At 73.0% G+C, this 114,645-nt stretch carries 100 protein-coding genes and 1 pseudogene (2 of these 101 only partly in view); 44 read left to right on the top strand and 57 right to left on the bottom strand.

The window, feature by feature from the left end:
- Positions 1-6,501: the 5' portion of a non-ribosomal peptide synthetase gene (locus B086_RS0107920; RefSeq protein WP_026252208.1), read on the bottom strand. Its footprint begins 219 nt before the window's first position; 6,501 of the gene's 6,720 nt are visible here — the first part of the coding sequence; it begins with the start codon at positions 6,499-6,501; its stop codon lies beyond the left edge, outside the window.
- Positions 6,502-6,680: 179 nt separating this feature from the next.
- On the opposite strand from B086_RS0107920, the gene B086_RS0107915 reads away from it, so the two are divergent.
- Positions 6,681-8,345 (top strand): (2,3-dihydroxybenzoyl)adenylate synthase, encoded by a 1,665-nt coding sequence (locus B086_RS0107915; RefSeq protein WP_018565872.1) that lies wholly within the window; start codon positions 6,681-6,683, stop codon positions 8,343-8,345.
- An 81-nt stretch (positions 8,346-8,426) separates the two neighbouring features.
- On the opposite strand, the gene B086_RS0107910 is transcribed toward B086_RS0107915, so the two are convergent.
- From B086_RS0107910 to B086_RS0107850, 13 genes are all read right to left on the bottom strand, one after another.
- On the bottom strand, positions 8,427-10,007 hold the full coding sequence (locus B086_RS0107910; protein WP_037873035.1) for an ABC transporter ATP-binding protein: 1,581 nt from the start codon (positions 10,005-10,007) through the stop codon (positions 8,427-8,429).
- Positions 10,004-10,864 carry an ABC transporter permease subunit gene (locus tag B086_RS0107905; protein ID WP_018565870.1) on the bottom strand — a complete coding sequence of 287 codons (861 nt, stop codon included), beginning with the start codon at positions 10,862-10,864 and terminating at the stop codon, positions 10,004-10,006. Before B086_RS0107905 ends, B086_RS0107910 begins: the two co-directional genes overlap by 4 nt.
- Positions 10,861-11,811 carry an ABC transporter permease gene (locus tag B086_RS0107900; protein ID WP_018565869.1) on the bottom strand — a complete coding sequence of 317 codons (951 nt, stop codon included), beginning with the start codon at positions 11,809-11,811 and terminating at the stop codon, positions 10,861-10,863. Before B086_RS0107900 ends, B086_RS0107905 begins: the two co-directional genes overlap by 4 nt.
- Complete coding sequence (locus B086_RS0107895) at positions 11,808-13,394, bottom strand: ABC transporter substrate-binding protein (RefSeq protein WP_018565868.1); 1,587 nt, start codon at positions 13,392-13,394, stop codon at positions 11,808-11,810. Before B086_RS0107895 ends, B086_RS0107900 begins: the two co-directional genes overlap by 4 nt.
- 1,070 nt (positions 13,395-14,464) lie before the next feature.
- Positions 14,465-16,462, bottom strand: coding sequence for a class I tRNA ligase family protein (locus tag B086_RS0107890; RefSeq protein ID WP_018565867.1), 1,998 nt, complete (start codon positions 16,460-16,462; stop codon positions 14,465-14,467).
- Positions 16,459-17,532, bottom strand: coding sequence for an NAD(P)/FAD-dependent oxidoreductase (locus B086_RS0107885; protein ID WP_018565866.1), 1,074 nt, complete (start codon positions 17,530-17,532; stop codon positions 16,459-16,461). The genes B086_RS0107890 and B086_RS0107885 overlap by 4 nt, the downstream gene beginning before the upstream one ends.
- A 101-nt stretch (positions 17,533-17,633) precedes the next feature.
- Positions 17,634-18,956, bottom strand: a complete 1,323-nt coding sequence (locus B086_RS0107880) for a lysine N(6)-hydroxylase/L-ornithine N(5)-oxygenase family protein (RefSeq protein WP_018565865.1) — start codon at positions 18,954-18,956, stop codon at positions 17,634-17,636.
- Positions 18,957-19,041: 85 nt separating this feature from the next.
- Positions 19,042-20,487, bottom strand: a complete 1,446-nt coding sequence (locus tag B086_RS39420) for a KamA family radical SAM protein (protein ID WP_018565864.1) — start codon at positions 20,485-20,487, stop codon at positions 19,042-19,044.
- A gap of 203 nt (positions 20,488-20,690) precedes the next feature.
- A complete protein-coding gene (locus B086_RS41885) occupies positions 20,691-21,302 on the bottom strand; it encodes an SET domain-containing protein (RefSeq protein WP_018565863.1) in 612 nt (203 codons plus the stop codon).
- Between the two features lie 4 nt (positions 21,303-21,306).
- Entirely contained in the window at positions 21,307-22,593 is a 1,287-nt protein-coding gene (locus B086_RS0107865; RefSeq protein ID WP_018565862.1) for a peptide ligase PGM1-related protein, read from the bottom strand.
- Positions 22,594-22,604: 11 nt separating this feature from the next.
- On the bottom strand, positions 22,605-23,327 hold the full coding sequence (locus B086_RS39410; protein ID WP_234029278.1) for a class I SAM-dependent methyltransferase: 723 nt from the start codon (positions 23,325-23,327) through the stop codon (positions 22,605-22,607).
- A gap of 319 nt (positions 23,328-23,646) precedes the next feature.
- On the bottom strand, positions 23,647-24,507 hold the full coding sequence (locus B086_RS41880; protein WP_018565860.1) for an alpha/beta fold hydrolase: 861 nt from the start codon (positions 24,505-24,507) through the stop codon (positions 23,647-23,649).
- On the bottom strand, positions 24,507-25,820 hold the full coding sequence (locus B086_RS0107850; protein WP_063746764.1) for an MFS transporter: 1,314 nt from the start codon (positions 25,818-25,820) through the stop codon (positions 24,507-24,509). Before B086_RS0107850 ends, B086_RS41880 begins: the two co-directional genes overlap by 1 nt.
- Before the next feature lie 240 nt (positions 25,821-26,060).
- Here B086_RS0107850 and B086_RS0107845 point away from each other — a divergent pair, with 240 nt between their 5' ends.
- The 3 genes from B086_RS0107845 (at position 26,061) to B086_RS39400 (ending at position 29,681) form a co-directional block, all read left to right on the top strand.
- A complete protein-coding gene (locus B086_RS0107845; RefSeq protein WP_018565858.1) occupies positions 26,061-27,353 on the top strand; it encodes an ATP-grasp domain-containing protein in 1,293 nt (430 codons plus the stop codon).
- Entirely contained in the window at positions 27,346-28,461 is a 1,116-nt protein-coding gene (locus B086_RS0107840; protein WP_018565857.1) for a GNAT family N-acetyltransferase, read from the top strand. The genes B086_RS0107845 and B086_RS0107840 overlap by 8 nt, the downstream gene beginning before the upstream one ends.
- 251 nt (positions 28,462-28,712) lie before the next feature.
- A complete protein-coding gene (locus B086_RS39400) occupies positions 28,713-29,681 on the top strand; it encodes an ADP-ribosylglycohydrolase family protein (protein WP_051115780.1) in 969 nt (322 codons plus the stop codon).
- A 73-nt stretch (positions 29,682-29,754) separates the two neighbouring features.
- On the opposite strand, the gene B086_RS0107830 is transcribed toward B086_RS39400, so the two are convergent.
- Positions 29,755-30,660: a C1 family peptidase gene (locus B086_RS0107830; RefSeq protein ID WP_018565855.1), complete on the bottom strand. Its 906-nt coding sequence runs from the start codon at positions 30,658-30,660 to the stop codon at positions 29,755-29,757.
- Positions 30,661-31,079: 419 nt separating this feature from the next.
- On the opposite strand from B086_RS0107830, the gene B086_RS39395 reads away from it, so the two are divergent.
- Positions 31,080-32,015: a hypothetical protein gene (locus tag B086_RS39395; protein ID WP_018565854.1), complete on the top strand. Its 936-nt coding sequence runs from the start codon at positions 31,080-31,082 to the stop codon at positions 32,013-32,015.
- A gap of 162 nt (positions 32,016-32,177) precedes the next feature.
- On the opposite strand, the gene B086_RS0107820 is transcribed toward B086_RS39395, so the two are convergent.
- Entirely contained in the window at positions 32,178-33,104 is a 927-nt protein-coding gene (locus B086_RS0107820) for an NADP-dependent oxidoreductase (protein ID WP_018565853.1), read from the bottom strand.
- A gap of 92 nt (positions 33,105-33,196) precedes the next feature.
- Between B086_RS0107820 and B086_RS0107815 the strand changes: the two genes are divergently transcribed.
- Together B086_RS0107815 and B086_RS44940 are read left to right on the top strand one after the other, a co-directional pair.
- The gene (locus B086_RS0107815; RefSeq protein WP_018565852.1) at positions 33,197-33,595 is read left to right on the top strand and encodes a winged helix-turn-helix transcriptional regulator; all 399 of its coding nucleotides are present in this window, start codon (positions 33,197-33,199) and stop codon (positions 33,593-33,595) included.
- Positions 33,596-33,897: 302 nt separating this feature from the next.
- Positions 33,898-34,206, top strand: coding sequence for a hypothetical protein (locus B086_RS44940; RefSeq protein ID WP_199790723.1), 309 nt, complete (start codon positions 33,898-33,900; stop codon positions 34,204-34,206).
- 11 nt (positions 34,207-34,217) lie between these two features.
- On the opposite strand, the gene B086_RS0107805 is transcribed toward B086_RS44940, so the two are convergent.
- Positions 34,218-35,096: a helix-turn-helix transcriptional regulator gene (locus B086_RS0107805; RefSeq protein WP_018565850.1), complete on the bottom strand. Its 879-nt coding sequence runs from the start codon at positions 35,094-35,096 to the stop codon at positions 34,218-34,220.
- Positions 35,097-35,293: 197 nt separating this feature from the next.
- On the opposite strand from B086_RS0107805, the gene B086_RS0107800 reads away from it, so the two are divergent.
- Positions 35,294-36,151 (top strand): SDR family NAD(P)-dependent oxidoreductase, encoded by an 858-nt coding sequence (locus B086_RS0107800; RefSeq protein ID WP_018565849.1) that lies wholly within the window; start codon positions 35,294-35,296, stop codon positions 36,149-36,151.
- Positions 36,152-36,162: 11 nt separating this feature from the next.
- Here B086_RS0107800 and B086_RS0107795 read toward each other — a convergent pair whose 3' ends face one another.
- Complete coding sequence (locus B086_RS0107795; protein ID WP_018565848.1) at positions 36,163-36,621, bottom strand: VOC family protein; 459 nt, start codon at positions 36,619-36,621, stop codon at positions 36,163-36,165.
- Between the two features lie 190 nt (positions 36,622-36,811).
- On the bottom strand, positions 36,812-37,174 hold the full coding sequence (locus B086_RS0107790) for a hypothetical protein (RefSeq protein ID WP_018565847.1): 363 nt from the start codon (positions 37,172-37,174) through the stop codon (positions 36,812-36,814).
- A 582-nt stretch (positions 37,175-37,756) separates the two neighbouring features.
- On the opposite strand from B086_RS0107790, the gene B086_RS0107785 reads away from it, so the two are divergent.
- From B086_RS0107785 to B086_RS0107775, 3 genes are all read left to right on the top strand, one after another.
- Positions 37,757-38,281 carry an ATP-binding protein gene (locus B086_RS0107785; RefSeq protein ID WP_026252206.1) on the top strand — a complete coding sequence of 175 codons (525 nt, stop codon included), beginning with the start codon at positions 37,757-37,759 and terminating at the stop codon, positions 38,279-38,281.
- Between the two features lie 225 nt (positions 38,282-38,506).
- Positions 38,507-39,613, top strand: a complete 1,107-nt coding sequence (locus B086_RS39390) for a helix-turn-helix domain-containing protein (RefSeq protein WP_051115779.1) — start codon at positions 38,507-38,509, stop codon at positions 39,611-39,613.
- A 42-nt stretch (positions 39,614-39,655) separates the two neighbouring features.
- Entirely contained in the window at positions 39,656-40,102 is a 447-nt protein-coding gene (locus B086_RS0107775; protein ID WP_018565844.1) for a peptidase inhibitor family I36 protein, read from the top strand.
- A gap of 43 nt (positions 40,103-40,145) precedes the next feature.
- Here B086_RS0107775 and B086_RS39385 read toward each other — a convergent pair whose 3' ends face one another.
- Together B086_RS39385 and B086_RS0107765 are read right to left on the bottom strand one after the other, a co-directional pair.
- Complete coding sequence (locus B086_RS39385) at positions 40,146-40,757, bottom strand: hypothetical protein (protein WP_018565843.1); 612 nt, start codon at positions 40,755-40,757, stop codon at positions 40,146-40,148.
- 381 nt (positions 40,758-41,138) lie between these two features.
- Positions 41,139-41,309, bottom strand: a complete 171-nt coding sequence (locus tag B086_RS0107765; RefSeq protein ID WP_018565842.1) for a hypothetical protein — start codon at positions 41,307-41,309, stop codon at positions 41,139-41,141.
- Between the two features lie 139 nt (positions 41,310-41,448).
- On the opposite strand from B086_RS0107765, the gene B086_RS42625 reads away from it, so the two are divergent.
- A complete protein-coding gene (locus B086_RS42625) occupies positions 41,449-41,622 on the top strand; it encodes a CsbD family protein (RefSeq protein ID WP_018565841.1) in 174 nt (57 codons plus the stop codon).
- Between the two features lie 116 nt (positions 41,623-41,738).
- Positions 41,739-42,677, top strand: a complete 939-nt coding sequence (locus B086_RS0107755) for a glutaminase (protein WP_018565840.1) — start codon at positions 41,739-41,741, stop codon at positions 42,675-42,677.
- 49 nt (positions 42,678-42,726) lie between these two features.
- On the opposite strand, the gene B086_RS44935 is transcribed toward B086_RS0107755, so the two are convergent.
- From B086_RS44935 to B086_RS0107735, 4 genes are all read right to left on the bottom strand, one after another.
- A complete protein-coding gene (locus tag B086_RS44935; protein ID WP_018565839.1) occupies positions 42,727-42,894 on the bottom strand; it encodes a hypothetical protein in 168 nt (55 codons plus the stop codon).
- 86 nt (positions 42,895-42,980) lie between these two features.
- Positions 42,981-43,274: a hypothetical protein gene (locus B086_RS0107745; RefSeq protein WP_018565838.1), complete on the bottom strand. Its 294-nt coding sequence runs from the start codon at positions 43,272-43,274 to the stop codon at positions 42,981-42,983.
- Positions 43,275-43,381: 107 nt separating this feature from the next.
- Positions 43,382-44,155 carry a class I SAM-dependent methyltransferase gene (locus B086_RS0107740; protein ID WP_018565837.1) on the bottom strand — a complete coding sequence of 258 codons (774 nt, stop codon included), beginning with the start codon at positions 44,153-44,155 and terminating at the stop codon, positions 43,382-43,384.
- Between the two features lie 272 nt (positions 44,156-44,427).
- On the bottom strand, positions 44,428-45,171 hold the full coding sequence (locus tag B086_RS0107735) for an SDR family oxidoreductase (RefSeq protein ID WP_018565836.1): 744 nt from the start codon (positions 45,169-45,171) through the stop codon (positions 44,428-44,430).
- A 107-nt stretch (positions 45,172-45,278) separates the two neighbouring features.
- Here B086_RS0107735 and B086_RS0107730 point away from each other — a divergent pair, with 107 nt between their 5' ends.
- Entirely contained in the window at positions 45,279-46,181 is a 903-nt protein-coding gene (locus tag B086_RS0107730; protein WP_018565835.1) for a LysR family transcriptional regulator, read from the top strand.
- A gap of 479 nt (positions 46,182-46,660) precedes the next feature.
- Here B086_RS0107730 and B086_RS0107720 read toward each other — a convergent pair whose 3' ends face one another.
- Positions 46,661-47,197, bottom strand: a complete 537-nt coding sequence (locus B086_RS0107720; RefSeq protein ID WP_018565833.1) for a helix-turn-helix transcriptional regulator — start codon at positions 47,195-47,197, stop codon at positions 46,661-46,663.
- An 84-nt stretch (positions 47,198-47,281) separates the two neighbouring features.
- On the opposite strand from B086_RS0107720, the gene B086_RS45880 reads away from it, so the two are divergent.
- Positions 47,282-48,166 (top strand): class I SAM-dependent methyltransferase, encoded by an 885-nt coding sequence (locus tag B086_RS45880; RefSeq protein ID WP_018565832.1) that lies wholly within the window; start codon positions 47,282-47,284, stop codon positions 48,164-48,166.
- A 313-nt stretch (positions 48,167-48,479) separates the two neighbouring features.
- Here B086_RS45880 and B086_RS0107710 read toward each other — a convergent pair whose 3' ends face one another.
- Complete coding sequence (locus B086_RS0107710) at positions 48,480-49,181, bottom strand: class I SAM-dependent methyltransferase (protein ID WP_018565831.1); 702 nt, start codon at positions 49,179-49,181, stop codon at positions 48,480-48,482.
- A 77-nt stretch (positions 49,182-49,258) separates the two neighbouring features.
- Positions 49,259-49,786, bottom strand: a complete 528-nt coding sequence (locus tag B086_RS45350) for a hypothetical protein (protein WP_018565830.1) — start codon at positions 49,784-49,786, stop codon at positions 49,259-49,261.
- Between the two features lie 168 nt (positions 49,787-49,954).
- On the opposite strand from B086_RS45350, the gene B086_RS0107700 reads away from it, so the two are divergent.
- From B086_RS0107700 to B086_RS0107690, 3 genes are all read left to right on the top strand, one after another.
- A complete protein-coding gene (locus B086_RS0107700) occupies positions 49,955-51,256 on the top strand; it encodes a sensor histidine kinase (RefSeq protein WP_018565829.1) in 1,302 nt (433 codons plus the stop codon).
- Positions 51,244-51,894, top strand: a complete 651-nt coding sequence (locus B086_RS0107695; protein WP_018565828.1) for a response regulator — start codon at positions 51,244-51,246, stop codon at positions 51,892-51,894. The genes B086_RS0107700 and B086_RS0107695 overlap by 13 nt, the downstream gene beginning before the upstream one ends.
- 212 nt (positions 51,895-52,106) lie before the next feature.
- Positions 52,107-52,901: an SDR family oxidoreductase gene (locus B086_RS0107690; RefSeq protein ID WP_026252204.1), complete on the top strand. Its 795-nt coding sequence runs from the start codon at positions 52,107-52,109 to the stop codon at positions 52,899-52,901.
- Positions 52,902-53,135: 234 nt separating this feature from the next.
- Here the strand turns inward: B086_RS0107690 and B086_RS0107685 are convergent, their stop codons facing one another.
- A complete protein-coding gene (locus B086_RS0107685) occupies positions 53,136-53,804 on the bottom strand; it encodes a class I SAM-dependent methyltransferase (protein WP_018565826.1) in 669 nt (222 codons plus the stop codon).
- An 87-nt stretch (positions 53,805-53,891) separates the two neighbouring features.
- Entirely contained in the window at positions 53,892-54,242 is a 351-nt protein-coding gene (locus B086_RS0107680; protein WP_078509931.1) for a hypothetical protein, read from the bottom strand.
- A gap of 324 nt (positions 54,243-54,566) precedes the next feature.
- Here B086_RS0107680 and B086_RS0107675 point away from each other — a divergent pair, with 324 nt between their 5' ends.
- Positions 54,567-55,304: a DUF4232 domain-containing protein gene (locus B086_RS0107675; RefSeq protein ID WP_018565824.1), complete on the top strand. Its 738-nt coding sequence runs from the start codon at positions 54,567-54,569 to the stop codon at positions 55,302-55,304.
- Positions 55,305-55,326: 22 nt separating this feature from the next.
- Here the strand turns inward: B086_RS0107675 and B086_RS0107670 are convergent, their stop codons facing one another.
- Both B086_RS0107670 and B086_RS45345 read right to left on the bottom strand, forming a co-directional pair.
- Positions 55,327-55,815, bottom strand: a complete 489-nt coding sequence (locus B086_RS0107670; protein WP_018565823.1) for a hypothetical protein — start codon at positions 55,813-55,815, stop codon at positions 55,327-55,329.
- A gap of 169 nt (positions 55,816-55,984) precedes the next feature.
- Positions 55,985-56,129, bottom strand: a pseudogene (locus tag B086_RS45345) (DUF3710 domain-containing protein); the annotation flags it as partial.
- A 452-nt stretch (positions 56,130-56,581) separates the two neighbouring features.
- Here B086_RS45345 and B086_RS0107665 point away from each other — a divergent pair.
- Positions 56,582-57,508, top strand: coding sequence for an ABC transporter ATP-binding protein (locus tag B086_RS0107665; RefSeq protein ID WP_018565822.1), 927 nt, complete (start codon positions 56,582-56,584; stop codon positions 57,506-57,508).
- Positions 57,505-58,500, top strand: a complete 996-nt coding sequence (locus B086_RS0107660; protein ID WP_018565821.1) for an ABC transporter permease — start codon at positions 57,505-57,507, stop codon at positions 58,498-58,500. The genes B086_RS0107665 and B086_RS0107660 overlap by 4 nt, the downstream gene beginning before the upstream one ends.
- A 72-nt stretch (positions 58,501-58,572) precedes the next feature.
- Here the strand turns inward: B086_RS0107660 and B086_RS0107655 are convergent, their stop codons facing one another.
- Positions 58,573-59,241 (bottom strand): response regulator transcription factor, encoded by a 669-nt coding sequence (locus tag B086_RS0107655; protein ID WP_018565820.1) that lies wholly within the window; start codon positions 59,239-59,241, stop codon positions 58,573-58,575.
- Positions 59,229-60,407 carry a sensor histidine kinase gene (locus tag B086_RS0107650; RefSeq protein ID WP_106436041.1) on the bottom strand — a complete coding sequence of 393 codons (1,179 nt, stop codon included), beginning with the start codon at positions 60,405-60,407 and terminating at the stop codon, positions 59,229-59,231. Before B086_RS0107650 ends, B086_RS0107655 begins: the two co-directional genes overlap by 13 nt.
- 87 nt (positions 60,408-60,494) lie before the next feature.
- Between B086_RS0107650 and B086_RS0107645 the strand changes: the two genes are divergently transcribed.
- Entirely contained in the window at positions 60,495-60,836 is a 342-nt protein-coding gene (locus tag B086_RS0107645; RefSeq protein WP_158690370.1) for a hypothetical protein, read from the top strand.
- Positions 60,837-60,959: 123 nt separating this feature from the next.
- On the opposite strand, the gene B086_RS0107640 is transcribed toward B086_RS0107645, so the two are convergent.
- Positions 60,960-62,228, bottom strand: a complete 1,269-nt coding sequence (locus B086_RS0107640; protein ID WP_018565817.1) for an FAD-dependent monooxygenase — start codon at positions 62,226-62,228, stop codon at positions 60,960-60,962.
- Between the two features lie 79 nt (positions 62,229-62,307).
- Between B086_RS0107640 and B086_RS0107635 the strand changes: the two genes are divergently transcribed.
- Positions 62,308-62,964: a TetR/AcrR family transcriptional regulator C-terminal domain-containing protein gene (locus B086_RS0107635; protein ID WP_018565816.1), complete on the top strand. Its 657-nt coding sequence runs from the start codon at positions 62,308-62,310 to the stop codon at positions 62,962-62,964.
- A gap of 33 nt (positions 62,965-62,997) precedes the next feature.
- Here B086_RS0107635 and B086_RS0107630 read toward each other — a convergent pair whose 3' ends face one another.
- Positions 62,998-63,588: a TetR/AcrR family transcriptional regulator gene (locus B086_RS0107630; RefSeq protein ID WP_018565815.1), complete on the bottom strand. Its 591-nt coding sequence runs from the start codon at positions 63,586-63,588 to the stop codon at positions 62,998-63,000.
- A 152-nt stretch (positions 63,589-63,740) separates the two neighbouring features.
- Between B086_RS0107630 and B086_RS0107625 the strand changes: the two genes are divergently transcribed.
- The 4 genes from B086_RS0107625 to B086_RS0107610 all read left to right on the top strand — a co-directional run bounded on the left by B086_RS0107625 (position 63,741) and on the right by B086_RS0107610 (position 69,206).
- Positions 63,741-64,724: an alpha/beta fold hydrolase gene (locus B086_RS0107625; protein ID WP_018565814.1), complete on the top strand. Its 984-nt coding sequence runs from the start codon at positions 63,741-63,743 to the stop codon at positions 64,722-64,724.
- Positions 64,725-64,996: 272 nt separating this feature from the next.
- On the top strand, positions 64,997-66,493 hold the full coding sequence (locus B086_RS0107620; RefSeq protein WP_018565813.1) for a flavin-containing monooxygenase: 1,497 nt from the start codon (positions 64,997-64,999) through the stop codon (positions 66,491-66,493).
- A 34-nt stretch (positions 66,494-66,527) separates the two neighbouring features.
- Positions 66,528-67,496 (top strand): AurF N-oxygenase family protein, encoded by a 969-nt coding sequence (locus tag B086_RS0107615; protein ID WP_018565812.1) that lies wholly within the window; start codon positions 66,528-66,530, stop codon positions 67,494-67,496.
- A 99-nt stretch (positions 67,497-67,595) separates the two neighbouring features.
- Positions 67,596-69,206 carry an FAD-dependent oxidoreductase gene (locus B086_RS0107610; RefSeq protein WP_018565811.1) on the top strand — a complete coding sequence of 537 codons (1,611 nt, stop codon included), beginning with the start codon at positions 67,596-67,598 and terminating at the stop codon, positions 69,204-69,206.
- Positions 69,207-69,230: 24 nt separating this feature from the next.
- Here the strand turns inward: B086_RS0107610 and B086_RS0107605 are convergent, their stop codons facing one another.
- Together B086_RS0107605 and B086_RS0107600 are read right to left on the bottom strand one after the other, a co-directional pair.
- Complete coding sequence (locus B086_RS0107605) at positions 69,231-69,920, bottom strand: TetR/AcrR family transcriptional regulator (RefSeq protein ID WP_018565810.1); 690 nt, start codon at positions 69,918-69,920, stop codon at positions 69,231-69,233.
- A gap of 101 nt (positions 69,921-70,021) precedes the next feature.
- On the bottom strand, positions 70,022-70,840 hold the full coding sequence (locus B086_RS0107600) for an IclR family transcriptional regulator (RefSeq protein ID WP_018565809.1): 819 nt from the start codon (positions 70,838-70,840) through the stop codon (positions 70,022-70,024).
- A 273-nt stretch (positions 70,841-71,113) separates the two neighbouring features.
- Between B086_RS0107600 and B086_RS45875 the strand changes: the two genes are divergently transcribed.
- The 7 genes from B086_RS45875 to B086_RS0107565 all read left to right on the top strand — a co-directional run bounded on the left by B086_RS45875 (position 71,114) and on the right by B086_RS0107565 (position 77,182).
- A complete protein-coding gene (locus tag B086_RS45875) occupies positions 71,114-71,245 on the top strand; it encodes a hypothetical protein (protein ID WP_018565808.1) in 132 nt (43 codons plus the stop codon).
- 162 nt (positions 71,246-71,407) lie between these two features.
- Positions 71,408-72,436 carry an ABC transporter substrate-binding protein gene (locus tag B086_RS0107590; RefSeq protein WP_018565807.1) on the top strand — a complete coding sequence of 343 codons (1,029 nt, stop codon included), beginning with the start codon at positions 71,408-71,410 and terminating at the stop codon, positions 72,434-72,436.
- 11 nt (positions 72,437-72,447) lie between these two features.
- Positions 72,448-73,449 (top strand): NrtA/SsuA/CpmA family ABC transporter substrate-binding protein, encoded by a 1,002-nt coding sequence (locus B086_RS0107585; RefSeq protein WP_018565806.1) that lies wholly within the window; start codon positions 72,448-72,450, stop codon positions 73,447-73,449.
- A 92-nt stretch (positions 73,450-73,541) separates the two neighbouring features.
- A complete protein-coding gene (locus tag B086_RS0107580; protein WP_018565805.1) occupies positions 73,542-74,399 on the top strand; it encodes an ABC transporter permease subunit in 858 nt (285 codons plus the stop codon).
- The gene (locus tag B086_RS0107575; RefSeq protein ID WP_037873067.1) at positions 74,396-75,190 is read left to right on the top strand and encodes an ABC transporter ATP-binding protein; all 795 of its coding nucleotides are present in this window, start codon (positions 74,396-74,398) and stop codon (positions 75,188-75,190) included. The genes B086_RS0107580 and B086_RS0107575 overlap by 4 nt, the downstream gene beginning before the upstream one ends.
- Position 75,191: 1 nt before the next feature.
- Positions 75,192-76,067 carry an ABC transporter substrate-binding protein gene (locus B086_RS0107570; protein WP_018565803.1) on the top strand — a complete coding sequence of 292 codons (876 nt, stop codon included), beginning with the start codon at positions 75,192-75,194 and terminating at the stop codon, positions 76,065-76,067.
- Positions 76,064-77,182: an LLM class flavin-dependent oxidoreductase gene (locus tag B086_RS0107565; RefSeq protein ID WP_018565802.1), complete on the top strand. Its 1,119-nt coding sequence runs from the start codon at positions 76,064-76,066 to the stop codon at positions 77,180-77,182. Before B086_RS0107570 ends, B086_RS0107565 begins: the two co-directional genes overlap by 4 nt.
- 190 nt (positions 77,183-77,372) lie before the next feature.
- On the opposite strand, the gene B086_RS0107560 is transcribed toward B086_RS0107565, so the two are convergent.
- The 7 genes from B086_RS0107560 to B086_RS0107525 all read right to left on the bottom strand — a co-directional run bounded on the left by B086_RS0107560 (position 77,373) and on the right by B086_RS0107525 (position 85,775).
- Positions 77,373-78,902, bottom strand: a complete 1,530-nt coding sequence (locus tag B086_RS0107560) for an aldehyde dehydrogenase family protein (RefSeq protein ID WP_026252203.1) — start codon at positions 78,900-78,902, stop codon at positions 77,373-77,375.
- 13 nt (positions 78,903-78,915) lie between these two features.
- On the bottom strand, positions 78,916-80,508 hold the full coding sequence (locus tag B086_RS46065; protein ID WP_106436034.1) for an FAD-dependent oxidoreductase: 1,593 nt from the start codon (positions 80,506-80,508) through the stop codon (positions 78,916-78,918).
- On the bottom strand, positions 80,492-80,860 hold the full coding sequence (locus B086_RS39375; RefSeq protein ID WP_018565799.1) for a (2Fe-2S)-binding protein: 369 nt from the start codon (positions 80,858-80,860) through the stop codon (positions 80,492-80,494). Before B086_RS39375 ends, B086_RS46065 begins: the two co-directional genes overlap by 17 nt.
- Positions 80,857-82,074, bottom strand: coding sequence for an NAD(P)/FAD-dependent oxidoreductase (locus tag B086_RS0107545; RefSeq protein ID WP_018565798.1), 1,218 nt, complete (start codon positions 82,072-82,074; stop codon positions 80,857-80,859). The genes B086_RS39375 and B086_RS0107545 overlap by 4 nt, the downstream gene beginning before the upstream one ends.
- 379 nt (positions 82,075-82,453) lie before the next feature.
- The gene (locus tag B086_RS0107535; RefSeq protein ID WP_018565796.1) at positions 82,454-83,455 is read right to left on the bottom strand and encodes a proline racemase family protein; all 1,002 of its coding nucleotides are present in this window, start codon (positions 83,453-83,455) and stop codon (positions 82,454-82,456) included.
- Complete coding sequence (locus B086_RS0107530; RefSeq protein ID WP_018565795.1) at positions 83,452-84,357, bottom strand: dihydrodipicolinate synthase family protein; 906 nt, start codon at positions 84,355-84,357, stop codon at positions 83,452-83,454. Before B086_RS0107530 ends, B086_RS0107535 begins: the two co-directional genes overlap by 4 nt.
- A gap of 98 nt (positions 84,358-84,455) precedes the next feature.
- A complete protein-coding gene (locus tag B086_RS0107525; protein WP_018565794.1) occupies positions 84,456-85,775 on the bottom strand; it encodes an aminopeptidase P family protein in 1,320 nt (439 codons plus the stop codon).
- 356 nt (positions 85,776-86,131) lie between these two features.
- On the opposite strand from B086_RS0107525, the gene B086_RS0107520 reads away from it, so the two are divergent.
- On the top strand, positions 86,132-87,091 hold the full coding sequence (locus B086_RS0107520; RefSeq protein WP_026252202.1) for a LysR family transcriptional regulator: 960 nt from the start codon (positions 86,132-86,134) through the stop codon (positions 87,089-87,091).
- Between the two features lie 105 nt (positions 87,092-87,196).
- Here B086_RS0107520 and B086_RS0107515 read toward each other — a convergent pair whose 3' ends face one another.
- Positions 87,197-89,512, bottom strand: a complete 2,316-nt coding sequence (locus B086_RS0107515) for a M9 family metallopeptidase (protein WP_026252201.1) — start codon at positions 89,510-89,512, stop codon at positions 87,197-87,199.
- 164 nt (positions 89,513-89,676) lie between these two features.
- Between B086_RS0107515 and B086_RS0107510 the strand changes: the two genes are divergently transcribed.
- The 3 genes from B086_RS0107510 to B086_RS0107500 all read left to right on the top strand — a co-directional run bounded on the left by B086_RS0107510 (position 89,677) and on the right by B086_RS0107500 (position 93,199).
- Positions 89,677-90,726 carry a proline racemase family protein gene (locus tag B086_RS0107510; protein WP_018565791.1) on the top strand — a complete coding sequence of 350 codons (1,050 nt, stop codon included), beginning with the start codon at positions 89,677-89,679 and terminating at the stop codon, positions 90,724-90,726.
- Positions 90,723-91,673 (top strand): ornithine cyclodeaminase family protein, encoded by a 951-nt coding sequence (locus B086_RS0107505; protein WP_018565790.1) that lies wholly within the window; start codon positions 90,723-90,725, stop codon positions 91,671-91,673. The genes B086_RS0107510 and B086_RS0107505 overlap by 4 nt, the downstream gene beginning before the upstream one ends.
- A gap of 83 nt (positions 91,674-91,756) precedes the next feature.
- Entirely contained in the window at positions 91,757-93,199 is a 1,443-nt protein-coding gene (locus tag B086_RS0107500) for an aminopeptidase P family protein (RefSeq protein ID WP_018565789.1), read from the top strand.
- A 217-nt stretch (positions 93,200-93,416) separates the two neighbouring features.
- Here B086_RS0107500 and B086_RS0107495 read toward each other — a convergent pair whose 3' ends face one another.
- From B086_RS0107495 to B086_RS0107460, 8 genes are all read right to left on the bottom strand, one after another.
- Positions 93,417-94,442, bottom strand: a complete 1,026-nt coding sequence (locus B086_RS0107495) for an ABC transporter ATP-binding protein (RefSeq protein WP_037873021.1) — start codon at positions 94,440-94,442, stop codon at positions 93,417-93,419.
- Positions 94,439-95,569 (bottom strand): ABC transporter ATP-binding protein, encoded by a 1,131-nt coding sequence (locus B086_RS0107490; protein ID WP_018565787.1) that lies wholly within the window; start codon positions 95,567-95,569, stop codon positions 94,439-94,441. The genes B086_RS0107495 and B086_RS0107490 overlap by 4 nt, the downstream gene beginning before the upstream one ends.
- Positions 95,570-95,571: 2 nt before the next feature.
- Positions 95,572-96,558: an ABC transporter permease gene (locus B086_RS0107485; protein ID WP_018565786.1), complete on the bottom strand. Its 987-nt coding sequence runs from the start codon at positions 96,556-96,558 to the stop codon at positions 95,572-95,574.
- On the bottom strand, positions 96,555-97,553 hold the full coding sequence (locus B086_RS0107480; RefSeq protein ID WP_018565785.1) for an ABC transporter permease: 999 nt from the start codon (positions 97,551-97,553) through the stop codon (positions 96,555-96,557). The genes B086_RS0107485 and B086_RS0107480 overlap by 4 nt, the downstream gene beginning before the upstream one ends.
- 14 nt (positions 97,554-97,567) lie before the next feature.
- Positions 97,568-99,313 carry an ABC transporter substrate-binding protein gene (locus B086_RS0107475; protein ID WP_018565784.1) on the bottom strand — a complete coding sequence of 582 codons (1,746 nt, stop codon included), beginning with the start codon at positions 99,311-99,313 and terminating at the stop codon, positions 97,568-97,570.
- Between the two features lie 204 nt (positions 99,314-99,517).
- Complete coding sequence (locus B086_RS0107470; protein WP_018565783.1) at positions 99,518-100,222, bottom strand: GntR family transcriptional regulator; 705 nt, start codon at positions 100,220-100,222, stop codon at positions 99,518-99,520.
- Between the two features lie 160 nt (positions 100,223-100,382).
- Positions 100,383-102,548, bottom strand: coding sequence for a WD40 repeat domain-containing serine/threonine protein kinase (locus B086_RS0107465; RefSeq protein ID WP_037873020.1), 2,166 nt, complete (start codon positions 102,546-102,548; stop codon positions 100,383-100,385).
- Between the two features lie 738 nt (positions 102,549-103,286).
- Positions 103,287-104,180 carry a hypothetical protein gene (locus B086_RS0107460; protein WP_018565781.1) on the bottom strand — a complete coding sequence of 298 codons (894 nt, stop codon included), beginning with the start codon at positions 104,178-104,180 and terminating at the stop codon, positions 103,287-103,289.
- Positions 104,181-104,477: 297 nt separating this feature from the next.
- On the opposite strand from B086_RS0107460, the gene B086_RS0107455 reads away from it, so the two are divergent.
- From B086_RS0107455 to B086_RS0107435, 5 genes are all read left to right on the top strand, one after another.
- Positions 104,478-105,410, top strand: a complete 933-nt coding sequence (locus tag B086_RS0107455) for a peptidoglycan-binding protein (RefSeq protein ID WP_018565780.1) — start codon at positions 104,478-104,480, stop codon at positions 105,408-105,410.
- Positions 105,407-106,294, top strand: a complete 888-nt coding sequence (locus B086_RS0107450) for a helix-turn-helix domain-containing protein (RefSeq protein WP_018565779.1) — start codon at positions 105,407-105,409, stop codon at positions 106,292-106,294. The genes B086_RS0107455 and B086_RS0107450 overlap by 4 nt, the downstream gene beginning before the upstream one ends.
- Positions 106,295-106,949: 655 nt before the next feature.
- A complete protein-coding gene (locus B086_RS0107445; protein WP_018565778.1) occupies positions 106,950-107,279 on the top strand; it encodes a hypothetical protein in 330 nt (109 codons plus the stop codon).
- Between the two features lie 9 nt (positions 107,280-107,288).
- Positions 107,289-108,212 (top strand): helix-turn-helix domain-containing protein, encoded by a 924-nt coding sequence (locus B086_RS0107440; RefSeq protein ID WP_018565777.1) that lies wholly within the window; start codon positions 107,289-107,291, stop codon positions 108,210-108,212.
- A gap of 109 nt (positions 108,213-108,321) precedes the next feature.
- A complete protein-coding gene (locus B086_RS0107435; protein ID WP_018565776.1) occupies positions 108,322-109,626 on the top strand; it encodes a Cmx/CmrA family chloramphenicol efflux MFS transporter in 1,305 nt (434 codons plus the stop codon).
- A gap of 99 nt (positions 109,627-109,725) precedes the next feature.
- Here the strand turns inward: B086_RS0107435 and B086_RS0107430 are convergent, their stop codons facing one another.
- The 3 genes from B086_RS0107430 to B086_RS0107420 all read right to left on the bottom strand — a co-directional run bounded on the left by B086_RS0107430 (position 109,726) and on the right by B086_RS0107420 (position 113,591).
- Positions 109,726-110,721, bottom strand: a complete 996-nt coding sequence (locus tag B086_RS0107430; protein ID WP_018565775.1) for an amidohydrolase family protein — start codon at positions 110,719-110,721, stop codon at positions 109,726-109,728.
- A 467-nt stretch (positions 110,722-111,188) separates the two neighbouring features.
- Complete coding sequence (locus B086_RS0107425; RefSeq protein ID WP_018565774.1) at positions 111,189-112,610, bottom strand: MFS transporter; 1,422 nt, start codon at positions 112,608-112,610, stop codon at positions 111,189-111,191.
- A gap of 9 nt (positions 112,611-112,619) precedes the next feature.
- The gene (locus tag B086_RS0107420; RefSeq protein WP_018565773.1) at positions 112,620-113,591 is read right to left on the bottom strand and encodes a nucleoside hydrolase; all 972 of its coding nucleotides are present in this window, start codon (positions 113,589-113,591) and stop codon (positions 112,620-112,622) included.
- Between the two features lie 312 nt (positions 113,592-113,903).
- Between B086_RS0107420 and B086_RS0107415 the strand changes: the two genes are divergently transcribed.
- Positions 113,904-114,645, top strand: the 5' portion of a protein-coding gene (locus B086_RS0107415; RefSeq protein WP_018565772.1) for a GntR family transcriptional regulator. 11 nt of this gene lie beyond the right edge of the window; the window shows 742 of its 753 coding nt (coding positions 1-742); its start codon is at positions 113,904-113,906; the stop codon falls past the right edge of the window.

Raw genomic sequence — 114,645 nt, 5'->3', positions numbered from 1 at the left:
CTCGCTCCACAGGGCGGCGAGGGCCGTCTCGGTGCCGCCGTGCGGCGGCTGGGCCGCGACGGACTCCGTGTCCGGTCCCGCCAGACCGGCCAGGGCTGCCCGGTCGACCTTGCCGTTCGCGGTGAGCGGCAGGGCCGGCAGCAACCGGATGCGGGAGGGCACCGCGTAGCCGGGCACCCGCTCGGCCAGCAGGGCGAAGAGGCTTCCGGTGAGGTCGGGGTCCGCCGCGGGTGTGCCGGGCTCGACGGCACCGGCGGGCTCCGCGTGCGCGGGCTCGTGCGGTACGGCGAAGGCGGCCAGGCGCTTGGCGGTGCGCTCCCCCACCGCCACGACGGCGGCTCGGGCGACGGCCGGGTGGGACTCCAGAGCGGCCTCGATCTCACCGGCCTCGATGCGGTGGCCGGCGATCTTCAGCTGGCTGTCGAGGCGGCCCAGGAACTCCAGCAGGCCGTCTGCCCGGAACCGGCCCAGGTCGCCGGTCCGGTACCAGCGCCGCCCGTCCCGCTCGACGAACTTCTCGGCGGTGCGGGCCGGGTCGCCCAGATAGCCGCGGGCGAGTCCCGCACCGCCGATCCACAGTTCGCCGGGCGTCCAGTCGGGGCAGTCCCGTCCGTCCCGGTCGGCCACGCGGTAGTGCTGCCCGGTCAGGGGGCGTCCGTAGGGGATGGAGACCCACCGGGGATCCAGCTCCTCGACGGTGAGCGAGTTGGACCAGACGGCGGCCTCGGTCGCCCCGCCCATGGCGGCGAACACGCAGGGACGCGCGGTGCGCCGGCGCAGACGGCCGGGGAGATCGAGGCCGATCCAGTCGCCGGAGACCAGTGCGGTCCGCAGCCCCGCGATGCGCCCGCCCTCGGGCGCCTCCTGCTCGTCGGCGTCGAGGAGCAGGTCGAGCAGGGCCGGGACGGTGTTCCAGACGGTCACCCCGTGGCGGTCGACCAGGCCCGGCCAGCGGGCCGGTTCCCGGCGCTGGTCCTCGGTGGGCAGCAGGAGGGAGCCGCCCGCGCCGAGCAGCCCGAAGACGTCGTACACGGACAGGTCGAAGTCCAGTGCCGACAGGGCGAAGACCCGGTCGTCGGCGCCGATGCCGTGCCGGGCGTTGATGTCCGCGATCGTGTTCCAGGCGGCGGCGTGGGTGATCTGCACCCCCTTGGGCTCACCGGTGGAGCCGGAGGTGAAGATGACGTAGGCGAGCGCTTCGGGAGACGGGTCCGCCGGTGCGGCGAGCGGCTCGTGGCCCTGGGTGTCGGTGCCGGACAGGGCGCGGGGTGCCGTCGCCCCGGCGGCGGGCCAGTCGCCCAGCACGACGTCGAAGGCGGCGGTGGCGCGTACCCGCTCGCGTCGTGCGGCGGGCTGGTCGAGGCTCAGCGGTACGTAGGCGGCGCCGGCCGCGAGGACGCCGAGGACCGCGGCGATCTGCTCCGGTCCCTTGGGCAGGGTCACCGCGACCAGGTCGCCCGGAGCCACGCCCGCGTCACCGAGCGCGGCGGCCGTGCGCAGCGCCCGGTCGGCGAGGGCTCCGTACGTCATCTCCCGCCCTGCGGTCGTGACGAGGGCGGTCCGGTCGGGGGCGGTCCTCGCGCGGGCGAAGAACGCCCGGTGCAGCGGGCGCGGGACCACCGGTTCCAGGGCGGCCTCCCGGGCGGCGGCGGCCCGCCGTCCGAGGTGGGCGGCGGGTACCGGGCCGGGCAGCGGCGCACCCCAGTCAGCGGCGACGACGTGGCGCAGCAGCCTCTCGTAGGCGCCGAACATCGCGTCCAGCACACCTTCGGGGAAGAGTTCCTCGACGGCGTCCCAGGTGACGACCAGGTTCCCGGACTCCTCGGTGACCTGGTTGTCCAGGCACACCTGCGGGGACTGCGAGATGCCCCAGACCTTCTCGGGGAAGCCGGTGCCCGGTCCGGCCAGCGTCGCGTCGCCGACGCCGACGGCGCTGGTGAACACCACGGGCGCGGCGGCGTCCACGGTGCCCGTCCGCCGGCCGAACTCCCTCAGCAGCCAGTCGGCCGGGACGTCCAGATGGTCCAGGTCCTCCGCCTGGCGGCGTTGCAGTGCCACGGCCGCCGCCAGCCAGGACGCGCCCTCGCGCCGGTGTCCCGCGAGGGAGAGGGTGGTGAAGTCACCCAGCACCCGGTGGATGTGGGGATGGACGTCGCGGCGGTCGAAGAGGGTGAGCGTGACGGTCACCGCGTCGGTCCCGCTCCAGGTTTCCAGCACCTCCGCGTACAGGGCGAGCAGGACGGTGGACGGGGTGAGGCCGTGCCGGGCGGCCCGGCGCCTGACGGCCCGCCAGTCCTCGGCGGGCAGGCTCAGCCGGCGCCGGGTGAAGACGGGGGCGTCGAGGGCGGCCGGGTCCCGGTCGAGGGGCAGGGACGGCGGGGGCGGGAGTTCGGACAGCCGCTCCCGCCAGTGGGCGCGGGCCCGCTCGGCCGACTCCGGATCGGTGGGAAGCCCGGTCACGTAGTCGCGGAACGACACGTCGACGGGCGGCAGTTCGTGCTCGGGGTCGGTGTAGAGCGCCGTGAGTTCGGCGTAGAGCGTGGTGAGGGAGAGGGCGTCGAGGACCAGGTAGTCCAGGCCGATGCCGACGCGGGTGCGTGCGGCGCCGCCGTCGTGGTGGCGCACCGCCTCGATCGCGAAGAGGGGCCATCGGGCGGGGTCGCGCACCTGCTGGGACAGGCGGGCGCGCAGAGCGGCCAGTGCCTCGGCCGCGTCGCCGGCCGGGGCGTCGGCCACCGGTATGCGTACGGGCGGTACGTCGGGCAGGACGCGCTGCTGGCCCTCCTCCACGACCGCGCGGAGCATGCCGTGCCGCCGGACGAGGGCGTTCCAGGCGCGCTCCAGCCGGTCGAGGTCGACATCGGTGCCGTCGACCTCGGTGTAGTGCCAGGTGCCGACGCCTCCGAGGGTGAGACGGGGGTCGCGGCCGGTGTGGTAGGCGGCCTGGACGTTGGTGAGCGGGAAGGGCTCGTGGGCGCGGTCCGGGTCGGGCACGAGGACGGGCGCGGCGGCCGGTGCGGGCCGCGCGCCGGTGGCGGCCCGGGGGTGCAGCGTCTCGCAGAAGTGCCGCAGCACGGGGCGGGCGAAGAGGTCGGCCACGCGGGCGGCGGGGTATCCGGCGGCACGCAGCCGGCCGATCATCCGGGTGGCGACGAGCGAGTCCCCGCCGAGCAGGAAGAAGCTGCTCTCCCGGCCGACCTCGGGCACGCCGAGCAGTTCGGCCCACTGGGCCGCCACCGCGGTCTCCACCGGTCCGAGCGGTGGCGTGGTGCGGGGGCTGTCGTCCCCGGCCGCCTCGGTCAGCGCCCGGCGGACGGCTGCCCGGTCCAGCTTGCCGTTGGCGGTCAGCGGCAGGTCGCGCAGGACGAGCAGGCGCTCGGGGACCATGTGGGCGGGCAGCCGCCGCGCCGCCCGCAGGCGCACCTGGCCGGGCTCGGGTGCCGCGCCGGGGGCGGACACGGCGGCGGCGAGGTGCCGTACGGGGGTGTCGAGGACGCAGGCGACCGCGTGCAGCACGGCGGGGTCGTCCTCCAGGGCGGACTCGACCTCCCCGAGCTCGATCCGGTGACCGCCGATCTTCACCTGGTGGTCGGCGCGGCCGAGGAACTCCAGTACGCCGTCGGGCCGGTAGCGGGCCAGGTCACCGCTGCGGTACCAGCGTTCGCCGTCGTGCTCGACGAAGCGTTCGGCGGTGCGCACGGGGTCGGCGCGGTAGCCGTCGGCCACCCCCGGCCCGCCGATCCACAGCTCGCCGGGGACGAGGTCCGGGCAGTCGCGTCCTCGTCCGTCCACGACCCGGGCCCGCATGTTGCGCAGCGGAATCCCGTAGGGGACGGACTTCCAGGCGGGGTCGGTCTCCTCGACCTCGAACACCGTGGAGTGGACGGCGGCCTCCGTCATGCCGCCCAGTGCCACGAATCGGCAGCCGGGCACGAGGGCACGCAGCCTGCGGGGCTGGTCGAGGCCGACCCAGTCGCCGCCGAGCAGCACCATGCGCAGCGAGTCACCGAGGCCGTCGTCCTCCCCGGCGGCCATCAGCAGGTCCAGCAGGGCGGGCACGCACTGCACCAGCGTCACGCCGTGCGCGCGTACCAGGGCGGCCCAGTGGTGGGCGTCCCGGCGGTGCTCCTGTGCCACGGCCACCACCTGGCCGCCGAGCGACAGCGGGGTGAAGATGTCCCAGGTGGCGAGGTCGAAGTCGAGCGCGGAGATCGCGAGGACGCGGTCCGCGGGGCCGAGGCCGAGCTGCTCCTCCATCGCCTCGACCGTGTTGACGACGGCGCGGTGCGACACCTCGACGCCCTTGGGCAGTCCGGTGGAGCCGGAGGTGAACAGCACGTAGGCGGGCAGGGCGGGGTCCGGCCGGACGACGGTGGCCGGCTCATGCGTCCCGGCGTCCTCCAGGAGCAGCACCGGGGCGGCGGAGATCTCCTCGCAGAGCCGCGCGTGCTCCCGGTCGGTGAGCACGGCGCGGGCGCCGGCCACGGAGTGGATGCGTGCGCGGCGCACGGCGGGCTGTTCGACGCCGACGGGGGCGTACGCGGCGCCCGCGGCCAGGATGCCGAGGACGGCGGTGATCTGGTCGGCGCCCTTGGGCAAGGTCAGCGCGACGGTGTCGCCCTCGCGCACACCGTGGTCGCGCAGCAGCGCGGCGATCCTCCGGGCGGTGTCGGCGACTTCCCCGTAGGTGAGGGGGTCGCCGCCGGTGCGGACGACCGCGACGCGGCCCGGTGCGGTCTCGGCGAGCCGGAAGAAGCGGGTGTGCAGGGCGCGGTCCGGTACGGGCGCGGGCGGCAGCGCCGCCACCGCGCGCCCCGGCAGGACGTCGGGGCCGAGCAGGCCGTCCACGGGCCGGGCCCAGGTGCCGGGGTCCGTGATCAGACGGGTGATGAGGCGGCGGTAGGCGTCGAACGCGGCGTCGGGCACTCCGGTCTCGAACACGCCGTCCCGGACGTCCCAGTTGAGGAGGAGGCCGCCGTCGAGTTCGGTGACCTGGGCGTCCAGGAAGACCTGGGGGCCCTGGGAGATGATCCAGGAGGGGCGGCCGAAGGACTTCTGGACGTCCTGCTCGAAGATCTCGCCCAGTCCGAGGGCGCTGGTGTAGACGACCGGCGCCAGCACGGGGGCGCCCTCGGCGCGTGCGAGGTCGCGCAGGACCTCGACGCCGCCGTACGCGCCGTGGGAGATGCCTTCCTGGAGGCGTTCCTGGAGGCCGCGGGCCTGCCGGGAGAACGGCAGGGACGCGCTCATGTCCGCGTCGAGCAGGACCGAGCTGCTGAAGTCCCCCACCAGAGCGGCCACATCCGGGGTGAACAACTCCCGGTCGAACAGCGGGAGGTTGAGCAGGAAGCGCCGGCTGTCGCTCCAGGCGGCGACGACCTCGGCGAAGGCGGTGGCGAGGGCGGCGGCGGGGGTGATGCCGTGCCGTCGTGCGGCGCCGATCAGGGCCGCCTTGTCGGCGGGGCCCAGCCAGTGGTGCAGGCGGCGCGAGTGGGTGAGCGCGGTGTCACCGGCGCCGACCGGGGTCAGTGGGTCGACGGTGGTCGGCAGGCGCGGCGCGCGGGGCAGGCTGGGCAGGCGCTCGCGCCACCAGGCCGCGTGCCGCTCGCGTTCCGCCTTCCGCCGGGCGTCGTGCTCGGCGAGGTACGTGCGGTAGTCGAGGCCGAGCGGGCGGGGCCGGTCGTCGGGACAGTCGTAGAGGCGGCGCAGGTCGGACAGGAGGACGCGCAGGCTCAGGGCGTCGCCGGCCATCATGTCCAGGCCGATCTGGAGCCGGGTCCGTCCGTCGGGGAGCAGGCACAGTGCCGCGCGGAAGACGTCGCCGGAGGTGATGTCGGGGCGGGCGTGGGTGTTGCGCTCGCGCAGCAGCGCCAGTTCGGCCTCGGCGTCCTGCGGATCGCGCTCGCGCAGGTCGTGGACGGTGAGGGGGGATCCCGGCGGGCCGAAGCGCTGTCTGCCCTCCTCGTCGAAGACGGCCCTGAGCATGCCGTGGCGGAGCACGAGAGCACGCAGGGCGGCACCGAGCCGTCCGGGATCGACCCCCCGGCCGTCGAGCTCGACGTAGAAGTGCGCGGCGACACCGCCGAGCGGCTGGCCGTCCTGGCGTCCGATCCAGTAGGCGTGCTGCATCGTCGCCAGCGGGAAGGACTCCGCCGGTTCCTCGTCGGTGGCCGCCCGGAGCGCGGCGGCCGGACCGGCCGGCGTGTGCGGCGCGGGTGCCTCGGCGGGGTGCTCCCGTCCGAGCAGGGCCGTCCAGGCGCCGAGGGTCGGGGTGCGGGTCAGCTCCTGGAAGGTGACCGTGCTGCCCGCGCGCCGCCACGCGCCGGCCAGGGACATCAACACCAGTGAGTCGAGACCGAGTTCGAAGAGGTCCCGGTCGTCGTCCAGCTCGTGCGGCGCCGTCTCCAGCGCGTGTGCCACCGCCTCGCGTACGGCGTCCGGCGCGAAGAGGGACCTCTCGCCCTTCGCCGTCCGCACGGGGACGACTGCTTCATCACTCACTGGCGGGGCCTTCCGGTCTGAGGGGGGCGGGTGAGGTGGCCGCGTCGGCGGCGGGGGTCCGTCCGAGGGACCGAACCCACCCTAGATTGAAATGATTTTCATTTCTATACTACGCATCGTAGTCACACAAGAGGTCGCGGCGCCAGCGCCCGCGGTCCGGCAACGAGAGGCAGAACCCCATGACCGAGACTCAACAGACCTGGTCCGAGGCGGAATCGGCGCGCTACCGGGCCGCCGGGCACTGGGAGGGAGTCACCTTCGGCGCCCGCCTGCGCCGGGCCGCCGCCGGCCACGGGAGCCGTGTCGCCCTGGTCGACGGGGACCGCCGGTGGACCTACGCGGAGCTGGACGCCGAGGCCGACCGCGTCGCCCACGGACTGCGCGGGCTCGGCGTCGGGCGGGGGGACCGGGTCGTGGTCCAGCTCCCCAACCGCGCCGAGTTCGTGCTCGTCTGGTTCGGGCTACAGCGCCTCGGAGCGGTCCCGGTGCACGCCATGCCCGGCCACCGGCGCCGGGAGATCGGCCATCTGGTCCGCGTGTCGGGTGCGGTGGCCTGTGTGGTGCCCGACCGGCACGCACGGTTCGACCACCGTGAGCTGATGCGCTCGGTGCGGGCGGAGAACGGACCGGACGGCGCGCCGCGGACCGTCGTCGTGGTCGGCGATCCCGGCCGGGAGAGCGGATTCGTGTCGTTCGAGGCGCTGCGGGCGGCGTCTCCCCCCTCGCACGGCCTCACCCCGCCGGACGCCCTGCCGGCGCCGGGTGCCGACGACGGCGGAGCGGACCCCGGCGACATCGCCCTCCTGCTGCTGTCCGGCGGCACCACGGGCCTGCCCAAGCTCATCCCGCGCACGCACGACGACTACGCGTACAACGCCCGCGCGTGCGCCGAGGTCTGTGCCGTCGACGAGCGGACCGTCTGTCTGGCGGTGCTGCCGCTCGGGTTCAACTTCGCCTTCGCCTGCCCGGGTGTGCTCGGCACCCTCATGGCCGGCGGCACGGTCGTGGTCGCCCCGGATCCCAGCCCGCAGACGGCGTTCGCTCTCGTCGAGCGGGAGGGCGTGACCCTGACCTCCCTCACGCCGCCGCTCGTCGCCCACTGGATGGACGAGGCCGCCTCCGGTTCCTGGGACCTGGACAGTCTCGCCGTGGTGCAGGTGGGCGGGGCCCGGCTGCCCGAGGAGCAGGCCCGCGAGCTCGGCCCGGCACTCGGGGTGACCGTGCAGCAGGTCTTCGGCATGGCCGAGGGGTTGATCAACCTCACACGGCTCGACGATCCCGAGGACCTGGTCTGCGCCACCCAGGGCCGTCCCGTCTCGCCGGACGACGAGATCCTGGTGGTGGACGGCGACGGCAGGCCCGTGCCGGACGGGTCGGCGGGCGAACTGCTCACCCGGGGCCCGTACACGCTGCGTGGCTACTACCGCGCCGAGGAGCACCACCGCACGGCCTTCACCCCGGACGGCTACTACCGCACCGGCGACGTGGTGCGGCGGCTGCCGTCCGGGCACCTCGTGGTGGTGGGCCGGATCAAGGACCAGATCAACCGCGGCGGCGAGAAGATCGCCGCGGTCGAGGTGGAGGAGCAGTTGCTCGCGCATCCGGCGATCACCGCGGCGGCGCTGGTGGGTGTGCCGGACGAGCGCAGGGGCGAGCGGACCGTCGCCTTCGTGGTCTGCGACGGCGAGGTCCCCGGCGTGCGGGAGGTGGCCGCCCATCTGAAGGAGCGCGGACTCGCCGAGTACAAGGCGCCGGACGAGGTCGTCCGCGTGTCCGAGCTTCCGCTCACCGCCGTGGGGAAGGTCGACAAGGCCGCGCTGGCACGGGAGTTGCCGCGCCGGTGACGCGCGGCACGCGGGGGCGCCTGCCGGCTGCTGTGCCGGGCGCCCCCGCGGGCCGCCGCGTGAAGCCCCCTCCGACCGCGCCTACTTCGGCCCGGTGGGGAGCGGACGGCCCTCGGGGGCGAGCAGTTTCCGGGTGACGGCATGCTCCGGGTCCACCAGGACGCGGTCGGCCGGGCCGGCTTCCACCACCCGGCCCTCGTCCAGGACGACGACCTGGTCCGCGCGCGAGGCCGCGGCCGCCAGGTCGTGCGTCACCATGACGACGGTCAGGCCCGGTGTCCGCCGCAGCCCGTCCAGCAGGTCCAGCACGCGGCCCGCCGTCTCCCGGTCGAGGGCCGAGGTGATCTCGTCGCACACGAGGACACGCGGTCCGGCGGCGAGCGTCCGCGCCAGTGCCACGCGTTGGCGCTGGCCCCCCGACAACTCCCCCGGCCGGCGCCCCAGTACGTCCTCGTCCAGCCCGACCAGGCGCAGCAGCCGCACCGCCTCCTCGGACGCGCCCCGCGCCGATCCGCCGCCCACTCCCCTGAGCGGGCGGGTGAGCGCGGTCCCCACGGACTCGCGCGGATTGAGGGCGCCGCGGGCATCCTGCGCGACGAGCTGCACCGGAGCCCCGCGCCGCCGCGGCGCGCCGTCGGCCCGCCACTCGACACTCCCGGCCGCCCTCGGATGGAGCCCCGCGAGACATCGGGCGAGGGTCGTCTTCCCCGATCCCGACGCCCCCACGACGGCGGTGCAGGAGCCCGCCGGGACGGTGAGGGAGACGTCGCGCAGCACGGCGGACCGCCCGTGCACGGCGTACAGCCCCCGCACGAGGAGCCCGCCGGCCGCCACGGGTCCGGCCGCGGTGGCGCGGGGGGCCGCGCCGGGGGAGCCGCCGCGCGAGGGGGCACGGGAGGGCTGGACGGGCGACGGCGCGGCCGGGATCCCCCGCCCGGCGATCCGCCCTCCTTCCAGGCGGATCACGTCGTCCGCCACCGAACCGAGCCAGGCCGGGTCATGGCTGACCAGCAGCGCGGCGCGGTCCCCCGCCCGCAGGGTCTCGGCCAGCAGACCGCGCATCCCGTCCGCCAGGACCGGGTCCAGACCGCTGGTGGGCTCATCCAGGACCAGCAGGCGCGGCCGGCCCGCCAGGGCCAGCGCGAGGGCCACCCGCTGGGCCTGCCCGCCCGACAGCTCCCGGGGCAGCCGCCGCCGGAAGCCCCTGTCGGCGGGCAGCCGCACGGACCGCAGCAGTTCCTCCACCCGCGCGCGGACGTCCCCTCCGCCCGCCGCGGTCGAGCGCAGCCGTACCGCCTCGGCGATCTGGGTGCCGATCCGCAGCGCGGGATCGAGCGAGGAGGCCGGGTCCTGCCCCAGGAAGGAGACCACTCTGCCCCGCAGCCGTCGCGCGTCCGCCCGGTCGAACGGGTCGAGACCGGCCACCCGGACGGTTCCGGCACGGACCTCAAGCCCCGGACGCACATGCCCGAGCAGGCCGTGCGCCAGACTGCTCTTGCCCGACCCCGAACGGCCGACGACGCCCAGGACCTGCCCGGCCCGCACCGAGAGGCAGGCGTCGCGCAGGACAGGCGGCCCTCCGGCCGCGGGGCCCACCGTCAGCCCGCCGACCTCGGCGAGCGTACCGGCGTACAAAGCGCCGGCGGTCGCTCGGCCCGTCATGCGGCACCCCGCCCCGCCCGGTCCGCCAGCCGCCCCGCCAGCAGGCCGACGCAGACGGACAGCAGCACCAGCAGCAGCGCCGGAGCGAGGAAGGGCACGGCGGCCAGCGTCGCTCCCGGGGCGTTCTCACTCACCATGCGTCCCCAGTCGGGCGCCGCCCCGCCCGGTCCGAGGCCGAGGAACCCCGCGGTGGCGGTGAGGTGGAGGGAGGCGACCAGGCGCAGCGCGGTGTCCGTCAGGGCCGCTCCGGCGATGTTGGGCAGCACGTCGTGGCGCAGCACGGCCCATCGGCCGTCGCCCCGGGCCAGGGCGGCTTCGACGTACCCGGCGGCGAGCACGGTGTCCGCCGCGGCACGCAGCACACGGGTGGAGAACGGGGCGGTGGCCAGGGCGACCGCCGCCACCAGGGCGGCGCGGCTGCCGGGGAACCCCGCGGCCAGGACGAGGACGACCAGGAGGCCGGGGAGCACCGCGAGGACGTCCACGCAGCGGAGCAGCAGGTCGCCCAGCCGTCGGGAGGCCAGCGCCGCCAGAACGCCGACGGCCGTCCCGACGGCTCCGGCCGCCGCCGTACCGGCCAGGGCGGTGAGGACGATGGTGCGGCCTCCGGCGAGCACCCGGCTCGCCACGTCCCGGCCCAGCACGTCGGTGCCGAGGAGGAACCGGCCGTCGGGCTGCTGGAAGGGGGCGGCGAGCCCCGCGGTGGGGCTGTGCGGAGCGAGGAGCGGGCCCAGCAGGGCGAACAGAAGGACGAGCAGCGTGGCCGCCGCCGTGATCAGCGGTGGCCGGCGGCGCCGGGGTGCGCCCGGCCGTCCGGCGCGTGGCCGTCTTCCCGGCGGGGTGAGGACCGTCGTCATCGTCCGTGCCCTTCCCGTGCGCCCAGCAGACGCGCGCAGATGTCACCCGCCAGCAGCACCATGAGCATCACCCCGGCCAGCGCGGTGGAGATGCCCTGCACCATGGGTATGTCCCGTGCTGCCACGGCCAGTTGGAGTTCCCGGCCGATCCCGGGGTAGTCGAAGACGTTCTCCACCACCACCGCCGAGCCGACCAGCGCGCCCGTGGTGAGGGTGAGCGCCTGCACGGCGGGGCCCGCGGCGTTGGGCAGGATGTGGCGGACGGCGAGCCGCGCCCCGCGCACTCCGTTGAGCCGTGCGGCCTCGCAGTAGGGGCCGGCCGCGACGTCGGCGACACAGACCCGCAGCAGCCTGGTGGCCACCGCGAGACCGACCGCGCTGAGCGTCAGCACGGGCAGGATCAGCGCGCGCGGCACGTCGAGCGGTGTGCCGCCCAGGGGGATGACGGAGACCCGGGGCAGGACCTCGAGCCACACCGCCAGCACGGCGACGAGCAGCATGGCGACGACGAACTCCGGTACCGCGGCCAGGATCTGGGCGGCCGTCGAGACGAGGCGGTCGGCGGCGCCGCCGCGCAGGCCGGTCCACAGGCCCAGCAGCGTGGCGAGCGGCGCGGTGACCGCGAGTGTCAGTCCGGCGAGGAGCAGGCTGTTCGGCAGCCGGGCCGACAGGACCTCGGTGACCGGCCGGCCCCCCACGAATCCACGGCCCAGGTCCCCCTTCACCGCGCCCACGAGCCAGTCCGCGTACCGCTCGGCGGCCGGCCGGTCCAGGCCGAGCCCGGCCCGGACGTCGGCGCGGCGCGCCTCGGAGGCGTCCGCTCCCGCGATCGCGCTCACGGCGTCCCCGGGGAGGACCGCGGTCGCCGCGAAGATCACGGCCGACAGCAGGACGAGCAGGGCGGCCGCGCCCGCGAGGCGACGGCCGACGAAGGCGGCCAGGTTCACGCCAGCGACGCCCGGGAGAAGCCGGGGAACTGCTCGAAGAGGTCGTCGCGGATCCCGGTGACCCCCTTGGCCTGGGCGTTCAGGTTCGGCTTGAAGACCGGCAGCACCTGGTTGCCCCCCTCCCAGCGTGTGCGCTGCGCCCGGGTGCCCAGCTTCTTCGCCTCGCGGCTGTCGCTCTCGGCGCGTGCCCCGGCGACGAGGGCGTCGGTCGCGGGGTCCTTCCAGCCGAACGCCGAGGGCGATCCGCCCGCCGTACTCATCTGGTACGCCGACAGGGCGGGGACGGGCATCTGGTAGGAGCCGGCCAGCGGCAGCGCCGCGTACGCGGGGAAGTCCGCGTACAACTGCCCCGCGGGCAGCTCCCGGACCAAGGCGCGGACACCCGCCTTCTTCAGGTCCTCGACGAAGAGGGCGGCCGTCTCCACCATGCCCGGGGTCTCGGGGCCGGTCGTCAGCGTCACCTTCATCCCCTCGGCTCCCGCCTCCTTGAGCAGCGCGCGGGCCCGCTCCGGGTCGTGGGCGCGCTGGGGCAGACCCTCGGCGTAGTCGGGGAAGCCGATGGCGGGGAGGTCGTTGCCGACCTGGGCGCTGCCGTGGAACACGGTCCTCACGATGGCCTGCCGGTCGACGGCGAGCTTGAACGCCTCCCGTACCCGGGGGTCGTCGAAGGGCTCGGCGCTCATGTTCATCTGGAAGGAGAGACCGACGAGGTAGGGACTCTTCGTCGGGACGAGTTCGGCCTTCCCGTTGTCGTCGAGCGTGCGCGCGGTGACGGGTGACAGGTCGTGGGCGAAGTCGATCTCACCGCTGGTGAGCGCGCCGGCCCTGGCGGTCGAGTCCGCGATCGACCGCAGTTCCAGGCCGTCCAGGTGTGGCACATGGCCGTAGTGGTCGTCGTAGCGCTCGAACGCCGAGCCCTGGCCCGCGGTGAACCCGGTCAGCCGGAACGGGCCGCAACTGGGCATGCCCTCGCGGAAGACCTTCGTGCCGTTCTTGACGACGAGGAAGTTGCCCTGGCACAGGATCATGCGGCCGTCGGCGACGGGCCGGCGCGTGGGCAGGACGACCTTCAGGTCGCCGTCGGCCCTGGCGCGTGCGAGGTCGAAGTCGGCGGCGGCGAGCCGGTACACGGGCAAGGTGCTCCTGGCCGCGAGGGCGGTGAGGGAGTGCAGGATGTCGGCGGAGGTCAGTTCGGAGCCGTCGGTGAAGCGGACGCCGGGGCGCACATGCAGGGTGTACGCCGACAGGTCGTCGGAGATGTCGATGCCCTTGAGCACGCCGTAGCGCACCCCGTCGGCGCCGTCCGGATCCAGGTCGCCGAGCGTGCCGTGCCAGGCGCGGGCGCGCACGAGATCCAGTGCCGAGGGGCTGTTGAAGAAGTCGAGGGACTCGGAGGCGCCGCCCCCGACGAACGCGGCTCGCAGCGTGCCGCCCGAGCGGGGCGGGGCACCGGCTCCCGCCGCCCGGCCGGAGCGGGGCTCGTCGGCGGAGCACGCGGCCAGCAGGCCGGATCCCGCCGCCAGAGCCGCGGCACCCACCGCGCCCCGGCGGAGGAAGGCACGGCGGTCGAACTGTCTGGACATGTCTCTCCTTGACGTTCTGCGGAGCTGAACCGAGCACCGGGGAATCTCCGCGGCACAGGAACCGGGGCCGGGGCGGGGACTGTCGACCGGGGAACGACGAGCGCGCGGACGGACGGGCGGTACGTACGGACGGCCGTACCGCACGGCCTCGCGCACACCTTCGCGGCACGACAACCAGACAATAGACGAAAACGACTTCCATATTCAATAAAGATCCGGACGGCCCGTCCGCGCCCGGCATCTCCGTCATCCGGGTGGGGACGGACGCTCGGCTGCTCTACGCTCTTGAGGCGCAACCAACCGCCGCGCTCAGGGGGGTACTTGGTGTCTTCGGCGTCGCCGCCTCACAACAACGATCCGGCCCCTGCCCCCGGCCCGCCACCGCCGCCGCCTCGCCGCTCGGCCCTGCGCCGCGCCCGGGACTGGTTCGCGGGGCTGAGCGAAGGTGGCAAGGTCGCCCTCGTCGGAGCGGTGATCACGACTCTCGGCGGTGGCGTCTTCGGTCTGATCACCGCTGTCGCCCCTGCTGTCCTGACCAGCGCCGACAAGGACGACAAGCCATCGGTGCAGGCGTCCGGGACGCCGGGCACGACCGTGTCACCGGCGACCGCCGCCGGACCTCGACCTCGTCCCTCCGAAGATCGGCACCTCCCACCCCGCCCCGACATTGTCGTCGCCCCGTTCGACCCGTCGCGCACAGAGGCGTACAGCGTGGTGGACGAGCCTCGATCGGCGCTCTGGACAGGCTCGGCGATGCCCGACAGGCAGGGCTGTTCCGACCTGCTCTCCACTCAAGGGGGGACAAGAGTGAAGGTGGACTGCGGCGCGTCCGTGCGGCCCGCGCGACCCTCCACCGGCGTCGGCTCGCCACGAACGGCGACCTCCCTGATCGGGCGGGCAGCCGACCGCTTGAGCCGCGCCCACGGGGGGATGCTTCTCCTCCGGCGGCGGTAGCGACTCCGGCGGCCACCGACACGATGCGCTCCTCCGGCCCGGCCGCCGAAGGAGCGCATCTGTGTTTTCCGGAACGGTGAGCCGCCGTTCGACGACTGAGGTGGCGGCCCGTGGCCCTAGTTCGCGGCGGGCGCCTCCGGGCTGGGGCGGAAGAAGACGGCGGACGTGAGGCCGACGGGGCCGCCGGGCGGGAGGAGTTCGACGGTGTGCGGCCAGGTCTCGGGCCGGGGCAGCCCCAGGGCCGTGGCGAGCCGGGAGGCGAAGCGGGGCATCAGGGGGGTGGCCGCGGTGGCGAGCAGGCGGGCGGCGGCCAGTTCGAGGGCGACCGCGGTGCGGTTCTCGTCGTGCCACTCCCGGTTGCCCGCCAGGAGCGCCTGGCGGCGCCCGAAGGCGGCGGCGTCCTGGGCGATGCCGTCCAGTTCGGCGGCGGCCTGCCGCAGGGAGAACCCGTCGGGGCCGAGCGCGGCGGTGAGGGCGGCCAGCCGGTTGCCGAGCCGGCCGAGGAAGGCCGAGTGCTCGGGGGTCCAGTTCCCGGCGTCCGGGGCGGTGCCCCCGTGGTGGGTGTCGACGCGGCGCCCGAGGTCGTTGAGCCACTCCTGCCAGGTGCCGATGAGGGTGTCCCGGAGCACGGCGTCGTAGACGGCGCGCCGGAAGTCGGTGCGTTCGCCCTCGGGGCGGGTGCGGGCGAGGAAGTACCGGACCGCGTCGACGCTGTCGGGCCCGAGGATCTCCTTGCCCCAGACGGCGTGGCGGCGGCTGGTGGAGAACTTCTCGCCCTCCAGCAGGTAGAACTCGTTGACGTGGTAGTCGATGTCGGGTGCCCACCGCGGGAAGGCGAGCTGGTAGAGGACCGGGTGGAGCACCGAGTGGTAGAAGCTGTTGTCGTAGCCGAAGAAGTGGACGATCTTCCAGTCCGGTCCGGGGTCCAGCGCCCGCCAGTCCTCGCCGTCGCGCTCGCCCAGGGCCTGGATGCCGTGGAGGAAGCCGTACGCCATCTCGGGCCACACCCAGATGACCTGGCCGTCGGTGGTGTCCTCGGCGGGGGTCACGCCCCAGGTGGAGGGGTGGGTGAGGGGGAGGTCGAGGGCGGGGCGGGTGAACAGGCGGTGGGCCAGCTCCGCCAGCCGGGCCGGGACGCGTCCCTGGCCGTGGTGTGCGCGGACCGCGTCGGCGAACTCGTGGAGGGGCAGGGACAGCCGGGTGACCGGTGCGCGGCGGGGAGCGGCCGGTGACAGCGCGGACCGGGGGTCCTTGAGGTCGCTGACCACGTTGGGCTCGCCGCACTCCTCGCACAGGTTGCCGCCGGTCCCGGCCGCGCAGTGGGGGCAGGTGCCGGTGACGTCCACCTCGTAGAGGTACTGGCCGCCGTCGGCGTCGAAGAGTCCCTCACCGGCGGTGGGGGTGACCTCTCCCGAGGCGACGAGCCGGGAGAAGTACTCCCGCAGCCCGTCCGGGTAGCGCGGGTCGGTGCTCGTGACCGTGTACTGGTCCGGCTCGATGTCCATCAGCCGCAGCGTCTCGGCGATCTCGGCGCTGTGGTGGGCCGCCGTGCCGGCCGGGTCGCCGCCCTCGTGGCGGGCGGCGCCCAGGACATAGCTCTGGTAGTCGTCGCTGCCGGTCAGGTGCCAGGCCCGGGTGCCGTTCATCCGCTGGAAGCGCACGTAGGCGTCGGCACCCAGATACGGCCCGGACAGATGGCCGAGGTGCAGGTCGCCGTTGGGGGTGGGCGGGGTGGAGAAGACGAAGACCGGCCGGTCGCCGAAGCTCTTGCGGGCGGTGGACCGGGCCGAGGCCATCGCGCGCTCGGCGTCCCGCCAGTACTGGGTGAGGAAGACCAGGTCGGTGCTGCCGGTGTTGTGCAGGACATGGGACTCGAAGGGCTCGAACAGCGCCACCGTGCCGGGCTCGGCGGCGAACCGTTGCGTCCCGGCCACGAACTCGCCGCTGCCGGCGACGACGACGAACAGCTCGGTCTCGTCGTGGTGGTGGCTGTCGGAGCTGCGGCCCGGGGCGACCCGCCCCCAGCCGGCCCCGACGCCCAGGCCCTCGACGGAGCTCATGTCGATGCCGAACGCCTCGTGCAGCGCGTCCGGGTCGTACCTGTTGATGATCACCTCTGGGCCTCCTGTGCGGGGTGTGCGGGGTGTGCGGGATCGAGCAGATCGGCGGCCTCCGCGGCGAGGGCGGGTGCGAGCCGGTAGCCCGAGCCGCCCGCCGCGCCCGCGAACACCAGGCGCCCGTGCGGGTCGAGCGCCGTCACGAGCGGCTCGTGGGCGGGGCCGTACGCGTCGCAGAAGACCCGCCCCGAGACGCAGTCGCCGACCAGGGCGGGCGCGTAGCGGCCCAGTACGGCGCGGGCCTCGGCGAGGTTGCGCGCCGAGACGCCCTCCGTCACCGTCCGGGGGTCGACGTCCCACTCCGGGCAGGTGTAGCTGAACAGCCAGTGCCCGCGGTGGTGCAGGGGCAGCAGGAACGCGTCCTCGTCGTGGAAGACGATCGCGTGGTCGCCGTCGCGCGGCGGCACGTCGAGGTGCATCGCCACGATCTTCTTCACCCGGGCACCCAGGGGTGCCACGAGTCCCTGCCAGGCGGGGGCGGCGAGCCAGGGCCCGGGGGCGAGCAGCGCCCGCTTCGCCGTGAGGGTCCGGCCGGTGCTCAGGACGACCTCGACGGCCCGCTCGCCGGGGTGTACGCCGGTGACGCGCACGCCCTCGTGGAACGCGGCCCGGCCACGCAGCCGCCGGGCGAGGAACTGGGTCAGGGCGGACACGTCGGCGTACTGGCAGCCGTCGCCCTGCCAGGCCGCGGTGCCGGGCGGGAGGAGGACACGGTCATCGGGCGGACCGGGCACGGGCCGCAGGCGGGCGCTCGGCAGGTAGGCGGCGCGCAGTTCCGCCGCGCGGCCGGCGGAGGCGACCACGGTCATGGGCAGCGGGCGGACGGGCAGGTCGGGGTAGCGGGCCAGCAGCGCGGTGTAGGCGTCCTGGCTGCGGGCGGCCATGCGGCGCACCCGTTCGGTGGCGCCGCGGGGGAAGTGCAGACCGGCCGAGCGGTGGCTGGCGCCGGAGCCGATGGTGTCCTGGTCCAGGACCACGACGGAGGTGCCGGGGCGGCGGGTCACGATCTCGTGGGCGGTCATACAGCCGATGACCCCGGCCCCGACGACCACCACGTCCACGTCCACGCGCGCGCCCCCGTCCCTGTACCAGTCCCTGTCCCTGTCCCTGTCTCTGTCCCTGACGGCGGCTGTGTCCGCGGCCGGGGGCACGGGGTCCGTGGGCGCCGTCACGGGAGCCACGCGTTCTTGGGGCCGGTCTTCGTCGACCACTCGATGAACGAGGCCAGCGGGTCGTCGCTGCGCACCCCGCGCAGCCGGTCCGCGATGCGCCGGCTGCGCCAGGCGTTGAGGCTCAGGTTGGGGTCGGCGAGACCGCGCTGCTGCCGTACCGCGTTCTGGACGAAGATGTTGCGGTCCGGCGGGCCGTCCCAGCGGACAGCGAAGTCCTGGTCGACGCGGAGTTCGCCGTCCTCGCGCTCCAGCCTGTCGGCGATCGGGGCGAGGAAGCCGGTGGGCGCGGGCCGGAAGCCGGTCGCCCAGACCACCACGTCCGCCTCGTGCCGCTCCACCTCGCCGGGCTGCTCGTGGTGCCGGGTCGCGATGTCCCAGGTGTCCGCGATGCCCCGGCCGACCCCGACGACCTCGCGGTTGGGCTGAAGCCGCACCAGGTCGGGCCGTCCGTCGACGAAGCGGTGGACGTACATCCGCTGGTAGATGGCCCGCAGGGTGTGCGGGGAGATCCCGTCGCTGCTCAGCACCTGCTCGGCGTTGAACGCCTTCCGCGCCTCCACGGGCAGGCCGTAGAAGTAGTCGGAGTGGCAGGGCATGTAGAAGTCGTTGGTGAAGGGCGAGTCGTCGATGGGGAAGTAGTTGCGGCGGCGGGAGATCCAGGACACCCGGCGGGGCAGCGCGTCGCCGGGCCGGGAGATGAGGTCCAGGAACGCCTCCGCGCCGGACTGTCCGCCGCCGACGACCACGATCCGCTTGCCGCCCATCTCGCGGGCCCGGGTGGTGAACTCGCTGACGTGGAACTGGGTGGGCTCCGGTCGGCGTGCTGCCTGGGGCGGCAGGTACGGGCGGCTGCCGACGCCGAGCACGACGTTGTCGGCGGTCAGGGTGCGCCGGCCGGTGCGTACGCGGAACACGCCCGCGTCGAAGCCGACCTCCCGCACCTCCTCGCCGAAGACGATGTTGTCGTTGCGGGCGCAGGCCCAGGCCAGGTAGTCGCGGAACTCCTGCCGGGGCACCGCGGTGAACTGCGCGTTGATGAAGTGGTAGGCGCGGCCCCGGTCGTGCAGGTAGGCGAGGAAGGAGAAGGGGTTGGTCGGGTCGGCGAGGCTGACCAGGTCCTTGAACAGCGACACCTGGAGGGTCGTGCCGTCGATCTGCTGTCCGTCGTGCCAGCCGAAGGCCGGTTTCCGGTCGAGGAAGAGATTGGACACCTCGGCGGGCGTGTGCAGGAGGGATGCCAGGCTCAGGTTCGCCGGTCCCACTCCGACCCCGATGCACCGGTAGTGCGCCACGGGGTGTTCGGGACGGTTGTGTCCCATGTCCGGGCCTCTCTTTCGGGTGACGATGGAGGGATCACTGACTGCGCCGGTCACCGGTGGGGGCGGCGGCGCGCGGGGCGGGGCCTCATCGCACGGCGGAGAAGCGGGGGCCCGGGGCGGCGCCGCCGGTGGGCGCGCCGGGTGCGGGGGTGCCGGGTGCGGGGGTGCCGAGGGCGTGCGAGCGCCACCACTCGCGGCCCTCGTCCGGGAGGGTGTACACCGGGTCGTAGTACTCGTGGAGCCGTGACAGGTCGTCGGCGTCGCCCGGGTCGAGGTGGGTGCGGTAGTTCTTGGACCAGTAGGAGATGCCGTGCACCCGGTCGTAGTCGGCGAGTTGGTGGACCCAGCGCTTCCCCACGAAGGGCACGTCACAGACGATGCGTGGGGTCGCGAAGCCGGGGAGGTAGCCCATGATGGCGTGCTGGAGTTCCTGTGCCTCGGCGACCGACGTCCGCCAGTGCTCGCTGTACGGGATCATGTCGCACATGTAGAAGTAGTAGGGCATGATCCCGGCCCGGTCGAGCAGGGCGAAGCACAGGTCCAGCAGGGCGTGCGGGGTGTCGTTGACCGTCCGCAGCAGGACCGCCTGGTTGCGCACGTCGCGCAGGCCGGCGTCCAGGAGCAGCCGCGAGGCGTGGGCGACGCTGCGGGTGATCTGCTGCTCGGCGTTGGCGTGGGTGTGCAGCGCGATCTGCACGCCCCGCGCGCGGGCCGTCTCGGACAGCCGTGCCACACCCGCCAGGACGGCGCCGTCGGTCCAGTACTGCGGGAGCCCGATCAGGCCCTTGCTGGCCAGCCGTACGTCTCGTACCGACTCGATCTCCAGCAGGGCGTCGACGAACGCCTCGACGCGGGGCCAGGGCACGTTGGCGATGTCGCCGCCGGAGACCACCACGTCCCGCACGACCGGGGTCTTCCGCAGGTAGTCGATCATGGCTTGGAGCCGTGCCTCGGGCTTGAGCACGAAGCGGGTCTTGCCGACCTGCGGGGTGGAGTTGCCCACGAGGTCCATGCGGGTGCAGTGGCCGCAGTACTGCGGGCAGGTCGTCACCAGTTCCGCCAGCACCTTGGTGGGGTAGCGGTGCGTCAGCCCCTCGGTGGCCCACATGTCCCGCTCGTGGAGCGAGTCGCGGTCGGCGTAGGGGTGGGAGGGGAAGTCCGTCCGGCGGTCGGAGAACACCGGCAGCATGTAGCGGCGCACCGGGTCGGAGTAGTAGGCGTCGGTCAGCGACCCGGGCCGCCCGGACGGGGCGTGCGGCGCGATGGTGTTGATCATGTGCGGGGTGATGAGCAGCGACATGGTCGCGCGCTCGCGCTGGTCGCGCTCCAGGTCCGCGAAGAAGGTGTCGTCCAGCAGATCGCCGGTGACCGCGCGCAGTTGGCGGAGGTTCTTCACGCAGTGGGCCCGCTGCCACTGGGGCGAGTCCCACTCCTCCTCGGTGGCCTCGCGCCACCCGGGTAAGCGCCGCCAGTCGGGTTCCTCGGCCTCCGTGCGGCGGTAGGAGTACGGCTGTGACAGGCCGTCGGACATGCCAATCCTCTCGGTCGGTTCCACGTCGGTGCCGGGGGCGGGACGGTGGGGGTACGGGCCCTGGCCGGGCCCTCGCCACCCCGTACCGGCGCTGCCGCTCCGCCGCCCCGCGCCCCGCGGCGGTGGTGCCGCGGGGCGCGGGGGACCCGGGCCGGGCTACGGGCGACGGCCCGGGGGCCGTGCCTCCGGAGCCGGCCGGGCGGTCAGCGTACGAAGGAGGGCGCGCACACGCTCGCGCCGCTGGACACCTGGTCCAGGGTGCTCAGTCCGCGCAGCGCCCGGCCGTAGGGTTCGCTCAGAGGGGCGAGTACGTCGTGCAACGGCTGGTCGACCTCGGGGAGTTGCCGCAGGGCCTGCTCCACCCGGTCCTTCCAGCGTCCGGTGACGGCGGGGTCGCCGCCCTGGTCCGTCGTGACCGTCCCCCGGCAGCCGGGGCCGCGGCACAGGCACCGCATGCTCCAGCCCGCGTCCTCGACGAAGGTCGCGTAGTCGCACGTGACCTCCTCGCCGGGGGCGATGTCCCGTACGGCGATGCCGAAGTCCAGCCCGAGGTCGAGGACGTTGGCCTCGCAGGAGTGGTTCATCAGGTAGGCGCCGAGGCAGGGCAGCAGCAGGCTGCCGTCCCGCAGCAGGTGCCCGTAGGTGTCGAGCGCCGTGAAGCGGGCCTCGGGCAGCGCGGCGACCTCCTCCTTCGACCAGCGGGAGCATTTGGTGCAGGGTGCCCAGACGGCGGTCCCGGCCGGGACGGTCTCGGTGGCGAACAGTCCCACGTTGTGGGTGCGGCTGGCGCGTACGTCGATCCCCTTGGTCAGCACGGGATCACGACAGCTTCAGCACGTCGGCGAGACCGGACTCCAGTTCGTCCACCCGGCTGTGGCTCTCGGCCAGGACCAGGTAGCGCCACTTGCCGTCGAAGGCGAGCGTGTCGGAGGTGAGGACCACGCCTTCCCGTGCGCCGGCGGTGAAGTCGAGGCCCGCGCTGCGGACCCGCGCGAGTCCGGCGGCGAAGTCCCGTTCGACACCGCCGGGACGGGAGTCGGCCGCCCATACGGTCCGGGCCGCCCGCTCCGTGCCGAGCAGCCGCCGGACGAGCAGGTCCAGATAGGTGCAGCCGGTCTTGCGGACGTTGCTCTCGGTGGAGTACAGCACGTCGTCCGCGGTGATGCCGCCGTCGATGTCGAAGGGGCCGCGGTAGCCCTCCGTGTGCAGGTGGCGGCCCAACGCCAGTCCGCTCTCGACCAGTTCCTCCACCGCCGAACTGCTCGCCACCAGCGGGGTGACCTGCCCGCTGAAGCTGCCGTTCGGGGTGCGCATCTCCCCGACGTGCAGGACGCGGGGGCCGTCCTCGTCCACCTCCATCTCGACGGTCACCACCCGGGCGAAGCCGAGCCGCTCCTCGACCACCCAGCCGGGGGGCTGCTCGGCGACCGTCGGGAGGTAGGCGGCGAGCCCGGCCTCCAGCTCGGGCAGGTCCGCCGCGTCCCAGAAGCCGACGCCGTAGCCGTTGGAGCCGCGCGCGGGCTTCACGACCGCCGCGCCCTTCTCGGTGAGGATCTTGCGCAGGCCCGCGGCCAGTTCCTCGGGGGTGTCGCAGGTGAGCCCGTCGGCGATCCTGATGCCGAGGTCGCCGGCGACCTGCCGGAAGCCGGGCTTGGTGTTGATCCGGTACGCGGCCGCCACGGCGCTCGCGGGGACGCCGTCCGGCCCGTATCCCTCCAGGGGTACGCCGATCTCCGCGGCGAACTCGACGGCGGGGCGGTCCTGGGCGAAGGGCTGCATGCGGATGCCGGGACGCTGCCGCACCTCCGAACGCAGCCGCTCCACCAGGCCGTTGCGGCGGACGGCGGCGGTCAGGGTCGCCAGTCCGTCCGTAGGGGCGTCCAGCAGCGTCACGTCCGAGGGCGAGAAGCCGAGCAGGTCGCAGGCGTAGTCGCACAGCGGTCCGGACATGGGGCGGGGGGTGACGAGGACGTCGCCGGGCTGGGTGAGCCAGATCTTGCGCGGCGAGACGGCGACGAGCGCGTCGGCGTGCCGGTGCACGGGGACGGTGACCATCAGCTCGTTGACGAAGTTGCCGAAGACCAGCAGGGGGTGCTCGCGATGCACGGTGGTTGTCCTCACTTCCGGGGCTTCACGCCGCCGTAGACGGCGTGGCCGGCCTTCATCCAGTGGACGTCGACGTCGGTGAAGCCGGCGTCGCGCAGCCAGCCGAGCTGGTCGGGGAGCGGGGAGGGCTTGTCGAGCTCGTCGGGGTACTCGTAGCAGCTCCACTCCAGCGCGTGGAACCGCTCGTACGGTTCGAGGCCGCCCGTCCCGGCCAGGCTCTGCGCCTTGACCGACTCGTTCCACATCCGGCGGGCGAGGGCGAGGCCGCGCGCGCCGACGGGCTGGACGAGGTCGGCGATGACGAGGGCTCCGCCGGGGCGCAGCATCGCGAACACATCGGCGAACAGGGCGCGTTTGCCGGCACCGTCCAGGTGGTGCACGGCCAGCGAGGACACGACGGCGGCCGGTGCCTGGTCGCGGGTGCGCCAGTCCGCGGCGGCGAGGTCGAACTTCTCGGTGACGAAGCGGGGGCCGTAGGAGGACAGCTCCTGCTGCGCGGTGCCCAGCATGGTGGGGCTCAGGTCCAGTCCCACCACGGTGGCCTGCGGGAAGGCGGCGAGGAGCGCCCCGCTCAGCCGGCCCTGGCCGCAGCACAGGTCCAGGATCTGCGCCGGTCCCCCGGGCTCCGGGACGAGCGAGGTGACGACGTCCATCTGCACGTCGCGTTCCGGGACGAAGTACTCACCCAGCTCGATGAATTCGCCCGAGTCGTCTTCTTCCCAGTCCTGTTGCACGCTCAAGGGATGCTTCCTTTCGCTTTCTCGCGATGGTCGGAACATCGTCGCCACGGCCGGGCGAGGACGGGCGTTCCAAGTCCCCCGGAAGGATGACCGGGTATGCCTGCATGGCGACAGGAAAAGCGCAGCCTTGCCACCGACTAAATTCCGTCGGTGTTATCGGGAACAATCTCCAGGCGACCCGTTGAATGGGCAGGAGAAGGAGAGCGGGAAAGACCCTTTCAGATGAGGTTCGGTGAACGAGAAGCAGTGCTGGCGATTGATCCCCCCGCCGCCGGTCCGCAGCTTTCCCCTAGCCTTTCCCTATTCTTTCCCATCATACGTGAATTACGGACTTGTGGTCCAGGAACCGCCGGATCGCCGCCGTGACGGCCTCGGGGGCATCGGCGTGGCACATGTGCCCGGCCCCGGCGACGACTTCGGGCGTGCCGCGGGCGACGGACCGGGTGAGGCGCGCCACGTGGCCGGGACCGGCCCAGCCGTCCAGGTCCCCCGCGATGACCAGGGTGGGGCGGACCACGTCGGCGGCCCGCTCCATCACCGCGTCCAGCCGGGGGAACACCTCTTCGTTGAAGTGGCGCAGCGCGTCGGTGTTCGCCGGCCACCGGGCCAGCCGTGCCTGCCAGGCGCGTACCGCCGGGGTCATGGGCCCCACCCACAGCGGGATGACGTCGGCGACGAGCCGGCCGAGGGCGGCGTCGTCCGGGGGATAGTCGTCCCCCTGGGCGGCGAGCGCCGCCAGCGCCGCGGCGACCGCCGGCTCGGCGCGCCGGGCCTGCTGGAACGCCTCCGCCTCGGCCTCGGCCGCGTCGCCGCCGTACGCGGGCGTCGCCAGCAGCACCAGGCTGCGGACGAGGTCGGGGCGGTCCGCGGCGACCAGGGCGGCGACCATCCCGCCGTGCGAATGGCCCAGCAGGTCGACGGGGCGTCCGCCCGCCTCCCGCTCGATCCAGGCCACCAGGTCCTCCGCGTACCGCTCCGGCCGGTAGGCTCCCGGCCCGTGCGGGCGCGGGCTGTCTCCCGTACCGCGCGGGTGGACCAGGGCCACCGTCCGGCCGCCCGGGGCGGCGAGGGCGGCCAGGGGGTCCAGGTAGTGCGGGTGCATGCCCGGTCCGCCGGGGTGGCACACCAGCAGGGGGCCGCTGCCGTACCGGGTGTCGGCCAGCCGCAGCGCCATCACGCCTCCTTCGGGACGAACAGCCGGGCGCAGAGCGCGGAGGCCACCGTCAGCACCGCGGCGACGGCCAGGGCGTTCTGCGGCGAGGTGGCCCCCACCAGGAAGCCGCCCGCCGCCGTGCCGATGGGGAACCCGATCAGGTTGACGCTGATGGAGACGGTCATGATGCGGCCCAGCCAGCCCGGGTCGGTACGCCGTTGCCGCAGGGAGAGCAGACTGACGTTGACCGTCCCCTCCATCAGGCCGAACGCGGCCAGTCCGACGGTGAGGGCGACGAGGGAGCCCAGCGCGCTGAGGGGGTAGATCGCGACGGCCGCCAGAGCGGTGGCCCCCACCAGGTAGCGGCGTTCGACCCCGGCGCGGACGAGCTTGCCGGCCACGAGCGCGCCCATGCCGCCGCACAGCCCGGCGACGGCCCACACCACACCCACCCAGCGGCTGGACGCGTCCCCTTCGGTGCCCCACCGCGCGATGGCGACCGGGACGATGAGGACCAGCATCCCGTACGACACCTGGAACAGGGAGTAGGAGACCGCGAGTCCGCGCAGGGTGGCGTTGCGCAGCAGGTAGACGACGCCCTCCCAGGCCGAGCGCAGCAGGTGCGGGCGCGGTCCGGCCGCATCGGCCGTGGCGCCCTCGGACGCGGCGCCCGCGGCCGTGGCCTCGGCGGCGGTCGCCGCACCGGTCGATGTGCCCGTGCGCAGCAGGGCCAGGCTGAGTCCGGCGAGCCCGTACATGGCGGCCACGGTGATCAGCGTCGGGTTGGCGCCGAGTGCGGCGAAAAGGGTGCCGGCGACCAGCGGACCGCCCACCTCGATCACCGAATAGGTGCTCAGGTCCAGCGCGTTCGCCCGGTCGTAGGCGGAATCCGGGACGAACTGCGGGAACAGCGTCCGGATTCCCCCGTCGGTCAGCGGGCTGGTCAGGGAGAACAGCGCCAGCAGAACGTAGAGGACGACCGGCGCCAGCCGGTCGGCCAGGGAGAACACCGCGATCGCGCCGATGATCAGTCCGCTGGCCGCGGTGTCCAGGGCCACCGCCCGCAGCGCGCCGAACCGGTCGAGAACGGCACCGGCGACCGGGCTGATGAGGAACCCCGGGAGGGTGAGGAAGAAGCCGCACATTCCGGCGACCGAGGCCGAGTCGAATTCGGCGAGCGCATACAGCACGATGACGAACAGCAGCATCCCGTGCGCCAGCCGGGAAAGGGATGCCGCGAGCAGGAGTTGTGGAACGTTGCGGCTTGCGAGGACCTGTCGGTACGTGACGGCCGGATTCACGGCGGAATCCACGGAACCTTGCGGTGGTGTCATGCTGACGCACTCACCCGTGATCCGGCCGTATCCGTGGCGTGCCGCACACGGAAACACATCACGCGAAGTCCCCCCTGTCATGAAGATACCAGTGATACACATGCGATCGAGCGAGAGTGATGTTGCCACAGGCAAAGCACCTATGGAAGCCTTGCCGTACGCCGGCCGGAGGGGGGTGAAACTTTCCGGCCAGCGGGTAATGCGGACCGCTTGGCGAAATTCCGAGGGGGGACGAGCAGGGTGGCGAACGCGTTCTCACCGCGCCCGACCGGCGCGGAGCACGACATTCTCTATCTCGGATGGCAGCGGGAGGCCGTCGAGGCGCTGGGCCGGCTCGGCGCGCGGGTGGCCTGTGTCGTGTCGTCGTCCGACCGGTTCAAGCCGACGGACGAGGGCTTCGACGGCCCGCTGGCCGTGGCCGCCGACCACACGAGCCCGGAGAGCGTGCTCGGCGCGCTGGACGAACTGGGCCTGTCGCCCGGCGCGTTCTGGACCGTGTGCACCGAGGACGAGTTCGCGATCGTCACGGCGGCCGTCCTCGGCAGCCTCGGCTGCCGCCGTGCGGTCTCCGTCGCCGGTGCGCTGTCCCTGCGCGACAAGGCCGCCCAGAAGAGGCTGATACGCCGGGCCGGCCTCCCGGTCGCCGCGTGCGTACGCGTCCCGGACCTGGCGGCGGTGGAACAGGCCGTCTCCTCGCACGGCATCGGCCTGCCGTGCGTCGTCAAGCCGCCCGCCGGAGCCGGTTCCCAGCACACCCATGTGGTGCGCGACCGCCGGGAGATGAGCGCCACGCTGGACGCCCTGGCCGAAGAGGCCGGCGGCACCGCCGGACCGTGGCTGGTCGAGGCGTTCGTACCCGGCGAGGAACTGCACATCGACGGCGCGGTGCGCGACGGGAAGCTCGTCCTGGCCTCGGCCAGCCGCTACCTGCACAACGTCGTCGAGGTCCACCGCGGCCGCCTCGTGGCCTCCGCCACGCTGGACGACGTCACCGAGCGCGAACTGACCGACGCCGCCGTCCTTCTGACCGAGCGGGCCCTGACCGCGCTGCACCACACGGACGGGGTCTTCCACCTGGAGGCCTTCCACGAGGACGGCGTCCTCACCTTCAGCGAGTGCGCGGGCCGCATCGGCGGCGGGATGGTCCTGGAGGCCGTACGCGGCAAGTACGGCACCGACCTGTACGACGAGTGGGCCGCGGCCGTCCTGGACGCCCCCTCCCCCACCCCGGCCGACGCGGGGGAGCCGCGCCCCGGCTCCTTCGGCTGGGCGAACCTCACCGCGCCGCCGGGCCCGCTGCGCAACCTGCCCACGCGCGGGGACATCGAGGCCAGACCGGGGGTGGTGGAGGCGCAGTTGTGGGCGAAGGAGGGTGACCTGGTCGACGACATGCGCCGGGCCTCGCACCTCCTGGCCGCCAAGGCCCTCGTCCACGCGCCGACCGAGGAGGCCGCCCGCGCCCGTCTGGTCGAGGTGGCGTCCTGGTTCACCGGCACCCTGCGCGGCGACGAGCGGGGGTGCGGCGATGCGTGAGCCCCGGCTGCTGGACCTCGCGCGGGCCGCCGCCCTGCCCTCCTGGGCGGCCCTGTGCGGTCCGGCCGACCTGTTCTGCGCCCCCCGGTGGCTGGCGGTGGAACAGGACAAGGTGGGGCCCTGGGTGCCCGCCGCCCACGGGTGCCTCGTCGCCGGTGAGGACGACAGTCTCACCGCGGGCCTCACGGTGCTGGCGTTCGACCGCACGGTCGACGACGACACCTGCCGCCTGGACAAGATGGTCCGGGAACTGCCCGGCGCCCGGCACCTGCCGCCCGCCGAGTTGGAGGACGCCCTCCTGCCCTCCCTGATGTGCGGGGGGTGGTTCAACTCCACCGTGCTGACCCGTCCCGGTGCCGACGTCCAGGAGGCCGCCGCAGCCCGCCGCGGTCTGATCGACGAGGCCGTGGCCACCGCCCGGGACCAGGACGGCCGGGCGGTCTTCTTCCCCTTCCTGGACGCCGACGACACCGCCCTGCGCGCCGATCTGCGCCGGGCGGGCTTTTGCGAACTGCCCGCCCCCGCACGGCATGTCCTGGACTCCGGCCACCGGGACCACGAGACCTATCTCGCCGCGCTCCCGTCCCGTCGGCGCGTCCGGATCCGCAAGGAACTGCGCCTGTTCTCCGAGGCGGGCGTCGTCACCGGCCACAGTGCCCTGGACGGCTCGAACGTCGAACGGGTCGCCGCGCTCGCGCACCACCTGGAGCGGAAGTACGGGCAGACGTCCACGCTCGGCCAGCTGACCGAGTGGTTCGAGGCCATCGCGAAGCACGTGCCCGCCTCGGTGTTCACCGCGGAACTGGACGGCCGGCTGTTCGCCATGTCGCTGTGGCTGCACCACGAGGACCGGCTGTACGGCTTCCACGCCGGGTTCGACTACGACATCGGCCGCGGGCTGCCCATGTACTCGGTGGTCGGCTACCACCTGCCGATCGCCCACGCCTGCTCCGACCCGGCCGTCAAGGTGCTGGAGTACGGCACCAGCGCGGACCACGCCAAACTGCTCAGGGGCACCCGCGCCCTGCCGCAGCTCCTCGCCGTGAAGCCGCTGACACCACGGGCCGAGGCCGTGCTCGACGCGGTGGCGTCTCCGGCCGCCGGGTGAGCCCGGGACGACTCGGCGCCCCTGCGGGCGGGACGGTGCCGCGAGCCGCGGGAGGCGAGCCATCGCCGCGGGTGGCGGTGGTTGCCGCCCTGGTCTCCTGCCCTGTCCGGGACCGGGCGGCGGCCCGCGCGCGGCTGCCGGTGGTCCGGGGAGCCGGGGAGCCGGGCAAGCCGACAGGGCCGTGCGGCCGTCGGCGCGGTGCGATGCGGTGCAGTGCGGTGCGGTGCGGATAGCGTGCGCGGATGGAGCGGATGGAGCGAATGCAGCGAGCGGCCGGTGCGGTCGTCGGCTCGGCGGTGGGCGACGCCCTGGGCGGCCCCTTCGAGTTCGGGCCGCCGGGAGCGTTCTCCGCGCGGTTCCCCGCGCCCGGTGCCGGTGGCGAGATGTGCGGAGGCGGTGGCTGGGACCCCGGCGAGGCCACGGACGACACGCAGATGGCCGTCCTGGTCGCGGAGTCCCTGCTGGAGCGGGGCGGACTCGATCTGCCGGACATCTTCGGCCGCTTCCAGCGGTGGGCGGCGGCGGAACCGAAGGACATCGGCTTGCAGACCGAGGACGTCCTGACCAACGGCATGCCCTGGGACCTCGCCGCCGCGCTTCATTTCCAGGTCAGCCGACGAGCGGCGGGGAACGGCTCCCTGATGCGGGCATCCACCTCCGCGGTGCACTTCGCACCCGCCGGCCAGGAAGCCACCATGGACGCGGCCCGCCGCATCGCCGCCCTCACCCACGGCGACCGCGCGGCGTGGGAGGGCACCGCGATCTTCCACGAGCTCGTCCGTGTCACGTTCGAGGACACCGACCCCCTCGCCGCGCTCCCGGACACCCTGGCCCTTGTCCACCCCGGCCACCGCGCCCGCTACGCCACCGTCCTCGCGCCCGGCTGGCACCCCGGTCAGGCGACCGAGTTCAACGGCGCCGTCTGGCCCTGCCTGGGCTCGGCCGTCTGGGCCCTGCGCACCACCACCGGCTTCGAGGACGCGATCCGCGCGGCGATCGACCTCGGCGGCGACACGGACACCGTCGCCGCGGTGACCGGAGGTCTCGCGGGGGCGTACTACGGGCTGGACGCGATCCCCGCCCGCTGGACCCGGCCGCTCCATGTGCCCCTCCCCGGCTTCGACGGACGGGTGCTGCGCCTGGCGGATCTGCTCCGCCTCGCGGACCGTCTCGGGGAGGAACCGGGTGCTGCTCCGCCATCGAGTCCGAGCACCGGATGACCATGAGCGCCTTCGGGGCGGAGCGCGGGCCGGGGACCGCCCCGGCCCGCGCTCCGTCCGTGTGCGTGGGAGGTCAGCTGGTGGCGAGCCTGCCGACCGCGTGGATCTCATCGACGTCGCCGGTGCTGAAGAACGTCCACGGCACGGTGAAGAAGCCGCCGTCGCCCCAGCCGGAGCCCCAGCTGTTCTCGACCTTCACGCCCTGGGAGTTGTACCCGACTATGGTGACCTCGTGCCCGCCGAGGACCGGGTCGCTGGAGGAGTCTCCGGGCAGGTAGCTGTAGTCCGAGGCGGTCCGGGAGTCGAGGTCCTCGAAGCTCTGGTGCACCGTGAAGCCGATCGCCACGGGCTCGCCCTGGGAGATGGCGTTCTCGATGGCGGACTTGGCCGACGTACCGCTGGTGGGCAGTTCGTCGAAGCCCGACAGCCGGTACCCGGCCGCGTTGGCGCGCTCGTTGTCGTCCGGCTGGGTCGTGTAGTCCTCGGTGCCCTGCCAGTAGTCGGACTGGGTGTCGATGCCCTGCTCCCGCTCCATGGGCAGGGCGACGCTCGCGGTGGTGCCCTCGTCGTCGCCCCTGGCGATCTGCGAGTAGATGTACATCGGAGCCATGGGCGAGCCGCCGATGCCCTGTTCGTTCATGAGGACGCCGTACGCCGAGTACCCGGTGGCCCAGGCGACGCAGGAGCCGACCTTGCCCTGGTCGCCCGGCGAGAGCGCGTACTTGCTCAGGTCGGCGCTGGCCGGCGCGGCACCGGACCGCTCGAAGACCGGCTGCGCGCCGTGACGGCTGAGCTTCGCGTTCGGGTGCTTGCCCTGTAGTTCCTTCAGGTTCAGGCCCAGACCGTGCGTCAGGTGGTGGGCGGCACGCGGGGCAGGTTGTGCGGCGGTGTTCGCGGTGTTCGCGAACGCGCTGGTGCACAGGCAGGACAGGGCGGCGGCGGTCACGGTGGCGACACCGGCGACTCTGCGGAAACGCATCGTTCCGACTCCTTGGGACGCGGTAGTGGGGGGACGTGCCAGGGCCACCGGACGGTGGAGACCGGGCACACGCCGGTGAACGCGAGGCGGGTGGGGGAAGAGGGAAGGACCTGGTGGCCTGGACTTCCGTCACTCGGCTGCCTGTTCGACCGGCATCCGGAAGCCTGCGCCACCCCGCCCGGACGCGGCAAGGTCATCCCGCCGTTAACTGTTAGGAGTTGATCAGAATGGGATCAATGAACCCGGTTGCCCGCTTCTCGACCGCAACTCTTACCTGCTTCGCGTTGACTTGACGTGAGCCCCCCACTTCGCTGGGGTCCGCGCGGGACCACGCTCCCGGGGCCAGGACCGGGGCCGGTGGATCGTCCGACTGCGCAGCCGGGACACCGGCCCGACGTCCGCAGGAGGTTGACCCGACGATGCACGACGATGCCGCTCCCCCTGCCGAGGAGCCGCTGGCGAGACTGCTGCGCACCGGCCCCTTCCCCGACGCCCTGCGGGCCGCGATGGACGCCAGCGGTCTGACCCTCGACCGCATCCGGCACCGGCTCCACGGCTTGGGCACACCGGTGTCCACGGCCACCCTCAGTTGCTGGCGCTCCGGCCGCCACCAGCCGTCACAGACCGCCGCGCTGGCCGCGCTCGCCTCGCTCGAACGCGTGCTGGATGTGCCGCCGGGCGCCCTCAGCTCACTGCTCGGCCCTTCCCGCCCCCGGAGCCGGTGGCTGCGTCTGGCCGCCGACGCACCCGGTCTCACCGCGCTCTGGCCGGAACCCCGGCGTCGCGACGTGAGCGACGCGTACCGCAGCGTCGACTCCCGCTGGATCTCCTCGCTGCGCTGCCTCAACCGCCATATGCGGCTGGAGATCGACGCGCACGGACGCGAACACCGCGTGTGGATGCGCCAGGTGGTACGGGCCGAACAGGACGGACCGGACCGCACGGTCCTCGCCCATCTGCCGGACACCCCCGGCTCGGTACCGTCCCTGGACCTGCGTCCGCCGTGCCGCCGGGGCGCCGTCGTCGAGAACCCGCACACCGGCATGCTTGTCGCCGAGGTGCTGTTCAGCCGGCCGCTGCGGCGCGGCGACACCGCCATCTTCGAGGCCACCCTGACCCATGCCGAACCCCGCCCACCGGCAAGGGAGTTCACGTTCCGCCAGCAGGCGCCCGCCGGGGAGTACGCGCTGGAGGTGCACTTCCACCCGGCCGCGCTGCCCGCCACGTGTTACGCCTTCAGCAGCTCGATCGCATCAGGGCGGGACGCCCGCCGCGTCCTGCACCCCACCGACGGCTGCGTCCACGTGATCGGTTCGCGGGCGGGCCCCGGTGTCTTCGGCATCCGCTGGGAGTGACCGGCGGGCGAGACCGGTGGGGACGGTGTTCCACGCGCCGTCGGCCCGTGGTGTTCCACGCGCCGACGGCCGCCCGGAGCCTGCCGTTCGGACCCGAACGGCGCACGGCCGGAGACCGTACGGGGGCCGAAGGGCCCCCTCACGCACGCCCCCGCGACGGGATCAGACGGTGAGCACGAGCTTGCCCTGGAGGTGACCGCCGTCGAGCAGCCGGTGCGCGTCGGCGACGCGCTCGAACGGGAACGTCTCCTGCACATGGACCCGGAGTCCGCCCTGTTCGACGAGATCGACGAGACCTCGCAGGGCGACCGGGTCGGGGTCGACCCCGATCCCGCTGAAGCGCAGACCGGCCGCCTCGTACCTGGCGATGAGCGCCGCGTCCTCCTCGGCGACCGCCGTCACCAGATGGCCGCCCGGACGGAGCACGCCGAGCGACCGCTCGACGGTGTCACCGCCGATCGTGTCGAGCACGACGTCGACATCGCGGACCGCCTCGGTGAAGTCGACCGCCGTGTAGTCGATCACCTCGTCGGCGCCGAGCCCCTCGACGAAGGTCCGCCTGCTCGCGCGGGCGGTCGCGATCACGTGCGCGCCGAGCGCCTTCGCGATCTGGATCGCCACGTGGCCGACCCCGCCCGCACCGCCGTGGACCAGGACGCGGTCGCCCTCGCCCACGCCGCCGAGATCGACAAGGCCCTGCCACGCCGTCAGCCCGACGACCGGCAGCGCCGCCGCCTCGACGTGCGAGAGCGACTCCGGCTTGCGGGCCAGGTGCAACGCCGGGGCCGGCACCAGCTCGGCGTACGCCCCTGCCGCCCGCGGGAACAGCGGCATCCCGAACACCTCGTCGCCGGGCCTGAACCGCCACGTCCGCGCCTCTTCGACCACGCCGCTGATGTCCCAGCCCAGGACGAACGGCGGGCGGCCGAGCAGCGGGAACTCACCGGCGCGCAGACGCGCCTCCAGCGGGTTCAGCCCGATCGCCTCGACACGGACGAGGACCTCGGTCGGCAGAGGCCGCGGCTCGGGCGCGTCCACGACGGTGAGCACCTCGGGACCGCCGAACGTCTGCTGGGTGACGACTCGCATGACTCTCCTGGCTCCTGGCTTCGAAGGGGGAAACCCAGGCTACGAATCCGACAGGAACCGGCAGGTGCCTGCGGCGCGGGTACCTTCGGCACATGAGCGGCTTCCGTCCCGGTGACCCCTTTCTCGCAGACTGTCCGGCGCGGCTGGCGGTCGAGCTGATCGCCGACAAGTGGACGGTGGTCGTGCTCTACGCCCTCAGCCAGGGTCCCGTGCGTCATGGGGAGTTGATCGAGCTGATCGGCGGCATCTCCCGCAAGATGCTCACCCAGACCCTCCGACGGCTCGGTGCGCACGGACTCGTCCACCGCCGTGCCTACGCCGAGGCGCCGCCCCGCGTCGAGTACGAACTCACCTCGCTCGGGTCGACGCTGATCGAGCCGATCCACATGCTGACCGAGTGGGCGAGGGCGAACGGCGACGCGGTGCTCGACGCGCTCGACGCGCTCGATGCGTTCGACGCCGGTTCCGAGCCGGTCACCCGGAGCGACTGAGATCCCCGCCGGGGACGGCCCGTTCGGATCCCGTCCTGGTGCCCGGCTCGGTCCTGGCTGCGGTGACGAGCCGTGCGGTAGACCGGCGCACCGGCCGCGGTGCCGGTCAGTCGGCCCGGCTGGTCTCCCGCGCTTCTGTTCGCGGTGCCGCTACGGCCTCCAAGCGCCGTCGCCGACGGGTCAGGACCCGCTCGACGACCACCGCGGAGACGCAGAGCAATGCCGCGAGCACGGAGAAGGCGGGGAAGACCGTGGTATCGCCCCGGACGGTCGCGCTGAGGCCGACGAGGAGGGTGGGGGTGATGAGCGGCCCGTCCACGTTCGCGGCGTGGGCGGCGATGGAGGGTTCCAGCGAGAAGCACACCCCCGAGCACGGCCCGGGCGACGCCGACGCCGAGCACGGTGAAGGCGAAGCGGCCCCGGATCTCCTTGGGCACCTGCGGGCGCGGGATGCCCGGGGGCGCGGTACCGGCCGAGGAGTGCGGTTCGCGCATCACCGGCAGGAGGACGAGCAGGACGAGGCCGATCCCCTGTCGGCGGAACGTGGCCGGCCCCGTGCGAGGCCGCCGGCGACGAAGCACGTATCAGACGACGAAGCACGTATCGGGTGATGAAGCGCGTATCAGTCGCGCGGATGTCCCGGAGCCGGCGCAGGTCCCGTCAGGGTCCAGGAGGCCAGCAGGCTCAGCGCCTGGGCGGACGCCGACCCGGGTTCGGCGGTGTAGAGGAACAGGGTGGTTTCGCTGTCACCGGGAAGCGAAAGCGTCTCGTACTCCACGGTGAGTTCGCCGACCAAGGGGTGTCGCAGCCGCTTGGACCCGTGCGTGCGCTGGTGCACACGGTGCTGCTGCCACCAGCGGTCGAAGTCCTCGCTGCGCTCCCTCAGTTCGGTGACGAGCACCTGCGTGGCCTCGCGGTCCGACGCGCGGACCGCGTCCAGGCGCAGGTTCTCCACGGCGGCACGGGCCTGGGCGTCCCAGTCGGCGAACAGGTCGCGCGCGTCCTGATCGAGGAAGAGCCAGCGGGTGTAGTTGCGTTCGGCGGCCGGCATGGCGTCGAAGTCCGCGAAGAGGGCCCTGGCCATCCGGTTCGCGCCCAGGACGGCGGACCGGCGCCCCAGGATCAGGGCGGGAACAGCGGCGTCCAGGGAATCGAGCAGCCGGTGCAGCCCGGGGCGCAGGCGCTGGACGCCGGGCGTACGCGACGGCGGGCGGCCGGTGGTGGCGCCGACGAGGTCCTTGAGGTGGGCGAGACCAGCCTCGTCCAGTCCGAGGGCGTGCCCGATGGCCTCGACCACGGCAGGGGACGGACTGATGGAGCGGCCCTGCTCGAGGCGGGCGTAGTAGTCAGCGGACACGCCCGCCAGGCGGGCGACTTCCTCCCGGCGAAGCCCGGGTACGCGCCGGACCCGGCTGTCCGGCGGCAGCCCTGCCCGCCCGGGAGCGCACTGGGCGCGGGAGCGCTTGAGGAAGTCCGCGAGCTCGCGGTTGACGGAGGCCATGGGAACAGTCTGACCCGCCGGGAACGGCGGCGGTCCCGCCAAGGAAGGTCTGTGGGTCCTACCTCTGCGCGACCCAGGCCGCACAGGGCCCGCCATGGCCCGCACGACCCCTGCCCCGCGGGTCCACGATCGAGTCAGCGCCGGACCGGCAGCCCGGTCCGGCCTCCCGTCTCGGCCTCCACGGAAAAGGAACTCCCATGCCTGGCACCACCACCCCCGACACCTGGTTCGTCACCGGCGCCTCCCGCGGAATGGGGCTGGAGCTGGTACGGCAGCTGCTCGCCCAGGGCCGCAACGTGGCCGCCACGACCCGCTCCGCCGAGCGCCTGACGGCCGCGCTGGGCAGCACGGCCGACACCGGCCGGCTCCTCGCACTGACCGTCGACCTGACGGACGAGTCCCAGGTCACCAGCGCTGTGCAGCGCACCGGCGAGCACTTCGGCCGGCTGGACGTCGTCGTCAACAACGCGGGCTACGGCTACCTCGCAGCCGTCGAGGAGACCAGCGGCAAGGCCGTGCGGGACATGCTCGACGTCCAGGTCGGCGGGGTGTGGAACGTGCTGCGCGCGGCACTGCCCCTCATGCGTGAGCAGCGCGCGGGCCGCGTCATCAACATCTCCTCGATCCTGGGACTGACCACGATGCCCGGGTGGGCGTTGTACTGCGCGGGCAAGTTCGCGCTCGAAGGGCTGAGCGAGGCGCTCGCCGCCGAGGTCGCGGACCTCGGCATCAAGGTCACCCTCGTCGAGCCCGGCTACTTCCGGACCTCCTTCCTCACCCCGGACTCGCTGGTCCTGCCCGACGAGAACACGGAGCACTACCCGGCGGTACGCGCCATGGTCGAGGACCACCTCAGGCTTCAGGGCCATCAGCTCGGCGACCCCGCCAGGGCGGCCGCCGCCATCATCGAGCGCGCCGGCCACGAGGACGGCCCCCTGCGCCAGCTGCTGGGCTCCGACGCGCACGGCTTCGCCACCGCCAAGGTCGACGCCCTGCGAGCCGACCTCGACGCCACCGCCGCCTCCGCTCCTGCCACCGACTTCCCCGCGGCCTGAGCACGCCTCGGCTAGCGCGTGGTCCCCGCGGGCGGGTCGGCGAACACGCCTGCCAGCATGCCGGTGGCCTGGCCGACCTCGACGAGATAGCCGTCCGGGTCCCGCAGGTAGCACCGCAGCTCGGCCTTCCGGTCGAGGGGCTCGGTGAGGAACCGGGCGCCCTTGGCCGTGGCGTCGGCGTAGAAGGCGGCGATGTCCGCCACGCGGACGTTCAGGAAGCTGGAGACGGTGTCGCCGGCGCCCGGCGGCTCCAGGGTGACGCCGGGCTTGTCGGGAGTCGGCCCACCGCCCGGATTCATGATGATCCAGCTGTTGGCGACCTTCACGATGGCCGGATTCTCCTCCAGCACGACCTCCCCGCCGAAGATCTCGGCGTAGAAACGCCGTGAGACCGCCACGTCGCGCACGGTCAGGAAGTGGGTCAGGATGAGCCCCGCCTCGGGCGCGGGCAGTTTGCCGTCAGTCGTCATGGGGGCGTCCTTCCGCACGAACGGCCTGTTCGGTTGGGCACGGGCACCGGACGGGTAACCCTTCCGGCGGCGGATAGGCCCGGGACAGGCATGAGCGAGTCGGGCTGTGCGGGAGACTGCCGGGGGCCGGTCAGGTCGTGGTTGCCGTGGTCGGGGCCGGTCGGGTCGTGGTCGGCGTGGTCGGGGCCGGTCAGGTCGCGGTCGGCGTGGCCGGCAGCGCGTCGGCCAGGAGGATCTCCGCCGCCGTCCGCGCGTGCCGGCCGTAGTCCGCCTCGTCCTGGACCATGGCGCGGCTGGCGGCGCCGTCCGCGAGGGTCACGAGCTGCTCGGCGAGGACAGCGGGCTCGCGGCAGCCCAGTTCCGCCGCGAGCTCGGCGACCAGCCGCACCATCAGCAGTTTCCGTTCGCGGGCGCAGGAGTGGACCGGGTTCCGCGGGTCGGGGAACTCCACGGCGGCGTCGATGAACGGGCAGCCGCGCACGGGATCCGTGCCTGCCGGGAGCGGGTCGAACAGCGCGAGGATCCGCTCCCTGGCGGGGACGCCCCCGCGCACGGTGCCGCGCCGTCCAACTCCAACGCGCAGCCGTGGCGGGTCGAGGTGGTCGGCGGCGCGGGGCGTGACGACTGCGTCCCGGGAGATGCTGTGATGGAGCGGGCAGGGGTGTCGGCGGCTGCCGAGCTGGTGGAGGCGGCCCAGGCCCGGGTGCCCGCCATCGAGGTCGACGGTGTGGCCGGCGGGATGCCGATGATCACGCTCGGTCGGGGTGTACAGCTGCGTGGCGGCGTGCTGCTGCTCGCCCGGGACGCCGTGCGCTACGGCCCGGCGGGGCCGTTGCCGGAGGGGAGCAACCGGGCGGCCGTGTACAACGGCGTCCTGCCCCGGCTGCGGGCGCTGACGGACCGGATGGGCGCGGTCGGCGTGGACCGGGGCGCGTCCGCCGCCGATGTCGCCGTCGCCTGGGCCATCGGCAAGGGGACCACACCGATCGTCGGGGTCACGAAGGCGGGTTGCGTCGACGGGCTGGTCCGCGCTCTCGGCATCGAGCTCGCCGACGAGGAGATCTGCGAGGCGGTCGATGGCCTCCTCGACCGCACACGCTGTCCTCATGGCGCGCGGGTCGCTAACGTCAGCGTCATGATCGTATGGCTCAACGGCACCCACGGCGCGGGCAAGACGACGACCGGTGCGCTCGTCCAGCAACTGATCCCGGACTCGCAGGTGTTCGACGCCGAGAAGGTCGGCGAGACACTCATGGACATCAAGCCGGGGCTGCCCGCGACGGACAACTTCCAGCACTGGCCGCCATGGCGGCCGCTCGTCGTCGAGACCGCCCGTCGCGTTCTCGACTACACCGGCGGCACCCTGGTGATGCCCATGACCGTCCTGGTCGAGCAGTACTGGCGCGAGATCAGCTCGGGCCTTGCCCAACACCGCATTCCGGTCCGGCACTTCGTCCTCCATGCCGACCGGGACACCCTCCGCGCGCGCATCGCGGGCGACACCGTTCTCGGCCCCGACTCCCCGTTCCGTCTCCGGTACCTGGAGCCCTACGCCGAGGCGGCCCGCACCTGGCTGCACGCCGAGGGCGAGGTCGTCGACACCACGCACCTCACACCCGCCCAGGCCGCGCAGCGGATCGCGGAGGCCGTCAAGAGCTGAGAGCGCGCCCTCCGCCAGCTGGAAGACACGCTGCCGGGCTGCTCGAAGACCTCCATGTCCTGCGGCCGCTCGTCGACCGACGCGGTCGGATTCGGCCCGGTATTGACCGGAAAGGAACTGTCCGTTCCCCCGCGTGTTCCTCACGATAGGCGGGTGTCCGAGGATCGCCCTGCGGGGCCGCCCGGCTCGTCCACCGGTCGGAGACACTCCGGGGGCGGGCCGCTGGTGACGCTGTCGAGCAGTGCCGTGCGGGCGGGGGACCGGTTCGCGTGGTACTCCGACCAGGTGCAGCAGTACATCTTCCCCATCACGCTCTTCACCCCGCACACCGAGGACTTCCGCTCCGAGGTGTCCGCGTTCCAGCTCGGCGCGGTGCAGGTGGCGCACCTCACGTTCCCGTCGCTGCGGGCGGTCCGTACGGCCCGGCACATCCGACGGGTCGACCCCGACACCTACCAGCTGGCATGGGTGCGGCGCGGGGCCGTGTGCGTCACCCAGCTCCGCAACGACGGATTCATCCCGGCGGGCGGCATGGTCCTCTTCGACACCTCCCACCCGCTGGACACCGACATACGGAGCAGCGGAGCCGCCATGGCCGAGGTGACCGTGCTCCGGATCCCGAGGGGCTCCCTCGCCCTGCCCGCCGCGCACACCGACCGGCTCCTCTCGCGGCAGCTGCCCCACAGCGGGGTGAGCGGTGCCCTGCTCCGCCGGCACCTGGACACCCTGGTCGCACAGGCGTCCCGGCTCCGGCCCGCCGAGGCCCACCGGCTGGGCGCCGTCACCGCCGACCTCGTCACCTGCTTCGCCGCCGAGGCCCTCGACAGGGCGGAGTTCGCACCGCCGGAGTCCCGCACGGCGGAGCTGCGCGCCCGGATCGTCGCCTTCATCGGCCTCCATCTCGCGGACCCCGATCTGCGGCCGGCCTCCATAGCCGCCCACCACCACATCTCGCTCCGAACTCTGCACACCCTGTTCCGGCAGGAGCCCGCGACGGTCTCGGCGACCATCCGGCGCCTGCGGCTGGAACGGTGCCGTGCCGATCTCGCCGACCCACGGCTGCACGACCTGCCGATCGCCGCCCTCGCGGCCCGCTGGGGACTGCTCCTGCCGGCCGAGTTCAGCCGGGCCTTCAGGGGTGCGTACGGGATGAGCCCCGGCGAGTTCCGCGCGGAGGCGGCCCGTGTCCACCGGTCCGCGCGGAACCACAAGGCATCACGCACGCGCGCACAATCCGACCGACCGGACCGGCGACACGATGGAGCCTCCCCGCCCAGGGCGGCGGCCGCGCCACCGGATGCGGGGGCGGGCCCGCCCGCTCCCGGCCTGTGACCGGCAGCGCCTTGGGCATCCGCCTCCCGGAGAGGAAGTCCGTTGACTCCGACCCTTCGTCGCATCGCCACCGCCACCGCCCTCGTGACCGCCCTGGGCCTCGGCATCGCAGGAACCGCCGAAGCCGCGCCCCTCACGCAGACCACACGGACCACGGTGACCCTCGTGCCGGGGACCGACGACGTGTACAAGTACGAGGGGGGCGACTACGGCGCCCAGGCGTACGCCGACTGCGCCGGCGGCACCTGCTTCTTCAGCGAGCTGGACGGCGTCGGCTACCGCTGGACGGTGCCCGCCTGCGGCCGGCACAACGTTCCGACCTGGTTCAACGACCTCGCCACGTCCGCCTGGAACCGCACCTCGGTCACCGTCAACATCTTCAAGAACGCCGACCAGGGCGGCTACCTCGGCCCCATGCCCGGCTGGTTCAAGGGCAACCTGGACATCGCCCACAACAACATGATGAGCTCGGTCGACTCGCTCTGCTGACCGGTCGGCGGCGCCCACCGGGTGGGGGCCGGCCTGCGGCCGTTCACGGTGCGGCCGGTCCCTGGGCGAGGTCGACGGTGGTGGAGGGCCGGGACGGTCCGGGTGCCGAGGCGGAACGTCCTGCCGCCGGGGTCCGGACCGCCTCGACGACACGGCCGGCGAGGTCCTCCCACGGGCGCGGGGCGAGCACCGGGACTCCGGCGGCCCGCGCCTGCCCGGCGAGCCACCGGCCGTACAGCACGCTGACACGTGCGCGAGCCCCCTGCGGCCCGGACTCCGGCTCCCGGCGCAGGTAGTTGGCCGTCACCTGCGCCTCGTCGTCCTCGTGCAGAAAGACGGCGCGGACCGGACCTCCGGGTGTCGCCGACCCGGGCAACACGTAGTCCCCTTCCACGATCACCGGGGTGTCGGTGTCCACATGGTTGGCCACCACCGCCTCGACCGCCGGTGCCAGCGCTCGGGCGATCGCGATCTGCCGTTCGACCACCGACTCGGGCGCCTGGCGGGCGGCCTCGGGGTGGGTGCGCCAGAAGTGGACCTCCGGCAGATGCTCGGGCCGGGTCACCGCGAGGAGGGCCTCCACGATGTCGTCGACCTCCACGACGGGGACGCCGTACCGCCGCGCCAGAGCCCGGCTGACACCGGTCTTCCCCATTCCCGAAGCGCCCCCGACGACGAGCACCCGCCACTCGGGAAGACCCTGTACCTCATCCGCACCGTTCACTCGGGCAGAGTAGCGGCCCGGCCGAAGGGGTCGTCCTCCGCGGGGGCAGGGTGCAAGGGGGCGGTCCGGTCGCCGGGGCGAGCGGACGGGCGGGCGAGGTCGGGGGCGGGGACGTGACCGGAGGTTGCGCGGGTTCCTGGCGCGCGGGTCCGTCCCGCCCCCGACTGGGGCGCGCCTACCCCGGATCCCGTTTCGGACGCATTCGCCTGGTGTGCTTGGTGTGCTTCCTGGCCGGGCCGGCACCCGGACATGCCCGCGGGGCCCGGCCGTACGGACGGCCGGGCCCCGCGGGACGGTGCGTACGGTGTCAGGTCACCATCGGTACCAGCGGCCGCGGCCGCCGCCCGCGTTCGTGGAACGCACGAGGAACCCGAGCAGCCACACCACCAGCACGACCAGGGCCACCCACCACAGAATCTTGAGGGCGAAACCGGCGCCGAAAAGAATGAGCGCGAGAAGCAGTACAAGCAAAAGCGGAACCATGAATATCAACCTCCTGAACCGCCGTGTGCCCTGAGTCCCGGCGCATATTCCTCGCACGCATATTTGTTTGCGCGAGGCGGGCGGGGGCACCAGAGGATCACCGCAACAACGAACGAAGACTTCGAGGAGGCTGTCCTTCATGAGCGCCGGTGAGAAGGCCAAGGCGAAGAGCGAGCAGGTCAAGGGCAAGACCAAGGAAGCTGTCGGCAGCGCCGTCGGCAACGACCGGATGGCGGCAGAGGGACAGGCCGAGAAGAGCACCGGCGACGCCCGTGCGGCCAAGGAGAAGACGAAGGACGCCTTCAAGCACTGACGACGTCTCCCGCATTCCACCCACCTCTGGCGGGTCAGGGGCCTTCCGTACGCCGGAAGGCCCCTGACCTGTGGTGACGCGGGTATGAGTGTCCCCGGGAGCAGCCCGGGGGCACAATGGTGATCATGACATCGACGTCGTCCGGCACCTTCCTGCCGATCCTGGAACGCATAGCCGAGGAGATCAGCCACACCCCCGGGAGCGGGCGTCCCGCCGACTACATCCCGGCCCTCGCTGCCTGTGATCCGCGCAGCTTCGGCATGGCCGTCGCCGAGCTGGACGGAACGGTGTACGGCGTGGGGGAATGGCGACAGCCTTTCTCGGCCCAGTCCGTCACCAAAGTGTTCACCCTCGCCCTCGATCTGGCCCGCGAGGGCGATGAACTCTGGGAGCACGTCGGCCGCGAGCCCTCGGGAAATCCGTTCAATTCCCTGGTCCAACTGGAATATGAGAACGGCATCCCCCGCAACCCTTTCATCAACGCGGGCGCGCTCGTCGTCACGGACCGGCTCCAGACCCGTACCGGCGACGCCGCCGGCGAGCTGCTGGACTTCCTGCGCGCCGAGAGCGGCAATCCCGCCCTGGACTTCGACCAGAAGGTCGCCGCCTCCGAGACCGCGCACGGCGCCCGCAACGCCGCCCTCGCCCATTTCATGGCGTCCTACGGCAACATCGACAACGACGTCCCGGTCCTGCTCGACCAGTACTTCCGGCAGTGCTCCGTCGCCGCCTCCTGCGCCGACCTCGCCCTGGCCAGCGGCTTCCTCGCCCGGCACGGCATCCGCGCCGACGGCTCCCGGCTGCTGGGCCGCAGCCAGGCCAAGCAGATCAACGCGGTCATGCTGACCTGCGGCACCTACGACGCGGCCGGCGACTTCGCGTACCGGGTCGGACTGCCGGGCAAGAGCGGTGTCGGGGGCGGGATCATCGCCGTCGTACCCGGCCGGTGCACGTTGTGCGTGTGGAGCCCGGGGCTGGACGAGCGCGGCAACTCGGTGGCCGGAGTGGCGGCCCTCGACCGGTTCACCACGCTCACCGGCCTGTCGGTGTTCTGACCGAGTCTCATCCCGTACCCGGACGCCTGCCCGGAGCCTGGGCACCTGGTCAGCGTCTGCGCGACCAGGTGCTGCCGATTCCCGCGACGTGCAGGGCCAGGGCGGTCAGGCCGAGGAGCATGACGTTGACCGACGAGAACGTCTGATTGGTGCTGATGTCGGCCGCGTTGATGAGGAACGCGATGAAGAACAGTACTGCCGCGACGATGCCGAGCATGATGAGCCCCTCTCGAAAGTAGTGAACCCCGTATGCCCGGTCATCGCCCTCGCAGACGCGGACGGCGCCTCCGGATCCGCGGCCCCTCAGGCGGGGGCCTGGCGGGTGCTCGCCGCCCTGCGCGGGGCGGCGTGATGCGCGGGCCGGCCTGTCGCGGGAACGGGCAGACGCCGCAGGGACAGGCCCGCGGTGACAAGGAGTCCGGTGAAGACGGCCAGGAGGAGGGCGCACACCCACATCTGCCGGCTCCCGGGCGTCTGCCAGCCCGTCCAGGCCAAGGCCGCCGCCCACAGCAGGGCGCCTCCGGCGTAGAAGGAGCGGACGCGGTGCAACTGCCGCACGGCCCGCAGGAACTGGATACGTTCGGTCTTCGGTGCCATGCCGGGCCGTGTACCCCGACGAACCGCAACCATCAGGGCGGAACGAATCTTGAGCAGCGGGGTCCGTTCCGTCCCGGACGGCCTTCCCGGGTGTCTTCCATGGTCGTCTACTTGTCGGCGCGGGCCACCAGCAGCGGCTGGAAGAAGCCCGTCTCCTGCGGCATCCGCCACCGGACGTCGACGAACCCGGCCTCGGCCGCGAGGCCGGTCAACCGGTCCTGGCTGAGGGCCCAGTAGGTCGTCCGGCGGACCCGGACGGCCCATTCCCCGTCTGTCGGCGCGAGTTGGAAGTGTTCCAAGTCGTAATGCTCGCCGTCGGCGTGCCAGTGCCAGAGCTGGAAGGTGACGGCCCGTCCGTCGCCGCCACCGTCGTCGGTCCGGTGAACTTGCGGAGGCGTCGAAACGGGGTGCTCGCGCAGCAAGTCGTCGTAGGGACGTGTGCTGACCAGCAGCAGACCGGCGGGACGCAGTACGCGGCGCATCGACGCCAGGGCGGTGTGCACATCCTGCTCCGTCAGCAGGTGGGGCAGCGAGTTGTCGGCGCAGACGACGACGTCGAACCGGCCGTCGGAGAACGGGAGGCGCCTCATGTCCGCGGCTGCCGTCCGCAGGCTGAGGCTCCGGCGGGCGGCCTCACGGGTGGCGCGGGCGGCGGCGCGGGGGCTGAGGTCGGTCCCGGTGACGCGGTGCCCGCGCAGCGCCAGGCCGATGGCCTGCGTGCCGATGCCGCAGGAGCAGTCGAGCACCTCGACCCGGTCCCGGCCGACAAGGGCGTCGAGAGCGTCCCCCTGCCGACGGATGCTCGCGTCCCAGTCCGAGTAGACCAGGTGGTAAGTGTCGGCCAGTTCGTCGTAGAAATGCGCCACCGATGCCTCGGGCATGGCCAGAGGCTACCGCGCCTGTTCCCCCGGGAGGCGCCGGTCGCCCCAGCATCTCGCTCCACGCGTGGGCCCGTCCGCCGGTCGGCCGCCGGGCCCCGGCCGGGCACCTCCCTCCTCCGGTGCTTCCACGACTGCGAAGGCGACTGCCCGCTCAGCAGCACCGGGCCCGAGTCTCGGTACTGCCGGCCGGACGCACCGCGGGGCCGGTGTCCGTCACCGGCCGACGGGCCCCCACCGCCGCACCGGCGGCTGGCCGCTGTCCGGTGACAGACCTAGAGCTGCGACGCCCCTCCGTCGACCGGGAACTCCGTTCCCGTCGAGAAGGTCGCACCGAACGCCAAGTACGCCACCGCAGCGGCCACTTCCTCGGACGTCCCCAGCCGCTGCATCGGGATGGTGCTCCGGTAGGTGTCCTTCACCGTCTCGACGACATCGGCGGGAACGGAGCGGTCCAGGATGCCCGTGTCGGTCGGGCCGGGACTCACGGCATTGACACGCACCTTGCGCGGCAGCAGCTCGCGGGCCAGAGTGCGCGTCATCGACCGCAGGGCCGCTTTGCTCGCCGAGTAGACACTGAGCGCGTCGAGGCCGAGGACGTTCACCACCGACGTGGTGAGGACGACGCCGCCTCCCTCGCGCATCAGCGGTGCCAGCGCCTGCACGGTGAAGTACGGGCCCTTGGTGTTGATGTCGAACAGTTCGTCGTACATTTCTTCCGTCGTCGAGTCGAGCGGCGCGGACGCGGTGACGCCGGCGTTGACGAACAACGCGTCCACCGCGCCGAACCGCTCCTGAACCGTGTCGGCCAGCGCCTCGATCTCCTTCAGGGACGCGGCGTCGCTGCGGACGGCGATCGCCTTGTCCCCCAGTTGCTCCAGGGCGGTGTCCAGGGTGGATCGGGTGCGGCCGGTGATCAGTACGTGCGCCCCACCGTCCGCGAACAGCCGGGCGGCAGCCAGGCCGATACCGCTGCTGCCGCCCGTGATCACGATCTTCTTGCCGTCATAAGTGGTCATGCCCTCAAGCCAAATGGCCATCGGCACACCTTGTCCAAGACCTGTTCCGTATGCCGTCATACGCCTGGCGCATGAGCGCATGACAGCGCGCGACGTACGCTGGGCAGATGGACGTCGATCTGCGGCTCGTGCGCTACTTCACGGTCGTGGCGGAGTACGGCAACTTCGGCCGGGCCGCCTCCAGGCTGCACCTGGCGCAGCCGTCACTGAGCCGCCAGATCCAGCGACTGGAAGCTCAGCTCGGTGTCCGGCTTCTCGATCGCTCGCCGCAGGGCAGCAGCCTCACCGACGCCGGTCGGGCGTTCCTTCCCCGGGCCCTGATCCTGCTCCTGGAAGCCGAGCAAGCCGTTCGCACGGCCAGAGCCGCCGTGCAGCCCCGTACCGTCACCGTCGGCTGCGCCGAAGGGCTGGTCATCACCGCCTGTATGCGGGAACTGCGCCGCCGGCATCCTGAAGACCAGGTTCGCACCCGTCACCTCGACTGGCGGGACACGCGCGCGCTCGCCGAGGGGCGGGTCGACGCCCTCATCGCGTACAGACCCCTGCCTTTCCCGGCGGACGGCCTCCGAGTGACCACGCTTCATGAGGAACCACGGGTGCTCGTCACTTCGGCGAGTCATCCTCTGGCGAAGGAAAAGGCCGTCAGCCTTCCGGCTCTGTCGGACGAGGAACTGGTGGCGTGCGCCAGCACTCCGGTTCTCTGGAGCACTCCCCAGCCGGTCGACGGCCACCCGGCGCCGCTTCCGCCCGCCCTCGACGACAGCTTCGAGGACAAGCTGGAGCTCATCGCCACCGGCCACTGCGTCGCGATCTTCCCTGCCGGTGACCGACGCGCCGCAGTACGCGAGGACATCGCCCTGGTACCCGTGGTCGACGCCGATCCCTGCGAGGTCGTGCTCGTCACACGCGCCGACGACCCGAACCCGCTGCTCGGGTCGCTGGAAGATGTCGCGCGTACAGTGTTCGGCGCAGTCTCCCCGCAGGACAACAGAGCACTGCCGACCGGCTGACCTCCCGCACCGATGTCCACGGGCTGCTTACCCCGTGGACGCGCGAGCGCCTGGTGCCGGTCGAGCCGAGAAATATGGGTGCCGTCGGTGAGCTTGGCCAGCAGCCGGTCCGGTGGAGAGTCCGCTCCGAGGGCAGTTTCACCGCCTGGTCCTCGGGCGTCCGGCGCAGCGGTTCGCTGGTCCGCCAGATGATGAACGCGCCCCGGCGGGTGGAAGCGTCGACGTCCTGGGCGATCGCCCGCCGCATCGCCGCCACGGCCTTGTCGTGCACCGCCCCGAAGACCGGCTTCTTGCGGACCGGCCGGTGATCGGCCAGAACAGATGCGGAAGCACCAGCAGCAGGTCCTCGGCCTACGCTGCCCCGGCCCACGGCGGACCCGGCTCGGCGAACCGCTCCAGCAGACCGTCCACGACCGCGCAGGTGCCCCCGTCATGCCCCCAGACCACCGTTTGGCGGGTTCAGGTGCTGAGGTGCGGGTTCAGGTGCTGAGGTGGCTGCACTCCCCGTTGCGGTCGAGGATGGTCAGGATCTCGGCGGGGCCGCGGTCGCTGCGCAGGGCGTGGGGGGTCATCGTGGAGAAGGACGCGGCCTGTCCGGCCTCGACGCGGATGACACGTTCCCCGAGGTAGAGGACCACGGCGCCGGACAGCACCGTGAACCAGTCACGGCCGGGGTGGACACCGAGGTCATCGGGGGCGATCTCGCCGGCCTGGTCGGTGATGCGCACCTTGCCCACGGTCAGGCCGTGGGGCCCGTCGTCCTTGCTGAGCAGCCAGGTGGTCAGGCCGCTGCGCTCGTCGCGCTGGGGACGGATGACGACGTCGGAGTCGTCGGGAGATTCGACGAGTTCGTCGAGGGACTTGCCCAGCGCTCGGGAGATGGCGGTGAGCTGGTCGAGACTGAGACGCCGGTGGCCGGTCTCGATGCGGCTGAGCTGGGAGGGGCTGATGCCCGCCCGCTCGGCGAGGTTGTCCAGCGACCAGCCTCGCGCCTTGCGCAGGGACCTGATCCGCATCCTGACGACGGCATCCAGCGACGATTCTTGCTCCACCGGCAAGACTCTATGACAGGACAGCAGCGACCGCCCTACCGTCGAGACGTGAAGACACACCATGACGACAAAGGGCATATCGGGCGCGATCGGGCGGCCGACTCCGGCACCGCACCGGCGGAGCTGCTGGAGCTGCTGGAGCTGCTGGAGCTGCTGGAGCTGGACGGCGAAGTCCTCGCCCCCTACTTCTCGGAACTGACCGGGCTGCTCGCCGAGGTCGCCGACCCCGCCCCGGGCCGGATCCTGGACCTGGGCAGCGGTCCGGGCACCGGCAGCCTCGCACTGGCCCGCCGCTTCCCCACGGCACACGTGACTGCGGTGGACATCTCCCCGCGGATGCTGCACCGCCTGCGCGAGCGGGCCGCCGCGCAGGGGGCCGCCGACCGGGTCAGCACGGTAGAGGCGGACATCGACGAGTCATGGGCCGGGATCGGTCAGGGCGGCCCCTACGACCTGGTCTGGGCCGCCGCGTTCCTGCACCATGTCGCCGACCCCGCGCACACCTTCGCGCGGGCTTTCGAACAGCTCACCCCGGGCGGGTTGATCGCCGTCACGGAGATGGACTTCTTCCCCCGCTTCCTCCCCGAGGACGCCGGCGCCACCCGGGCCGGCCTGGAGGCCCGCCTCCACGCCGCCACCGACACCCGGCCGCCCCACGACTGGACCGACCACCTCCGGGCCGCCGGATTCACCCACCTGGACCGGCGCCCCTTCGACATCCATCTCGACCACGCCCAAGCAGGGCCGCCCCTGAACGCCTACGCCCAGGGCTTCCTGGCCAAGCTGCGCTCCCACGCCACGGACACCCTCGGCTCCGATGACCTGGCCGCCCTGGACGCCCTGCTGGACGAAGATCAGCCGTACAGCGTCGCGCACCGTGACGATTTGACCGTGCGCACCACCCGCACCACCTGGATCGCCCGCCGCCCCTGAACCCGCCCAGCGGGCCACGACCAGACCCGCCGGGCGAGCGCCCCACCCCCGGCGGGACCGTTCACAGATGAGCAGGGGGGCGTGAGGCCCACCGGTAAGGTGCATCCGGATCGAGAGGGGCATCCGTCGCCGCCTGGGCCGCGTCCACGCGACGGCCGGGCATGGGGTCAACGCCCGCGTTGTTACGGCGTTTTGGTGACAGAGCGACTCGGAGACGCTCAGACCGCGCCGATGAGCTGGATCGCGGGAAGCAAGGTTGATCCTCATACCGGCGTGCCAGGTGATACCGGGGTGCCAGGTGGTCCGTCCCCGTTCAACGCCCCCGGTACGCCGCTGCCGTTCCCGCGTGGGGTTCGAGCGGGGTTCGGGGTCCGCTCCGTTCGCAGCGGTGGAACCGGGCCAGGTACGCCAGGGTCGGGCCGCGTCGGGCGGACAGGTGGAGGCCGGCCGCGTCGGCGAGCCGGTGCAGGCGGCCGAACGGGATCCAGTGCCGGTCGAAGAACTCACCGACCACCAGCCGTCCGCCCGGCGCCAGCACCCGGGCCGCCTCCCACAGCACTCGCTCCGGCTCGGGGATCTCGCCCAGTGCGGTCACCAGGTACACCGCGTCGAACGACCCTTCGGGGTAGGGGAGTTCACGCGCGTCGGCGCGGGCCGGTGAGATGTTCGCCAGGCCCCGCTGCCGTGCGCGACGCATGACGTGATCGAGCATGTCCTGCTGGATATCCAGGATGTCGAGACCTCCGTGCGGGCCGAGTCGCGGCGCGACGTGGAGGGACTGCAACCCGGTTCCCGGGCCCACCTCCAGCATGCGCTCGCCCGGCCGCGGATGCAGCACCTCGTCGAGCGCGCCCACGGTCAGATACGGCAACGAGAGGTCCAGCAGCCCGCGTTGGGCGTACGGGTAGGGCGCCCTGTCGCCCAGCCACCACGCGGCGGCGGCCGTGGTCGCCGCACCGGCGGCCAGCCCCCAGCGGGCTCGGGGGGAGGTGGGGACACGGGTGAGGGTCGGCATGTGCGCTCCGATCGGGTCGGGAAGGGTGTGTGCGTGAACGAGCGGGGTGCTCGGGGACGTGTGCGGGTGCGGGTGCGTCAGGGTGTGTGCGGCCCGCCCCGGCTCAGTTCACGTGCCGCGAGCGTGGCGCAGAGGACGGCCAGCGGGAGTTCGGCACACAGGGCCATCGCGAGGGCGGAGGCCAGGTCGCCGCCCGTGGCCGCCGTCGTGGTGTCGAACCAGGCGTCGACCACCAGCAGCGTCGCCGTCACGGCCGCCGCGAGGGCGTGCCGCCGGTCGCGGCGGGTGGCGAGCAGGCCGGTGGTGATCAGGCCGACCGCCTGCAACGCGTCGAGACCGACCCAGGCGACCGGCCAGTGCGCGGCCGTCGCGGTGTCGGGCAGCCCTGTGGCGAGCACGTACAGCCAGGGCAGCAGGACGAGCCCGCACAGCACGAGGAGGCATCCGGCGCGCCGTACTCCCCGCGCGGGCGGCACCGGTGTCCGGACCGCCTCGTACAGGGAGATGATCTCCGCGTCCTCGGATACCGGCTCCGTCGCCCGGACGCCCCCGGCCGTCGTCGTGTCCGCTGCGGAGCCCGTCTCGTGAGTCCTCGGTCGACGCATGTTCCGCTCCCTCAGCCGTGTGGTCCCCTGCACGGTCACCACCCTGCGTCGCGGAGCGGGTCTCAGTCAGTCACGCAGGGTTCCGATCCGGGGTGGAGAAAAGTGCACCCCGGAGCCGGGCACGGGCGTGATGGTGTGCCCGTGGCCCGTGGCTCTACCGTGGGGCGCATGTACTTCACGACCTGGCTGCGGCAGGTGCCCGGCCGGCCGTTCCGCGGAGCGGGACGCCGCACCGCCCTCGTCGCCGCCGGCCTGCCGCTCCACGTCGCGGCGGTGCCGCTGTGGGTCTGGCTGGTGGGGACGGTGGTGGCCGTGGTGCCCGCCGCCACCCCGCTGCCCGTCCTGGTCACGCTCGCCCTGACCCCCGTGCTGACCGCGGCCCAGCGGCGCCGCTACCGGGCACTGACCGGCAAGGAACTGCCGCGCCCCGCCCACGGCGCACCGCGGCGCGGTGTGCGGTCCGTGCTGCGCCGTCTGACCGCACGCACCTTCTGGCGGCAGGTCTGCCACCACACCCTCGCGGGTCCGCTGCTCGCCGTCCTGGACGTCGTCGTCCTCGCCGTCTGGGCGGCCGGGCTGGTGGCCGCCACCGTCTATGTGTGGATCTGGGCGCTGCCGCCGGGGTGGCGGATCGCCCAGGCCGGGTACACCACACAGGCGGCGTACGTCACCGCCGGGGGCGTGCTCCTGCTGTTCGCTGCGCCGCGGCTGACCGGCCTCCTGGTGCGGGCGCAGACCTGGGCCGCCGAGATCCTGCTCGGCCGCAGCCGTACGGAGGAGCTGACCCGCCGGGTCGAGGACCTGACCGAGAGCCGGGCCGGTGTGCTCGACGCGGCCGACGCCGAACGGCGGCGCATCGAGCGCGATCTGCACGACGGGGCGCAGCAGCGGCTCGTCTCGCTCGCCGTCAACCTGGGCCTGGCCAGATCCACCCTGCGTGACCTGCCCGAGGACGCCCGCCGGGTGATCGACGAGGCGCACCGGGAGGCCAAGGAGGCGATCGCCGAGCTGAACAGCCTGGTGCGCGGCCTGCATCCGGTCGTCCTGGAGGACCGGGGGCTCGACGCCGCGCTGTCGGGCATCGCCGGGCGCGCCCCGATCCCGGTGCGGGTGGCCGTGGACCTGGCGCGGCGCCCGGCGCCGACCGTCGAGGCGGTCGCGTACTTCGTGGTCTCCGAGGCGCTGACGAACGTGGTCAAACACGCCCGCGCCGACCGGGCGGACGTGACCGTGGCGCAGGTCGGGGAGACACTGCGGGTGGTCGTCACGGACGACGGCATCGGAGGTGCGGTGCCGTCGGGCCCCGCAGACTCCGGTGGACCCGCAGACTCCGGTGGACCCACGGACCGCGCGGGCACCGGACTCGCGGGGCTCGCCAAGCGGGTCGCGTCCGTCGACGGCGTGTTCTCCTGCCACAGCCCCGCCGGGGGCCCGACCGTCATCACCGTGGAGCTGCCGTGCGCGCTGTGATCGCCGAGGATTCCGTCCTGCTGCGGATCGGGGTGGTGAAGGTACTGGAGATGGCCGGGTTCGAGGTGTGCGCCGAGGTCGACGACGCCGAGGCGCTGCTGACGGCGGTCGAGGAACACCGGCCCGACATCGCGGTGGTCGACGTGCGCATGCCGCCCGGCTTCACCGACGAGGGGGTACGCGCCGCGCTCGTCGTCCGCCGCCAGTGGCCGGACACCTCGGTACTGCTGCTGTCGCAGTACGTGGAGGAGCGGTACGCCGCCGATCTCCTCGCCACCAACACCTCGGGCGTCGGCTACCTCCTGAAGCAACGGGTCGCCGACGTGGACGAGTTCGCCGACGCCGTGCGCCGGGTCGCGTCCGGCGGCACCGCCCTCGACCCGCAGGTCGTCGCCCAGCTCCTCGTACGCCGTCACAGCGACCCGCTCGACCGTCTCACCCCCCGCGAACGCGACGTCCTCGCCCTCATGGCGGGCGGCCGCTCCAACTCCGGCATCGCCGCCGAGCTGGTGGTGAGCGAGAGCGCCGTCGCCAAGCACATCAACAGCATCTTCACCAAGCTCGACCTCCCCAAGGCGGACGCCGACCACCGCCGCGTACTGGCGGTCCTGCGCTTCCTCGGGGTCGCGTCGGGCTAGGTCGCGTACGGCTGCCCGTAGTCGCCTCTGCCGGACTCGGGCGGCCGTCCCCCTCGGGATCCGCGCTTGAGCCGGTTGCGGACGCGGTCCGTCGGGGCCGGGATCCGCTTGCTTGGAGTGCACATCAAGGCCATAGCGTGGCAACCGCTGAACCGAACACCCACCGCGTCGACGCACCATCCAGCACCCCCGACCAACTCGAAAGACGGCAAGTGGTAGACAACCAATTCACCACGCATGCAGCACTCTTCGACCTGTGTGGAAAGCGCGCACTCGTCACCGGTGGCACCCGAGGCATCGGAATGATGATCGCGCGAGGTCTCCTCCAAGCGGGCGCCCGCGTGGTGATCAGCTCACGCAACGCGGAAGCGTGTGCTCAGGCGCAGGAACAACTGTCCGCATTCGGTGAGGTGCGGGCCATCCCCGCCGACCTGTCCCGCCACGACGAGTGCCGGCGGCTGTCGGACCTCGTCACCGCCGACTCGGAGCGTCTCGACATCCTCGTCAACAACGCGGGCGCCCTGTGGGACGAGCCGCTGGCGACATTCCCGGACGCGGCCTGGGACACGGTCCTCGACATCAACCTGAAGTCGCCGTTCTGGCTGGTCCAAGAGCTGCTGCCCGCACTGCGCAGGGCGGGCACCGCCGACGATCCCGCGCGGATCGTCAACATCGGCAGCATCGCCGCCATCCACATCCCCCAGCGGCCCAACTACTCGTACTCCAGCAGCAAGGCCGCGCTGCATCAACTCACCAGAGTGCTCGCCAAGGAACTGGGACCGCAGCACGTCACCGTGAACGCCGTGGCGCCGGGACCGTTCCCGTCGACGATGATGGCCGCGACCCTCGATGAGTTCGGCGAGGCGATCGCGGCGGCGGCCCCACTGCGCCGGATCGGCCGCGACGACGACATGGCGGGTGTCGCCGTGTTCCTCACCAGCCGGGCAGGCGCATACCTGACAGGCGCCGTGATCCCCGTCGACGGCGGCATCGCCACAACCGCGTAGGCCACCCAAGGTCGGCCTGACCATCTGGGACGTGGACATCGGCTCCATGGTCTGCCGGGCCCACCCGCACGCTGGCGGTCCGCTACGAGGCGACCGTGCTGGTCGCAGTCCTCAACGAGTGGCTGCGACCAGCACTTTCCCCACAGACCGTAGTCGGGTCAGTCGCGTCGGCGGGACGGGGGCAGGGCCGACGGCCGGGCCCGACAGGCAGGTCCGACGGGCGGGGCCGGGGCGTCAGGCTGCCTCCTCGTCAGTCGGTTTGCGGGCCAGGAAGCTGGCGAACTTCCAGTTCCGTTTCTCGTCGGGCTCCTGCACCAGCTGAGCGGTGACGGTGAATCCGGCCTGGTGCAGCAGTTCGGCGAGCTGGTGCGGGGGGAGCCGGTACGACACGTAGGCCACGGGGTGGCCGCCGTAGCCGTGTGCCGGACGGCGGTGCTCGCCGGTGCCGACATGGCCGGCGAGGAGGAGATGACCGCCGGGTGCCAGGGTGCGGTGGAACTCGGCGAACACGACCGGCAGCAGCTCCGGAGGTGTGTGATGGGTGGAGTAGTACGCCAGGACGCCGCCGAGTGTGTCGTCCCCGATCTCCAGCGCGGTCATGGAGCCCACGGAGAAACGCAGGTCCGGATAGGCGCTTCGGGCCAGTTCGACCATCTTCGGGGACACGTCGACACCGAACGCCGACACCCCGAGGCCGGCCATGTGGGCCGTCACTCTCCCGGGTCCGCACCCCAGGTCCGCGACCGGTCCTCGGTCAGCCGTCCGCACCAGTTCGGCGAAGGCGGTCAGCAACGATCGGGACAGTGGGTCCAGTTCGGACGGGCTCCTGACGAGAGCGGCGTAGTCGTCGGCCACGGTGTCGTAGGACTCCCGGACCGCGGCGAGGTAGGAAGGCTCAGTCACGCGGTGAATCTAGACGGGCGCACCGACAGCGCCTGTGGGCGGGCTCAGGGCGCTCCGGCTCGCCAGCTGTTCTCGTGCCCGTGGCTGTCAGCAGGTGGCGGCGTCGGAGATCCTGATTCCGGTGAGCGTCCCGCTGGTCACGCTGAAACTCGAATTCGGGGGGATGCAGGTCGTGGCGCCCCCCGACCACCGGATATGGGCGACGTCGTCGTGACGGGTGTTCTGGACCACCAGTCCCGGTCCGGACGGCTTGGACGGGAGGTTCTGCCACGAACTGGTGACGTCCTGGAACTGGCCGATCCTCACGCCGTTCTTGAAGAGGCAGACGTACGGGTAGGCACAGGTGTCCGCGGCCGTCCTGACCGTGGCGGTCGCGGTCGAAGCCGCTGCCGTCACCTGGGCCGCGGCAGCCACACCGCCCGCCATGGCCACCGTCATCGTCACTGCTCCGAGAGCGCGTGCTGCTTTCACTTCGAGCTCCTTGGGTTCAGGCCCTTCATGCGTGCGCGGTGCGCTCCGCATCCTCCGGCATACGGGGCACGGGCGCCCAGATCCATACCGGTCAACACGACGAACGGCCAGTGGGACCAGGGGAGATGTCTGTGCGTCACCGGGACGCGTCATGAGCCGGCTGTGCGTGTAACAGGAATGTACTAGGCGACGGCCTGGGGGAACGGGGCGGCGGGTCCGGGCTGTCCCATGGGGCAGAGTGGCCGGGGACGGCCGCTCGTGCCGTCTCCCACCGATGCTGAGGAAGAAACGATGCGTGTGCACAAGGCAACCAAGGTCACCTGTGCGGCCCTGGTCGTCGCCGCGAGTCTCTCGCTCACGGCCTGCCAGAGCGACGACGACGGCGGTACGGGGCAGAGCGCCCCGTCGTCCGCGGCCACCGTGCCGTCCGCGGATGGCGGCACCCAGGAGTCCTCCGGCAGCGGCTCCGGCGGGAGCAGTTCCTCCGGGAACACCTCCGGCGGGCAGAACGCCGCCTCGGGGACCGGGTCCGGCCAGAGCGGCGGCACCGGCGGCACTGGTGGATCCGGTGGATCCGGCGGGTCCAGCGGGTCGGGTGCGGCCGGTGGGCTGGGCAAGTGCCGTACCAGCGATCTGACGATCACGGCGTCGGACGCCACGGTCGGCGGCGACCCCGACCTCACCGTGGCGGTGCAGTTCAAGAACCGCAGCGGGCGGGACTGCACGCTCTCCGGGTACGCGGGGGTCGACCTGAAGACCAACTACGATCCCGTGTCGGCCAAGCGCTCCGGTGAGAAGGCCGGCACGTCCGTCCTCAAGGCCGGCAAGTCGACCTACTTCGGCATCCACTACCCGGCCAACAAGACGGGCGGCACCGGCGTCCGCATCATGGGGCTGCTGGTGACCCCGCCGGACGAGACCAGGACGGTCACCCTCGCCTGGCCGGGCGCCCCCTCCCTGCCCGTCACCGAGAGCGGCGGCGACCCCATCACGGTCGGCCCGATCGGCAGCGCGGGCCAGGGCGAATGACCCGCACGGCCGTCCCTGGAGTTCACCGCTCGGCGCTCGTCGGCGCGGTGGGCTCCTCCTCGGCGAGCCGGTCGGCGAGCCGCTGTACGGCCGACCGGATGCCCTGGCCGTAGCCATCGTCGTGGAGCGCGTCGAGGTGCTCCCGGGCCTGGGCCAGGTGCGTGCGGGCCTGCGGGACGTCCCCGAGTCGGTGGAAGTCCGCGGCGAGGTTGAGGTGCAGGGACGGGTAGAACCCGCGGATGGCCAGGGAGGAGTCGTGGCGCCTGGCCCGGTCGTCGGTCACCGAGGCGGCGGCGTCCAAGGCCCGCAGGTCCCAGTCCAGTTCGTCCCGCGGGTGCTGCTGGAGGTCGGCCATGTAGTGGGCGAGGACGCAGCGGTGGAACGGGTCGCCGTCCGGGGCGATCTCCTCCCAGATCTCGGTGAACCGCCGCCGGGCACCGTCGGCATCGCCCGCGTGCTGCAACGCGATGGCGGCCTCGATGCGCTTCATGGTCCTGTCCTCGGTGGTCACGGCAGCCTCTCCGTCGCTCTCCGTCACTCTTCGGTGATCGCCACGAAGCGTAGGGGCAGCCACTGACATCGAACGGCGTCAGGCGCTCGACGGCGCGATCTCCCGCGGTCCGTGTCAGGAGGTCCGCGACTGCGGGGCCTGTCCCTCCGCGACCAACTCCGCGTTCGGCGGGCATCCTGGGGGCGACCGGGTCGCGAGGCGCCATCGGGGCCGTGGCCGCGGACGACGACCGCGTCCCGGAAGATCTTCTCGACGTTCCGGGCCGCGTCCCGCTCCACCGCGGCCCGGCCGGAGATCACTCCGCGCAGGAACCAGTGGTTCGCCGCGGCGGGCACGGACGGGAAGGCCGGGTCCTCGTAGTCGAAGACACCGATCAGCACGGCACGGGAGCCGGATCGGTCGATCCGCTCAGTTCCCGGTGCCCCGGGTGTTGTTCGGCACCTGGGCGATCACAGCGGCGGCGTCCTTGACCTGCTCGGCATCCACTTCGACCCCTGCGTCCGCCGTCGCTTCTTCTCGGACAGCGTGAACAGGCCGCCATACGCCTCCTGAACCGCACGAGACACATACTTCAGTATGTCGCACCCTGCGGAAGCACCGTCTTTCGTCAGCCGTGGCACAGCGGTCGCCGACCTTCGGCCGAAGTCCGGGCCGACCCTGGATCCATAGTGTTGCCGACCATGAAGACGTTCATCCGGCGCCCTGCCCCGCTCGCGGGCGCCTCACTCGCTCTCCTCCGCACGGGTGCCGCCAGGAGGCACACACCATGACCGACTACGCACTGGAGACCGACGGTCTGGGCCGGCGCTACCGCCGCGGCTGGGCGCTGCGCGAGTGCTCCTTCCGGCTGCCCGCCGGGCGGCTGTGCGCCCTGGTGGGCCCGAACGGCGCGGGCAAGACCACGCTGCTCTCGCTGGCCGCGGATCTGCTCACCCCGAGCACCGGAGTGATCAGCCTGTTCGGCGACGCCCCCGCCAGTCCCGCCGCACGGCGGCGCACCGCCTTCCTCGGCCAGGACAAAGCCCTGTACAAGCGCTTCCGGGTCGAGGAGATCCTCCGCATGGGGCGCGAGCTCAACCCCTCCTGGGACCAGGCGCGGGCCGAACAGATCATCGCCGAGGGCGATGTGCCGCTGTCCGCGAAGGTCGGCACGCTCTCCGGAGGCCAGCGCACCCGTGTCGCCTTCGCGCTGGCGCTGGGCAAACGCCCCGAACTGGTGCTGCTCGACGAGCCGATGGCCGATCTCGATCCCCTGGTCCGGCGCCAGATGACCGACATGCTGGTACGCGACGCGTCCCAGAACGGCACCACCGTGGTGATGTCGTCCCACATGGTCGCCGAGCTGGAGGGAGTCTGCGACTACCTCGTCCTCATCAACAAAGGCACCGTCCGGCTGGCCGGCGAGATCGACACGATCAGCGAGGCCCACCTCCTCGTGACCGCTCCGGACGCAGGCCCCGGCCGCCAGGCCGAACTGGCCGGACACGAGATCGTCGAGAGCCGCACGGCCGACGGCCGCTTCGGCGCACTTGTCCGCCCTGATGGTCCGCTGCCACGCGACTGGCAGACCACCAGGCCGAGTCTGGAGGACCTCCTGCTCGCCCACCTGCGTACCACTGGCGCGCCCGCACTGATCACCGCGAGCGCACAGGTCGGCGGCACCGCGGCGCGGGACGCGGAGGTGAGCGCGTGACCGCCTCCGCTCTCACGCCACTTCGCGCGCCCCGGCTGCGCGGACTCACCTGGCTGGTGTGGCGCCAGAACCGGGCCGCGTTCTGGATCGGTCTCGCGTTCGCCCTCGCGGTGGCCGCCTACACGGTCGTCAAGCATCAGGACGCGGTGGCGGCCATCGACCGGCAGCATCTTCAGGTATGCCGCGGCGCCACGGTCTCCTCCAAGGAGTGCTTCAGCAAGATTGTGGCCTTCGGGTCCCAGTACCAGTACCCGATGCGACGGCCCCTCCAGGCGATGGTCGCCCTGCCGCTCCTCTTCGGCCTGTTCTTCGGCGGCCCGCAACTGGCGCAGGAACTGGAGTCGGGCACCTACCGGACCGCTTGTTCGCAGTCGGTGTCCCGGGTGCGCTGGTTCCTCGCGAAGCTGGCCGTCCCCGCCGTCATGACCGCGGTGATCAGTGCGGTCCTGGCCACGGCCATGACCTGGTGGTGGCACCCGGTGGCAGATCTGTTGGGCGGCCAGTTCCCCTGGTACCAGTGGTATCCGTACTACGGCATCGGTCCCGTGGTGGTCGGTCTGTCCGTGCTGCTGTTCGTCATCGGCGCGGCATGCGGGCTTCTGCTGCGGCGCACCGTCGCCGCGATGGCGGCCACGCTGGTCGTGGGCACCGGGGTGCTCGTACTGCTGGACCGGGTCCGCGCTCATCTGCTGCCGACCGTGACCGTGAACAAGCAACACACCAGCTCAGTACCCGACCTCCCCAACGCCTGGGTACTGTCCGACGGCCCGCTCTCCGCGTCCGGTGCGCGGGTGTCGGACGTGACCAGTTGCTACTCCTCGTCCGACTTCGACGGATGCCTGGCCGCCCACGGACGGACCGGCCACTGGGCCGACTACCATCCCGCCTCGCATCTGTGGCCCTTGCAGTGGGCGGAGACGGGGCTGTGCCTGGTGCTCGCCGCGGCCCTCACCGCCCTGTGTGTCTGGTGGGTACGACGCCGCCTGGTCTGACGGGCGCTTTGTCCCCGGGGCACGTCTTGTCCCCGGGGCACATCGCCCGGCAGGGTCGGTCCTTCTCGTTCCTCACACCAGCCCGGCGCGGTACACCAGCAGCGCGATCTGTACGCGATTGTTCAGGTCCAGCTTGGTCAGGATGTGACTGACGTGTGCCTTCACCGTGGGCAGGCTCATGTAGCACTCCGCCGCGATCTCCGCGTTGGTGCTGCCCCGGGCCACGGCGAGGGCGACCTCCCGCTCGCGCTCCCCCAGCAGCCGCAGCCGCGCCTGGGCGGCGGTTCGTTCGTCGTCGGGCCCCGGGCCGGCGGTCCGGGTGACGGCGTCGATGAGCTGGTCGAGCGCGCCGGACGAGAGCACCGGCTCTCCCGCCATCGTGTTACGGACCGCGGCGACGATCTGCGCGGGCGGGGTGTGCTTGAGGAGGTACCCGGCCGCACCGGCCCGTAGCGCGTTGAGGACGTAGCCGTCGGTGGTGAAGGTGGTGAGGATCAGCACCTGAGGCGGATCGGGCCGACGGCGCAGCACTTCGGTGGCGGCCAGGCCGTCCAGGCGAGGCATGCGGATGTCCATCAGCACCAGGTCGGGTCGGATCCGGTCGACCATGGTCAGCACGTCGGCGCCGTCCTCGGCCTCCCCCACGACCTCGATGTCGTCGGCTCCGCCGAAGATCAGGCTCAGTCCGGAGCGCACGAGAGGGTCGTCGTCGACGACGAGTACACGGATCAAGGGGTCCATGGCAGCCAGACATCGAGGTGGAAACCGGTGGAGGTGAGGCGGTGGCTCATGCGCCCGCCGGCCAGGTGGACACGCTCGTGCATACCGATCAGCCCCTCCCCGGAACCCTGGAGCCGGGCGGCGGGTGCGGGCTGGACGGGATTGACGGCGGAAATACGGAGACCGCCCCCGATGTCTCCGTCGAGGGTCAGGGACACACGTGTGTCGGGGGCGTGCTTGCGATGGTTGGTCAAGGCTTCCTGTAGGACACGGTAGGCGGTGCGTCCGGTGGTGGTGTCCATGGTCGTGAGGTCGTCGAGCCGCTGATGGATCTCGATGTCCGCTCCGGCGGCGCGGGCCTCCTCGATCAGCCGGTTGACGTCCCGCAGGGTGGGCTGGGGCGACGACGGCACGTGGTCCTCGACGACGGGGGCGCGCAGAACGCGCAGGACGCCTTGCAGGTCCTCCAGCGCCTGGCCCGCGCTCTGCCGGATCACCCCGGCGGCCTCGGCCACCCGTTCCGGGGAGGCCGTGGGGTGGAACTCCAGTGCCCCGGCGTGCATGCTCAGCAGGGTCAGCCGGTGCGCGAGTACGTCGTGCATCTCGCGGGCGATCTCCTCCCGCGCATGGCGGCGGGCCTGAGCGGCGCGCCGATCGGCCTCCTGCTCGGCGTGCAGGGCACGTTCGTGTGCGCCCGCGACGTACAGACCCCAGCCGACCGCGCAGGCGACCAGGGCCAGGGCCGAGACGGAGGTCGCGAGGGCGGCCGTTCCGGCGGCCGGCAGCAGCGGCTGGACCACCGCCGGGAGCAGGGCCGCGACGGCTGTCAGGACGGTGGTCCGGGCGTTCTGACGGCGGGCCACGGTGAACAGCGCCACCAGCAGGGGCACGACGACGGGCCAGCTGACGGAGAGGACCACCAGGACGAGGGCCAGCACCGCGGGACGGCGCCGCCGCCAGTACAGGGCCGCGCAGGCCAGCATCGGTACGTACACGGCATGCGCGGTCACCTGCCATCCGGCGGGCAGTACCTGTTGCAGCACCGCGCCGTGGGACAACTGGGGGTAGACCGACACCCCCGCGGCCTGGGCCCTGGACACGAGCAGGGTCAGTGCCGCGGCCCCCGCCACCACGGCCGCGTCCGCGAACCGCGGGTGCCGCTGCCCCACCTGTCGTACGTCGATCACGCACGCCACGGTAAACGGTGACTCGTCCCCGGCCAACCAGAGCCGGTCTCCGAAGGGAATTCCTATACCAAAGTATAGGAGCTCACGATGCGTATCGTTCTTTCGATCCGCCGAGGATGTTCCCCTGCCGGAATTCTCGGATCCGGGGCGCCGGATAATATCGCCGGTATGAACCTCAAGGAAACAGTGAAGAATTCATCCGGCACCGGTTTCGTCGCGGGATCCGTCGGGGTCCTGGGTCTGGCGCTGGTCGTGCTGGGGGCCGTGCGGGGCGTCGGCCGCCTGTGGGCGCATCTCGACATACAGCTCCGGACGGTGCCGGGTGCGGCACCCGCGCTCGTGCTCCTCGTCGGTGCGCTGCTGATCGCCTGCTCGTTCTCCGTCGCTTCCCGCCGCTCCTCCGCGACGGCGGAGAAATCCGGTCGATGACTGCGGGCCGGGGAATCCGTACCTTCGAATGCGCTTGAGATACCGGGGAATACGCCCCTACCGCCGCGGTGAACGGTATTCGGTTGCCGGCCGGGACCCTCGGTGCGCACCGTGTGTCCGCCTTCAGGCGGGACCGGCCGGTGCCGGGTCCTCGGGGAGTTCCCAGGCGCCGCCGCGGTCCCGCGTCGCGAGGCGGGCGGCGAGATCGGGGATGCGGAGGAAGCAGGCGAGCGCGGTGGTGGCCTGGAAGGCGTCGATCGCGCGCCGGGTCATCGGCAGGCCCAGGCGCAGCAGGCGCGGGTTGACCTGGCCCTGGATCTCGTCGACGAAGGGCCGCAGCACGCGGTCGTAGCCCGCCAGCGCGGTCGGCAGGTCGTCCGGGTGCCGGTTGATCTCCCCGGCCAGGACGTGGGCGCCGACCAGGCCGCCGGAGACGCCCATGCCGCTGTAGGGCGAGGCGCAGTGCGCGGCGTCCCCGGCCAGCACCACGCGCCCCTTCGACCAGGTGTCGGTACGGACCTGGACGACCTCCTGTGAGTAGAAGAACGGGCTGGTCCGCATGCCCTCGACGAAGCGCTCGGTCTGCCATCCGGCATCGCGGAAGCGGCTCGCCCAGAACGCGTGCCGGTCCTCGACGGGTGCCCGGTGGATCGCCGAGGCCTCCGCCGACTCCTCCCGCAGGACGAAGTACACCTGGGTCTCGCTCGGGCTGTGGCTGCGGCGCATGATCTGGCGGCCGCCCGGGACCATGCAGGTGTCCCGGATGTTGCTGTCGGACGCGATGCGCGGGACGAACCAGTAGGCCATGTGGATGCCCGTACGCCAGTACGGGTCGAGACCCTGCGGGAGGATCGCCCGCCGGATGCGCGATCCCTGCCCGTCCGCGCCGATCAGGAGGTCGAACGTGCGGGCTGACCCGTCGGAGAAGTGCCCGACGACCTCCCCGGCGTCCTGCTCGAAGCCCTCCACGCCCACGCCGAAGACGTACTCCGTGTCGTCCTTGGTGGCGTCGTGCAGGATGCGCACCAGATCCCCGCGCATGATCTCGTACTCGGACGTGAGGGTCTGCCGCCCCTTCCCCGAGGTGTTGGCCATGATTGTCGCCCTCGGCCTGCCGTGTGCGTCGATGAAGGCGACGCCCGCCTCGTCCACGAGCTTGCGGCGTACGGCGTCGAGCAGCCCCATCCGCCGGACGGCCTCGATGCCCTGGCCGCGCAGATCGACCTGGGCCCCGGTGTCCCGCAGCGCGGGGGCGCGTTCGGCGACGGTCACCCGGTGGCCGCCCCGGGTGAGCCAGTAGGCCAGGGCCTGGCCCGCGATCCCGCCCCCGGCGACGAGAACCCTCAGGGGCTGTCCGCCCGGTCCCCTCGATCCCCTGGTTATGCCCGTCATGCCCGTCCCTCCAAAATCTATCAGTGAAAGATTCCTTTCCAGCGTCATCTATCAGCGATAGATTGTCAACGTGACCAAGATGAACCGCGAGACCGTCGTCGCCGAGGCGCTCGGCCTGCTCGACGAGGTCGGGCTGGACGCCGTCAGCACGAGAAAGCTGGCGAAGCGGCTGGACGTCGAGCAGCCGTCGCTCTACTGGTACTTCCGCACCAAGAAGGACCTCCTCGCCGCCATGGCCGAGGCGGCGATGGCACCCCATGCGACCGCGCCCCTGCCGGTGCCCGGCGACGACTGGCGCGACTGGTTCGCGGAGAACACACGCGGTTTCAGACGCACCCTGCTGATGCGCCGGGACGGCGCACGGCTCCACGCCGGGACCACTCCCGTCGGCGATCTCGACCGGATCCGGCGCAAGATGGAATTCCTCGTGGCCTCCGGCGTCCCCGAGCGGGACGCGCAGATGGCGATGCTGGCCGCGAGCCGCTTCACGGTCGGCAGCGTCCTGGAGGAGCAGGCTGAGACCCGAAGCGGGAACAGGACCGGGAACGGGAACGGGAACGGAAGCGGGGCCGGTACCGGGAGCGGTACGGCTCCCGGTGACGGGGTGGACCTGCCGGCCGACGTACCGGTGATCGATCACGAGTCGGCGTTCGAGGCGGGGCTCGCCCTCATCCTGGGCGGCCTGGCGCACCGCGTCGGGCCCTCGGGCCCGCCACGGACGTCGACCGGCAGCTGAGTCCCGGCGAGCCGGGTTCCCCCGGACGGAACCTCAGTCGCTCGCGTCGAGCGTCCGCGCCAGCGCGTCGAGGGTCACGTCGACGATGGCGCGCAGTTGCTCCGCACTCGCTCCGGCCCTGCTCATGACGGCGAGTGACTGGTTCACGGCAGCGAGGTGGGCCGCGTGGGAGTCGGCCGCCTCGTCGTGCAGTCGGCCGGCCGTCAGTGCGGCGCGCAGCCGGGCGTGCTGGAGGCCGATCGCCTCCCGCGCGTGCGCCGCGACGTTCGCGCTCAGCGCGGGCGCCGCCATGACGGTCTGGGCCACCAGGCAACCGTCGGGCACGCCGGGGTCCGCGATGCGGTCCAGGGTGATGTCGAAGAACGCCCGCGCGGCTGCCAGGGGCCGCTCGGCGGCGCAGGACAACGCGGCGTCGTACTTGCCTCCGTACCGCGCGGCGTAGCGCTCCAGGCAGCGGACGAAGAGCGTGTCCTTGTCCCCGAGGGAGGAGTAGATGGAGCTGCGGTTGAGTCCGGTCGCCCGGGACAGGTCGTCCACGGACGTGTCCGCGTAGCCGGTCCGCCAGAACTGGATCATCGCGGCATCGAGCGCCGTGGCCATGTCGAACTGCTTCTTGCCCGCCATGCCGCGCCTTCCTCCCGCTCCGCCTTCCGGTGGCGTCCATCCTCTCACCTTGGACCCATCTTGAACTGTTCGGTTCAAGATGGGTTAGGGTGAAGGCATGCCGACGCGCGGCGCGGCCCCGGCGACCGCCCTCACATCAGTGGAGGAGACCCATGAACGACCCCGCAAGCGCCTCCCGCACTCCCCTCACCCCCCGCGCCACCGGCAACCCGGTCCGCGGCCTGCCGCTGCCCGACCTGGCCGGTTTCGCCCACCGCTGGGTGGACGCGGACGGCGTGCGGCTGCACGCCGTCGAGGGCGGGCGGCCGGACGCTCCGGCCGTCGTGCTGCTCGCCGGGTTCCCGCAGACCTGGTGGGCGTGGCGCAAGGTGATGCCGGACCTGGCCGACCGGTTCCACGTCGTCGCGATCGACCTGCCGGGCCAGGGCCACTCCGAACGGCCGGACATCAGCTACGACACCCACACGGTCGCCGCGCACGTCCATGCCGCGGTCGAGGCGCTGGGGGTCTCGGCGTACTGGCTGGCCGCCCACGACATCGGCGCGTGGGTCGCCTTCTCCCTCGCCCTGGAGCACCAGCGCCAGTTGCGGGGCGTGGCGCTGCTCGACGCCGGCATCCCGGGCATCACCCTCCCCGACGCCATCCCGACCGACCCCGAACGGGCGTGGAAGACCTGGCACTTCGCCTTCCACCTCGTGCCCGGTCTGCCCGAGACACTGCTCACCGGCCGCGAACGGGAGTACGTCGGCTGGTTCCTGAGGGCCAAGTCCCTCTCCCCCGACACCTTCGACGACGCCGAGATCGAGCGCTACGCCGCGTCCGTGGCCGCCGAGGGCGGTCTCCGTGCCTCCCTGGCCTACTACCGGGACTCCGCCGAGTCGGCACGGAAGAACCACGAGGCGCTGGAGCAGCGGCGCCTGACGGTCCCGGTTCTCGGGATCTCCGGCAGCCACGGCTCCATCCCCGACATGGCGGCCTCCCTCAGGCCGTGGGCCGCCCACGCCACCGGGGTCGTCGTGCCGGACTCGGGACACTTCATCCCCGATGAACAGCCCGCCGCCGTCGCTGCCGCACTGGCCGCCTTCATCACCGAGGACGAGGAAGCTGAGGGGGAGGAGGCAGAGGAGGGAGTGTGAGAGGGATCCGGTCTCCCGTGGGCGCTCGCGCGGACTCCCGTGTGCCGGGTGCGGTCCGGCCCTCGGCCCTCCCCCTCGAAGAATCGGTATCTTGATGTGACCCACATCACGTTACCGGAGGTATCTGAAACACCGTGTCGCAGGTAAGTTGCCGTTCATACGCAGAAGTTGGAACCGCGTGTCCGAGCAACTGCCGTGCCCCCAGGGGCAGGGCGCGTCTCCGCCCCCGCCTCTCTCCGGAGGCCCGCGAGCGAGAGTGAGGATCCTCCGCGATGGAGCAGACCCGCGTCGACGTCCTGGTCATCGGCGCCGGAATATCCGGCATCAGCGCCGCCCGCCACGTCCTGCGTGACAATCCCGGCGCCTCGCTCGTCGTACTCGAACGCCGCGCGAGGGTCGGCGGCACCTGGGACCTCTTCCGGTACCCCGGGATCCGCTCCGACTCCGACATGCCCACCTTCGGATTCGGCTTCCGCCCCTGGCGCGACAAGCGCATCCTCGCCGACGGGGCGAAGATCCGGCAGTACGTCGAGGACGCCGCCGACGACAGCGGCGTCCTGGGACGCGTCCGCTTCGGACGCCGCGCGGTCAGCGCCGACTTCTCGCACGACACCGGGCGCTGGACGGTCGAGGTCGACGACGAGAACACCGGCGAGCGCGAGTCGTACAGCGCGGGCTACCTCGTCGGCGCGACCGGCTACTACGACTACGACCACCCCTACCGCCCCGAGTTCCCCGGCGAGGCGGACTTCCGGGGCACCCTCGTCCACCCGCAGCACTGGCCCGAGGATCTCGACCACACCGGCCAGCGCGTCGTCGTCATCGGCTCCGGCGCCACCGCCATCACCCTGCTGCCCGCGATGGCCGACGCCGCCGCGCACGTCACCATGCTCCAGCGCTCGCCCACCTATGTGCTCGCGCTGCCCGAGGTCGACCCGCTCACCTCCGTCCTCCAGAAGCTGCGCGCCCCCGCCCGCCTCACGCACAAGGTCGTGCGCACCCGCAACATCGCACTGCAACGCGGGAGTTACGCCTTCTGCCGCAGGTACCCGCGCCTCGCCCGCAAGGTGCTCCTCGGCCTCGTACGGGCCCAGACCGGCAAGGGCGTCGACATGCGCCACTTCAGCCCAAAGTACAAACCCTGGGACCAGCGCCTGTGCGTCGTCCCCGGCGGCGACCTGTTCAAGGTGCTCAAGAGCGGCAAGGCGTCCATCGCCACCGACCACATCGACACCTTCACCGCCGACGGTATCCGGCTGCGGTCCGGCGAGGAGCTCAAGGCCGACATCGTCGTCACCGCCACCGGCCTGACCGTCCGCCTCATGGGCGGCATGGCCCTCACCGTCGACGGCGAGCCGGTGGACGTCAAGGACCGCGTCCTCTACAAGGCCGTGCTGCTGGAGGGCGTCCCCAACATGTCGCTCGTCATCGGCTACACCAACGCCTCCTGGACGCTGAAGGCCGATCTGGCGGCCGACTACACCGCCCGGCTGCTCGCCCATATGCGGCGCCACGGCCACGACATCGCCACTCCGGTGGCCTCCGACGGCGACCGCTCGGCGTTCTCCGTCATGGGCGAGGCGCTGACCTCCGGCTACATCGCCCGCGCCGACGAGGTCATGCCGCGCCAGGGCACCCGCGACCCGTGGCGGCTCTGGAACAACTACTACCGCGACCGCGCCCTGCTCCAGAACTCCCCCCTCGACGACGGCCCCCTTCGCTTCGAGAAGGCCGGCGCGCCACGGACCGCGCCGACCCGCGCCGCCTGACCGCTTCGCCGTACCACAGGAACCGAGGACGAAGATGACCGCGAACCTGACCAGGAAGCTGTACGACGAGCGTCTGCGGACCCTGTCCGAGGGCTCGGTGAACGTCAACTTCAACGCCTTCATCGACATCAAGTGGGACGACCCCGAGTTCGCCGTGGACACCAGCGACCCGCGCTGGGTCCTCACCAGCGCGGACGCCCTCGGCGCCCACCCGTGGTACCGGGAACAGCCCCTGGAGACGCGGATCCGGATCGGGATCTGGCGGTGGGCGGTGATCGCCAAGGTGGGCATGCAGTTCGAGAACATCCTGATGCGCGGCGCCCTGGACTACCTCTACGAACTGGGCAACCGCAACGAGGAGTTCCGGTACCTCACCCATGAGATCACCGAGGAGACCCACCACACCCAGATGTTCCAGGAGCTGGTCAACCGCACCGGTGTGGACACCGCGGGCGGCAAGCGCTGGTTCCGCAGGGTGAGCCGCTTCCTGCCGCTGGCGGGCTCGCTCTACCCCGAGGCGTTCTTCACCGGCATCCTCGCCGGTGAGGAGCCCATCGACCACCTCCAGAAGTCGGCCCTGCGCAGCGGCGAGCCGGTCCATCCGCTGCCGCAGCGGATCATGCAGATCCACATAGCCGAGGAGGCGCGGCACATCTCCTTCGCGCACGAGTTCCTGCGCCTGCGCGTCCCGCACATGGGCAAGGCCCGCCGCGGCGCCCTGTCCGTCCTCTTCCCGCTGATCATGCGGGTCCTGTGCGACGTCATCATGATCCCGGACCGCAAGTCCGCCGCGCAGGTCGGCATCCCGGCCTGGGTGGTCAAGGACGTCTTCTGGAAGTCCGAGGCGGGCCGGAGGATGCTCCACGACCTCTTCTCCGACGTACGGATGCTCGCCGAGGACATCGGCCTGATGAACAAGGTGTCCCGGCCGGTCTGGAAGGCCCTGCGCATCGACGGCCGCCCGGCCCGCTTCCGCGGCGAACCCGCCCTGCACACCGACTGACGGCCCCCTTCACCGGCTCACCGGCTGCACCGGCTGCGTCAGCTTCACCGGCTGCATCGGCTTCACCGCGTTTCCTCACCGAACGGAGAACAGCCCGCCGTGCCGTACGTCGTCACCCGCTCCTGCTGCGCCGACGCCTCCTGTGTGCTGGCCTGTCCGGTCAACTGCATCCACCCCGCGCCGGGCGAACCCGGCTTCGGCACGGCCGAGATGCTCTACGTCGACCCGCGCACCTGCGTGGACTGCGGCGCCTGCACGACGGCCTGTCCGGTCGACGCGCTCAAGCCGCACACGAAGCTCGGCGAGGGCGAGCTGCCGTTCCTGGAGCTGAACGCCGGCTACTACCGGCGGAACCCGCACGCCGACCGCACCCCCATGTACGTCGTACCGCGTCAACGCTCCGTGCCCGAAAGCGAGTTGTCCGTGGCCGTGGTCGGCGCGGGCCCGGCCGGGATGTTCGCCGCCGACGAGTTGCTCCGCCACCCGGGCGTCAGCGTCACCGTCCACGACCGGCTGCCGACGCCGTACGGTCTCGCGCGGGCCGGTGTCGCCCCGGACCACCAGGACACCAAGCAGGTCACACGGCTCTTCGGGGCGATCGAGTCGCAGCCCGGCTTCCGCTACCGCCTCGGCGTCGAGGTCGGCACCGACCTCACCCACGCCGACCTCCTGGCCGAGCACCACGCGGTGCTCTACGCCGTCGGCGCCGCGACCGACAGACGCCTCGGCATCGAGGGCGAGGACCTGCGCGGCAGCGTCTCCGCGACGGACTTCGTCGGCTGGTACAACGGCCACCCCGACCGGGCCCACGACGACCACCCCCTGGACACCGAGCGCGCCGTCGTCATCGGCAACGGCAACGTCGCCCTCGACGTCGCCCGCATCCTCACCGCCGACCCCGGCACCCTCGCCCGTACCGACATCTCCGACCGCGCCCTCGCCGCGCTCCGGGCCGGCCGGGTCCGCGAGGTCGTCCTGCTGGGCCGCCGCGGACCCGCACAAGCGGCGTTCACCGTGCCCGAACTCCTCGCGCTCTCCGCGCTGAAGGACGTGGACGTGCTGGTCGAGGGCTGGCCCGACGGCCTGGACCCGGACACCAGCGAGAAGACCCGGCTGCTCGCGGATCTGGCCGCCCGTACACCGGCCGGGGGCCGCCGCCGCATCGTCCTGCGCTTCCTGGCCAGCCCGGTGCGGCTCACCGGCGACACCTCCGTACGCGCTCTGGAGATCACCCCCACCGAGTTGTACGAGGACGAGGACGGCACCGTCCGCGCCCGGCCCACGGGCGGCGACACACAGCCCCTGGAGACCGGCCTCGTCCTGCGCTCCGTCGGCTACCGTGCCCGCCCGGTTCCCGGCCTGCCCTTCGACGAGGCGAGTGCGACGGTCCCGCACGAGCGCGGGCGGGTCGGGCCCGGTGTCTACGTCGCGGGCTGGATCAAGCGCGGCCCGACCGGCTTCATCGGGACGAACAAGACCTGCGCCCAGGAGACGGTCGCCTCGCTCCTGGACGACTTCGCCGCGGGCCGCCTCACCGGACCCGCACGAGCCGTCCGTACCCGGACGCAGGCGCTCGACCTGGACGCCTGGCGCGCGATCGACCGGGCGGAGCGGGCGGCGGGCGAGGCGCAGGGCCGCCCCCGCGTCAAGTTCACGGACGCCGAGTCCCTGCTCGGCGCCGCGCGGGCGGCCCGGACGGCACGCACCTGACGGTCACGGGGTCGCGCGGTGGGCTCAGACCCGCTCCAGGTCCGCCACCCGCTGCCCCGGCGAGAGTTCCACGCCCAGGTCCCGCAGGGCCGCGTCGAGGACCGCCCACACCGAACGGCACAGCATCGCGCGCAGTTCCTCCTCGGACTGCTCGCGCCGCTCGTCCCGCATCCACTGGTTGACCGACGTGTCCACGAACCCCACGATCCCGATCGCGACCGACCGGATCGGCGCCTCGCTCACCCCGAGCGCCTTGAGCACGTCGCTGAACCGGTCGCTCAGCATCATCGCGATGGCCGTCTTCGTGTCCGCCACCAGCGACCCGTCGCCCATCGCGTGCTCCCCGACCCCCATGTAGGCGTACAGGCGCGGGTGGTGTGCCACCCAGTCCAGATGCGCGCCGATCACGCGCTGCACGGCCTCCTCGATCGTCCCGTCGAAGGTGAGCGTGGGCTCCATCCGCCGCATGAACAGCTCCACCACCCGCCGGCGGATCAACTCGTCCAGATTGGCGCGGTCCTTGAAGTGCCGGTACAGCACGGACCGCGGCAGACCCACCCGCTCCGCGAGCCGCTGCACCCGGAAGCGCGCGCCCTCCTCCTCGATGAGAGCGACCGCCGCGTCCACCAACTCGACCTGCCGCTGCGCCTTGTGCTCGCCCCACCGGGTGGAGCGCCCGTCGATCTGCGGCTCGCCGCCGGTTCTGTCCGCCATCAGGCCAGGATATCGGCCTCCCGGACGCCGACGGCGGGCATCGTCGTTCTTGCTGCCGCCCCTGGTCACGGCACCGCGTGGCCCGGACGCCGGACGGCCGCTCACGTCCCGTCGCGCCGCTCGGCCGGTGCCAGCAGCAGCACTTCGAGCGCCCGCGCGCAGGACCGGGCCCGTTCCAGGAAGCGCGGCAGGGCCGCCGCCGTGATCAGTTCCGGGGTCCCCCGCACCGCCAGCGCGAACCGTGCGTGGCCGGCACGGTCGAGGACCGGTACCGCGAGCGTGCGCACGCCCTGTGCCGACTCGCCGTCGTTGAGGGCGTGGCCGTCCTCGCGTACGCGCACCAACTCCGCCCGCAGGGCGTCTCGTTCGACGATCGTACGCTCGGTGAAGGCGTGCAGCGGCGGCAGCGAACCGAGGTCTGGGTCGCCGGGGCGCGGCCACGCGAGGAGTACCTTGCCGAGCGCCGTCGAGTGCAGCGGACGGCGCAGCCCCACCTTCGGCGTGACCGATCCGCCCGCGACGATGACCGCGTACGGTCCGCTGCGCAGCGCCAAGTCGGCGGTGGCACCGGTGCGTTCGGCCAGGTCGGCCAGTTCGGGGGCGGCCAGGTGCAGGCCGCGCTGGTGGTAGGAGAGCCGGCCCAACTCGGTGACGGCGGGGCCGAGGCGGTAGCGGGACGTGCGGAAGTCCTGCTCCAGGAAGTCGGCGGCCAGCAGGGTGCGCGCCAGCCGGTGGGCGGTGGACATCGGCAGCTCCAGACGGCGGGCCAGGTCCGACGCGCTGAGGTCGGGCCCGTTGTCGTGGAAGCAGTGCAGGAGGTCGAGCGCGCGGCGCACCGCCTGAGCGCCGGAGGGTGCCCGCGCCGGTGGGGGGACGGCGGCGGACGCCGGACGGAGGGCATCGACTGCGGAATCGGTCACTGCGGTCCTCGGGAATGGACGGTGACGGGAACCCTCGTACTCTATGCCGCTCCCACATTACGGCAGCGCTGGACGGCCCGAAGCGGTCTGTGCAACAAGGCGTTCACACTCGTTCCCACATGGTGGGAAGCGACTTGCCGTGCCGTCGCGCGGCGTGCCACGCTGCGGCCACAGCGGGCCGGCCTGGCCCGTACCGAGAAGACCTCGGGGACCGGACCGAAGAGGCCTCGGGACCGAGGAGACCTCGGAGACCGAGGAGAGGGGAGCCGCGCCATGCACCGTCGCACCGACCGCGTCGCGCCCACCGCTCCCGTCGCCCTTCCGGTCCCGGCCGTGTTCACGCTCCGCCGCCACATCGACCTGGCCCGCGTGACCAGCGCCTCCTGTCGCCGCGCCCGCGCCTGAGCGCCGCAGCACCCTTTCTCCCCGCGGGCCCGTACGACGTCCCGTACGACCTGCCGTACCGCTTCCCGCACGACGTGCCGTACGGCCTCGCGCAGCACACGCCGCGCACCCCCTGTCGGCCTGCCCGCGCGCCGCCCCCGCCCCTCACCCCCGGGACCCCGCATGCCCTCGCACACCTCCGTCCGCGGCACCCGCACCGTCACCCCCAAAACCCTCTGGTTCACGCGCTGTCCCGTGCCCACGGCCACCGGCATCGCCGCCGACCGGCGCTGGCTGGCCGACGAGTTCGCCGCGGACGGGATCGCCGTACGGTCCCTCCAGGACGCGGCACCCGATGTCGACCGCCAGACCCACTACACCCACGCGCTGCCGGGCCTGTTCCGGGAGGGCGGCAATGTGCCCGCCCTGTGGGCCCGTGCGCGCGGCGAGCGGACTCGGCTCATCGGTCTGACCTGGATCGAGGAGCGCCAGGCGATCCTCGTACGGCCCGACAGCCCGGTGCGCGGTGCCGAGGCACTGCGCGGTCTGCGCCTGGCCGTGCCCCGGCACTCCCTGGCGATCGACTTCTGGCGGGCCATGGCCCTGCGCGGCTTCGAGGGTGCCCTGGCCTCCGCCCGGCTCACCCTGGACGACGCCCGCCCGGCCGACGTCCCCGCCGACGGACATCCCGGACAGTGGGCCGCCGAGCTCGCCGCCCTGCGCCGCGGTGAGGTCGACGCCGTCTACGTGAAGGGTGCCCTCGCCGTCGAGGCCGCCCGGCGCGCCGGAGCCCGCGTCGCCGTGGAGCTCGACGAGCTGCCCGACCGGACCCACCGGGTCAACAACGGCACCCCGCGCCCCATCACCGTGCACCAGAGCCTCCTCGACGACCATCCGGGCCTCGTCGACCGGTTCCTCGCCGTCCTGCTGCGCGCCGCCGACTGGGCCGCGGACCACCCCGCCGACGTGGCCCGCATCCTCGGCGCCGAGACCGGTGCGGGCGCCGAGGGTGTCGCCGGGGCCTACCGCCCCGGCACCCACCGCACCCTGCGTCCGGATCTGTCCGCCGACCGCCTCGACCTGCTCGCCGTACAGGAAAGCCGGTTGCGCGCGCACGGCTTCCTGCCCGCGGCCGTCGACGTACGCGCCTGGGCCGATCCGGCGCCGCTGCTCCGCGCCCGACAGCTCCACCCCGCCCCTGAACGTTCGTGAGGACGCCCGCCATGCGCACACCGAAATCCGTCACCGCCCTCGCCGCAGCCGCGGCGCTCACCGTCCTCGCCGCCGGCTGCGGCACCTCGCAGGCCGACGCCGGGAAGGGCGGGAGCGGGCAGATCACCGTCCGCATCCCCGACCCCGGCAACTCCGGCGTCCTCGCCGTCGGGAAGAAGGACGGCAGCCTCGACAAGGCGCTCGCGAAGGTGCACGCGAAGGTCGAGTGGACCGGCAGCGCGGGCCCGTTCGCGCCCGCCGCGCAGGCCATGAACGCGAACCAGCTCGACATCGCCACCGGCTCCATCACCTCCGGCATCACCTCGCTCACCCGGACGCCCGGCTTCAAGTTCTTCACGGCGACCGCACCCGACGGCGCGGGCGAGGGCATCCTCGCCAGAACGGGCTCCGGCATCGACTCCGTCGGGGATCTCGTCGGCAGGAAGGTCGCCGTCAACCAGGGCGGAACCGGCGAGTACCTCCTCCTCAAGGCGCTCGCCGCGCACCACATCCCCGCCTCCCGGGTGGAGCGGGTCCGGCTGCGGCCCGACCAGACCGCGGCCGTCTTCAACAGCGGCAAGGTCGACGCCTGGGCGGTCTGGGCGACGTACTCGGTCGCCGAACTCGGCACCGGCAAGGCGAAGTTCGTCGCCACCGGCCAGCAGATCGGCTCGGACAACTACAGTCTCACCGCCGTGCGCACCGCCTTCGCCGACCAGCACCCCGAGGTCGTGCGCGCGCTCTACGACTACCTCCACACCGCCAGCGCCAAGGAGAAGCAGGACCCGGCGGCGTACCTGAACGTGAACACCGACGCGGGACCGCAGGCCCTCACCGGCGCCGCGAAGACGGCCCAGATAGCCATCACCCGGCAGGGCGGCACCGTCGAACCCGTCACCCGGGCGGACATCGAGCGCTTCGAGGACGTCGCCCGGTTCTACGCCGAGCAGAAGGTCACCGAGAAGACCGTGGACATCGCCGCCCACGTCCTGGACGTGGAGAAACTGTCATGACGGCACAGGCGCAGGCGCAGGGACAAGCACAGGCACAGGCACAGGGGCAGGGACAGGGACAGGGACAGGGACAGGGACAGGGACAAGCGCAGGTGCAGCCACCGGCCGAGGCACAAGCACCAGCAGACGCACAGGTCACGACGCTGGTCGCGCCCCGGCCGCCGCGCGTCCGCACACGCCGTCGCGGACACACCGCCGTCATCCGGGCCCTCGGCCCGCTCGGTCTGCTCGCCGCGTGGTGGACCGCCTCCGCGACCGGCGCCCTCACCGAGGACGTACTCGCCTCGCCCGCACACGTCGTCGCAGCGGTGGCGGAGTTGTGGGGCAACGGCCAGCTCTCCGACGCGCTCGCCGCCTCCCTCACCCGGGCCGGCATCGGACTCGTCATCGGGCTCACCGCCGGACTGGTCCTCGGCGTCGTCACGGGCTTCACCCGCCTGGGCGACGAACTCCTCGATTCCTCCCTCCAGACCCTGCGCACCATCCCGTTCCTCTCCCTGGTGCCCCTCTTCATGGTCTGGTTCGGGATCAACGAGACCGCGAAGATCCTCCTCATCGCGGTCGCCACCACCTTCCCCATGTACGTCTCCACGTACGGCGGTGTCCGCAACGCCGACCGCAAACTGGTCGAGGCCATGCGCAGCTTCGGCATGGGCCGCCTCGCCGTGGTCCGCGAGGTCGTCCTGCCCGGCGCGCTGCCCTCGCTCCTCGCGGGACTGCGCCTGTCCATGACGCTCAGCGTGATCGCCTTGATCGCCGCCGAGGAGATCAACGCCACGGCGGGCATCGGCTACCTGATGGCGCAGGCCCAGAGCTACGCCCGTACCGACGTCCTCGCGGTCTGCATCCTGATCTACGGGCTGCTCGGACTCACCGCCGACACCGTCGTACGCCTCCTCGAACGCGTCCTCATGCCGTGGCGCGCGGCAGGGCAGGGGGCGACGCGATGACCGGCCCCGCCGTGACCACCGACGACACCGCCGTCCGCATCCGGGGACTGCGCCGCGTCTTCGGCGACCGCGCCGTGCTCGACGGCCTGGAACTCACCATCCGGCGTGGCGAGTTCGTCGCCCTGCTCGGCGCGAGCGGGAGCGGCAAGACGACCCTGCTGCGCATCCTCGGCGCGCTCGACCGGGCCGACGGCGGTGAGGTGCTCGTCCCGCGGGCCCGCACCGTCGTCTTCCAGGAACCGCGCCTCGTCCCGTCCAAGAAGGTCCTCGCGAACGTCGCCGTCGCCCTGCCCCGCGGCCGCGCCACGCGACAGCGCGCCCGCACCGCCCTCACCGAGGTCGGCCTCGACCGGCACGCCGACGCCTGGCCCGCGACCCTCTCGGGCGGCGAGGCCCAGCGGGTGGCTCTCGCCCGCGCCCTGGTCCGCGAACCCGAACTCCTGCTCCTGGACGAGCCTTTCGCCGCGCTCGACGCGCTCACCCGCCTCAAGATGCAGGACCTCGTCGGCGACCTGTGCCGGGTCCACCGGCCCGCCGTGCTCCTCGTCACCCACGACGTGGACGAGGCGGTCCGCCTCGCCGACCGGGTCTGCGTCCTGCGCGACGGGCGCCTCGTCACCGACGAGCCCGTCACCGTCGACCGCCCCCGCGACCCGGGCGACCCCGCCTTCGCCTCGCTGCGCCGCCGTCTCCTCACCGACCTCGGCGTCCACCCGGCCACCCCCCTTTCGTCTTCTTCACCTCATACGCCTCTCACGCCTCTCACGCCTCTCACGACAGGAGCTCACTGACATGACCGTCACCATCGGCGTCCACCACAGCAACCCGACGCTGTATCACCTCTCCCGCCTCGACCACGCCCAGGAAGAACTGGCCCCGCTCGGTGAGACCGCCGTCTTCCACAGGTACACCGACGGGGTGCGCACCGGGCCGCTCCTGACCGAGGGCGTCATCGACTTCGGCGGCACCGGCTCCACCCCGCCGATCACCGCGCAGGCCGCCGGGCACGACATCGTCTACACCGCCGTCTCCGCGCCACGCCCCGACCACGGTGCCCTCCTCGTCCCGGCGGACGGCCCGCTGCGCACCGCGGCCGACCTGAAGGGTGCCACCGTGCACCTCGCCGTCGGCTCCTGGCAGACCCACCTCGTGGCCAAGCTCCTGGACGGAGCGGGCCTCTCCTACGCCACCGACATCACGGCCGTACGGTCCGACGAGGACAGCGAGCGCCGGCTGCGGGCACGGGAGATCGAGGCCTGGGTGGCGCAGGGCCCGCAGCTCGTCGCCGCGCTGCGCACCGGCGAGGTCCGCGTCCTGGTGCCCACCGCCGGCGTCATCACCGACCGGTCCGTCTTCTTCGCCCGCCGCGACCTCGCCGAGCAGCGGCCCGAGATCGTCGCCGCGCTGGTCCGCGCCCTGCGGAGGGCGGACGACTGGGCGCGGACGCACCCCCGCGAGGCCGCCGAGACCGCAGCCGGGGACCAGGGCGGCACCGTCGCCGACTGGGAGACCGCCCTGAAGGCACTGCCCTGGCGCATCGAGGACGTCACGGACGCGTTCCTCGCCGAACAGCAGGAAGCGGCGGACATCTTCGCGCGCACCGGGTTCATCGAGCGGCCGGTGACGGTCGCGGACGCCGTGGCGCGGGCGGGGCAGGCCCGACCGTGACGACGGCCCACGACGCACCCGAAGTCCTCTGGTACATCATCCCCCGCGAAGGCGCCTACCCCTGGGAACCGGCGGGCCGCCGCCCGATCGACCTCGGCTACCTCCAGCAGCTCGCCGGAACCGTCGAACGCCTCGGCTACACCGGAGCCCTGCTCGCCACCGACCTCTACGACGTGTGGCCCCTCGGCAGCGCCCTGGCCGCCTCGACCGGCCCGGCCTTCCATCCGCTCCTGGCCGTCCACCCGGGCCTGATCTCGCCGACGCTGCTCGCGAAGATGGCCCTCAGCTTCGACACCCTCTTCGGTGGCCGCCTCCGCTTCAACGTCGTCAACGGCTCCACCACGTCACTGAAGGAGTACGGTCTCCACGTCGAGCACGACGAACGCTACGAGCTGAGCGCCGAGTACTGGTCGATCGTCAAACGCCTCACCGCCGGAGAGGTCTTCGACCACAAGGGCCGCTTCTACGATCTCCAGGACGCGGGCGCCTCCTTCCGCGACCTGGAGCCGGTGCAGTCCCCGCACATACCGCTGTGGTTCGGCGGCTCGTCGGCCCCCGGCATCGAGATGGCCGCCGAGCATGTCGACGTCTACCTCACCTGGGGCGAACCCCCGCACCTCCTCGAGGAGAAGCTCGACCGGGTCCGCGAACGCGCGGCCGCGTACGGCCGCACCCTGCGCATCGGCCTGCGCCTGCACCTCATCGTCCGGGACACGGAGGACGAGGCGTGGGCCGCCGCCGACCGGCTGCTCGACGTCACGAGCGAGGCGACCTACGCGCGTCAGCTCGGCGACCGGGCGGGCGAGGACGGCACCGGCTGGCAGCGGCAGTTCCGCCAGCACGGCGGCCGTGTCCCGGCCCGTGCCCGGGAGTTGGAGACGCACCCGAACCTGTGGCCCGGGATGAGCCTGTTCCGCCCCGGCCCCGGCACGGCGATCGTCGGCTCGACCGGCCAGGTCGTCGAACGGCTGACGGAGTTCAGGGACCTGGGCGTCGACACCTTCATCCTCTCCGGGAACCCCCTGCTGGAGGAGGCCTACCGGGTGGCGGAGACGGTCCTGCCCGCCTTGGGGGTGACCGACCGCCTCAGGGCGGGTCCGCGAGGTCGGGGGTGACTTCCGACGCGGGGCAGCCCGTGCGTGTCGGCCCCTACCGGCCGGCCCTCTGCTGAGGTGCCCCGTCCGCCGACACCGCCCGGCCGCGATACGGCCATGACGTGCCGGTGCGGGTGCCGGTGCGGGGTACGGACGGACTTTCGTGGGCGGCACAGCCGGGCGGGGGTCCGAAAACAGGAGGGTGCGGGAATCAGCACGGCGCCGGGAGCACGTACACGCCGTCCACCGTGCGCGGCACGCCCAGCGGGTTGCCGTCGCGCAGTTCCGCGGGCAGCAGTTCCTGCGGGGTGTTCTGGTAGCAGACCGGGCGCAGCCAGCGTTCGGTCGCGGTGGCGCCGACCGACGTCGAGGTGCTGGTCGAGGCCGGGTACGGGCCGCCGTGGTGCATGGCGGGGGCGACGGTGACGCCGGTGGGCCAGCCGTCGACGACGACCCGCCCGGCCAGCTGGGTCAGCCGGGCCACCAGGTCCGCGGCTGCCGCGTCCCGCTCGTCGGCCGCGAAGTGCACGGTCGCGGTGAGATTGCCCGTCAACGTGCCGAGCACGGCGTCCCGTTCGGCTTCGCAGCCGTAGCGGACCAGTACGGTGACCGGCCCGAAGCACTCGTCGAGCAGCGCGCGGTGCACCTCGCCGACGGCCAGCCGGCCGGCGGGGACGGACAGTATCCCCGGGCGCACCGACAGTGGCGCGTCCGCTGCGTCCGCCGCGCCTGCGGCCAGGACTTCCTCGACGCCGGGCAGCGCCGCGCGGGCGCGCGTCCCGGCCAGGAACGCCTCGCGCATGCGCGGGTCGAGCAGCGGCCCGGACGGTACCCGCGCCGTGACGGCGGCTGCCACGACCGCGTCGCCGTCCGCGCCCGCCGGGAGCAGGACGAGTCCCGGTTTGACGCAGAACTGGCCCAGCCCCTGGGTGTAGGCGGCGGCCAGTCCGGTGCCGATCTCGGCGGCGCGGGTGGCGGCGGCACGGGCGGTGACCACGACGGGGTTGAGGCTGCCGAGTTCGCCGTGGAAGGGGATGGGCCGGGGGCGGGCGGAGGCGATGTCGAAGAGGGCCCGGCCGCCGCGCACCGAGCCGGTGAAGCCGACGGCCGCGGTGAGCGGGTGACGGACGAGCGCGACACCCGCTTCGAGGCCGTGGACGACGGCCGTCACGTCCCCGGGCAGGCCGGCCTGGGCCGCCGCGGTGCGCAGCGCCCGCGCGCACAGGACGCCGGTGCGCGGGTGGTCGGGGTGCGCCTTGACGACGACGGGGCAGCCGGCGGCCAGCGCGCTGGCGGTGTCACCGCCGGGAACGCTGAACGCCAGCGGGAAGTTGCTCGCGGCGAAGACCGCGACCACGCCGAGCGGTACCTTGCAGCGGCGCAGGTCCGGGCGGGGCGCGGGCCGGGCGTCCGGGTCCGCGTGGTCGATGATCACCTCCAGGTGGCGTCCGCTCTCGGCGAGGTCGGCGAAGGTACGCAACTGGTGGCAGGTGCGGGCGAGTTCACCGGTGAGCCGGACGTGGCCCAGCGCCGTCTCGGCGTCGGCGGCGGCGATGATCTCCGCGCCGTCCTTCTCCAGCGACGCGGCTGCGGCACGCAGCAGTCCGGCCCGCGCCCGGTGGTCGGCCAGGGCGGTGCGGGTCGCATGGGCGGCCCGCACCGCCCTGTCCACGTCGGCGGCCGTGGCCTCGGTTGCCGCGGGTCCGCGGGACCCGCCCGTGCGCGGGTCGATGCTCAGCACTTCGGTCACCGGGTCACGCACCGTCCTGGTTCGTCGGTTCTTCGTCGTCCGGCCGGGGATTCACGGGCATCTGATCTGCTGTCATGGCCTCGGCCAAGGCGGCGAGTTCGCCGAGACGCACCGGGACCGCCGGGGTGCGGCCGGAGAGCGGGCGCAGGTCGTCCGCGGTGGCCGTGCGGCCGGAGAGGCAGGCGGCGATGCCCGCCGTCGCGTATCCGCAGATCCTGCCCTGGCACCAGCCCATGCCGGGACGCGCCAGCATCTTCAGGGTGCGCGCGTCGGTCGCGCCCAGGTCGTCGTGGGCGTGGCACAGGTCGCCGTAAGTGACCTCCTCGCAGCGGCACACCACGGTCGAGTCCGGCAGCCACCTCGGCCAGCCGTCCGGCACGGGGTAGGTGCGGTGCATGGCGGCGGCGAACCGCCGCGCCCGCCGGATGCGGCCCTGGACGCGGCGGATCACGGCCACCTGGCCTGCCGCCCCGGCCGGGTCCGGGGTCCGGTCCGCGCCCGCGCCCGCGCCCGCCGTCGTACCGGAGCGGCTGCGGCTGCGGCTGCGGCCGAGCGAGGCGGCCAGGGCGAGGGCGCTCAGCCGGCCCTCGCTGACGGACAGGGCGGCGCCGCCCACGCCGGTGGCCTCACCGGCCACGTACACGCCGTCGACGCTGCTGCGCTGCCACGCGTCGACCGTCACGACGAGCGACCCGTCGAGGTCCTGCCGGGTCGCCGCGCCGAGCATGAGCGGGAGTTCGAGCGAGGGGGTGAATCCCCAGCCTAGGGCCACCAGGTCGGCGGCGAGCTCCCGTTCGGGTCCGGTCGGCCGTCCCCGGCGGTCCAGCCTCGCGATCCGCACGGCCTCGACCCTGCCGTCGCCGAGTATCGCGCGGACGACGGTCCTGGTCCGGTACGGGACGCGGTGCCGGGCGAGCGTCGCGGCGTACCGCGCGGCCTCGATCCCCTTGCCGGGCGCGGAGATCGTGCCGACCGGGTCACGCAGCCAGCCGAGTGTGGCGTTGGCCTCGACGACCGCGGGGATCCGGGCGCCGGCGCGGGCGAGACCGGCGGCCACCGGCAGCAGGAAGGGGCCGGTGCCGCCGACGACGGCGCGTCGCCCGGCGAGCGTGCGGTGGCCCTTGAGCAGTGCCTGGACACCGCCCGCGGCCATGACTCCGGGCAACTCCCATCCGGGAACCGGAAGTTGCCGGTCGTATCCACCGGGGCACAGGATCAGCGCGCGGGCCGCGACGGGCTCGGGGGCGGCGGGGCCCGGGTCCGCGACCGGCACGGTGGGCGTGACACGCAGGGTGAACCTTCTGTCGCCGTCCCGGGTGGCGAGCCACACCTGGTGGCCCGGCAGGTAGCGGACACGCCCGGCGGCGCTCAGGGCGTACAGCCGGTCGCGCAGGCCGGTGAAGGCAGACCGCCCGTGGTGGCCGCGGAGGTCCTCCGGACGGCTGTGGTCCTCGTCGAAGTGCCGCCAGAACTGGCCGCCGGGCTGTCCGGCGGCGTCCACCAGGGCCACGTCGAGCCCCGCCTCCGCCGCTTCGACGGCAGCCGCGAGGCCGGCCGGACCGGCCCCGACCACGGCCACGTCATGAAGATGCGCCATCGCCGTCCTCCTCTGTGTGCCGTACGGCCTCTGTGTGCCGCGCGTGGGCGGGCTCCGGATCGCCGTCGTCCCGCGGTGTCTCCCCCGGCTCCGTCGCTTCGGCGCTCTCCAGCGCGTCGCCCAGCCGCATGCCGTCCGCGGCGGGGACCAGGCAGGCGCGCTCGGCGCGCGCGCCGTCGATGGTGATCAGGCAGTCGAAGCAGACGCCGATGCCGCAGAACAGGCCGCGCGGCCGGCCCTTCCCGCGGGTGGTGCGCCAGTCGGTGATCCCGGCGGCGACCAGGGCCGCGGCGATGCTCTGACCGGGCTGCGCGGGGACCTCGATACCGCGGAAGGTCATCCTGTGGGTCACGGGGAAACTCCCTCGGCGACGTCCTCGTGCCGTTCGGGGAAGCGGTCGGGGGCGAACGGCGCCAGGTCGAGGTCCGGCTGCCCGCCGGTCAGGGCCTGGACGATCAACTTGCCGGTACCGGCGGCCAGTCCGATGCCGGCGCCCTCGTGGCCGCAGGCGTGCCAGAGGCCGGGGGCCCGCGGGTCGGCACCGATGACGGGCAGGTGGTCGGGGCAGTACGGGCGGAAGCCGTGGTAGGCGCGTATCAGCCGCACCTGCCGCAGCATCGGGAACAGCGCGACGGCCTTGGCCGCGAGGGTGCTGATGGCCGGTACGGACACCGTGCGGTCGAAGCCGACCCGCTCGCGGGAGGCGCCGATGAGGACGGTCCCGCTGTCGGTGCCCTCCACCACGGGCGAGGTCTGGAGGGCCGCGTCGGAGCTGGCGACGTCGCCGACGTACTCGGCGGCGTACACCTTGTGCCGGACGGTGCGCGGCGGCAGGGGTTCGGTGACGAGCACGAAGCCGCGCCGGGGGCGGACCGGGACGGAGACCCGGGCCAGGGCCGCCACTTCGCCGGCCCAGGTGCCCGCCGCGTTGAGCACGGCGCCCGCGGGGATGTCGCCCGCACTGGTGCGGACCCCGGTGACCCGGTCCCCGCTGCGCAGGAAGCCGGTCACCTCGGTCCCGGTGCGCACGTGCGCGCCCCTGTCCCGGGCGAGGCGCAGCAGGTGAGCGACCGCCAGCATCGGCTGCACCTGTGCGTCCTGCGGGTAGAACGCGGCCCCGGCCAGGTCCTTCGCCAGGTGCGGCTCGTGGTCGTGCAGCCGGTCCTGTCCTACGTCCTGGACCTCGACCCCGCTCGCGCGCTGGTGGACGCTCAGCTCCCGCAGCGTGGCAAGGCTCCGCGCGCTCGCGGCGACGACGAGGCCGCCCTTGGACTCGAACTCCCAGCGGCCCGCGTGCTCGGCGAGGTCCTGGCGCCAGACGGCCTGCGAGTACAGCGCGAGGTCGAGTTCGGGGCCGGCCTCCTTGTCGGACACCAGCAGGTTGCCCTCCCCCGCGCTGGATGTGCCACCGGCAAGGGCGCCGCGCTCGACGACGACCACCCGGCGGCCCGCGAGCGCCGCGAAGTAGGCGGCGGCCGCACCGATGACGCCCGCCCCGACGATCACCAGATCGGCGCTCCGGCTGCGCGCGGTCCCCGGGCCGGCGCCGAGCGGTACGGTGCTCACGGCTCCTCCGCGCCGCTTGCGCGCCGGCCACGGGCGTGGCCGGTGTGATGGTGCGGCTGTTTCCCGGCGGTCCGCGGGGCACGGCGCTCGCCGAGGTCCGTCGGCTCCTGCTGTCCGGCTGCCGGACGGCCCGGCGGCCGGGGCGGGGTGGGCAGGGGGGACACGGCATCCCCCGGTGGCCGGTCGCCGCTGTGGCCGGGCCGGGCCGGGGGAAGGGCGTGGTCCGCGCAGGCGCGGCCGGTCAGGCCGCCGAGTCCGGCCGCGTCCGCGAAGGCGTGCGCCGGTTCCCGGACGGATGCGGCTCCCGGCGCGGTCCGGACGCGCTCGCGCGGCGTCGCCCGCCGGTCCCGGCTCTGCGGACGGGCGGTCGAGGGCGCGTTCACAGCAGGAATCCCGCGGGGAAGGGGTCGCTCGGGTCGAGGTGGAACTGGGAGGTCCCGGTGATCCAGGCGCGGCCGGTGAGGGAGGGCAGCACCGCGGCATACGGGCCCACGGTGGTCTCGCCGAGAAGGCGTCCGGTGAAGCGGGTGCCGATGAAGGACTCGTTCACGAACTCCTGTCCGACGGCGAGTTCACCGCGAGCGTGGAGCTGCGCCATCCGCGCGCTGGTGCCGGTGCCGCACGGCGAGCGGTCGAACCACCCCGGGTGGATGGCCATGGCGTGCCGCGACAACCGGGCGGTCGACCCGGGGGCCTTGAGGTAGACGTGGTGGCAGCCGGCGATGTCGTCGCGCTCGGGGTGGACGGGCGGATCGGCGGCGTTCACGGCGTCCATCACCGCGAGGCCCGCGGACAGCAGGTCTCCGGCCCGGGACCGGTCGAACGGCAGCCCGAGGTCGGCGAGTTCGACGATGGCGTAGAAGTTGCCGCCGAAGGCGAGGTCGTAGCGCACCGCGCCGTACCCGGGCACCTCGACGGTGGCGTCCAGGGTATGGGCGTAGGACGGCACGTTGGCGAGGGTGACGGAGGTGGCCGCGCCGTCCTCGACCGCCACCTCGGCGACGACGAGTCCGGCGGGGGTGTCCAGCCGGATGGTGGTGACCGGCTCGGTGACCGGGACCATCCCGGTCTCGACCAGGACGGTGGCGACGCCGATCGTGCCGTGGCCGCACATCGGCAGCAGGCCGGACACCTCGATGAACAGCACGCCGAAGTCCGCGTCGGGGCGGGTCGGTGGCTGGAGGACGGCGCCGCTCATCGCGCTGTGCCCGCGGGGCTCGTACATCAGCAGTGTGCGGACGTCGTCGCTGTTCTCCATGAACCAGCGCCTGCGCTCGGCCATCGTGGCGCCGGGGACGGTGCCCACGCCGCCGACGACGACCCGTGTCGGCATGCCCTCGGTGTGCGAGTCGACGGCGTGGAAGGTGCGGCGGGACCTCACTTGTAGCCCTTGGCGAGGACCGCCTCGGTGTCGGCGGTGATGCGGGCCGTCTGTTCGGGCGGCAGCGGCAGCCGGGGCGGCCGGCAGGGTCCGCCCCTGAGCCCGGCGATGTCCATCGACAGTTTGATGGACTGCACGAACTCGGTCCTGGAGTCCCAGCGCAGCAGCGGGTGCAGGTCGCGGTAGACCGGCAGCGCGCGGGCCAGGTCGGCCGGGTCGCCGGAGGTGGCCAGCCGGTACAGCTCGACGGTGCTGCGCGGGATCACGTTCGGGTAGCCGGCGATCCAGCCGACGGCGCCCGCCATGCCGAGTTCGAGCAGGACGTCGTCGGCGCCGACGAGGAGGTCCAGGTCCGGCGCCAGCTCGCTGATCTGGTAGGCCCGGCGGACGTCGCCGGTGAACTCCTTGACGCCGACGATCGTGCCCTCCGCGAAGAGTTCGGCGAGCAGTTCGGGGGTGAGGTCGACCTTGGTGTCGATCGGGTTGTTGTAGGCCACGACCGGCAGCCCGACCCTGGCGACCTCGCGGTAGTGCTCCACGACCGCCGCCCGCTGTGCCGGGTAGGCGTTGGGCGGCAGCAGCAGCAGCGAGGTGGCACCGGCCTCGGCGGCCTGCTCGGCCCAGCGGCGGGCCTCCAGGGCACCGTACGCGGCGACGCCCGGCATCACGCCGAAGCCGTCGGGGGCGGCCTGGACGGCGGTCTCGACGACGCGGGCGCGCTCCTCGGCGGTCAGCGTCTGGTATTCGCCCAGCGAGCCGTTGGGCGTCACGCCGTCGCAGCCGCCGGCGGCCAGGAAGCGGACGTGCTCGGCGAAGGCGTCGTGGTCGACCGACAGGTCGTCGCGGAACGGCAGGGCCGTGGCGACGTGGACTCCGTGCCAGGGCCTCGCGGAGTTGGTCATGCGGCAGCTCCTTGACTCGTGGGAACGAAAGAGTATCAGTGCAATGTCACACGTACAATGTCACAGGCCGATAGAGGGAGAAGCCCACCGGGTCCGGGTCACCGGCCGGCCATCCACTTCTCCAGGCCGTCGGCGTCCAGCGGCAGCGCGCGGGACAGCACGTCGGAACCCTCGGCGGTGATCAGGATGTCGTCCTCGATGCGCACGCCGATCCCGCGCAGCTCCGGCGGCACCGTCAGGTCGTGGGCGTGGAAGTAGAGCCCCGGCTCGACGGTGAGCGCCATCCCCTCCCCCATCGCGGCATCGTGGTACGCCTCCGGGGCGGCCCGCGCGCAGTCGTGCACGTCGAGGCCGAGGTGGTGGCCGATGCCGCAGATCAGGTAACGGCGGTGCTGCTGGCCGGCGTCGGACAGGGCCTCGTCCACCGAGACCGGCAGCAGGCCCCAGTCGTCGAGCCCGTGCGCGATCACCTCCATGGCGGCGTGGTGGAACTCGCTGAAGCGGCGCCCGGGGCCGACGGCCGCGAGTCCCGCCCGGTGTGCCTTCTCCACCAGGTCGTGCACCTGGCGCTGAGCGGCGGAGAACCGCCCCGAGGCCGGGAAGGTGCGGGTGACGTCGGCGGTGTAGTGGCTGGCGACCTCCACTCCCATGTCGAGCAGCAGCAACTCCTCCGGGAGCACCGGTCCGTCGCAGCGCACCCAGTGCAGGGTGGGCGCATGCCTGCCGCTGCCGACGATCGACGCGTAGCCGGGGCCGTTGCCGTACGCGCGGGCGTACCGGTCGAAGGTGCCCTGAAGCCACCGCTCGCCGCGTCCGGCGATCGCGGCCGGTATCTCCCGGACGACCTCCGCGAACCCCTCGACGGTGCGGTCCACCGCTTGCCTCAACTGGCCGGTCTCCCAGGCGTCCTTGTACATCCGCAGGGACGCCAGGGCGCGGGCGGCCTCCGGGTCGGGCCGCACCTCCTCGCGCAACTCCGCCAGCGGGCGCACCTCGATGCCGAGCGCCCGTGCCCAGTCCCCGGGCCCCGGCGCGGCACCCACCCACAGCTCGCCGTACCGGGCGTCGGACCAGAAGCCCGGCTCGCCCGGGTGGGCCGGCGGCGGGATGTGGAGCACGGCACCGCCGTCGCGCACCACGACGACGGCGTTCTCGACCGCGCAGCCGGTCAGCCAGTAGAAGTCGCTGTCCGGGCGGAAGTCGTACGCGGTGTCGTTGCTGCGGACCGGCGCCTCGCCCGCGGCGACCACGACCGTCCGGCCGGGCAGTGCCTCGGCGAGCCTGGCGCGGTGGGCGGCCGCGGCCTCGGCGGCGCCGGGCACCACCGGGGGCGTGCGGTCCGGGGTGTCCCACCGCGTGCCCATGTAGGCGTTGAACGCCGGTATCCCGGTCAGTTTCGGGGGTCTGTCCTTGCTCACCGGTGGTTCCTCCTCCTGTGTCGCACACCGGGTGCCCCAGCCGGGTGAACACCCGCTCGTCGCCGATGCCGTTGTGCTCGTACTCGTCGGTGGCCGGTCACGGTCGTACGGCGGCGGCCGACGGCACAACTTCCCTGCGCCCTTCAGTAATATGTGGCATTGCACTGACCATAAGGCCTCGGCTCGATGCACAGCAATGAGGTCACCGCGACTGTCCCGGGGCCGGAGCCGGAGCCCCGGCAACGAGGCATCCTCCACAGGTCCTTCACACCTCCTCCCGCCTGCACCGACATCCCCGAAGACCGCGGACCGGACGTAAAATCGCCACACTCCAGAGAGACCTGGGACGGGTGCTGATGGAACTCGAACTGCGACACCTGCGGATGCTGTGCACGATCGCCGACACGATGAGCCTGGGCCGGACGGCCACCGTCCTGGGGTGCTCGCAGCCCGCGGTCAGCAGTCAGCTGAAGCGCATCGAGCGGCTCATGGGCGAGGACCTGTTCGTCCGGGGCAGCGCGGGGGTGACACCGACGCGCTTCGGGGTCGAGGTGGTGGTGCAGGCCCGCGAGGTGGTGGCGCTGGCGAACGGGATCGGGCGCCGGTCCACCGCGGGCCGCCGCGGGACCGATCGGGTCCTGCGGGTGGCTGCGACGAACACGCCCATCCTGCCGGGGCTCCTCCAGCGGGCGCGCGCCGTCCTGCCGGCGCTGACCACGCAGGTGAGCAGCGTCTATTCCTCGGCCGAGATCATCAGGCTGCTGGAGGACGACAAGCTGGACATCGCCGTCGCGGTCGACTATCCCGGACGGGAGCTGGGGCATTCGGATGCCCTGGTGCGCCGCGGCATCGTCACCGAGCCCAGCTTCGTGGCCCTGCCCGCCGCCCATCCGGCGAGCGGGCGGCTGGACGTGCCGCTGCTCGAACTGGCGGGGGACGCCTGGTTCCTGACGCCCGACGACGGTGCGGGCTGGCCCGGTGTCTGCTACGACGCCTTCCAGGCGGCCGGTTTCACACCCGCCACCGTGCACGAGTATCTCGGTGACCGGGACCAGTTGCAGCGGATGATCGCCGACGGGCTGGGGATATCCGTCGTCCAGGCGACGTGCCGGCCGAACCCGGGTGTGGTCGTCAGGGCGCTGGCCGGCACACCGCTGTGGTGCCGCTATGTACTGGTCTGGCACCGGGAGCGGGTGTCCGACGAGGTCACGGAGACGCTCTTCGGCGCGGCCCTGGCCGCCTACGAGGAACTCATCGGCCGGGCACCGCACTTCCGGACGTGGGCCGCCCGCCATTACCGGACCCCGCAGCGGTAGGCGCACGGGGTACGGCGTCGGCACCTGCCGAGGGCCGTGGCCCGGTCGACCGGAGTCGACCGGGCCACGGCCCTTCGGGTCATTCGGCAGTGCCGCCCGGGGAGATCAGAACGACGTGGTGACGGTGACCCCGCTGAAGTCGGTCACGGCGTACAGGCTGATGTACCGGTAACCCGCCTCGGGGTTGCTGACGGTGATGCTCTCGGTGGTGCCGGAGCCGGTGGACTTCTCGGTGTAGGCGGACGGACCGGCCCATGTCGTCGGGTTGTAGTAGAGGTCGGCGTTGCCGCTGCCGCCGCTGGTGGTGACCTTCAGGGTGGTGGTGCCGGCCGGCAGCCAGACCCACAGGTAGTCGGTGTCTCCGGCGACCCGGGACTGGTCCGGCCGGAAGCAGTTCTGCCCCATCGCCTGGGTGTTGGTGTCGGTGCAGGCCGTGGCCGAGCCGTCGTTGCCGCCGTCACCGCCCAGGGTGTCGAGCCAGGCGTCGAAGTCGGCGTCGTAGCCGGTGCCGATGGAGTTGTAGACGGCGTAGGCACCCTGGTAGTCGCCCGTCCGCATCTTGGCCAGCATGGCCTGGATCCGGTCCGGGTGCTTCTCGGTCATGTACCGGACGGCCAGGTAGCCCCACGGGTAGGTGCGCGTCTCGTCGTCGATGGCGTAGGTGTTCTGGAAGAGCTGGCTGAGCTTGTAGGTGTGCTTGGCCGCCTCGGTCAGCGCGCCGTCGTCGGCGAGCTTGCGGTAGGAGTAGGAGACGTACTCCGCCTGGCCCTCGATCCACCAGACGTCCGGGACGGTGATCTGGGCGCCGAAGTCGCCCTTCATGTCGTAGATGGACTGCTGGACGTGCGCGAACTCATGGTTGAGGTTCCACGCGCGGGCCGGGAAGCCGTTGTCGGTCGGCCACTGGTAGAGGATGGAGTAGGCGATGTTGCCGGGGTCGGTCGGCGTGCCGGTCAGTGTCTCGCCGCCGTTGTCGGTGTCATTGCCGAAGATCGCCCACGAGTAGGTCACGTAGTCGGCCCGGCTCCCGAAGATGACCATCTTCACGTCGAAGTACTCACCGGGGATCGGCGTGGTGGTCCCGACCTGGTTCTGGTAGAACGCGACCTCCTTCGACAGGCTCGTGCAGACGTCGGTCTGCTCCGTCGCCGTCAGTGCCTGCGCCAGGACGGTGAAGTCGCCGCAGGCGTTGTCGATCGGCAGCGCGGCGGCCATGAGCTGCTTCGGCAGGTCGCAGACGCCGTAGTAGGAGCACTGGCCCGGGTCCCCGGTGCTCGCCCGGTAGGCGACGTGCACCCACAGACCGGCCGTGGCGCCGGTGATGGACGAGCCGTCCAGCAGACCCTTGACGAGCGGGCGGACCTTGCTCCGCAGGGCCGGTATCTGGAGGAAGTTGGCCAGGTCGTTGCCCGCGTTCGAGTCGAGGACGTCGTTGTCCCCGCCCAGCAGGTCGCGGTGGTCGAGGGTGAAGTGATGGAGGGTGTCGGTGATACCGGGATCCGCGGTCACCGCGGTGACGAAGTCCGGCATCCCCGGACCGCGCCACAGCGGGGTGTAGATCGCGTTCAGCGCCCGGTCCATCTCCGGGACGGCGTCCCACGAAGCGCTGCTGTAGGCGTTGAGGTAGCGGCTGTAGACGTCCAGGTAGTCGGCCTGCACCTGGGCGCTGTCGGTGAGGACGAACGCCTGCTCCAGCACAGCGCCGTTGCCCGCGCTGATGTCGTTCGCGTGGCTGCCGGCGAACAGCGTGTCGAACCCCTTCTCGATGGCTCCGCGGAGCGAGGAGTCATAGGTGCCGACGTCCTGGGGGTCCCCGTACTGCACGTAGTAGCCGGCGCGCATGAAATACATCAGCTCGTACAGGCCGCCGGAGTCGTCACCGGTGTAGGACCTCGCCGCGTCGGCGACGCCGTTCGCCACCGCGAGCATCTGGGACTGCTTGAACACGGCGTGCGCGTCCGGACCGGTCAGGCTGAACAGCGGGTTGATGCAGGAACTCCAGTCGACCGTCTTGATGTACGCCACCAGGTCGCCGCCGGACCGGCCCGAGAAGTCGGACGTGGTGCACGAGGCAGTGGCGGGCCGGGGGGAGCCGGCCGCTTCGGATGCCGCGTGCGCCGGGAGCCGCGGCTCGGACGGCTTGGCCGAACCCAGGTCCGCCGGCTGCCCGCGCAGTTTCGCGGGCAGTGGCTCGGCCCTCGTGGCGGCGGCCTGGGACCGGACGGTCTCGGCTCCGGCCGGTGTGGCCTTCCCGTGCTGTTCGGCGGCCCGCACGACCGCGGCGGGTGTCTGCGCGGCCGCTGCTGAGGCATGCCTCATGTCGCTGGTGGCCGCCGCCTGAGTGCTCATCAGGCCGGCGACGAGCCCTCCGGCCGCCAGACCGGCGGCCAGAACTCTGGGCAGGATGGATCGACAGTGCATCGCGTCTCCAGTGGGGGGAGCGAAGGGAAGCCGCCCGGGGAGACGGGCAGCGATATGTAACATTGCACTGGGGTGAAGGCTGGACAATGCTCCGGGACCCAGCACTGTTTCCGGTCGCCCCATAACACCGGCGCACAGGGCAACGACACCTGTGGGGAAGCGGGATGCGGATGACAAGGACTCAGCCGGTCGAGACGACCGACTGGCATACCGGCGGCGAACCGTTCCGGATCGTCGTGGACGGCCCCGCCGAGGTGACGGGTGCGGGACCGACCGTCGCCGAGCGCAGGGTCCTCGCGACGCGCAGCGAGGACGTGCAGTGGGTGCGGGCGCTGCTGTGCCGCGAGCCGCGCGGTCACGCGGGCATGTACGGCGGGTTCCTGGTCCCGCCCGACGACGCCGGCGCCCACCTCGGTGTCCTCTTCTGGCACAACGACGGGTTCTCCACGGCGTGCGGGCACGGCACGATCGCCCTGGGCTCCTGGGCCGTCGCCTCGGGCCGGGTCCCGGCACCCGCCGACGGCCTGACGGACGTCGTGATCGACGTCCCCTCCGGGCGCGTCACGGCACGGGTGCGGACCAGGAACGGCCTGGTCCAGGACGCGACGTTCACCAACGTGCCCGCCTACGTCCACGCGCACGGCGTCGAGGTGCGGACCTCCCGCGGGAAGGTCACCGTCGACATCGCGTTCGGCGGCGCGATGTACGCGGTGCTGCCGGCCGCGTCCGTCGGGCTGCGCGTCCGGCCGCAGGACGTCACCGGACTCACCGCCGTCGGGCGGGAGATCCGCGACGGGCTGAACGCCGCGCGCGCCGCCGAACACCCCCTCGACGCACGGCTGTCCGGGATCTACGGGACGATCTTCACCGAGGAGAGCGGGCCCGCCGGGACGCGGGCCGACGGCAGCCGGCTGGTGCGGCAGCGCAACATCACGGTGTTCGCGGACGGCCAGGTCGACCGGTCCCCGTGCGGCTCCGGCACCTCGGCCAGGATCGCGGTCCTGGCCGGCACCGGACAGCTGCGTCCGGAGGACGAGTTGCGGCACGAGTCCGTGGTGGGCTCGGTCTTCCGCGCCCGGATCACCGAGCGGACCGCGGTCCACGGGATCCCCGCGGTCGTCACGGCGGTGACGGGCACCGCGCACGCGGTCGGCACCTGCCGGTTCGTCGTCGATCCGCGCGATACGCTCCTGCCCGGGTTCGTGCTGCGATGACCGAACTCCTCGACGCGGAGCAGGTCTTCGCCCTGGGTCCGGTCGCCGCCGTCCGGGCCGTCCACGACGCGCTGGCCGCGGGCCTCGACCCGGACGACGACATGCCGCGGGTCGTCACCGCGCTGGCCAACGGGCAGGGGCTGCTGATGCCGTCCGAGGCCGGCGGCTGGTTCGGGGTCAAGGTCGCGACCGTCGCCCCGGGCAACACCGACCTCGGCCTGAACCGCGTCAACGCGACGTATCTCCTGCACGGCAGCCGGACCCTGACGCCGGCCGCGATCCTCGACGGCGTCGCGCTGACGACGCTGCGCACCCCGGCGGTCTCGGTCGCCGCCTGCCTCGGCCGGCTGCGCGAGCGCGCGACGAGCTCCGCGGGCGGGCTGCGTCTCGTGGTGTTCGGCGCGGGCCCGCAGGCCGAGTGGCATGTCCGGACCATCCGGGCGCACGCCCGGATCGCCGACGTCACGGCGGTCACCCGCCGCGGCAGCGCGGCGACACCCTGGGCCGACCGCCACCTGGCCGCGGGCGGCGCGGCGGTCGCCGGCCGCGTCCGCGCCGCCGACGTCCTGGTCACCGCGACCTCGGCCCGCGAGCCGGTCCTCGACGGGCGTCTCGTCCGGGACACGGCGCTCGTGCTGGCCGTCGGCTCCCACGAGCCGTCGGTGCGGGAACTCGACGGCACGCTCCTGGAGCGTGCCGCGGTCGTCGTCGAGAGCCGGGCGAGCGCGCTGCGCGAGGCCGGCGATGTCGTCCTGGCGGTGGCGGAGGGCCGGCTCGACCCGCGCGCCCTGGTGCCGATGGCCGACCTGCTCACCTCCAAGGCCGCCCTGCCCGGCGACCGTCCGACGGTCGTCAAGACCACCGGGATGGGATGGGAGGACCTGGTGGTCGCCGTCGCGGCGTACCGGCGGGCAGAAGCGTGCCGGCAGGGGGCACGGGCGGAGTGACATCCCCCTGTTGACATCCCCTGTTTCTATACAATGTGAAATGGTACTGTCGCCTCCAGTGGATTCCGACGGACGGAGCAACGGTGGTGCGAGACGACATACGGCCGCGCGAGGGCGCGAGCCACGACCGCGCGGTCGCGCCGACGCTGGCGGAGTGCTTCACCCGAGGGTGGGCCGAGGCCGCTCCGGCGGTGCCGGTCCTGCCCGGTGCGGCGTACGCGGCCGAACGCCGCGCGCTGCTGTCCGCGCGCTTTCCCGGAGAGCGGATCGTGGTCCCGGCCGGCGGCCTGAAGGTCCGGAGCAACGACTTCGACTACGTCTTCCGGCCGCACTCCGCGTTCCTCCACCTCACCGCGGACGAGGGCGCCGGCGCCGTCCCGGACAGCGTCCTCGTCCTGGAGCCTACGGGCACCGGCCACGACGCCACGGTGTTCACCCGGCCGCGCTCCCCGCGCGACGGCGGGCCGAACGGCACCGAGTTCTACCGCGACCGCCGCTACGGCGAGTTCTGGACCGGCCGGCGCCGCACCCTGACGGAGACCTCCGAGGCCCTGGGCCTCACGGCCCTCCCCCGCGACGACCTCGCACGCGCCCTCGCCCCGCACGTGCCGACCCGGGTGGTGCGCGGCCAGGATCCGGTGGTCGACGCGGCGGCGCCACCGGTCGCCGGGGCCGAGTCCGAACTCCTCGCGTTCCTCTCGGAGCTGCGGCTCGTCAAGGACGCGTGGGAGGTCGAGCAGATGCGCGCGGCCGTGGGACACACCGTGGCCGCCTTCCACGACGTGGCGGGCGAGCTGCCCGCCGCGACGCGGCTCGCACGCGGCGAGCGCTGGATCGAGGGCACATTCAACCGGCGGGCCAGGCTGGAGGGTCACGGCCTCGGATTCGAGACGATCGCGGCGGCCGGCGCACACGCGTGCGTCCTGCACTGGATGCGCAACGACGGTCCCGTCCGCGACGGCGAACTCCTTCTGCTGGACGCCGGAGTGGAGACCGACACCTGCTACACCGGCGACGTCACCCGGACCCTGCCGGTCGGCGGCCGCTTCACCGACGCCCAGCGGCAGGTGTACGACCTGGTGCACGCGGCCCAGTCGGCGGGCATCGCCGCGCTGCGGCCCGGCGCGCGGTTCGGCGACTTCCACGACGCCGCGACGCGTGTCATCGCCGAGGGCCTGGACACCTGGGGGCTGCGCCCGAATGGTGCGGGCAGCCACGACCGGTCCCTGTACGGCCGTTACACCGTCTGCGGCACCGGGCACATGCTGGGACTCGACTGCCACGACTGCGCCGACGCCCGGAGCAGCGCCTACCTGGACGGGGTCCTGGAGCCGGGCCACGTCCTGACCGTCGAGCCCGGCCTGTACTTCCAGCCCGACGATCTGACGGTCCCCGCGCGCCTGCGCGGCATCGGTGTGCGCATCGAGGACGACTTCCTCATCACCGCCGACGGCGCCGTCTGTCTGTCGGCCGGCCTGCCGCGTGCCGCCGACGACGTCGAGGCGTGGGTGACCGCCGCGCGCTGATGCCGCGCGGCCCGGGAGGACGGGGGTGCGCCCGCCACGGCGGCCGCACCCCCGTGTCAACCACGCCTCCACCTCACCCTCACCGGCGGACCGCGGCAGGCCGACCGACTGGTTCTCGCCCCTGCCCCCGGCGTCCGGCGGGAGCAGGCCCACGGTCCCGCACCCGTAGCGGTCGCCCGGCCGTGCTTCGGCCGGGCGGCCGGGCGCACCGCGGGGATCAGCCGGACTCGGGGAAATGGCAGGCCACTTGGCGCGACGGCGGTCCCGTCAGGTCCGGTCGCTCCACCCGGCACACGTCCTGCGCCTTGTGGCAGCGCGGATGGAACGGGCAGCCCGGCGGAGGAGCGGCAGGACTCGGCGGGTCACCGCGCAGCACGATGCGCTCCCGGGCCCGCTCCGCCGCCGGGTCGGGCACGGGCACCGCGGACAGCAGCGCCGTGGTGTAGGGATGCGCGGGATCGCCGTACACCCGTGCCCGGTCGCCGATCTCCACGATCCGCCCCAGGTACATCACCGCGACCCGGTCGCACACGCGCTTGACCACCGACAGGTCGTGAGCCACGAAGACGTAGGCCAGGCCGAGTTCGGACCGCAGCCGTTCGAACAGGTTGATGATCTGGGCCTGCACCGAGACGTCGAGGGCCGACACCGGCTCGTCGGCCACGATCAGCCGCGGCCGTGTGGCCAGCGCACGGGCGATCCCGATCCGCTGCGCCTGGCCGCCGGAGAACTCGTGCGGATAGCGGTCGAGGTGCTCGGGGAGCAGCCCGACGAGGTCCAGCAGCTCGGCGGCCCTGGCCCGTGCGCGCGCGGCCGTCTCCCCCTGCGCCAGCAGCGGGTCCGCCACCGTACGGGCCACCGTGCGCCGCGGGTTGAGCGACGAGTTCGGGTCCTGGAACACCATCTGCGCGTCCCGGCGCAGCGGTCCGAGCCGTCTTGCCGGCAGATGGCTGATGTCCTGCCCGGCGAAGGCGACGGTGCCCTCGGTGGGCTCCAGCAGCCGCACGATCATCCGGCCCGTGGTGGACTTGCCGCAGCCGGACTCGCCGACCAGCCCCAGGGTGCGCCCCGCGGCGAGGTCGAAGCCGATGCCGTCCACGGCCCGGACCGGAGGTGTCGCCCGGCCGCGCCGGCGCCGGCCGGGGAAGGTCTTGACCAGGCCGCGGACCGACAGCAGCGGCACCTCCGGCGCGGCCCCTGGCCTTGTCCGGTGCTCGGTCCTCATGGCGGGGGTGTCGGTCATCGGCTGTCCTTGGCGGGAAGGGGCGGGGGGACCGACAGGCCGGCAGCCGCGGCGTCGCCGGGCCCGGCGGCGGGCAGGGGCAGGTGGCAGGCGACCTGGTGCGAGGTGCCGTCGGCCGGCACCGCCCGCGGCGGCGCGGCCGGCCGGGGCCGCTCTCCGGCGCAGCGCTGTCTGTCCGCCTCCCCCGCGTCCGCGGCGCGCGGGCAGCGGGCGAGGAACGCGCAGCCCCCGGCGCGCGCGAGCAGGGACGGCGGCGAGCCGGGGATGGTGCGCAGCGGTGCGTCGTCCGGGTCGTCGAGCCGGGGCAGCGAGTCGAGCAGACCGCGGGTGTAGGGATGCGCGGGTGCGGCGAACAGCGCGTCCACCGGGGCCTGTTCGGCCGCGCGGCCCCCGTACATCACCAGGACCTCGTGCGCCACGCGGGCGACCACGCCCAGGTCGTGGGTGATCAGCACCACGCCGAGGCCGCGCTCCTCCTGGATGCGGGCGAGCAGTTCGAGGATCTGGGCCTGCACGGTGACGTCCAGCGCGGTCGTCGGCTCGTCCGCGATGAGCAGATCGGGTTCGCAGGCCAGCGCGATGGCGATCATCACCCGCTGCCGCATGCCGCCGGAGAACTGGTGCGGGTACTCCCCCGCCCGGCGTGCGGGCTCGGGGATGCCGACCTCGCCGAGCATCTCCACGGCCCGGCGCCGGGCGGCGGCCCGTCCCGCCCCGAAGTGCCGCCGGTACGCCTCGGCGATCTGTTCGCCGACGGTGTAGTACGGGTGCAGGCCCGAGAGCGGGTCCTGGAAGACCATGGCCATCCGCCTGCCGCGCAGGGCGCTGAGCTCCGCGGGCCGGAGTCCCGTCAGTTCCCGGCCGTCGAGCCGCACCGAGCCGGTGACCTCGGCGTCCTCGTGCAGTCCCAGCACGGCGAGCGAGGTGACCGACTTGCCCGATCCCGACTCGCCGACCAGTGCGAGAGTGCGGCCTCGTTCGACCGTGAAGCCGAGCCCGTCCACGGCGCGGACCGTGCCGCGCGGCGTCCGGAACGACACGCTCAGCCCGTCCACGCGCAGCAGCGGCGTCGGCGTGCCTTCGTCGGTGTCGTACGACAGCGGGCCGCCGGCGGTTTCCTGGCGCATCCTCAGTACCTCACCCTCGGATCGATGACCGCGTACAGCAGGTCGACGACGAGGTTCGCGCCGACGATGAAGAAGGCCGCCAGCAACGTGACGCCGAGGATCACGGGCTGGTCGGAGCGGCGCAGCGCGTCGTAGAAGAGCTGGCCGACCCCGGGGGTGCCGAAGATGCTCTCGGTGATGACCGCGCCGGCCAGCAGGCCGCCCAGGTCCATGCCGAAGAGGGTCAGCACGGGCGTCATCCCCGAGCGCAGGCCGTGCTTGACGATCACCGTGCGCTCCGGCAGGCCCTTGGCCCGTGCGGTCCTGATGTAGGCGTGGGTCATCGCCTCGATCATCGAACTCCGGCTCTGCCGGGCGTACATGGCGGCGTACAGCAGGGCCAGTGCGATCCAGGGCAGCAGCAGGTTCGACGCCCAGTGCGGCGGGTCGTCGGTGAGCGGCACGTACGACGGGTAGGGCAGGATCCCGGCGATCCGCACCACGCCCCAGATCAGCATGACGGCGGTGAAGTAGACGGGCAGCGAGGCGGTGGCGACCGCCCCCACCATCAGTCCGCGGTCGGTCAGTGTGCCCTTGCGCAGCGCCGCGGTGACGCCCGCGCCGAGCCCGATGGCCAGCCACAGCACCGCGGCGCCCGCCGCCAGCGACGCGGACACCGGCATCCGGTCGGTGAGCTGGTTCCACACCGGCAGCGAGTTCTCGTAGGAGTAGCCGAGGCACGGGAAGCCGCAGTGCAGCGCGTGCGGTCCGCTGCCCAGGTCGCGGCCGGTGAAGATGCCGGTGAGATAGTCGGTGAACTGACGCCACACCGGCTGGTCCAGGCCCATCATGTGGCGTACCAGGGCCTGGCGTTCGGGTGTGCAGGTCTTGCCGCAGGCGGCGGCGGCAGGATCGGCGGGCAGCAGGTAGAAGATGGTGAAGGTGATCGCGCACACGGCGAGGAGGACGCCCGCGGCCCCGCCCAGCCGCCGGATCAGGTACAGCGTCATGACCGGCCTCCCCGGGGGTCGAGGATGTCGCGCAGCGCGTCGCCGAGGACGGTGAAGGCGAGCACGGCGAGGAAGAGGAAGACGCTGGGGATCACGAAGAACATGGGGTCGGTGTCGTAGTAGGTGACGGCCTCGGAGATCAGTTGGCCCCAGGAGGAGGCAGGCGGCCGCACCCCGACGCCGAGGAAGCTGAGTGCCGCCTCGGTACTGATCATTCCGGGGACCAGCAGTGTGGTGTAGGCGATGACGGGGCCGGAGACGTTCGGCAGGATTTCCCGGGTCAGGATGCGCAGGGCGCCGGAGCCGCCGACGCGGGCCGCGTCGACGTACTCGCGGTGCCGCAGCGACAGGGTCTCCCCGCGGACCACACGGGCGATGCCCGGCCAGCCGAAGAGCCCGATGACGGCGGTCATCAGCGCGACGCGGTTGACGTCCTGGGCCACCGACATCATCGCGATCATGAAGATCAGCGAGGGGAAGGACATGGTCAGGTCCATGAGCCGGCTCAGCAGGGTGTCCACGCGTCCGCCGAAGTAGCCGGCGCTGATGCCGGCCGCGGTACCGACCACCACGACGATCGCGGTGGCGGCGAACGCGACCAGCAGCGAGACCTGGGCGCCGTAGACGGTCCGGGCGAACAGGTCGCGGCCGGTGGCGGGTTCGACGCCCAGCCAGTGGGTGCTGCCCATGCCGCCGAACGAGCCTCGGGGCATGCCGCCGAGGTAGGGGTCGATCGCGTTCTCGTCGAAGGTGTCGGGCGACCAGCCACCCAGCCGGGCCAGCAGCGGTGCGCACGCGGCGACCGCGACCAGCAGGGCCACGACGGCCAGCGCGGCGCACGCGGCCCGGTCCCGGCGCAGTTGGCGCCAGGCCCGCTGCCAGGGGCCGGCGGCCTTCTCCGCCGCGGGCGGATCGCCGGGCCGTGCCCGCCCGGGGAGTTGTCTGCGGGGACGCCCGGTCAGGCGCAGCCGGGGAGCCCTCAGCGGTGTGCTCATGGTCGTGGCGCTCCTCAACCCTGGCTCTTGGAGGGGTCTTTGAGGCCGATGACCGCGAAGTCGAACTGCCCGGTCCACGCGGAGTGGCCGTAGGCACCGGCGATGTTGGTGCCGACGAGCAGCGGCTTGCGCGGCCACAACAGCGGCACCGCGGGCGACTCACGCATGATCGTCGCGTCGAGGCGCTGCCAGGCGGCGGCCGCCTGTCCGGCGTTCGCCATCGCCGAGATCTGGTCCATCCGGTGCTCGACGGCGGTGTCACGGAACTGGCTGTAGTTGCCCTGATTGCCCTTGGCGACGATGGTGCGGCCGTCGAAGACGAACGGCAGGAAGGTGGACGCCGACGGGTAGTCGGGGCACCAGCCGCCGATGGTCATGTCCGGGGCGTGCGCGGTGTCGCCGATCGTGTCGTAGAACACCGACGGGTCCACCGTGGTGATCTGCGTCTTCACCCCCGCTTTCGCCAGGGACGCCTGGATCGCCTCGGCGCGGTTCTTGTCGCCGGTGGAGACGGTCAGGGTGGCGCTGAACGCGGGCTTTCCCGCCTTGGCCAGCAACTCCTTGGCGCGGGCGGGGTTTCCGGTGGGCGGCACGTCGTAGACCGGGGCTGCGGCGCCTTTGGCGAGGATCGGCGGCAGATAGCGGTCGGCGGCGTCGTTCAGCGCGGGCCCGCCGTTCGCCGTGACCTGGGCCGACTTCTCGACGGCGTACTGCATGGCCGTGCGTACCGCCGGGTCGGTGAAGGGCCCGCGGGCGGTGTTGAGGTACAGCATCTCGGTGCACCCCGTGGGCTCCGCCGACAGCCGCGCCCGCAGGCCGGGCTTCGGCAGCACCTTGGCGACGCTGGCGGGGCTCATGTCCGCCCACTCCACCGCCGAGGCGTCGGCGCCGGAACTCGCGATCAGCCGGTCGTCGATCTGCCCGCCCCGCAGGCCCATCCTGACGACGATGCGGTCCGGATAGGCCTTGCGCACGCTGTCGGAGGCCGGGTTCCAGTGGGTGTTGCGGACCAGCACCAGCTGTTTGCCGCGCTGGTAGCTCTGGATCCTGTAGGGGCCGGACGAGAACGGCCGCAGGTCGTAGCGGACGCCGGTCTCCTTGGACGGCGGCACCGGGGCGAAGGTCGGCAGGGTGACGGTGTACGGGAACTCGGCCACCGGCTGCCTGAGATGGAAGACGATCGTCCGGTCGTCCGGCGTGACGATGGACGACAGGTGCCTGCCGTCGAGCGGGCCGGTATAGCCGGCGCTGCCGGCGAGGTACTGGCGGGCGTAGCCGGGACCGCCGGTCAGGTCCGGCGAGAAGGACCGCTCGACGTTGTACTTGACGTCCTGTGCCCTGATCGGCGAGCCGTCCTCGTAGGTCAGGCCGGGCTTGAGGGTGAACGTCCAGGTCCGGCCGCCGTCGGCGGAGCGGCCGAGGTCGGTGGCGAGGTCCGGTACGACCGTGCCGCCGGCGGTGCCGGGCCTGGCCTGGAACGTGGTCAGCGTCCGGTACAGCAGCCGGGTGCCGAAATCCATGGCCGGCATGACCCAGTTGCGGGTGGGGTCGAGATGGGCGAAGTCCTGGTCGGACAGGACGGTCAAGGTGCCGCCGCGCTCGGGGGTTCCGCCGATGACGGTGCCCGAGGCGACGCCCGCCCCCGGGGTGCCGCCTGGTCCGCCCGCGGCCCCGTCGTCCTTGGGCCCGCAGGCCGCGACGGTCAGGAGGAGGGAGGCGGCCAGGAGGGCGGCCGGGAGGGAAGGGGTGCGCTGGGTCATGGTGTGCCACTCCGTTGTGGAGACGAGGACCTGCATCCGCGATATGGCACGTAACATAGTAATGTGAAATTGCACTGACAAGGACCCGTCACCACCGTTACCGAGCTGTGGCCCGGGATCGCAGTGCCGACGGACGGGCGAACGCAGCCGGGTCGAGCGTCCGTCAGATCGCTCGTCCGGGCCGCCTGTCAGTCCGCGGGGGCGTCAGCTCGCGCCGCGGTCGAGTGCGGCGGACGTGGCCGGCTCCGAGGAATCGGCCCACAGGGAACGGACGTTGCCGAGGTGGCGCCGCATGCACGCCTGCGCGCCCTCGATGTCGCCGGCCAGCATCAGATCGAGCAGTTCGAGGTGCTCCTCGGCGGACTCCACCAGACGGCCGCCCGCGTCCAGCGCGGTGAGCCCGTACAGCCGGGAGCGCTTGCGGAGGTCGCCCACCACGTGGACCAGGTGCGCGTTGCCCGCGAGCCCCAGCAGGCCGAGGTGGAAGCGGCGGTCGGCCTCCAGATACGCGATCAGGTCGTGCCGCCGGGCGCCCTGGACGATCTCCTCGGCAAGCGGGCGCAGCGCCTCCAACTGCTCGGCGACGGCGACGGCCGTGACGCGTCCGATCGTGGGGACCTCGATCAGCTCGCGGATCTCGGTGTACTCGTCCAGCTCCCGCTCGGTGACCTCGGTGATCCGGAAACCCTTGTTCCGTACCGCCTCGACCAGGCCCTCCCTGGCCAGATCGAGCATGGCCTCGCGTACCGGGGTGGCCGACACACCGAGGTCGGCGGCCAGGGTGGGCGCGGAGTAGACGGCGCCGGGCCGCAACTCGCCCGCGATGAGGGCGGCACGCAAGGCGTTGGCCACCTGGTCGCGCAGGTGTTCCTGCACGGGAATGACACTGCGGGACGAGAGATGGCCCATGATCGATCCTCCAGACACACGTACCACCAGCGTACAATGTCACGTTGCCCAGAGAGCCGGCCTTCCGTCCTGCCGTCGTACGCCCCGCCCGTAGCACGCTGATGACGCGTCACCCGGCCGGGTTCCTCGGCGACGCGGTGGCGCCGAAGGGCGGACCCGGTCAGGACGCCGGGATCTTCCACAGGTACACGACACCGTCGGAACTCGTCGTCGCGACCTGTGTGCCGTCGGGGCCGAACGCCAGGGTCCGGACGTTCCAGTGGTTGCCGACCAGCCGGTACGTCAGTTTGTTCTCGGCCGTGTCCCAGAGCCGGACCACCTGGCCGTCGAACACGGCGAGGATGGAGCCGCGAGGGCTGTACTCCACGCACTGGACCGGCACACCGGTCGTCTCGTCGACGCTGCCCGCGGCACGGCCGTCGGCGGCGTTCCACAGCTCGACCCGCCGGTTCTCGGCGGCGGTGGCGAGGATCCTGCCGTCGGCGCTGTACGAGACGCCGTAGACCTCCTCGGCGCGGACCAGCTCCTTGCGCGCCTTGTGCCGGTCCACGTCCCAGAGCCGCACGCTCCACGCGGAACCGGAGTTCCGGTCGCGGGAGTGGCCCACGGTGGCCAGCGTCCTGCCGTCCCGGCTGAACGCCACCTGCCGCGCCCACATGTCGTCGTCGAGCACCGCGACGGATGTGCCCAGATCCGAGCCGGTGCCCGCGCGCCAGAGCTGCGCGCCGCCCTCGCTCGCGGTGGCCAGGAGCCGGCCGTCGGGACTGAACGCCACACTGTCGATGGAGTCGGAGTCCTCGTCGGTCGTGGTGATGGCGGCGACCTGCCGCCGCCGGGCGACGTCCCACAGCGTGACGACGTTCCGCGCCGTTCCGGCGGCGAGCAGCCGGCCGTCGGGGCTGAAGGCGACCGTGGTCACGGCCACCGGGGTGGCGCCGGGCGCCGTCCGCGGGGCGAACCGGGCGCGCACCTTGCGCCCGGCCACGTCCCAGAGCCGCACCGTGCCGCCCCCGGCGCCTGTCGCGAGGGTGGCGCCGTCGGGGCTGAACGCCACGCCTTCCGGGCCCTTGCCCCGGGGGTAGCCCCCCAGCGTGGCGGCCGGTTGCACCTCGGTGGGCGTGTGGCGGCCGGAGGAGCTTCCGGGCAGCAGCACCGCGACCAGGATGCCGACCACGGCCAGTACTCCGATGCCGCCCAGCAGCGCGGGCACGGACATCGCCGGTGTGTGCGCGAGCGGTGCGGGCTGTGCCGGACCGGGCCCGGTGGCGGCGTCCGGCGGCTGCGCCGGACTCCCCTGCCCCGCGCCGGGCTCCGGCGCCCGGGGCGCCGCGGGCGCGGTGGCGGCGCTGTGGAAATCCGGTGCGGTGGCGGCGCTGTGGAGATCCGGCGCGGGGTCGACGGCGGTCCGCTGCGGCGGTACGGCGGGGTCCGGCCGGGCGGGAGCGCCGGTGCCGTCGGTACGGCACCGGCGGATGACCTCGGCGAGGCCCGGCCGTTGCGCGGGGTCCTTCGCCAGGCAGCGGGCGGCCACGGTCCGGACGGGCTCGGGGCAGCCGTCGAGATCCGGCGCCTGTTCGAGGATGCGGTACAGCACGCTGTGCCCGGTGCCGCCGAACGCGGGCCGCGCGGTGGCGGCGTACGCGGCGATGGCTCCGAGCGCGAAGACGTCGACGGCGGCGGTGAGGCTCTCGCCCCTGATGTACTCGGGCGCCATGTAGCCGGGCGTGCCGGCCAGCATGCCCGTACTCGTCATCGAGGTGACGTCCGCGGCGCGCGCGATCCCGAAGTCGATGACCTTGGGACCGTCGGCGCTGAGAAGGATGTTGGAGGGTTTCAGATCGCGGTGGATCACCCCGGCCGCGTGGATGGACTGTAGCGCCTCGGCCACCTGCGCCGTCAGCGCCAGCACCGCGGTGGCCGCCAGCGGTCCGCGCGCGGCCACCGCGTCGTGCAGGGCCGGGCCGGGGACGTACGCCGTGGCCAGCCACGGTTCGTCGGTGGCCAGATCCGCGTCGACGACCGGCACGGTGTAGAGGCCCTGCACCCGCCGGGCCGCGGACACCTCCTGCTCGAACCGCTTGCGGAACGACGCGTCGGCCGCGTACTCGCGGTGCACGACCTTGACGGCCACCGCGCTGCCGGCCGGGGTGCGCGCCAGGTAGACCCGGCCCATGCCGCCCGAACCGAGCAGGCCCTCCAGCCGGTACGGGCCGGCGGTGACCGGATCGCCGGATCCCAGCGGGCGCACCGGTGGTGGCTCGACCGGCCACCCCGGGACACCGGCCGGGTGCGGAACCGCGTGCGGGCCGTGGTCCGGTCGGGACATGCCGACTGTCACCCCTAGCTGGTCGTGCCTGCGCCACGCGGGCAACTGGCTGCCTCCGGCGAGGACACGGCACCACGCGCCCTCACCGCACCGAACCCAGCGCTCCGCCGAGGCGCGCGCTCGTCCGGGCGTCAGCGTAATGGAGCCCTGGCCGGGGCGTCTGCCCCTGTCCTGTCACAAGCGGGGGCCCACGTTCGCGAGCGGCGGTCGGCGGACCGTCACAAGCGGGCCCGCGTCCTGTGACGGGAAGGGGCCCGGCGGCGGCGCCGCGCTACGCCCACAACTGGCGCCGGCGGCACGCGCGGCGACCCGGCGGCACCCCCGCCCCGGGGCCCCTTCGCCGCGTGACAGTTCGGTCGGCGCGCCGCTGCCGTGACCACCCGGCGGGCCGTGGCCGCACCGCGACGGCCCGCACGTCCTGGGCGGGTCGAACCCGCGTCGTCCGTACGCCGGTCCGGTGGCGGCACTGCCGCCGGCGCGGCGGAGCTGGACGCGGAGTTGCGGGAGCGGAGTTGCGGGAGCGGAGTTGCGGGAGCGGATCGGGTGCTGGGCTCTGCCGAGCGCCGAGCGCCGAGCGGCTCCGCCCCGATCTGGCGGACACCGCCGGGTGGGGTCGGGGCCCAGAGGGCAGGACACACGCCGAGTCGCCGTCATCCGGGCCGCGGTCACCCTCATGACCAGGGGCATCACCGCCCGAGCTCACCGGAAGAACCGGCGTACCGCCGGGGAGAACCGACGTCAGGCCGGGAACCAGTGTCGAAGGCGGTCCCACATCTGGTTCACCACCTCAAGGAGTCCGTCCACGCCGAGCAACGTGGTGCGAAGACGCTCCAGAGCCGCGCGGGCCCGGCCGGGTTCCCGGTCCGCCACGGGAGCCCTGAGCTCACGGTCCAGCTCACCGAGATCTCCCGAGGCCCGCTGGCGGGCCAGGTCGGACAGCTCGTCGGTGTCGGCAAGCGCGGTACGCAGCCGCTCCACCAACTGCAAGACGGCCTGTAGGTCGGCTTCGGCCGGTACCGGCGTGGGCGCGGCGGCATGGTGCACGGTGGTGCCGTGGACGCCACCTTCGATCGTGTGCGCCACGGTGCCTGCTCCGCGCGCGTCGATCCTGATATGCGGCTGTTGCCGCTTCTTCTCCGCCTCGTTCATGCGCTTCCTGTCTCCCCCGTGCTCTTCGAAGATGCGGCGCCCTCGGGCAGTGAGGCGCCAGCGGCGTCCGTCGTGAACTGCCAAGCCCTCGCGGCGCGCCCTCTCCCGTGCCTCCTCGACCTCCCTCTCCCTCAGCTGAAGCCCCTGGAACTGCCGGAAAGCCATCCACTCCTGCATCGACCTCTCGTCCGGCCGGCTCAGGAGCCATCTGAGGAAGTGGTCCAGGACTGCCTCCGGCCACTGCGGATCAGCCCGCAACACCCGCTCGCGCAGCAACTGCGCCTCGACCTGCCTGTGCCGCTCGGACGCGGCCCGCTCCTCCTGGCGGGCGACCTCGCCACGGCTGGGCTTCCGGCCTCTCTCATGCCTTGTCATGAAATGGAGAACGAGGAGGAAAAGAATCAAAGCCCCGATGGGGATCAACGCCAGTAACGCCAGAAACCCGAAAGATCGCAGTGCGTCGCCGAGCAGCGATGCTGCCACTGGCAACGGATTCCCTGTCGGGCTTGCCTCTCGCATCAGCCGCCCCCGATCCAGATACGACCGTGAACTCAAAAGCTAGCATTTGAAAGGGAGTTGGGCCTCTGTCGGCCGGGAACCGGCCGTGTGCAATTCCGTCCGGAACGAAGATCCGTGAGTCGGCGGGCCGTGCCTCGCCGGGGCCTGGCCGAAACGGCGCGCCGCCGCCGGTCGGCGGGAACCGCGGCCCCGGGCCGCGTGGTTATAGGTCACGGCGTGAAGATGACGGCCCCAGGGGCCCTGACACGTACGGAGTGAGGCATGCCGAGGTGGACGGAGCTGCCGGACTCGCTGGAGCAGAAGGTGCGGCAACTCGTCGTGCAGATGCGCAGGTTGAAGGATCACAGCGGGCTGAGTCTCGCCTCGCTCGCGGCCAAGACCGACTACAGCCGCTCGTCCTGGGAGCGGTACCTCAACGGCAAGGTGCTGGCCCCCCGCCGGGCGGTGGAGCAACTGGCCCGGGTCACGGGGGCGGAGCCCACCCGGCTGCTGGTCCTGCACGAGCTGGCGGAACAGGCGTGGCAGCACCGGGACGAACCGTCGCCGTCGACGGTGCCGCCGCCGGTGCCTTCGTCGTCGGTGCCTTCGTCGTCGGTGCCTTCGTCGTCGGTGCCTTCGTCGTCGGTGCCTTCGTCGTCGGCCGTGGCGGGGGACGCCCGGACCGTCCCGCCGTCCTCGCCCGCTCCTCCGTCGGCTTCCGCTGCCCGGCGCGAGCCGCGGCGGAGCTTCTCCGGCCGCGCCCTGCTCGCCGCCGCCGTGGCCGCCGCGCTCGCCGGGCTGGCCGCGGGTCTGCTGGTCGGCGGGGTCCGGGACGGGAACGAGGACGCCACGGCGCGTACGACGCCCGACACGCCCTCGTCCCGGTCGGCCTCCGCCGCGCCGGGCACCGCCGCGCACGGCAGGTACGTCTTCAGGCCCGGCACCTCCTACCCGTGCAAGGTGCAGCGGACCGGCACCGCCGACGGCGCGCTGTCCGCCGGATACAGCACGACCCGTACCGCCGTGCTCGCCGGACCCGGCTGGGACGTGGTGGAAGCGCAGTGCCTGCTCGCCTACCGCAAGCTGGAGCCCGGTGCCGTCGACGGCGTCTACGGGCAGCAGACGATCGCCGCGGTGATGCGGCTGCAAAACCGGTCCGGACTCCCGGCGGACGGCGTCGTGGGCCCGCACACCTGGGGGGCACTGCGCCGATGACCGGCCCCGCCCCTGAGTGCGCCGCCCTGGCCGAGGGGCTGCGCGCGGTCCGGGCCCGGACGGGCCTGAGCCTGACGGCGCTGGCCGGGCGCACCGCGTACAGCAGATCGTCGTGGCAGCGGTATCTCAACGGCCGACTCCCTGTCCCCCGGCAGGCCGTCGAGGCGCTCTGCGCGATGGCGGGCGAGCCGCCCGGACGGCTGCTCGCGCTGTGGGAGCTCGCCGACGCCGAGTGGAGCGGCCGCGCCCGCTCGGCCCAGGCCACCGCCTCGTACGGCCCGGACCCGTACGGCCCGGACCCGTACGGCCCGGACCCGCGCGGCCCGGTCGCGCGTCCCGCCCCGCCCGCGTCCGTCGCCCGCGAGCCTGCGCCGCCGTCCACCGTCCGCCCCCGGCGACCGCGCCGCCGCCCGCTGCTCCTCGCCGCCGCGAGCGCGGCCGTCGTGGCTGCGGCGCTGACGGCGGCCCTGTCGGCACCGACACCCGGTCCCGGCCGTACGGCGCTCCAGGCCCCGGCCCTGGATCCGGCCCCCGGCTGCCACGGGACGGCCTGCGCCGGGAAGGACCCCGCGCTCATGGCGTGCGGACTGCCGGGGCGCGCCGAAGCGTTGGGGGCGCCGCACCGCACCGGCACCGGCGCGAGCGTGGAGATCCGCTACAGCCAGGTGTGCGCCGCCGCCTGGGGCCGCATCTGGCACTCCCACGTCGGGGACAGCGTGGAGATCTCGGCCCCCGGCACACCATCGCGCCGTGTCGTCGTCACCGGCGAAGCGGACACGAGGGCCTACCGGTTCACCCCGATGCTCGGCGATCCGGACCAGAGCCAGGTGCGCCTGTGCTTCGTTCCCGCTCCTGGCACGGCGCAGGAGTGCTTCCGCCCCTGAGCCTGAACCTGAGACTTGAACGTGAACCTGGGCCGTACCAACTCGGCGCGCGGGGAGCGGTTCTGCCGGTGTCCCGGTCCACGGTCCCGTGGTGACCGGCGCAAAGTCGCCGCGAAGTACCGGTATCGCGGGGTGTCACTGGGTATCGCGGGGTGTCGGCCCCGAGCCGGCACCGGGTTCGGTGCCGGCCGGGTGGGTCGGCGGGCGCGGGCCAACGCGCCTGCCGGAGAGTCCTGAAACGGGTTCGGGCTTGCGACCAGGAGCCGTCAGGAGCACACCGGCGGCTCGGCCGTCGGTGTTGTGCTGGGACCAGCGTCTTTCTGATGGAGGCCGGGCCGCAAGTCGGCTGGAACGAACGGTGAGCCGCCGCGGTCGCGGAGCGCGCGGACGAGGCCGCCGTCAGCCGGGCGGGCGCGGGTCCGCGGGGCGGCGGATTTCACGGTGGAGTGGGGAACATCCGCGGGGCCGGGAAGCCGCACAACAGACAAACAGCCCGCCGGGGCGGTGCGGCGGGATCCGCGAGCGTGGAAGGCTGTGTGCCACGCAGCCCGCTGCACGGCAGGGCCAACTGCCATGCGGGCCGCGTCACTTTGCGACCAGAGCCCGGGTCCCGGCACATCGTCGGCGACCCCTGTCAGGACGGAGTCCCGCGCACATGAGCCATGCTTCCCTCCCCCGCCCGACCGGCCCCGCCCCGGCCTGCGCCTGTCCTTCCGCCGACGCGCCGCCGCCGACGACGGCCCACGGCGGCGAACGGGACGTCACCGCCGGGCGGTTCGGGCCCACCCACGCGCTGATCCTGCTGATCACCTTCCTGGGCCTGGGCTGCGGACTGATCCTCTCCGGTATCGAGCTGCGGACCGTCTTCGCGCTGCTGGGCGGCTGCGGGACGATCGGCGCGGCCACGCTCACCGCCGCCGGTGGCGGCCGCCGTCTGATGACGGTCCTCGTCGAGACCGCCGTGCGCTCCGGCGCGGGCAAGTAGGGGCCGGACATGACCCGTTGCCCCGCCGACGGCACCACGCGGCGCCCCTTCGCCGACCTCGCCCGGCATCTGATCGCGCTGCGCCGGGCGGCCCGGCTGCCCCAGCGCGGCCTGGCCGAAGCCGCCAACGTCTCCCGTGGCGCCGTCCAGCGCGCGGAGTCCGGTACCGCCCGGCCCACGACGACCGTCCTCGACGCCTATCTGCGCGCCTGCGGAGCCGGTGAGGACGCGCGGAAGCGGGCCCGGCTCCTGCTCGTCCGCGGCCGCACCGCACAGCGCGGCAGGCTCCACGAACTCAGGGCGCCCGCACCCGACTTCATCAGCAGCAAGCGCGAGCTCGGCCTTGCCCTGGCCCTGGCCTACGAACGCGCCGGTGCTCCCTCCCTCACGGACGCCCGTCTCACTCCCGGCCGCAAGCCGCTGCCGCGCACCACCGCGTGGCGGATCGTCAACCGCAAGGGCCTGCCGGCCGACCACGAGCAGCTGATCACGTTCCTGACCGCCTGCGGTGTCCGCCACCCGGCCGCACAGCGCCCGTACCTCGACGCCTACAGCCACGTCATCGCCCAGCACGGCACGCGCCGCCCCCCGCCGCGCGCCCAGCGCACGCGGCTGATCCGCCGTGTCCACCCGGTGCCCCTCGCCCTCGGCGGAACGGACACCGACGCCCGCTACGACGTCGAACGGCTCGCCGCGGGCATCAGACCGGTTGTCGAAGCCATCGCCGCGGACCCCGGCGTCCGCAACGCCCCCACCGCCATGGCCGCGGGCGTCCAGGCTTTCGCGGACGCCCTCACCGCCCTGTCCCGGTCGGTCGGCCGGGAGGCGCACCGCAACGGCACCACCCCACCCGGCTGGATCACCACCGCCGGCCACGGCGCATCGGCGCACCGGACGGAGGTGATCCGACCGGTGCACGAGAGTGGTGGCTGATCGCGGTCGCCGACCGGGGCCCGCGTGGGAAGCGACGGGAATGCCGGGAGCGAGAGCGTCGTTACTGCTTGTCATGCACGTTTCCTCCGCACGGCCCCCGGCTGCCCGTATGCCGCTCGCCGTCTACATCCTCGGTCTGTCCGTGTTCGCGCTCGGCACGAGCGAGTTCATGCTGTCCGGGCTGCTGCCGCCCATCGCCGAGGACATGGACGTGTCCATTCCGCAGGCCGGTCTGCTGATATCGGCGTTCGCGATCGGCATGGTGGTCGGTGCGCCGCTGCTCGCCGCCGCGACGCTGCGGCTGCCGCGCAAGACCACGCTGGTCGCCCTGATCTCGGTGTTCGGCCTCGGCCAGGTCGCGGGCGCGCTGGCGCCGACGTACGACATCCTGTTCGTGTCGCGGGTGGTGAGCGCCCTCGCCTGTGCCGGTTTCTGGGCGGTCGGCGCGGCCGTGGCCATCGCGATGGTGCCGGTGACCTCGCGGGCCCGCGCGATGGCGGTGATGATCGGCGGTCTGTCGATCGCCAACGTACTGGGGGTGCCGGCCGGGGCCTTCCTCGGTGAGCACCTGGGGTGGCGGTCGGCGTTCTGGGCGGTGGCCCTGGCGTCCGCGATCGCGCTGGCCGGTGTGCTGACCCGGATCCCGCGCATCCCGCTGCCCGAGCGTCACTCGGCGCTGAGGGGCGAGCTGGCGATCTACCGGGACCGGCAGGTGTGGCTCTCCATCGGTGTGACCGCGCTGGCGGCGGGCGGCGTGTTCTGCGCCTTCTCCTACCTCGCGCCGCTGCTCACCGATGTGGCCGGGCTGGCGGACGGCTGGGTGCCGACGGTGCTGGCGCTCTTCGGCGTCGGGGCGCTGGTCGGTACGACGGTGGGCGGCCGGGTCGCCGACGCCCACCTGTTCGGTGTGCTGCTCTCCGGGATCGTCACCTCCACCGTGCTGCTGGTCGCCCTCGCGCTGTTCGCGTCCAGCCCGGTGGCCGCGGTGGTCCTGTCGTTCCTGCTGGGCTTCTCGGCGTTCTACACGGCCCCGGCGCTGAACGCGCGCATGTTCAACGTGGCGGGCGCCGCTCCCACGCTCGCGGGCGCGACGACGACGGCCGCCTTCAACCTCGGCAACACCGGCGGTCCCTGGCTCGGCGGCTCGGTGATCGACGCCGGTTTCGGCTTCGCCTCCACCGCCTGGGCGGGCGCGGCCATGACCGCGGTGGCGATCGCCCTGGTGACCGTCTCGCTGCGGCTGCACAGCCGGTCCCGCGTCGTACGGACCTCCGCACCGCGAGAAGACGGCCGGGCGCCGCTGCTCACGTCCGACGTGACGGACACGCCGTCGGACCAGGGCGCCCCGGCGGCCTGCGCGACGGCCTCCGGCCACGACGGCGACGGCGAGCGGCCGGTGCTCAGCCACGACTGACCAGGTCCGGCCCACGCCCATGCCCACGCCGACGCCCACACTCCGGACCGCGGCCTGCACGGGCGCGGCACGGCCGGATTCCGCGGGCCGCCCCCGCGGTCACCGCGCGAGGGCGGGGAAGAGGCGGTGCGCGTTGCGGGTGGTGAGGTCGCGCCAGGTGGCGGCGCCGGACGGCGCGGGCGCGGCGTCGACGGTGGCGACCTGGGCGAGGGCGGTCTCGGCGGGGGTCCAGCAGTGGTCGCTGCCGTAGAGCAGGCGCTCGGTGCCGAAGGCCGCGTCCAGGGCGGGGATCTGGCGCGGGAAGGGCGTACCGGCCATGTCGTACCAGAGGCGGCCGAGCTGTTCGACGGTGCCCGGGGCGTCCGCGGGGCCCTCGGGGCCCTCGCCGAGGTGGGTGCGGAAGAGTTCCATGCGGTCGGCGAGCAGCGGCAGGACGCCGCCGCCGTGGGTGAGGATCCACCGGATGCGCGGGCGGCGGGCGAGGACGCCGCGCAGGAGCAGGTCGCTCGCGGTGCGGGCGCTGTCGAAGAGGAACTCCAGCATGGGCCGGGGGCGGCCCAGGGCGAGTTCACCGGCGTGCGGCGGCGAGGTGGGGTGGACGAAGACGACGGCGCCGCGCCGGTCGAGGTCCTCCCAGAGCGGTTCGAGGCGCGGGTCGCCGAGGTAGACGCCCTGGTGGTTGCTCTCCACGGTCACACCGTCCGCCCCCAGCACCTCGAATGCGTGTGCGACCTCGGCGAGCGCGCCGTCGACGTCGGGCAGGGGCAGGGAGGCGAAGAGGCCGAACCGGTGCGGGTGGGCGGCGCGGACCCGGGCACCGGACTCGTTGACCTCGCGGGCCAGCGCGCGGGCCGCGCCGTCGTCGCCGAAGTGCACACCCGGCGACGAGATCGACAGATAGGACTTGTCGATCCCGGCGCGTTCCATCAGGCCGAGGTGCTGCTCGACGCTCCAGGCGGGCCAGCCGGGCATGCCGTCGGGGTGCTCGACACCGGCGGCACGGGCCGCGGCCACATAGCCGTCGGTGAGGTAGTGGGCGTGTACGTCGACGAGTCCGACGAGTCCGGCGAGTCCGACGAGTCCGGTCGGGTTCATACGGAGTCTCCGTTGCTCTGGAAAGCCCTGGAAAGCTCTGGGATGCCGAGGTTGTTCCCGGGTGCCCCCGAGCGCCACCGCGGGAAGCGGGTCCGTCCATCCGCACGAGCGGTTCCGATGGACGGAACAGCATGACGGGAACAGGGTGAGCGGGACAGCGGCGGCTCGCGGAACTCGCCCGGCGCAGCGGCGTGCCCGACAGCAGTGCGCTGCGGCCGGTCCGCCGCGCGGTCACGGACTGCGGGCGGTGGCGGTGCCGTACATGGAGGATCTCTTCCACGTCACGCGTCAGCATGTCCTGCTCGCCCTGCGGGCGGGTCAGCTCCGGCGGCGGAGGCTCGGAGCGCGGACCGGGCTCGGGCCTTGCGCACGGCGGCGGTCTCCGCGGCTCCGCCCGCGGCGCCGCGGAGACCGCCCCAGTCGGCCGGTGGTGCCGTGCCGCTCGTGCGCGGGCCCGCGCCCCTCCGTCAGGCGGTGACCTCGGCGTCCTCGGGGCGCGGGATGAGGAAGGAGGCGGCGAACGCCGCGACGACGACGACCGCGCCGGTGAGCATCGCCGTCACGTACCCGCTCGTGGAGCCGCTGCCCTCCGGGCTGCCCGTGACCTGTACGGCGGACAGCACCGCGAAGCTCAGCCCGGCGCCGAGGCCGAAGGCGGCCGAGATCAGCCCCGGCAGGAACCCGGGGTGGTCCTTCGGCGCGAGGACGACTCCGAGCAGGTTGAGCACGATGTTGGCCACACCCGCGTAGGTGAGGCCGAGCAGCACGGTGCAGGCGATCATCACCGGCAGTGAGTGCACGCCGACGAGGGCCATGAAGGCGATCACCACCGCGCTGCCCGCCAGACCCGCGCGGAGCACCCGCCGGTAGCCGAGGACCGGCGCCAGCCGGCCGGTGAACGGGCCCACGAGCCAGCCGACCAGCGCGAACGGGGTCAGGAACACCACCGAGGCCGAGGTGGCTCCCATGCCGAAGCCCGCTCTGTCGTTCTGCACGAACGACATCAGCACGCCGTTGACGGTGGCGAACACGCCCATGAGCGTCAGCAGGGTGGTCAGCAGCGGAGCCCAGGTGGCGCGTCGGCGCAGGTCGTCGATCCGGACCAGGGGGTCGCTGCCGCGCTTCTCCGTCCGCCAGAACACCGCGAACGCGGCCACGGCGACGACCAGGAGCCCGCTCGCGTACGGCCAGTTCGCCGCTCCGAGTTTCTCCGCCTCGTCCACGGCGAGCAGCAGCGTGGCGACGCTCAGCACGAGGGGGACCACGCCCGCCCAGTCCATCGGGGTTCCGGCGGAGGGCCGGGACTCCGGGCAGTTCATCTGGACCAGGACCGCGGCGAGCACGGCGACGACCGCGATCACCCAGAAGACGCTGCGGAATCCGTGGTGGCTGGCGAGCCAGCCACCGGCCAGCGCGTCCACCCCCGCGATGCCGCCGTTGACCGCCGCGACCACGCCCATCAGGGTGCCGAACCGCTTGGGGTCGGTGATCTCGGAGCGCAGCATCAGCAGGGAGATCTGCACGACGGGTCCGGAGGCGCCCTGCGCGGCCCGTGCGATGTCGAGGACCGCGATGTTCGGGGCCAGCGCGGCCAGGACGGTCCCCGCCGCCATGAGGACGAGCATCCAGCGCAGCACCCTCTTGCGGCCCACGATGTCGCTGTAGCGGGGCAGGAACAGGGAGAACATCGCGGACGCGGTGAAGAACACGGTCTGCGAGAGGCCGGTGTTCGTCTCGTCGGTGTGCAGCTCGCGGGCCATGGTCACCAGGGCCGGGCTCAGCATGCTGGCGTTGAGCTGGAAGGCCGTGCACGCGGCGAGCAGCGCCGTCATGAGCGCCGCGGTCCCGGCCGCCGTCCTCGCCGGCCGGGTGGTCAGGTCAGTGGTCATCGCGCCGTCTCACTTCCCGGTCTGGCAGAGCCGGTCGACGAGGAGGTCCGGGAAGGTGCCGTCGGTCTTGAGCACGACGGCGGCACGGGCGCCGGGCTGCTCCGGGTAGCCCAGGTGGATGCCCCGGGTGTCCGCGACGAGCGCGCCGCGGGCCGCGCCGTCCGCGGTGTCCACGGTGACGTGCAGGCGCGGCGCGAGGACCGGGGTGACCTCGCCGACGGCGATACCGGCCGCGAGGGGGTCGTGGCAGGCGGATCCGCGGAAGGGCAGCGCGGTCTCCTCGTGGAAGGTGAAGTAGAAGTCGAGGATCTCACCGGCGAGCCGGCTCACCGGCGAGCCGTGGGCGAGCAGCCGCTGCCGGTGCGCCTCGGTGAGGTTCTCCCGCATCGTCACGTCGAGCGGGACGAGGGTGAGGTCCCAGTCGGCCGCCAGCACCAGTGCGGCCGCTTCGGGGTCGTGGCCGATGTTCGCCTCGGCGACCGGGCTGATGTTGCCGGGGTGGTGGACGGCGCCGCCCATCACGGTGACGCGGGAGACCAGTTCCGGCAGCCGGGGTTCCTTGCGCAGGGCGAGGGCCAGGTTGGTCAGCGGGGCGGTGGCGAGGATGTGCAGGTCCCCGCCGGCCCGGCGGGCGGTGTCGATGATGAGGTCCGCGGCGTGCCGGGGGTCCGTACCGGCGGAGGGCGCGGGCAGGCTGACACCGCCGAGACCTCCCTCACCGTGGACGAAGCTCGCATCGGCGTTCACGTCGCCGCGGAGGGTCGTCGCTGCGCCCGCGGCCACCGGGATGTCGGTGCGGCCGGCGACCTGGAGGACCTGGAGGGTGTTGCGGGCGGCCTGCTCGGCGCTGGTGTTGCCCGCGACCGTGGTGACCGCGCGCAGATCGACACCCGGGGTCTGGCACAGGTACAGCAGTGCGACGGCATCGTCGATGCCGGTGTCGCAGTCCATGAGCAGCGGACGTGATGCGAGGACGGACATGTCGCCTCTTTCGGGGAGTCCTGCGGGGAGTCCTGGGGTCGCGCGGAGGCGCCACCCGACGGCACCACCCTCAAGTTGTCAGACAGCTTTCGGTGGGCTGGCGAGAGGTTAGGCACGGCCCCACCGCGAGCACAAGAGTGACGCTGAACACGCCCCCTCCCGCTTCGAGGCGGCGAGGAACCGTTTCACGCAGGCAAGACAAGGCAGGAGCGATCCGCGAACCGCGACGGGACGGCCGACGCACCGGCGAGCTATCCTGAACCGAACCGGATACCGGTCCGCGATATTTGTCAGACAAAAAGAGGAGCCTTGATGCCTCGGCAGGGAGACCGCCGCCACTCACCCCGCGTCGAGCTCTACCAGCGCATCGTCGCGGCCATCGACGACGGCACCTTCCCCCCGGGCGCGCGGCTGCCCTCCGAACCCGCCCTCGCCGCACAGCTCGGCGTCAGCCGCCCGGCGCTGCGCGAGGTGCTGATCCTGCTCCAGGAGGACGGCGTCATCATCCGGCGGCAGGGTTCCGGCAGCACCGTGAGCCAGTCGCCGCCCGCGCCGGGCCTGGAGCGTCTGCTGCCCGTCGAGTCCTTGCTCGGTCCCGGTACCGTACGCTGCCGCCGCCTCGCGGCCGAACTGGAGGAGCCCACGGACTTCTCGGGCTTCCACCTGCGTCTGGCACCCTCGGAGCGCACCTGCTTCTGGGAGACGGTCGTCGACATCGACGGCGCCCCGGCGTGCTTCGCGCACGAGTGGGCGGCGGACGAGGCGACGCTGCGCGCCGTCGACCCGGCCCTGTCCACGGCGCTCGGCACCGCGCCCGCCGCCCCGGACCCGGCGGCCACCATGCTCTCCGCCTTCCTGGACGCCGCGCCCCTGCCGATGACGGCCCGCAGCACCCTGGGCGCCACCATGCTCGGCAAGGAGCGCGGTACGGCCATCTCCCGGCCCCCGGAGACACCGGCGCTCCTTCTCACCCAGACCGTCTCCGTCTCGGGCCGCCCGGTCATGGCCGCCAAGTACCTGTTCCCGGCGGGGGCCCCGCTGCTGCACCTGGCAC

Origin of the sequence: Streptomyces sp. PsTaAH-124, from assembly GCF_000373685.1 — a bacterium.
Lineage (GTDB): Bacteria > Actinomycetota > Actinomycetes > Streptomycetales > Streptomycetaceae > Streptomyces > Streptomyces andamanensis.
The sequence above is the reverse complement of the archived record's forward strand: the minus strand, read 5'-3'. Positions and strand labels throughout refer to the sequence as shown.

Coding starts and splice junctions, on each gene's coding strand:
- B086_RS46065 (WP_106436034.1), bottom strand. CDS start 80,508: ATGGCGCATCTTCATGACGTGGCCGTGGTCGGGGCCGGTCCGGCCGGC.
- B086_RS0107730 (WP_018565835.1), top strand. CDS start 45,279: ATGGACGTCGATCTGCGGCTCGTGCGCTACTTCACGGTCGTGGCGGAG.
- B086_RS39420 (WP_018565864.1), bottom strand. CDS start 20,487: ATGTCCGACGGCCTGTCACAGCCGTACTCCTACCGCCGCACGGAGGCC.
- B086_RS44935 (WP_018565839.1), bottom strand. CDS start 42,894: ATGCTCGGCATCGTCGCGGCAGTACTGTTCTTCATCGCGTTCCTCATC.
- B086_RS0107755 (WP_018565840.1), top strand. CDS start 41,739: ATGGTGATCATGACATCGACGTCGTCCGGCACCTTCCTGCCGATCCTG.
- B086_RS0107905 (WP_018565870.1), bottom strand. CDS start 10,864: ATGACGACGGTCCTCACCCCGCCGGGAAGACGGCCACGCGCCGGACGG.
- B086_RS0107720 (WP_018565833.1), bottom strand. CDS start 47,197: ATGCGGATCAGGTCCCTGCGCAAGGCGCGAGGCTGGTCGCTGGACAAC.
- B086_RS0107485 (WP_018565786.1), bottom strand. CDS start 96,558: ATGACGCTGTACCTGATCCGGCGGCTGGGCGGGGCCGCGGGCGTCCTC.
- B086_RS0107495 (WP_037873021.1), bottom strand. CDS start 94,442: ATGACCGACACCCCCGCCATGAGGACCGAGCACCGGACAAGGCCAGGG.
- B086_RS0107585 (WP_018565806.1), top strand. CDS start 72,448: ATGCGCACACCGAAATCCGTCACCGCCCTCGCCGCAGCCGCGGCGCTC.
- B086_RS0107915 (WP_018565872.1), top strand. CDS start 6,681: ATGACCGAGACTCAACAGACCTGGTCCGAGGCGGAATCGGCGCGCTAC.
- B086_RS0107785 (WP_026252206.1), top strand. CDS start 37,757: ATGATCGTATGGCTCAACGGCACCCACGGCGCGGGCAAGACGACGACC.
- B086_RS0107470 (WP_018565783.1), bottom strand. CDS start 100,222: ATGGGCCATCTCTCGTCCCGCAGTGTCATTCCCGTGCAGGAACACCTG.
- B086_RS0107765 (WP_018565842.1), bottom strand. CDS start 41,309: ATGGTTCCGCTTTTGCTTGTACTGCTTCTCGCGCTCATTCTTTTCGGC.
- B086_RS0107710 (WP_018565831.1), bottom strand. CDS start 49,181: ATGCCGACCCTCACCCGTGTCCCCACCTCCCCCCGAGCCCGCTGGGGG.
- B086_RS0107620 (WP_018565813.1), top strand. CDS start 64,997: ATGGAGCAGACCCGCGTCGACGTCCTGGTCATCGGCGCCGGAATATCC.
- B086_RS0107675 (WP_018565824.1), top strand. CDS start 54,567: ATGCGTGTGCACAAGGCAACCAAGGTCACCTGTGCGGCCCTGGTCGTC.
- B086_RS0107800 (WP_018565849.1), top strand. CDS start 35,294: ATGCCTGGCACCACCACCCCCGACACCTGGTTCGTCACCGGCGCCTCC.
- B086_RS0107895 (WP_018565868.1), bottom strand. CDS start 13,394: ATGTCCAGACAGTTCGACCGCCGTGCCTTCCTCCGCCGGGGCGCGGTG.
- B086_RS0107815 (WP_018565852.1), top strand. CDS start 33,197: ATGAGCGGCTTCCGTCCCGGTGACCCCTTTCTCGCAGACTGTCCGGCG.
- B086_RS0107880 (WP_018565865.1), bottom strand. CDS start 18,956: ATGGGACACAACCGTCCCGAACACCCCGTGGCGCACTACCGGTGCATC.
- B086_RS0107425 (WP_018565774.1), bottom strand. CDS start 112,610: ATGACCACTGACCTGACCACCCGGCCGGCGAGGACGGCGGCCGGGACC.
- B086_RS0107645 (WP_158690370.1), top strand. CDS start 60,495: ATGCGTATCGTTCTTTCGATCCGCCGAGGATGTTCCCCTGCCGGAATT.
- B086_RS0107575 (WP_037873067.1), top strand. CDS start 74,396: ATGACCGGCCCCGCCGTGACCACCGACGACACCGCCGTCCGCATCCGG.
- B086_RS0107510 (WP_018565791.1), top strand. CDS start 89,677: ATGCGGATGACAAGGACTCAGCCGGTCGAGACGACCGACTGGCATACC.
- B086_RS45875 (WP_018565808.1), top strand. CDS start 71,114: ATGCACCGTCGCACCGACCGCGTCGCGCCCACCGCTCCCGTCGCCCTT.
- B086_RS0107700 (WP_018565829.1), top strand. CDS start 49,955: ATGTACTTCACGACCTGGCTGCGGCAGGTGCCCGGCCGGCCGTTCCGC.
- B086_RS0107465 (WP_037873020.1), bottom strand. CDS start 102,548: ATGTCCCGACCGGACCACGGCCCGCACGCGGTTCCGCACCCGGCCGGT.
- B086_RS39385 (WP_018565843.1), bottom strand. CDS start 40,757: ATGGGGAAGACCGGTGTCAGCCGGGCTCTGGCGCGGCGGTACGGCGTC.
- B086_RS44940 (WP_199790723.1), top strand. CDS start 33,898: ATGAGCGGCCCGTCCACGTTCGCGGCGTGGGCGGCGATGGAGGGTTCC.
- B086_RS0107740 (WP_018565837.1), bottom strand. CDS start 44,155: ATGCCCGAGGCATCGGTGGCGCATTTCTACGACGAACTGGCCGACACT.
- B086_RS0107680 (WP_078509931.1), bottom strand. CDS start 54,242: ATGACGGTGGCCATGGCGGGCGGTGTGGCTGCCGCGGCCCAGGTGACG.
- B086_RS0107570 (WP_018565803.1), top strand. CDS start 75,192: ATGACCGTCACCATCGGCGTCCACCACAGCAACCCGACGCTGTATCAC.
- B086_RS39400 (WP_051115780.1), top strand. CDS start 28,713: ATGGAGCGAATGCAGCGAGCGGCCGGTGCGGTCGTCGGCTCGGCGGTG.
- B086_RS0107840 (WP_018565857.1), top strand. CDS start 27,346: ATGCGTGAGCCCCGGCTGCTGGACCTCGCGCGGGCCGCCGCCCTGCCC.
- B086_RS41880 (WP_018565860.1), bottom strand. CDS start 24,507: ATGGCGCTGCGGCTGGCCGACACCCGGTACGGCAGCGGCCCCCTGCTG.
- B086_RS42625 (WP_018565841.1), top strand. CDS start 41,449: ATGAGCGCCGGTGAGAAGGCCAAGGCGAAGAGCGAGCAGGTCAAGGGC.
- B086_RS0107590 (WP_018565807.1), top strand. CDS start 71,408: ATGCCCTCGCACACCTCCGTCCGCGGCACCCGCACCGTCACCCCCAAA.
- B086_RS0107830 (WP_018565855.1), bottom strand. CDS start 30,660: ATGCGTTTCCGCAGAGTCGCCGGTGTCGCCACCGTGACCGCCGCCGCC.
- B086_RS0107655 (WP_018565820.1), bottom strand. CDS start 59,241: ATGGACCCCTTGATCCGTGTACTCGTCGTCGACGACGACCCTCTCGTG.
- B086_RS0107795 (WP_018565848.1), bottom strand. CDS start 36,621: ATGACGACTGACGGCAAACTGCCCGCGCCCGAGGCGGGGCTCATCCTG.
- B086_RS0107630 (WP_018565815.1), bottom strand. CDS start 63,588: ATGGCGGGCAAGAAGCAGTTCGACATGGCCACGGCGCTCGATGCCGCG.
- B086_RS0107805 (WP_018565850.1), bottom strand. CDS start 35,096: ATGGCCTCCGTCAACCGCGAGCTCGCGGACTTCCTCAAGCGCTCCCGC.
- B086_RS0107450 (WP_018565779.1), top strand. CDS start 105,407: ATGACCGGCCCCGCCCCTGAGTGCGCCGCCCTGGCCGAGGGGCTGCGC.
- B086_RS0107735 (WP_018565836.1), bottom strand. CDS start 45,171: ATGACCACTTATGACGGCAAGAAGATCGTGATCACGGGCGGCAGCAGC.
- B086_RS39395 (WP_018565854.1), top strand. CDS start 31,080: ATGCACGACGATGCCGCTCCCCCTGCCGAGGAGCCGCTGGCGAGACTG.
- B086_RS0107435 (WP_018565776.1), top strand. CDS start 108,322: ATGCCGCTCGCCGTCTACATCCTCGGTCTGTCCGTGTTCGCGCTCGGC.
- B086_RS0107820 (WP_018565853.1), bottom strand. CDS start 33,104: ATGCGAGTCGTCACCCAGCAGACGTTCGGCGGTCCCGAGGTGCTCACC.
- B086_RS0107625 (WP_018565814.1), top strand. CDS start 63,741: ATGAACGACCCCGCAAGCGCCTCCCGCACTCCCCTCACCCCCCGCGCC.
- B086_RS0107490 (WP_018565787.1), bottom strand. CDS start 95,569: ATGCGCCAGGAAACCGCCGGCGGCCCGCTGTCGTACGACACCGACGAA.
- B086_RS0107515 (WP_026252201.1), bottom strand. CDS start 89,512: ATGCACTGTCGATCCATCCTGCCCAGAGTTCTGGCCGCCGGTCTGGCG.
- B086_RS0107520 (WP_026252202.1), top strand. CDS start 86,132: ATGGAACTCGAACTGCGACACCTGCGGATGCTGTGCACGATCGCCGAC.
- B086_RS0107440 (WP_018565777.1), top strand. CDS start 107,289: ATGACCCGTTGCCCCGCCGACGGCACCACGCGGCGCCCCTTCGCCGAC.
- B086_RS0107455 (WP_018565780.1), top strand. CDS start 104,478: ATGCCGAGGTGGACGGAGCTGCCGGACTCGCTGGAGCAGAAGGTGCGG.
- B086_RS0107640 (WP_018565817.1), bottom strand. CDS start 62,228: ATGACGGGCATAACCAGGGGATCGAGGGGACCGGGCGGACAGCCCCTG.
- B086_RS0107910 (WP_037873035.1), bottom strand. CDS start 10,007: ATGACGGGCCGAGCGACCGCCGGCGCTTTGTACGCCGGTACGCTCGCC.
- B086_RS0107475 (WP_018565784.1), bottom strand. CDS start 99,313: ATGACCCAGCGCACCCCTTCCCTCCCGGCCGCCCTCCTGGCCGCCTCC.
- B086_RS0107635 (WP_018565816.1), top strand. CDS start 62,308: ATGAACCGCGAGACCGTCGTCGCCGAGGCGCTCGGCCTGCTCGACGAG.
- B086_RS0107445 (WP_018565778.1), top strand. CDS start 106,950: ATGAGCCATGCTTCCCTCCCCCGCCCGACCGGCCCCGCCCCGGCCTGC.
- B086_RS45350 (WP_018565830.1), bottom strand. CDS start 49,786: ATGCGTCGACCGAGGACTCACGAGACGGGCTCCGCAGCGGACACGACG.
- B086_RS0107420 (WP_018565773.1), bottom strand. CDS start 113,591: ATGTCCGTCCTCGCATCACGTCCGCTGCTCATGGACTGCGACACCGGC.
- B086_RS0107745 (WP_018565838.1), bottom strand. CDS start 43,274: ATGGCACCGAAGACCGAACGTATCCAGTTCCTGCGGGCCGTGCGGCAG.
- B086_RS0107530 (WP_018565795.1), bottom strand. CDS start 84,357: ATGACCAACTCCGCGAGGCCCTGGCACGGAGTCCACGTCGCCACGGCC.
- B086_RS0107430 (WP_018565775.1), bottom strand. CDS start 110,721: ATGAACCCGACCGGACTCGTCGGACTCGCCGGACTCGTCGGACTCGTC.
- B086_RS0107665 (WP_018565822.1), top strand. CDS start 56,582: ATGACCGACTACGCACTGGAGACCGACGGTCTGGGCCGGCGCTACCGC.
- B086_RS0107505 (WP_018565790.1), top strand. CDS start 90,723: ATGACCGAACTCCTCGACGCGGAGCAGGTCTTCGCCCTGGGTCCGGTC.
- B086_RS0107605 (WP_018565810.1), bottom strand. CDS start 69,920: ATGGCGGACAGAACCGGCGGCGAGCCGCAGATCGACGGGCGCTCCACC.
- B086_RS0107480 (WP_018565785.1), bottom strand. CDS start 97,553: ATGAGCACACCGCTGAGGGCTCCCCGGCTGCGCCTGACCGGGCGTCCC.
- B086_RS0107615 (WP_018565812.1), top strand. CDS start 66,528: ATGACCGCGAACCTGACCAGGAAGCTGTACGACGAGCGTCTGCGGACC.
- B086_RS0107850 (WP_063746764.1), bottom strand. CDS start 25,820: ATGACACCACCGCAAGGTTCCGTGGATTCCGCCGTGAATCCGGCCGTC.